The sequence below is a fragment of the Faecalibacterium sp. IP-3-29 genome, assembly GCF_023347335.1.
GTDB lineage: Bacteria > Bacillota > Clostridia > Oscillospirales > Ruminococcaceae > Faecalibacterium > Faecalibacterium duncaniae.
In genome coordinates, this window is record NZ_CP094471.1 from 2,355,652 (window position 1) to 2,466,405 (window position 110,754).

At 57.8% G+C, this 110,754-nt stretch carries 115 protein-coding genes and 1 tRNA gene (2 of these 116 cut by a window edge); 51 read left to right on the top strand and 65 right to left on the bottom strand.

The features are described 5' to 3' along the window. The 10 genes from MTP40_RS11205 to MTP40_RS11250 form a co-directional block, all read left to right on the top strand. Nucleotides 1–184: the end of a tripartite tricarboxylate transporter TctB family protein gene (locus tag MTP40_RS11205; protein WP_097777499.1), read on the top strand. The gene continues 287 nt to the left of window position 1, outside the view; the window shows 184 of its 471 coding nt (coding positions 288–471); the start codon falls outside the window, past its left edge; it ends in the stop codon at nucleotides 182–184. Nucleotides 185–197: 13 nt separating this feature from the next. Next, nucleotides 198–1,733 carry a tripartite tricarboxylate transporter permease gene (locus tag MTP40_RS11210; RefSeq protein WP_097777498.1) on the top strand — a complete coding sequence of 512 codons (1,536 nt, stop codon included), beginning with the start codon at nucleotides 198–200 and terminating at the stop codon, nucleotides 1,731–1,733. After that, nucleotides 1,726–2,832 (top strand): dienelactone hydrolase family protein, encoded by a 1,107-nt coding sequence (locus tag MTP40_RS11215; RefSeq protein WP_249259390.1) that lies wholly within the window; start codon nucleotides 1,726–1,728, stop codon nucleotides 2,830–2,832. Before MTP40_RS11210 ends, MTP40_RS11215 begins: the two co-directional genes overlap by 8 nt. Before the next feature lie 13 nt (nucleotides 2,833–2,845). Further along, the gene (locus MTP40_RS11220; protein ID WP_143405501.1) at nucleotides 2,846–4,885 is read left to right on the top strand and encodes a glycoside hydrolase family 28 protein; all 2,040 of its coding nucleotides are present in this window, start codon (nucleotides 2,846–2,848) and stop codon (nucleotides 4,883–4,885) included. Between the two features lie 15 nt (nucleotides 4,886–4,900). Then, a complete protein-coding gene (locus MTP40_RS11225) occupies nucleotides 4,901–5,995 on the top strand; it encodes a glycoside hydrolase family 88/105 protein (protein WP_097777497.1) in 1,095 nt (364 codons plus the stop codon). 18 nt (nucleotides 5,996–6,013) lie between these two features. Next, nucleotides 6,014–7,534, top strand: a complete 1,521-nt coding sequence (garD, locus tag MTP40_RS11230; protein ID WP_097777496.1) for a galactarate dehydratase — start codon at nucleotides 6,014–6,016, stop codon at nucleotides 7,532–7,534. Between the two features lie 64 nt (nucleotides 7,535–7,598). Further along, nucleotides 7,599–8,483: a 2-hydroxy-3-oxopropionate reductase gene (gene garR, locus MTP40_RS11235; protein ID WP_097777495.1), complete on the top strand. Its 885-nt coding sequence runs from the start codon at nucleotides 7,599–7,601 to the stop codon at nucleotides 8,481–8,483. Nucleotides 8,484–8,499: 16 nt separating this feature from the next. Next, the gene (locus MTP40_RS11240) at nucleotides 8,500–9,402 is read left to right on the top strand and encodes a dihydrodipicolinate synthase family protein (protein ID WP_371292644.1); all 903 of its coding nucleotides are present in this window, start codon (nucleotides 8,500–8,502) and stop codon (nucleotides 9,400–9,402) included. A gap of 24 nt (nucleotides 9,403–9,426) precedes the next feature. Beyond that, nucleotides 9,427–10,659: a glycerate kinase type-2 family protein gene (locus MTP40_RS11245; protein WP_097777493.1), complete on the top strand. Its 1,233-nt coding sequence runs from the start codon at nucleotides 9,427–9,429 to the stop codon at nucleotides 10,657–10,659. 22 nt (nucleotides 10,660–10,681) lie between these two features. Continuing rightward, complete coding sequence (locus tag MTP40_RS11250; protein WP_097777492.1) at nucleotides 10,682–11,530, top strand: sugar phosphate isomerase/epimerase family protein; 849 nt, start codon at nucleotides 10,682–10,684, stop codon at nucleotides 11,528–11,530. 403 nt (nucleotides 11,531–11,933) lie between these two features. Here MTP40_RS11250 and MTP40_RS11255 read toward each other — a convergent pair whose 3' ends face one another. Then, nucleotides 11,934–12,734 carry an SDR family oxidoreductase gene (locus tag MTP40_RS11255; RefSeq protein ID WP_097777491.1) on the bottom strand — a complete coding sequence of 267 codons (801 nt, stop codon included), beginning with the start codon at nucleotides 12,732–12,734 and terminating at the stop codon, nucleotides 11,934–11,936. A gap of 136 nt (nucleotides 12,735–12,870) precedes the next feature. Between MTP40_RS11255 and MTP40_RS14535 the strand changes: the two genes are divergently transcribed. From MTP40_RS14535 to MTP40_RS11270, 3 genes are all read left to right on the top strand, one after another. After that, the gene (locus MTP40_RS14535; protein WP_442900430.1) at nucleotides 12,871–13,320 is read left to right on the top strand and encodes a hypothetical protein; all 450 of its coding nucleotides are present in this window, start codon (nucleotides 12,871–12,873) and stop codon (nucleotides 13,318–13,320) included. Between the two features lie 82 nt (nucleotides 13,321–13,402). Beyond that, nucleotides 13,403–13,735 carry a helix-turn-helix domain-containing protein gene (locus MTP40_RS11265; protein WP_005921759.1) on the top strand — a complete coding sequence of 111 codons (333 nt, stop codon included), beginning with the start codon at nucleotides 13,403–13,405 and terminating at the stop codon, nucleotides 13,733–13,735. A 112-nt stretch (nucleotides 13,736–13,847) separates the two neighbouring features. Continuing rightward, nucleotides 13,848–14,360, top strand: coding sequence for a hypothetical protein (locus MTP40_RS11270; RefSeq protein WP_143405500.1), 513 nt, complete (start codon nucleotides 13,848–13,850; stop codon nucleotides 14,358–14,360). A gap of 246 nt (nucleotides 14,361–14,606) precedes the next feature. Here the strand turns inward: MTP40_RS11270 and MTP40_RS11275 are convergent, their stop codons facing one another. The 29 genes from MTP40_RS11275 to MTP40_RS11415 form a co-directional block, all read right to left on the bottom strand. Further along, nucleotides 14,607–15,212, bottom strand: coding sequence for a DUF3885 domain-containing protein (locus tag MTP40_RS11275; protein WP_015565836.1), 606 nt, complete (start codon nucleotides 15,210–15,212; stop codon nucleotides 14,607–14,609). A gap of 15 nt (nucleotides 15,213–15,227) precedes the next feature. Beyond that, nucleotides 15,228–15,587 carry a hypothetical protein gene (locus MTP40_RS11280; RefSeq protein ID WP_006059613.1) on the bottom strand — a complete coding sequence of 120 codons (360 nt, stop codon included), beginning with the start codon at nucleotides 15,585–15,587 and terminating at the stop codon, nucleotides 15,228–15,230. Nucleotides 15,588–15,598: 11 nt separating this feature from the next. Then, entirely contained in the window at nucleotides 15,599–16,135 is a 537-nt protein-coding gene (locus MTP40_RS11285; RefSeq protein WP_006059612.1) for an SF0329 family protein, read from the bottom strand. Between the two features lie 26 nt (nucleotides 16,136–16,161). Beyond that, on the bottom strand, nucleotides 16,162–16,713 hold the full coding sequence (locus tag MTP40_RS11290; protein ID WP_006059611.1) for a DUF4304 domain-containing protein: 552 nt from the start codon (nucleotides 16,711–16,713) through the stop codon (nucleotides 16,162–16,164). A 9-nt stretch (nucleotides 16,714–16,722) separates the two neighbouring features. Then, a complete protein-coding gene (locus tag MTP40_RS11295; RefSeq protein WP_249259391.1) occupies nucleotides 16,723–17,586 on the bottom strand; it encodes a CbrC family protein in 864 nt (287 codons plus the stop codon). Between the two features lie 15 nt (nucleotides 17,587–17,601). Continuing rightward, nucleotides 17,602–23,817 (bottom strand): immunity protein Imm33 domain-containing protein, encoded by a 6,216-nt coding sequence (locus tag MTP40_RS11300; protein WP_442900451.1) that lies wholly within the window; start codon nucleotides 23,815–23,817, stop codon nucleotides 17,602–17,604. Nucleotides 23,818–24,333: 516 nt separating this feature from the next. Further along, on the bottom strand, nucleotides 24,334–25,311 hold the full coding sequence (locus tag MTP40_RS11305) for a hypothetical protein (protein WP_249259393.1): 978 nt from the start codon (nucleotides 25,309–25,311) through the stop codon (nucleotides 24,334–24,336). An 11-nt stretch (nucleotides 25,312–25,322) separates the two neighbouring features. After that, complete coding sequence (locus MTP40_RS11310) at nucleotides 25,323–25,733, bottom strand: DUF6966 domain-containing protein (RefSeq protein WP_097775145.1); 411 nt, start codon at nucleotides 25,731–25,733, stop codon at nucleotides 25,323–25,325. After that, the gene (locus tag MTP40_RS11315) at nucleotides 25,730–26,680 is read right to left on the bottom strand and encodes a hypothetical protein (RefSeq protein WP_249259394.1); all 951 of its coding nucleotides are present in this window, start codon (nucleotides 26,678–26,680) and stop codon (nucleotides 25,730–25,732) included. Before MTP40_RS11315 ends, MTP40_RS11310 begins: the two co-directional genes overlap by 4 nt. A 15-nt stretch (nucleotides 26,681–26,695) precedes the next feature. Continuing rightward, entirely contained in the window at nucleotides 26,696–26,995 is a 300-nt protein-coding gene (locus MTP40_RS11320; RefSeq protein WP_006773009.1) for a DUF6881 domain-containing protein, read from the bottom strand. A 10-nt stretch (nucleotides 26,996–27,005) separates the two neighbouring features. After that, nucleotides 27,006–27,269 carry a hypothetical protein gene (locus tag MTP40_RS11325; RefSeq protein WP_006773010.1) on the bottom strand — a complete coding sequence of 88 codons (264 nt, stop codon included), beginning with the start codon at nucleotides 27,267–27,269 and terminating at the stop codon, nucleotides 27,006–27,008. Then, nucleotides 27,266–27,706 (bottom strand): Imm51 family immunity protein, encoded by a 441-nt coding sequence (locus tag MTP40_RS11330; RefSeq protein WP_249259395.1) that lies wholly within the window; start codon nucleotides 27,704–27,706, stop codon nucleotides 27,266–27,268. The genes MTP40_RS11325 and MTP40_RS11330 overlap by 4 nt, the downstream gene beginning before the upstream one ends. A gap of 27 nt (nucleotides 27,707–27,733) precedes the next feature. Next, nucleotides 27,734–28,465, bottom strand: coding sequence for a DUF4241 domain-containing protein (locus MTP40_RS11335; RefSeq protein WP_442900431.1), 732 nt, complete (start codon nucleotides 28,463–28,465; stop codon nucleotides 27,734–27,736). 221 nt (nucleotides 28,466–28,686) lie between these two features. Continuing rightward, nucleotides 28,687–29,013, bottom strand: coding sequence for a DUF5713 family protein (locus MTP40_RS11340; RefSeq protein ID WP_008723389.1), 327 nt, complete (start codon nucleotides 29,011–29,013; stop codon nucleotides 28,687–28,689). Between the two features lie 36 nt (nucleotides 29,014–29,049). After that, nucleotides 29,050–29,553 (bottom strand): DUF2004 domain-containing protein, encoded by a 504-nt coding sequence (locus MTP40_RS11345; protein ID WP_117506228.1) that lies wholly within the window; start codon nucleotides 29,551–29,553, stop codon nucleotides 29,050–29,052. A gap of 13 nt (nucleotides 29,554–29,566) precedes the next feature. After that, nucleotides 29,567–30,406 (bottom strand): DUF2262 domain-containing protein, encoded by an 840-nt coding sequence (locus MTP40_RS11350; RefSeq protein ID WP_249259397.1) that lies wholly within the window; start codon nucleotides 30,404–30,406, stop codon nucleotides 29,567–29,569. Nucleotides 30,407–30,418: 12 nt separating this feature from the next. Further along, nucleotides 30,419–31,498, bottom strand: a complete 1,080-nt coding sequence (locus MTP40_RS11355; RefSeq protein ID WP_249259398.1) for an ankyrin repeat domain-containing protein — start codon at nucleotides 31,496–31,498, stop codon at nucleotides 30,419–30,421. Then, on the bottom strand, nucleotides 31,434–31,847 hold the full coding sequence (locus MTP40_RS11360; RefSeq protein ID WP_227622993.1) for a hypothetical protein: 414 nt from the start codon (nucleotides 31,845–31,847) through the stop codon (nucleotides 31,434–31,436). Before MTP40_RS11360 ends, MTP40_RS11355 begins: the two co-directional genes overlap by 65 nt. Before the next feature lie 41 nt (nucleotides 31,848–31,888). Beyond that, nucleotides 31,889–32,431, bottom strand: a complete 543-nt coding sequence (locus tag MTP40_RS11365) for a hypothetical protein (RefSeq protein ID WP_249259399.1) — start codon at nucleotides 32,429–32,431, stop codon at nucleotides 31,889–31,891. A 13-nt stretch (nucleotides 32,432–32,444) separates the two neighbouring features. Further along, complete coding sequence (locus tag MTP40_RS11370; RefSeq protein ID WP_015563522.1) at nucleotides 32,445–32,678, bottom strand: immunity 17 family protein; 234 nt, start codon at nucleotides 32,676–32,678, stop codon at nucleotides 32,445–32,447. Further along, a complete protein-coding gene (locus tag MTP40_RS11375) occupies nucleotides 32,675–33,187 on the bottom strand; it encodes a hypothetical protein (RefSeq protein ID WP_223383279.1) in 513 nt (170 codons plus the stop codon). Before MTP40_RS11375 ends, MTP40_RS11370 begins: the two co-directional genes overlap by 4 nt. Before the next feature lie 18 nt (nucleotides 33,188–33,205). Next, the gene (locus MTP40_RS11380; RefSeq protein ID WP_249259400.1) at nucleotides 33,206–33,370 is read right to left on the bottom strand and encodes a hypothetical protein; all 165 of its coding nucleotides are present in this window, start codon (nucleotides 33,368–33,370) and stop codon (nucleotides 33,206–33,208) included. Nucleotides 33,371–33,545: 175 nt separating this feature from the next. Then, the gene (locus MTP40_RS11385; RefSeq protein WP_249259401.1) at nucleotides 33,546–34,661 is read right to left on the bottom strand and encodes a hypothetical protein; all 1,116 of its coding nucleotides are present in this window, start codon (nucleotides 34,659–34,661) and stop codon (nucleotides 33,546–33,548) included. Between the two features lie 15 nt (nucleotides 34,662–34,676). Beyond that, on the bottom strand, nucleotides 34,677–34,847 hold the full coding sequence (locus MTP40_RS11390) for a hypothetical protein (RefSeq protein WP_008723379.1): 171 nt from the start codon (nucleotides 34,845–34,847) through the stop codon (nucleotides 34,677–34,679). A 107-nt stretch (nucleotides 34,848–34,954) separates the two neighbouring features. Then, on the bottom strand, nucleotides 34,955–35,347 hold the full coding sequence (locus MTP40_RS11395; RefSeq protein WP_431733468.1) for an SLOG family protein: 393 nt from the start codon (nucleotides 35,345–35,347) through the stop codon (nucleotides 34,955–34,957). After that, nucleotides 35,274–36,062 carry a DUF975 family protein gene (locus MTP40_RS11400; protein WP_015565820.1) on the bottom strand — a complete coding sequence of 263 codons (789 nt, stop codon included), beginning with the start codon at nucleotides 36,060–36,062 and terminating at the stop codon, nucleotides 35,274–35,276. Before MTP40_RS11400 ends, MTP40_RS11395 begins: the two co-directional genes overlap by 74 nt. Before the next feature lie 191 nt (nucleotides 36,063–36,253). Further along, the gene (locus MTP40_RS11405; RefSeq protein ID WP_015565819.1) at nucleotides 36,254–36,589 is read right to left on the bottom strand and encodes a hypothetical protein; all 336 of its coding nucleotides are present in this window, start codon (nucleotides 36,587–36,589) and stop codon (nucleotides 36,254–36,256) included. Between the two features lie 275 nt (nucleotides 36,590–36,864). Beyond that, nucleotides 36,865–37,068 (bottom strand): helix-turn-helix domain-containing protein, encoded by a 204-nt coding sequence (locus MTP40_RS11410; protein WP_223383275.1) that lies wholly within the window; start codon nucleotides 37,066–37,068, stop codon nucleotides 36,865–36,867. Nucleotides 37,069–37,087: 19 nt separating this feature from the next. Beyond that, nucleotides 37,088–37,915, bottom strand: a complete 828-nt coding sequence (locus tag MTP40_RS11415; RefSeq protein WP_097776430.1) for an XRE family transcriptional regulator — start codon at nucleotides 37,913–37,915, stop codon at nucleotides 37,088–37,090. 209 nt (nucleotides 37,916–38,124) lie between these two features. Between MTP40_RS11415 and MTP40_RS11420 the strand changes: the two genes are divergently transcribed. From MTP40_RS11420 to MTP40_RS11460, 9 genes are all read left to right on the top strand, one after another. Continuing rightward, nucleotides 38,125–38,322 (top strand): hypothetical protein, encoded by a 198-nt coding sequence (locus MTP40_RS11420; protein WP_097775157.1) that lies wholly within the window; start codon nucleotides 38,125–38,127, stop codon nucleotides 38,320–38,322. 43 nt (nucleotides 38,323–38,365) lie between these two features. Further along, a complete protein-coding gene (locus MTP40_RS11425) occupies nucleotides 38,366–38,647 on the top strand; it encodes a hypothetical protein (protein ID WP_097775158.1) in 282 nt (93 codons plus the stop codon). Continuing rightward, entirely contained in the window at nucleotides 38,647–39,354 is a 708-nt protein-coding gene (locus MTP40_RS11430; protein WP_249259402.1) for an ImmA/IrrE family metallo-endopeptidase, read from the top strand. The genes MTP40_RS11425 and MTP40_RS11430 overlap by 1 nt, the downstream gene beginning before the upstream one ends. 533 nt (nucleotides 39,355–39,887) lie before the next feature. Then, nucleotides 39,888–40,379: a sigma-70 family RNA polymerase sigma factor gene (locus tag MTP40_RS11435; protein ID WP_015565818.1), complete on the top strand. Its 492-nt coding sequence runs from the start codon at nucleotides 39,888–39,890 to the stop codon at nucleotides 40,377–40,379. A gap of 374 nt (nucleotides 40,380–40,753) precedes the next feature. Then, a complete protein-coding gene (locus tag MTP40_RS11440) occupies nucleotides 40,754–40,981 on the top strand; it encodes a hypothetical protein (protein WP_097775161.1) in 228 nt (75 codons plus the stop codon). Between the two features lie 86 nt (nucleotides 40,982–41,067). Continuing rightward, the gene (locus MTP40_RS11445) at nucleotides 41,068–41,742 is read left to right on the top strand and encodes a type II toxin-antitoxin system PemK/MazF family toxin (RefSeq protein ID WP_097771475.1); all 675 of its coding nucleotides are present in this window, start codon (nucleotides 41,068–41,070) and stop codon (nucleotides 41,740–41,742) included. Then, complete coding sequence (locus MTP40_RS11450; protein ID WP_097775162.1) at nucleotides 41,733–42,542, top strand: DUF6551 family protein; 810 nt, start codon at nucleotides 41,733–41,735, stop codon at nucleotides 42,540–42,542. The genes MTP40_RS11445 and MTP40_RS11450 overlap by 10 nt, the downstream gene beginning before the upstream one ends. 113 nt (nucleotides 42,543–42,655) lie before the next feature. Beyond that, nucleotides 42,656–43,021, top strand: a complete 366-nt coding sequence (locus MTP40_RS11455; RefSeq protein WP_249259403.1) for a helix-turn-helix domain-containing protein — start codon at nucleotides 42,656–42,658, stop codon at nucleotides 43,019–43,021. Nucleotides 43,022–43,023: 2 nt separating this feature from the next. After that, nucleotides 43,024–44,520 carry a tyrosine-type recombinase/integrase gene (locus MTP40_RS11460; protein ID WP_249259404.1) on the top strand — a complete coding sequence of 499 codons (1,497 nt, stop codon included), beginning with the start codon at nucleotides 43,024–43,026 and terminating at the stop codon, nucleotides 44,518–44,520. Nucleotides 44,521–44,583: 63 nt separating this feature from the next. Here MTP40_RS11460 and MTP40_RS11465 read toward each other — a convergent pair. Further along, nucleotides 44,584–44,662: transfer RNA gene (locus MTP40_RS11465), tRNA-Leu, on the bottom strand. 327 nt (nucleotides 44,663–44,989) lie between these two features. Here MTP40_RS11465 and MTP40_RS11470 point away from each other — a divergent pair. Continuing rightward, a complete protein-coding gene (locus MTP40_RS11470) occupies nucleotides 44,990–45,469 on the top strand; it encodes a hypothetical protein (protein WP_249259405.1) in 480 nt (159 codons plus the stop codon). 164 nt (nucleotides 45,470–45,633) lie between these two features. Then, on the top strand, nucleotides 45,634–45,987 hold the full coding sequence (locus tag MTP40_RS11475) for a DUF6465 family protein (RefSeq protein WP_005931749.1): 354 nt from the start codon (nucleotides 45,634–45,636) through the stop codon (nucleotides 45,985–45,987). Nucleotides 45,988–46,118: 131 nt separating this feature from the next. Here MTP40_RS11475 and MTP40_RS11480 read toward each other — a convergent pair whose 3' ends face one another. From MTP40_RS11480 to MTP40_RS11490, 3 genes are all read right to left on the bottom strand, one after another. Next, nucleotides 46,119–46,718: an ECF transporter S component gene (locus tag MTP40_RS11480; protein ID WP_097771480.1), complete on the bottom strand. Its 600-nt coding sequence runs from the start codon at nucleotides 46,716–46,718 to the stop codon at nucleotides 46,119–46,121. Between the two features lie 102 nt (nucleotides 46,719–46,820). Beyond that, complete coding sequence (locus MTP40_RS11485; RefSeq protein ID WP_223384192.1) at nucleotides 46,821–47,804, bottom strand: Gfo/Idh/MocA family protein; 984 nt, start codon at nucleotides 47,802–47,804, stop codon at nucleotides 46,821–46,823. Between the two features lie 24 nt (nucleotides 47,805–47,828). After that, entirely contained in the window at nucleotides 47,829–48,716 is an 888-nt protein-coding gene (locus MTP40_RS11490; RefSeq protein WP_098924516.1) for a type III pantothenate kinase, read from the bottom strand. A gap of 251 nt (nucleotides 48,717–48,967) precedes the next feature. Here MTP40_RS11490 and coaBC point away from each other — a divergent pair, with 251 nt between their 5' ends. The 7 genes from coaBC (at nucleotide 48,968) to MTP40_RS11525 (ending at nucleotide 57,424) form a co-directional block, all read left to right on the top strand. Further along, nucleotides 48,968–50,164 carry a bifunctional phosphopantothenoylcysteine decarboxylase/phosphopantothenate--cysteine ligase CoaBC gene (gene coaBC, locus MTP40_RS11495; protein WP_005931764.1) on the top strand — a complete coding sequence of 399 codons (1,197 nt, stop codon included), beginning with the start codon at nucleotides 48,968–48,970 and terminating at the stop codon, nucleotides 50,162–50,164. A gap of 206 nt (nucleotides 50,165–50,370) precedes the next feature. Further along, nucleotides 50,371–51,312, top strand: a complete 942-nt coding sequence (locus MTP40_RS11500; RefSeq protein WP_005931767.1) for an ABC transporter permease — start codon at nucleotides 50,371–50,373, stop codon at nucleotides 51,310–51,312. Further along, nucleotides 51,312–52,343, top strand: coding sequence for an ABC transporter permease (locus MTP40_RS11505; RefSeq protein WP_005931769.1), 1,032 nt, complete (start codon nucleotides 51,312–51,314; stop codon nucleotides 52,341–52,343). Before MTP40_RS11500 ends, MTP40_RS11505 begins: the two co-directional genes overlap by 1 nt. A gap of 13 nt (nucleotides 52,344–52,356) precedes the next feature. Continuing rightward, nucleotides 52,357–53,418: an ABC transporter ATP-binding protein gene (locus MTP40_RS11510; protein ID WP_097771486.1), complete on the top strand. Its 1,062-nt coding sequence runs from the start codon at nucleotides 52,357–52,359 to the stop codon at nucleotides 53,416–53,418. Then, nucleotides 53,411–54,436 (top strand): ATP-binding cassette domain-containing protein, encoded by a 1,026-nt coding sequence (locus MTP40_RS11515; protein WP_249259406.1) that lies wholly within the window; start codon nucleotides 53,411–53,413, stop codon nucleotides 54,434–54,436. Before MTP40_RS11510 ends, MTP40_RS11515 begins: the two co-directional genes overlap by 8 nt. A gap of 183 nt (nucleotides 54,437–54,619) precedes the next feature. Next, nucleotides 54,620–56,353, top strand: a complete 1,734-nt coding sequence (locus MTP40_RS11520; RefSeq protein WP_249259407.1) for a class I adenylate-forming enzyme family protein — start codon at nucleotides 54,620–54,622, stop codon at nucleotides 56,351–56,353. Between the two features lie 39 nt (nucleotides 56,354–56,392). Further along, nucleotides 56,393–57,424 carry an SGNH/GDSL hydrolase family protein gene (locus MTP40_RS11525; RefSeq protein WP_249259408.1) on the top strand — a complete coding sequence of 344 codons (1,032 nt, stop codon included), beginning with the start codon at nucleotides 56,393–56,395 and terminating at the stop codon, nucleotides 57,422–57,424. Nucleotides 57,425–57,483: 59 nt separating this feature from the next. Here MTP40_RS11525 and MTP40_RS11530 read toward each other — a convergent pair whose 3' ends face one another. Further along, a complete protein-coding gene (locus MTP40_RS11530; protein WP_117535829.1) occupies nucleotides 57,484–58,512 on the bottom strand; it encodes an NAD(P)H-dependent glycerol-3-phosphate dehydrogenase in 1,029 nt (342 codons plus the stop codon). 317 nt (nucleotides 58,513–58,829) lie between these two features. On the opposite strand from MTP40_RS11530, the gene MTP40_RS11535 reads away from it, so the two are divergent. From MTP40_RS11535 to MTP40_RS11545, 3 genes are all read left to right on the top strand, one after another. Beyond that, the gene (locus MTP40_RS11535) at nucleotides 58,830–59,513 is read left to right on the top strand and encodes an amino acid ABC transporter permease (RefSeq protein WP_005931789.1); all 684 of its coding nucleotides are present in this window, start codon (nucleotides 58,830–58,832) and stop codon (nucleotides 59,511–59,513) included. 16 nt (nucleotides 59,514–59,529) lie between these two features. Next, nucleotides 59,530–60,345: an amino acid ABC transporter ATP-binding protein gene (locus MTP40_RS11540; RefSeq protein WP_117476736.1), complete on the top strand. Its 816-nt coding sequence runs from the start codon at nucleotides 59,530–59,532 to the stop codon at nucleotides 60,343–60,345. A gap of 158 nt (nucleotides 60,346–60,503) precedes the next feature. After that, nucleotides 60,504–61,352: a transporter substrate-binding domain-containing protein gene (locus MTP40_RS11545; protein WP_249259409.1), complete on the top strand. Its 849-nt coding sequence runs from the start codon at nucleotides 60,504–60,506 to the stop codon at nucleotides 61,350–61,352. A gap of 54 nt (nucleotides 61,353–61,406) precedes the next feature. Here MTP40_RS11545 and uvrC read toward each other — a convergent pair whose 3' ends face one another. From uvrC to MTP40_RS11585, 8 genes are all read right to left on the bottom strand, one after another. Further along, the gene (uvrC, locus tag MTP40_RS11550) at nucleotides 61,407–63,254 is read right to left on the bottom strand and encodes an excinuclease ABC subunit UvrC (RefSeq protein ID WP_249259410.1); all 1,848 of its coding nucleotides are present in this window, start codon (nucleotides 63,252–63,254) and stop codon (nucleotides 61,407–61,409) included. A 67-nt stretch (nucleotides 63,255–63,321) separates the two neighbouring features. Then, the gene (locus MTP40_RS11555) at nucleotides 63,322–63,585 is read right to left on the bottom strand and encodes an HPr family phosphocarrier protein (RefSeq protein ID WP_005920365.1); all 264 of its coding nucleotides are present in this window, start codon (nucleotides 63,583–63,585) and stop codon (nucleotides 63,322–63,324) included. Nucleotides 63,586–63,845: 260 nt separating this feature from the next. Then, entirely contained in the window at nucleotides 63,846–65,078 is a 1,233-nt protein-coding gene (trmD, locus tag MTP40_RS11560) for a tRNA (guanosine(37)-N1)-methyltransferase TrmD (protein ID WP_249259411.1), read from the bottom strand. A gap of 3 nt (nucleotides 65,079–65,081) precedes the next feature. Further along, nucleotides 65,082–65,618: a ribosome maturation factor RimM gene (gene rimM, locus MTP40_RS11565; protein WP_035393747.1), complete on the bottom strand. Its 537-nt coding sequence runs from the start codon at nucleotides 65,616–65,618 to the stop codon at nucleotides 65,082–65,084. Nucleotides 65,619–65,830: 212 nt separating this feature from the next. Then, nucleotides 65,831–66,064: a KH domain-containing protein gene (locus MTP40_RS11570; protein ID WP_005934928.1), complete on the bottom strand. Its 234-nt coding sequence runs from the start codon at nucleotides 66,062–66,064 to the stop codon at nucleotides 65,831–65,833. 16 nt (nucleotides 66,065–66,080) lie between these two features. Next, on the bottom strand, nucleotides 66,081–66,323 hold the full coding sequence (gene rpsP / locus MTP40_RS11575) for a 30S ribosomal protein S16 (protein ID WP_035394752.1): 243 nt from the start codon (nucleotides 66,321–66,323) through the stop codon (nucleotides 66,081–66,083). Between the two features lie 86 nt (nucleotides 66,324–66,409). Next, on the bottom strand, nucleotides 66,410–67,765 hold the full coding sequence (gene ffh / locus MTP40_RS11580; RefSeq protein ID WP_227612756.1) for a signal recognition particle protein: 1,356 nt from the start codon (nucleotides 67,763–67,765) through the stop codon (nucleotides 66,410–66,412). A 31-nt stretch (nucleotides 67,766–67,796) separates the two neighbouring features. After that, nucleotides 67,797–68,180, bottom strand: a complete 384-nt coding sequence (locus tag MTP40_RS11585; RefSeq protein WP_035394754.1) for a sigma factor-like helix-turn-helix DNA-binding protein — start codon at nucleotides 68,178–68,180, stop codon at nucleotides 67,797–67,799. A gap of 296 nt (nucleotides 68,181–68,476) precedes the next feature. Here MTP40_RS11585 and MTP40_RS11590 point away from each other — a divergent pair, with 296 nt between their 5' ends. Both MTP40_RS11590 and MTP40_RS11595 read left to right on the top strand, forming a co-directional pair. Then, the gene (locus MTP40_RS11590; protein ID WP_005934933.1) at nucleotides 68,477–69,388 is read left to right on the top strand and encodes a pyridoxal-phosphate dependent enzyme; all 912 of its coding nucleotides are present in this window, start codon (nucleotides 68,477–68,479) and stop codon (nucleotides 69,386–69,388) included. A gap of 17 nt (nucleotides 69,389–69,405) precedes the next feature. Further along, nucleotides 69,406–70,734 carry an MATE family efflux transporter gene (locus MTP40_RS11595; RefSeq protein ID WP_249259412.1) on the top strand — a complete coding sequence of 443 codons (1,329 nt, stop codon included), beginning with the start codon at nucleotides 69,406–69,408 and terminating at the stop codon, nucleotides 70,732–70,734. Nucleotides 70,735–70,765: 31 nt separating this feature from the next. Here MTP40_RS11595 and MTP40_RS11600 read toward each other — a convergent pair whose 3' ends face one another. Continuing rightward, nucleotides 70,766–71,452 (bottom strand): ClpP family protease, encoded by a 687-nt coding sequence (locus MTP40_RS11600; RefSeq protein ID WP_117505865.1) that lies wholly within the window; start codon nucleotides 71,450–71,452, stop codon nucleotides 70,766–70,768. Between the two features lie 253 nt (nucleotides 71,453–71,705). On the opposite strand from MTP40_RS11600, the gene MTP40_RS11605 reads away from it, so the two are divergent. From MTP40_RS11605 to MTP40_RS11625, 5 genes are all read left to right on the top strand, one after another. After that, a complete protein-coding gene (locus MTP40_RS11605) occupies nucleotides 71,706–72,347 on the top strand; it encodes a redox-sensing transcriptional repressor Rex (RefSeq protein ID WP_005934937.1) in 642 nt (213 codons plus the stop codon). An 87-nt stretch (nucleotides 72,348–72,434) separates the two neighbouring features. Continuing rightward, entirely contained in the window at nucleotides 72,435–73,043 is a 609-nt protein-coding gene (locus MTP40_RS11610; RefSeq protein ID WP_005934938.1) for a thymidine kinase, read from the top strand. Between the two features lie 544 nt (nucleotides 73,044–73,587). Continuing rightward, nucleotides 73,588–74,958, top strand: a complete 1,371-nt coding sequence (locus MTP40_RS11615; protein ID WP_249259413.1) for an ABC transporter substrate-binding protein — start codon at nucleotides 73,588–73,590, stop codon at nucleotides 74,956–74,958. 164 nt (nucleotides 74,959–75,122) lie between these two features. Continuing rightward, complete coding sequence (locus tag MTP40_RS11620; protein ID WP_156060430.1) at nucleotides 75,123–76,049, top strand: carbohydrate ABC transporter permease; 927 nt, start codon at nucleotides 75,123–75,125, stop codon at nucleotides 76,047–76,049. Between the two features lie 11 nt (nucleotides 76,050–76,060). Continuing rightward, nucleotides 76,061–76,918, top strand: a complete 858-nt coding sequence (locus tag MTP40_RS11625) for a carbohydrate ABC transporter permease (RefSeq protein WP_005934944.1) — start codon at nucleotides 76,061–76,063, stop codon at nucleotides 76,916–76,918. Nucleotides 76,919–76,997: 79 nt separating this feature from the next. On the opposite strand, the gene MTP40_RS11630 is transcribed toward MTP40_RS11625, so the two are convergent. Further along, nucleotides 76,998–77,813: an AraC family transcriptional regulator gene (locus MTP40_RS11630; protein WP_005934945.1), complete on the bottom strand. Its 816-nt coding sequence runs from the start codon at nucleotides 77,811–77,813 to the stop codon at nucleotides 76,998–77,000. Nucleotides 77,814–77,912: 99 nt separating this feature from the next. Here MTP40_RS11630 and MTP40_RS11635 point away from each other — a divergent pair, with 99 nt between their 5' ends. Then, the gene (locus tag MTP40_RS11635; protein ID WP_156060428.1) at nucleotides 77,913–79,469 is read left to right on the top strand and encodes a glycoside hydrolase family 28 protein; all 1,557 of its coding nucleotides are present in this window, start codon (nucleotides 77,913–77,915) and stop codon (nucleotides 79,467–79,469) included. Between the two features lie 3 nt (nucleotides 79,470–79,472). Continuing rightward, complete coding sequence (locus tag MTP40_RS11640) at nucleotides 79,473–80,618, top strand: glycoside hydrolase family 88/105 protein (protein WP_249259414.1); 1,146 nt, start codon at nucleotides 79,473–79,475, stop codon at nucleotides 80,616–80,618. Nucleotides 80,619–80,787: 169 nt separating this feature from the next. On the opposite strand, the gene MTP40_RS11645 is transcribed toward MTP40_RS11640, so the two are convergent. Genes MTP40_RS11645 through MTP40_RS11660 form a run of 4 tightly spaced genes read right to left on the bottom strand, consistent with a single transcriptional unit; the run spans nucleotide 80,788 to nucleotide 83,046 of the window. Continuing rightward, nucleotides 80,788–81,282, bottom strand: a complete 495-nt coding sequence (locus MTP40_RS11645; protein ID WP_249259415.1) for a hypothetical protein — start codon at nucleotides 81,280–81,282, stop codon at nucleotides 80,788–80,790. Further along, nucleotides 81,263–81,943, bottom strand: coding sequence for a hypothetical protein (locus tag MTP40_RS11650; RefSeq protein ID WP_249259416.1), 681 nt, complete (start codon nucleotides 81,941–81,943; stop codon nucleotides 81,263–81,265). Before MTP40_RS11650 ends, MTP40_RS11645 begins: the two co-directional genes overlap by 20 nt. A gap of 10 nt (nucleotides 81,944–81,953) precedes the next feature. Beyond that, the gene (locus MTP40_RS11655) at nucleotides 81,954–82,532 is read right to left on the bottom strand and encodes a hypothetical protein (protein ID WP_249259417.1); all 579 of its coding nucleotides are present in this window, start codon (nucleotides 82,530–82,532) and stop codon (nucleotides 81,954–81,956) included. Beyond that, nucleotides 82,516–83,046: an RNA polymerase sigma factor gene (locus MTP40_RS11660; protein ID WP_005934952.1), complete on the bottom strand. Its 531-nt coding sequence runs from the start codon at nucleotides 83,044–83,046 to the stop codon at nucleotides 82,516–82,518. The genes MTP40_RS11655 and MTP40_RS11660 overlap by 17 nt, the downstream gene beginning before the upstream one ends. Before the next feature lie 371 nt (nucleotides 83,047–83,417). On the opposite strand from MTP40_RS11660, the gene MTP40_RS11665 reads away from it, so the two are divergent. After that, nucleotides 83,418–84,380, top strand: a complete 963-nt coding sequence (locus MTP40_RS11665; RefSeq protein ID WP_249259418.1) for a biotin--[acetyl-CoA-carboxylase] ligase — start codon at nucleotides 83,418–83,420, stop codon at nucleotides 84,378–84,380. Between the two features lie 51 nt (nucleotides 84,381–84,431). On the opposite strand, the gene MTP40_RS11670 is transcribed toward MTP40_RS11665, so the two are convergent. The 4 genes from MTP40_RS11670 to MTP40_RS11685 form a co-directional block, all read right to left on the bottom strand. Next, nucleotides 84,432–85,628, bottom strand: a complete 1,197-nt coding sequence (locus MTP40_RS11670) for a hypothetical protein (RefSeq protein ID WP_249259419.1) — start codon at nucleotides 85,626–85,628, stop codon at nucleotides 84,432–84,434. 7 nt (nucleotides 85,629–85,635) lie between these two features. Then, nucleotides 85,636–85,878: an acyl carrier protein gene (locus MTP40_RS11675; protein ID WP_005934955.1), complete on the bottom strand. Its 243-nt coding sequence runs from the start codon at nucleotides 85,876–85,878 to the stop codon at nucleotides 85,636–85,638. Nucleotides 85,879–86,060: 182 nt separating this feature from the next. After that, nucleotides 86,061–87,533 (bottom strand): class I adenylate-forming enzyme family protein, encoded by a 1,473-nt coding sequence (locus tag MTP40_RS11680; protein ID WP_249259420.1) that lies wholly within the window; start codon nucleotides 87,531–87,533, stop codon nucleotides 86,061–86,063. Nucleotides 87,534–87,561: 28 nt separating this feature from the next. Continuing rightward, entirely contained in the window at nucleotides 87,562–89,070 is a 1,509-nt protein-coding gene (locus MTP40_RS11685; protein ID WP_249259421.1) for a class I adenylate-forming enzyme family protein, read from the bottom strand. Between the two features lie 376 nt (nucleotides 89,071–89,446). On the opposite strand from MTP40_RS11685, the gene MTP40_RS11690 reads away from it, so the two are divergent. The 7 genes from MTP40_RS11690 to pflA all read left to right on the top strand — a co-directional run bounded on the left by MTP40_RS11690 (nucleotide 89,447) and on the right by pflA (nucleotide 98,619). Continuing rightward, entirely contained in the window at nucleotides 89,447–90,607 is a 1,161-nt protein-coding gene (locus MTP40_RS11690; RefSeq protein WP_249259422.1) for an acyltransferase family protein, read from the top strand. Nucleotides 90,608–90,667: 60 nt separating this feature from the next. Continuing rightward, nucleotides 90,668–91,495, top strand: a complete 828-nt coding sequence (locus MTP40_RS11695; RefSeq protein WP_249259423.1) for a hypothetical protein — start codon at nucleotides 90,668–90,670, stop codon at nucleotides 91,493–91,495. 22 nt (nucleotides 91,496–91,517) lie between these two features. Beyond that, entirely contained in the window at nucleotides 91,518–93,119 is a 1,602-nt protein-coding gene (locus MTP40_RS11700) for a glycosyltransferase (RefSeq protein ID WP_249259424.1), read from the top strand. Nucleotides 93,120–93,422: 303 nt separating this feature from the next. Continuing rightward, nucleotides 93,423–94,448, top strand: coding sequence for a lysylphosphatidylglycerol synthase transmembrane domain-containing protein (locus tag MTP40_RS11705; protein WP_249259425.1), 1,026 nt, complete (start codon nucleotides 93,423–93,425; stop codon nucleotides 94,446–94,448). A 90-nt stretch (nucleotides 94,449–94,538) separates the two neighbouring features. Further along, nucleotides 94,539–94,991: a hypothetical protein gene (locus tag MTP40_RS11710; RefSeq protein ID WP_249259426.1), complete on the top strand. Its 453-nt coding sequence runs from the start codon at nucleotides 94,539–94,541 to the stop codon at nucleotides 94,989–94,991. A 633-nt stretch (nucleotides 94,992–95,624) separates the two neighbouring features. Next, nucleotides 95,625–97,877 carry a formate C-acetyltransferase gene (gene pflB / locus MTP40_RS11715; protein ID WP_249259427.1) on the top strand — a complete coding sequence of 751 codons (2,253 nt, stop codon included), beginning with the start codon at nucleotides 95,625–95,627 and terminating at the stop codon, nucleotides 97,875–97,877. Then, the gene (gene pflA / locus MTP40_RS11720) at nucleotides 97,864–98,619 is read left to right on the top strand and encodes a pyruvate formate-lyase-activating protein (protein ID WP_154277042.1); all 756 of its coding nucleotides are present in this window, start codon (nucleotides 97,864–97,866) and stop codon (nucleotides 98,617–98,619) included. Before pflB ends, pflA begins: the two co-directional genes overlap by 14 nt. Nucleotides 98,620–98,752: 133 nt before the next feature. Here pflA and MTP40_RS11725 read toward each other — a convergent pair whose 3' ends face one another. The 12 genes from MTP40_RS11725 to MTP40_RS11780 all read right to left on the bottom strand — a co-directional run. Next, a complete protein-coding gene (locus MTP40_RS11725; RefSeq protein ID WP_249259428.1) occupies nucleotides 98,753–100,600 on the bottom strand; it encodes an HD-GYP domain-containing protein in 1,848 nt (615 codons plus the stop codon). Between the two features lie 184 nt (nucleotides 100,601–100,784). Then, nucleotides 100,785–102,155, bottom strand: coding sequence for an MATE family efflux transporter (locus MTP40_RS11730; RefSeq protein WP_249259429.1), 1,371 nt, complete (start codon nucleotides 102,153–102,155; stop codon nucleotides 100,785–100,787). Nucleotides 102,156–102,278: 123 nt separating this feature from the next. Further along, nucleotides 102,279–102,950 (bottom strand): precorrin-8X methylmutase, encoded by a 672-nt coding sequence (locus tag MTP40_RS11735; RefSeq protein ID WP_117534020.1) that lies wholly within the window; start codon nucleotides 102,948–102,950, stop codon nucleotides 102,279–102,281. Then, the gene (locus tag MTP40_RS11740) at nucleotides 102,947–104,449 is read right to left on the bottom strand and encodes a cobyric acid synthase (RefSeq protein ID WP_249259430.1); all 1,503 of its coding nucleotides are present in this window, start codon (nucleotides 104,447–104,449) and stop codon (nucleotides 102,947–102,949) included. The genes MTP40_RS11735 and MTP40_RS11740 overlap by 4 nt, the downstream gene beginning before the upstream one ends. After that, on the bottom strand, nucleotides 104,446–105,495 hold the full coding sequence (locus MTP40_RS11745; protein ID WP_249259431.1) for a pyridoxal phosphate-dependent aminotransferase: 1,050 nt from the start codon (nucleotides 105,493–105,495) through the stop codon (nucleotides 104,446–104,448). Before MTP40_RS11745 ends, MTP40_RS11740 begins: the two co-directional genes overlap by 4 nt. A 93-nt stretch (nucleotides 105,496–105,588) precedes the next feature. Continuing rightward, on the bottom strand, nucleotides 105,589–106,539 hold the full coding sequence (gene cbiB / locus MTP40_RS11750) for an adenosylcobinamide-phosphate synthase CbiB (RefSeq protein WP_249259432.1): 951 nt from the start codon (nucleotides 106,537–106,539) through the stop codon (nucleotides 105,589–105,591). After that, nucleotides 106,536–107,135 (bottom strand): histidine phosphatase family protein, encoded by a 600-nt coding sequence (locus MTP40_RS11755; protein ID WP_156059725.1) that lies wholly within the window; start codon nucleotides 107,133–107,135, stop codon nucleotides 106,536–106,538. The genes cbiB and MTP40_RS11755 overlap by 4 nt, the downstream gene beginning before the upstream one ends. Beyond that, a complete protein-coding gene (locus MTP40_RS11760; protein ID WP_249259433.1) occupies nucleotides 107,129–107,446 on the bottom strand; it encodes a bifunctional adenosylcobinamide kinase/adenosylcobinamide-phosphate guanylyltransferase in 318 nt (105 codons plus the stop codon). The genes MTP40_RS11755 and MTP40_RS11760 overlap by 7 nt, the downstream gene beginning before the upstream one ends. Continuing rightward, entirely contained in the window at nucleotides 107,443–108,195 is a 753-nt protein-coding gene (locus MTP40_RS11765; protein ID WP_249259434.1) for an adenosylcobinamide-GDP ribazoletransferase, read from the bottom strand. Before MTP40_RS11765 ends, MTP40_RS11760 begins: the two co-directional genes overlap by 4 nt. Next, the gene (locus MTP40_RS11770; RefSeq protein ID WP_249259435.1) at nucleotides 108,192–108,713 is read right to left on the bottom strand and encodes a bifunctional adenosylcobinamide kinase/adenosylcobinamide-phosphate guanylyltransferase; all 522 of its coding nucleotides are present in this window, start codon (nucleotides 108,711–108,713) and stop codon (nucleotides 108,192–108,194) included. Before MTP40_RS11770 ends, MTP40_RS11765 begins: the two co-directional genes overlap by 4 nt. Continuing rightward, on the bottom strand, nucleotides 108,707–109,771 hold the full coding sequence (gene cobT, locus MTP40_RS11775; protein ID WP_249259436.1) for a nicotinate-nucleotide--dimethylbenzimidazole phosphoribosyltransferase: 1,065 nt from the start codon (nucleotides 109,769–109,771) through the stop codon (nucleotides 108,707–108,709). Before cobT ends, MTP40_RS11770 begins: the two co-directional genes overlap by 7 nt. After that, on the bottom strand, nucleotides 109,768–110,754 hold the 3' portion of the coding sequence (locus MTP40_RS11780; protein ID WP_249259437.1) for a cobyrinate a,c-diamide synthase. Its footprint extends 399 nt past the window's final position; the window shows 987 of its 1,386 coding nt (coding positions 400–1,386); the start codon falls outside the window, past its right edge; the stop codon is at nucleotides 109,768–109,770. The genes cobT and MTP40_RS11780 overlap by 4 nt, the downstream gene beginning before the upstream one ends.

A 110,754-nucleotide genomic window follows, 5' to 3' on the forward strand; every position in this document is an offset into this window, starting at 1 on the left:
TCTGGGATTTGTGATCACCACCCCGTTTGCAACCGCCGCCTTTATCTATGATTTGAAGGGCAACAGCGAAGTTAAGCCCGTGTCCACCGTCATCATCTCGGTGGTCGTCACGGCTGTGCTCTACGCAATGTTCGTCTTTGCGTTCCAGATCAAACTGCCCGCCGGCGTTCTGTTCGGCGGCTAAGGAGGGAAAATAAATGGCTGCATATCTTTCTGCTTTACTGGTCTGCATGAAGCCGCTGAACCTGCTGCTGATCTTTGCCATGGTCGCGCTGGGCATCGTCTTTGGTGCAATCCCCGGTTTGTCCGCTACTCTGGGCATCGCTCTGCTGCTACCCATCACCTTTGGTCTTTCCACCGAGACTTCCTTTGTCATGCTGCTTGCCATCTGGATCGGCGGCGTGTCCGGTACCTTTATCTCGGCGGTGCTCATCGGCATCCCCGGTTCTTCCTCTGCCATTGCCACCTGCTTTGACGGCTATCCCATGACCCAAAAGGGACAGGCAAGCAAGGCGCTGGGCATCGGCATGACCGCTTCCTTCATCGGCACCGTGTGCTCTGTGGCGATCGCCACCGTGCTGTCCCCGGTGATCGCAGAGGCGGCTCTGCATCTGGGACCCTGGGAATACTTCTCCCTGTGCTTCTGCGCCATTACCCTTATTGCCTCCCTGTCCAAGGGCAACATCTTCAAGGGCATCATGTCCGCCGGCATCGGTCTGCTCATGGGCTGCATCGGCATGGACCCCATCAACGGCGCTACCCGCTTCACCTTTGGCAATGTGTACCTCACCTCCGGCATCAGCACCGTTGCACAGATGCTGGGTATGTTCGCCATGTGCCAGATCATCCGTGACAACGCCAAGGGCGAGGCAAAGATGCCCGATGTGGACGTCAAGAACATGAAGGGGCTTGGCATCGGCTTCAAGGACATCATCGAAAACATCAAGACCATTATCTTTGCATTCGCTTCCGGTCTGTGGATCGGCTTCTTGCCCGGCATGGGCTCCGGCATCTCCAACATGGTCGCCTATGGCTATGCCAAGGGCATCAGCAAGGAGCCTGAGACCTTCGGTAAGGGCAACCCCGCCGGTGTGTGGGCTTCTGAAACCGCAAACAACGCTTCTCTGGGCGGTGCCCTCATCCCCATGATGGCTCTGGGCATCCCCGGTGACGGCATCACCGCAATGCTCATCGCAGGCCTGACCATCCACGGCCTGCAGGCTGGCCCTCTGTTTATGACTGAGCAGCCCGATCTGGCCATGCTCATCTTCGCCTGCGTCATGGTCTCCGCCATCGTCACCTACCTCATCCAGATCATCACCAAGCGCTGGTTTCCGTATATCTTGAAGATCCCCTATCATTATCTGTATACTGTTATTTTGGTCATCAGCTTCATCGGCGGCTACGGCATCTCCAACACCATGTTCAACATCTACGTCATGCTGGCTCTCTGCCTGCTGGCTCTGTTCATGAGTGTGGCCGGTCTGCCTACCAGCCCGCTAGTTCTGGCCTTCATCCTGTCCAGCAAGCTTGAGCGCTACTTCCGTCAGGGCATCAGCTACGCCCACGGCAGCTACGCACCCTTCTTTACCCGCCCGGTCTCCTTCATCCTGCTCATCATCGCCGTGCTGTGCGTGGTGTGGCCCTATGTCTCTGACCACCTGAAGGCAAAGAAGTCTGCAAAGGCTCCTGCTGCTGCCCAGAACATCGGCGAGGACATCAACGATGACTGAGCCGGAGCAGCTGCCTGCCCAGGAGAGGTTCTACGGTTCCCTTGCCTCCATGCTGCGCAAGTACGACCGCTACGCCCGGCAGGACGCTTTCCGGGGCAGAACCCCGGAGGAATTCCGGCAATGGCGGGAAGATACCCGAAGCCTTTTGCATTCCCTGTTGGGAACATGTAAAATGGAACGTGGTATACAAGATGCTCGCCGAATGGAGACCGTCTTCACAGAGGAGGGTATCCGCCGGGAGCACTGGAGGATCCAGGTGGAACCGGAGGTCTGGATGACCCTGTTCCTTCTGGCGCCTGCCGGCGCTGGAAAGGACACCCCGGTGATCCTCTGCCCTCCGGGGCACAACGGTGCCGGAAAGTACTCGGTCGCCGGTGTGCGGGACTACCCGCCCATTACCGAAAAGATCGATCATTACCATTACGATTACGGTCTGCAGCTGGCAAAACAGGGCTGCGTGACGGTATGCCCGGACTGCCGGGGCTTTGGAGAGCGGCGGGAAGACCCGGAGGACGCCCGGCGGCTGCCGGAAGGACTGAAGGGCGACTGCTACCGGCTGGCACACATGGGAGAGCCTCTGGGCATCCCGGTACTGGGGATGCTGACCTGGGACCTGGCAAGACTCATCGACTGGCTGGAAGAGGACCGGCGCTTCAACACAGACCGTCTGGGGGCCGTGGGGTTTTCCGGCGGCGGGATGCAGACGCTGTGGCTGGCGGCGCTGGACGACCGGGTAAAGTTTGCCGCCATCAGCGGCTATATGTACGGCTACCGGGACGCCCTGCTGACCCTGAACAACAACTGTTCCTGCAACTATGTGCCCCACCTGTGGGAGCATCTGGACATGGGCGATATCGCCAGCCTCATTGCACCCCGCCCGTTGTGGGTGCAGTCCTGCCGGGAGGACCGGCTCAACGGTCCCCGGGGCGTGGTAAACGCTCAGGAGCAGGTGGCGATCGCCGCCGAGGCGTACCGGCTGCTGGGTGCACCGGAAAACCTCCGGCACCAGATCTGCCCCGGCACTCACCAGTGGCACGAAGAAGACCTTGCAGAATATCTGACATTTCTTTTGGAGCATTCCATCAATAGCAAAGAGTAAGGGAGTTTTCCCCATGAACAAAAACGAGCTGCGCAATACCATCCTGTCCCAGATCCAGCTGCCCTGCATCGGCAAAAACCGGATGCAGGTGGAGCCGGTGCCGGGACAGATGCAGACCCGACAGCTGCAGCAGGCGATCGACGACCTCAGCCGGCAGGGAGGCGGAACGCTGGTCCTGCAGCCGGGCGTCTACCGCACCGGTGCGCTGCACCTGAAAAACGGCGTGGAGCTGCACCTTGCATCGGAGGATACTCTGGTGCAGTTTGTGCCCGATGACCCGGCAGAAAACTACCCGCTGGTGTTCTCCCACTGGGAGGCAAGTCCCTGCTACAATTTCAGCGCCCTGCTGTATGCCTGTGATGCACAGGACATTGCCGTTACCGGCAAGGGGGTGCTGGACGGCGGCGCCGATGCAGACCACTGGTGGAACTGGCATCATCAGGTGGAGACCTCCTGGTCTGAAAACAAGCCGGACCTGCAGCTTGCCGACCGCAGTGCCCTGCGCAGCATGAATCTGGGCGGGGTGCCGGTGGATCGGCGCATCTTTGGCGAAGGACACTACCTGCGCCCCAACTTCTTCCAGTCCATCCGCTGCCAGCGGGTGCTGCTGCAGGGGGTCACCCTCCGCAACAGCCCCATGTGGCAGCTGAACCCGGTGCTATGCAGCAGCGTGGTGGTGGACGGGGTGACCCTTTCCAGTCACGGTGCCAACAACGACGGCTGCGACCCGGAGAGCTGCAACGGCGTGTGGATCAAAAACTGCCGCTTTGACACCGGCGATGACTGTATCAGCCTGAAGTCCGGGCGGGACCGGGACGGCAGAGAGGCAAATGTGCCCTGCCGGAACATCCTGATCGAAAACAACGACTTTGCAGACGGTCACGGCGGCGTGGCACTGGGCAGCGAGATGAGCGGCGGCATCTACAATGTGCTTGCCAGCGGCAACCGATTCTCCAGCCCCAACCTGACCTATGCACTGCGGCTCAAGACCAACGCCCGGCGGGGCGGCGCTGTGGAGCGGGTCATGCTATGCGACAGTGTGATGGACCACGTCCACGGGGCGGCGGTTCACGGTACCATGCTCTACGAGGATGGGCGCAACGGCGACAGCCTGCCGGTGTTCCGGGACATCACCATGGAGAATATCACCGCCCACGGCGGAGATTACGGCGTCTTTCTGGAAGCATTCCCGGAGGTGCCTATTACCGGGCTGGTGATGCGGAACATCACCATTGACGGGGTGCGCCAGTGCCTGCGCAGCATGAACTGGAAGGATGCGGTGGTGGAAAACGTTACCATCAACGGTAAACGGTTCCCCCGTCCCGGCTATGTCCGGATCCTGGGGGTGCCCTGCATCGGAGGCACGGTCACTGCCAGCGCCGAGAGCTGCGGTGCACAGGAGCCGCTGACCTTCTGCTGGGAGGCGTCTGAGGATAACAAAAACTGGACCCGGTGCGGCGGGGGAGAGACCATCGCAGTGCCTGACGGGGCGGCATACCTCCGGGCCAGCGCCGCAAACCCTGCCGGAGACCGGGAGAGCAGCCGCAGCTACCGGGTGCTGCCGGCACCGGCGCAGGGAGCCGCTCCCCGGCTGTACTGCCGTGGGATGCTGAACGCCCCGGAGCTGGAGCGGGGCAGCGAGCCGGTGACCCGGCTGGAAGCAGCGCAGATGCTGCTGCCCCTCGCCGATGATCAGCTGCCTGCCCCGGAGCTGACGGATACCGCCGAAGAAGCGGCACGCCGGGCAGCGGCAAACCGGTTCTTCCCGCTGGAAAAGGGCTGCTTTGCCCCCCGGCGCACCATCTCCCGACAGGAGATGGCAACGGTGGCAATGCAGGCGTGCGGGGTGAACTACCGCAACGCATCCAGTACCATGCCGGTGTGCACCGACGTGGACCGGGTGGCAAACAACTACGGGACCAATGCGGCGCGGGCGCTGTATTTTGGATTCATGCAGCTGGAGGCGGACGGACGCTTTGACCCGGAGCGTCCGGTGAGCCGGAAAGAGGCTGTGGAGATCCTGGACCGGGTGGCAGATTTTGCCGGACTGTAAAAGGAGACAAAACGCATGTGGCTGGAGTATTTTGAACAGTATCTGGACCGGGTCTTTCCCCGGTTCCTCAGTGAAAAGCCCTGGAATTATAAAGACGACCTTTGCATGGTGGGGGCGGAGGACCTGTACTGCGCTACCGGCAGCGAAAGTTGGCGGGAGCCGGTGCGCCGGAACGCTTCCTTCCTGATGGACGACGCCGGCAGGGTGGCAAACTGGGTGCCCGGAGAACACAACATCGACAAGGTGAGCTTTGGCAAGTCCATGAGGATCCTGCGGGATGTTACCGGGGAGGCACGGTGGGCAGAGGGCGTGGAGCGCGCCTACCGCATTCTGGCGGACTACCCCCGCACCGTCACCGGGAACTTCTGGCACAAGGACATCTATCCGGATCAGGTCTGGCTGGACGGCTTGTACATGGGGATGCCCTTCTACGCCGCCTGCCTGACAGAAAACGGCGAGGACAACTGGGACGACATTCTGGACCAGTTTACCTCTGCCCACAAACTGCTGTGGGATGAGCAGCTGGGTCTGTACCGTCACGCCAACGACTGCTCCCGGAAGATGGAGTGGGCGGACCCGGTCACCGGGCAGAGCCCGGTGGTGTGGCTCCGTGCCGAGGGCTGGTTCCTCATGGCACTGGCGGACACCTACGAGATCGCAAAGGACCGCACCCCCCGTGCCGGGGAGCTGTGCCCTCTGCTGAAAAACGCGCTGGACCGTCTGCTGCCCTATCAGGTGGCAGACACCGGCATGTTCCTGCAGGTGGTGGATCGGGCAGACCTGACCGGCAACTACTCCGAGACCTCCGGCAGCGCTATGGTCGCCTACGCCCTGATGAAGGGTGCACGGCTGGGAATGCTGCCGCCGGAATACGGGGAAAAGGGTAGCCGGGTGCTGGACGGCATCCGGGACACCTACCTGAAAAAGGGCGAGCAGGGCTGGGAGCTTCACGGCATCTGCGCCAGCGCAGGTCTGGGACCGGGACCGGACAACCGCACCGACCGCACCGGCACCCCGGAGTATTATCTGAGTGAAAAGCAGATGGTGGACAACCAGCACGGTGCCGCCGCCTGCATGATGGCGGTCAGCGAGCAGCTGCGCCGTGCATAAGAGTATGAGGTGATTATTATGGCAGAACGTTTGACCATCCAGATCAAAGACAACGACAACGTGGTGGTTGCCGTCCACGACCTGCCCGCAGGCACAAAGACCGAGAGCGGCGTGGTCACCCGGGATCCCATCCCCCAGGCACACAAGATCGCACTGGTGGATATCCCCGCCGGCGGCGAGGTCATCCGCTACGGCGTGGTGCTGGGCTATGCAAAGAACGACATCCCCGCCGGCAGCTGGATCAACGAGCACATGTTGGACCTGCCGGAAAGCCCGGCACTGACCGATATGCCCTGGGGCACCGACATCAAGACCCCGGACCAACTGCCCACCCCGCCCCGGACTACCTGGATGGGCTACCGCAACAAGGTGGGTCCTGCCGGCACCCGCAATCTGCTGGGTATCGTCACCACTGTGCAGTGCGCTGCAGGCGTGGTGAAGGTGGCAGTGGAGCGCATCAAAAAGGAGCTACTGCCCAAGTACCCCAATGTGGACGGCGTGGTTGCCATCACTCATCCCTATGGCTGCGGCGTTGCCATCAACGCTCCGCTGGCATACATCCCCATCCGTGCCATCACCAATGTGATCCGTCATCCTAACTTTGGCGGTGAGGTCATGGTGGTGGGTCTGGGCTGCGAGAAGCTCACCTACGACCGGGTGCTGCCTCCGGAGGACATCAACCCGGAGAACTGCCTGACTCTGCAGGACTGGAAGGGTCACGATGCCATGATGCAGGCGATCCTGGACATGGCGGAGAAGAAGCTCCAGAAGCTGAACCTGCGCCACCGGGAGGAGCTGCCCCTCAGTGAGCTGCTCATCGGTATGCAGTGCGGCGGCAGCGATGCATTTTCCGGCATCACCGCCAACCCCAGCGCAGGCTATGCAGCGGATATGCTGGTAAAGGGCGGTGCCACCGTAATGTTCAGCGAGGTCACCGAAGTCCGGGACGGGGTGCCCATGCTTGCCGCCCGCTGCGTCAGCGCCGAGGTCCGGGACAAGCTTGCCGCCGAGATGAAGTGGTACGATGATTACCTTGCCGAGGGCGGTGTGGACCGGGATGCCAACCCCACTCCGGGCAACAAGAAGGGCGGTCTGGCAAACATCGTGGAAAAGGCAATGGGCTCCATTGCCAAAAGCGGCACCAGCCCCATCGTGGAGGTGCTGAGCCCGGCGGAGAAGCCCTCCAAGCACGGTCTGATCTTTGCCGCCACCCCTGCCTCCGACATCGTGTGCGGACCTTCTCAGGTGGCTTCCGGCATCGGTCTACAGGTGTTCATGACCGGTCGTGGCACCCCCTACGGTCTGGATGTGGCACCGGTCATCAAGGTGTGCAGCCGCAACGAGATGAAGGAGCAGTGGTTCGACCTCATCGACATCTCTGCCGGTCACGTTGCCACCGGCGAAGCGACCATTGCCGATGTGGGTACCGAGATCTTTAACCTGATCCTGGACGTGGCAAGCGGCACCAAGGAGCCTTACAGCGATCAGTACGGCTTCCACAACGATATGTGCATCTTCAACCCTGCCCCCATTACCTGAGGTGCAGCGCAAGATAGAGTACGAATACGGAAATCATTCAAACAACCTTATGGAGGGAACGATTATGAAAATCGGTTTTATTGGTCTGGGCATCATGGGCAAGCCCATGGCAAAGAATCTGCTGAAGGCAGGCTACACCGACCTGCTGGTGAACAACCGCAGTCAGGCTCCGGTGCAGGAGCTGGAGGCCGCCGGTGCAAAGGGCGCCACCCAGCAGGAGATCGGAGAGCAGTGTGATGTGGTCATCACCATGCTGCCTAACTCTCCGCAGGTCAAGGAAGTGATGCTGGGCGCAAACGGCGTGGCTTCCCACATGAAGCCCGGTGCAGTCTTTATCGACTGCTCTTCCATCAACCCGGTTGCTTCCAAAGAAATCTATGCCGAGCTGCAGAAGAAGGGCGTGGAGATGCTGGATGCTCCCGTCTCTGGCGGCGAGCCCAAGGCGATCGACGGAACCCTGAGCTTTATGGTAGGCGGCAAGCAGGAGATCTTTGACACCTACAAGCCGGTGCTGGACGCCATGGGCGCTTCCACCGTCCGCTGCGGCGAGGTAGGCGCAGGCAACACCACCAAGCTGGCAAACCAGATCATCGTGGCATGCAACATTCAGGCTCTTGCCGAGGCTCTGACTCTGGCACAGAAGGCAGGCGTGGATCCCGAGCTGGTGTTCCAGGCAATCAAGGGCGGTCTTGCCGGCTCTACCGTCATGAACGCAAAGGCTCCCATGATGATCGCAGGCAACGACAAGCCCGGCTTCAAGATCGACCTGCACATCAAGGACCTGAACAACGTTCTGGACTGCGCACACGCTGTGGGCGCTCCCGTGCCCATGACTGCCGAGGTGCAGGAGATCATGCAGTGGCTCCACAACCACGAGGGCGGTCAGAAGGACCACAGCGCCATTGCCCAGTACTACGAGTACCTGACCGGCATCCAGATCGGTCGCTGAGGATAAAGGAGCACAGATGATGAACACGGAATTTATGAAGGGCGTTGTGGTGCCCATCCTCACGGTCATTGACGGTGAGGAGAAGATCGACGAAGCGGGAATGCGGGATCAGGTGGAGTACGTCATCCAGGGCGGCGTCTCCGGCATCCTTGCCTTTGGCTCCAACGGCGAATTCTACATGGTGGAAGAGGACGAGATGGAGCGTGGTCTGAAGATCATGGTCGATCAGTCCGCAGGTCGTGTGCCGGTGTACTTTGGCATCGGTGCCATCAGCACCAAAAAGTGCTGCCGTCTGGCACAGATGGCGGTCAAGAACGGCGCAGCTGCCGTCAGCGTGTTGCAGCCCATGTTCCTGAAGCCCACCTACGCCGAGCTGTATAATCACTTTAAGACCATTGCAGAAAGTGTTCCCGAAACGCCGGTTTTGTTGTATAATAATCCCGGGCGGGTGGGCTACACCCTCAGCGCACAGCTGGTGGAAGAGCTGGCACACACCGTGCCCAACATCGTGGGCATGAAGGATACCAGCGGCGACATCACCCAGACTTCCGAGTTCATCCGCCGCACCCGGGACGTGGAGTTCAAGGTCTTTGGCGGCAAGGATACCCTGCTGTACGCCAGCCTGTGCCACGGTGCTGTGGGCGGCGTGTGCACCGCAGCAAACTTTATGCCGGAGCTCATCACCGATGTGTACAATAAGTACGCCGCCGGTGATCTGGCAGGCAGTCTGGAGGCACAGTTCAAGCTGAACCCGGTGCGCCTGTCCATGGACGCTGCCAGCTTCCCCGTTGCCGCCAAGGATATGGCAAATCTCCGGGGACGCAAGGTAGGCGTGCCCTACCTGCCCACCCTGCCCACCCCGGAAGGGGCGGCAAAGCAGGGCTTTGTAAAGACTATGACCGAAGCCGGTCTGCTGTAAACCTGTGTAAAAGGAGGCTGCCCCATGAATCAGGCACTGCGTAAGGACGCCCAACAGATCCTTGCATCCAGCCTGCAGGCGGTGCTGCCGGACGAAGCGGTCCAGCGTGCCCTGCGGGACTTTGAACCCCACGGAGGTCGTGTTCTGCTGGTGGCTGCCGGTAAGGCAGCGTGGCAGATGGCGGCGGCTGCGGTGCGGACGCTGGGCAGGGTGGACGGCGGCGTGGTGGTGACCAAATACCACCACGTGAAGGGGGACATCCCCGGGGTGGTCTGCTGCGAAGGCGGACACCCGGTGCCGGACGAAGGCAGCTTTGCCGCCACCCAGAAAGCACTGGAGCTGGTGCAGGACCTGACCGCTGCAGACGATGTGCTGTTCCTGCTGTCCGGCGGCGGCAGCGCCCTGTTTGAAAAGCCTCTGGTCCCCGGGGCAGAGCTGCAGGACATCACCGGGCAGCTGTTGGGGTGCGGGGCGGACATCGTGGAGATGAACACCATCCGCAAGCGTCTGTCTGCCGTCAAGGGCGGGCGGTTTGCCCGGCTGTGCGCTCCGGCACAGGTCTACAGCATCGTGCTCAGCGATATTCTGGGAGACCCGCTGGATATGATCGCCAGCGGTCCCGCCTGCCCGGACAGCAGCACCTGTGCCGATGCCCTGGCGATCGCAGAAAAATATCAGCTGAAGCTTTCCCCGGAGGCACGGGCACTGCTGGAGCAGGAGACCCCCAAGACGCTGGACAACGTCACCACCCGCATCACCGGCAGCGTCCGGGAGCTGTGCGCTGCCGCTGCAAAGGAGTGCAGCGCTCTGGGCTATGAGCCGGTCATGCTCACGGACCAGCTCTGCTGCGAGGCACGGGAGGCAGGCAGCTTTCTGGCAAGCATCCTGAAAAGCCATGCAGGGCAGGGCAGGAAACTTGCCTTTCTTGCAGGCGGTGAAACGGTGGTCCACCTGACCGGTAAGGGTCTGGGCGGACGGAATCAGGAGCTGGCTCTTGCCGCTGCCCCCGGCATTGCCGGGCTGGATGCAGCGGTGTTCTCCGTAGGCAGCGATGGCACCGATGGTCCCACCGATGCAGCCGGCGGCTATGTGGACGGAGAGTCCGCCGCCGCTCTTGCTGCAAAGGGGCTGGATGTGTTCGAGGTGCTGCAGAGCAACGATGCCTACCATGCACTGAAAGCAGTGGATGGTCTGCTGGTGACCGGACCTACCGGAACCAACGTGAACGATGTGGCAGTGGCACTGCTGCACGGCTGACAGGAAAAAGGAGGAACATCCCATGATCCAATTTGGTCTGCGTCTTCACGATGCGGAGAAGCTGCCCATGGAGCAGCTGCTTCCGCTGGTAAAGGAAAAGGGGTTTACCTGCGCACACCTTGCCCTCAGCAAGGCAATGAAGGAGTATCCCTGCGGTCCCAGCGCCCTGACCCCGGGCTACGCACTGTATCTGCGCCATCTGTTTGAGAAAAACGGCATTGACGTGGCGGTGCTGGGCAACTATCTGAACCTTGCACATCCGAACCCTGATGCGGTAAAGGATATGCAGGAAAAGTACTACGCCCATATCCGGTTTGCTAGCCTGCTGGGTTGCGGTATGGTGGGCACCGAGACCGGTGCGCCTAATCCGGAGTACAAGTTCTGCCCCGAGTGCCGCAGTGACAAGGCTCTGATCACTTTTATCAAAAATCTGAAGCCGGTGGTACGCTGCGCCGAGCAATACGGAGTGACAGTAGCGATCGAGCCGGTGGCACGGCACATCGTTTACGATGCAAAGCGTGCCCGGCTGGTGCTGGATGAGATCGGCAGCCACAACCTGCAGATCCTTCTGGACCCCGTCAACATGCTGAGCATGGACAACGTGGACCGCCGGGAAGAGGTCTTTGCCGAGGCGATTGAGCTGCTGGGCAAGGACGTGGCAATGATCCACTTTAAGGATTTTCTCCGTCATGACGCCGACGGTCAGCTGAAGGCGTGCGGCGCAGGGCAGGGCGAGATGGAGGATTACTCCACCATCCTGCGTTTCGCAAAGCAGGAAAAGCCCTTCGTCTTTGCTACGCTGGAAAATACCACCCCGGAAAATGCCGTGGCGTGCCGTGAGTTCCTGCAGAAACAGTACGACAACTGCTGAAGAAGGATATGACCGGAGGGGGCTGTTGCACAAGCTCCAACAAAAAGACCAGAGTTATTTAGCCGAAAGGCTTTACAACTCTGGTCTTTTGCTTTGGGTAGCTTGAGCGAGCGACAACCACCAGCTCCGCTGGTGGAGCAAAAATGCTTTAGCTACAAGATTCGAGCAAAGCGAGATGACAAGAAAATCATCGTCTTAGAAGATGCACTTTATGACACTGAACGAGATGCAGGAACTGGTTCGGGCACAGAAAAATATAGAACGTTTTTTTGCAGAGGAAAAGGACACCACCGAGAAAAAACAGATCCGTTAAACAAATGACGCCGAGGATTCTTCCCGTTTTGGGAGGCATCCTCGGCGGATTTTTTAGTTTATGTAGCAGTTTTGTGGAGCAATGCGCCTGTTACCCGTATATTTTCCCTACGATCCTTCCTCGTGCTGCAGCAGGCAGGAGCTTACACAAAAGGCTCAGGAATTTATACTGTGCACCAGCAACATAAACGACTGCCGGGTTCTTTTTCTCCACAATACCGGCGATGTACCGCCCAATGCGTGCTGGGTCCATGCCGTTTTGCTCGTCATGCTCCATCTGACTGACACTCCGGGAGATACGCCCGCCGTATTCATCATCGCCGAGAATGCTTTTCTGGCGTGCCTTTGTGAATCCGGTGCAGATATCGCCCAGTTCTACGACGGTAACGTGGATGCCGTAGGGTTTGACTTCATTTGCCAGTGCATAAGAGTAAGAAGAAACGGCGGCTTTGCTTGCAGAGTAGAAGGTCTGAAACGGAATGTGTGCTACGGCAGCAACAGAGCTGATGTTCACAATATGCCCCTTCCCCTGATGGCGCAGGAAGGGGAGAACTGCTTTATTTACAGTGACTGTCCCGAAAAAGTTTACATCAAACTGCGCTTTGGCTTGTTCCATGGACGTAAACTCCACCGCACCGGAAATGCCAAAGCCTGCACAGTTGATCACTGCATCAATTTTGGTCTCTTTTTGGATGACCTGCTGCACAGCGGCGTTGACCGCATCTTCATCGGTCACATCGACAGACAGATGGGTGACACCCTCCATAGGGATATTCCTGCGGCTGAACTCATAGACGATGCAGCCATTCTCTTTCAGAGCGGATGCCGTGCACCGTCCGATGCCGGAGCTTCCTCCGGTAACAATGACGACCTTGTTGTTTTCTCCTGCCATGACTTTCCTCCTGAAAATGTTGAGCTGATTCGAGTATACCGCATCGCAAGACGACTGTCTATATTGATTCTCGCTGGGAAAGTCTTTTGTCGGTATAGACGGAACAGGTCGTTATGGAAGAAGAGAAGGCAGAAAAATGAAAACAGGAACCAGCTGGCGTAGTGTGATCTACGCTGGCTCCTTTGTTGTAGCGAACCACCGAGGAAATCTCTCGTTTGGGAAGGTATCCTCGACGGCTTTTTTAGTTTATGTAGCAGCGATCCTGCTTTACAAGCCAATCTTCACACAACCGCTGGGCTTCTTCCTTTGTGCAGCAGGTGCAGTTGAAAAGTCTGCCACGGAAAGAGCAGTAAGTGTAGTGTACTCTCGAGACTCCATTGACATCTCGAAAATTAACGCAGCGTTCCTCACCGGGCAGCAGATAGATCGTATCCACGTTCAGCAGCTCCTTTTGCCTTCGTTCATGTGCCAAGAGGCACAACGTTTGCTATTGCACCATGTACCGTCCCAAAAGACCATTGCTTTTTTGACCAAAGATACGCACAAAAATTTTTCGTTCCAAAAGTGTCCAACTGGCGTTGAGTAAACACTATTGGATTGTGTATAACAAAAATTGCGACAGGTATGCTATTGGTGTGCAACAAACACAATTAGAATGTGAGGTCGCTATGAATACGCTTTTGGGTCAACGAATACGAGAGCAGCGCAAGGAAAAAGGCTGGACGATTGAACAGTTTGCAGAACGGGTCGATTTGTCAGCAAATTATGTTGGAGATTTAGAGCGCGGAGTAAAAATCCCCAAACTGGAAACCTTTATCCGAATCGTAGAGGTGTTGGACGTATCTGCTGATGTGCTGATCCGGGATTCCGTTCCATCCGCATCCCATGTGGCAGATGACGAACTGAGCAGAAAGCTGAGCCAGCTCACACCGGGGCAGAAGAAAGCTGCCATTGACATTCTGAATGCATACACCGACAACATTCCCTATATTACAAAATAACACCTATGTCAAAGAACGCCAGCAACCGTGCTGACGCTCTTTCTTTTTGCCCTCAAATAGTCTATAATCAACACTATAAGCGTGCACATAACGCTAATAGCGAGTATTTGAGGTGAACGACATGACAATCCTACCCAATATCGAAGAAGCAATGGAAGATACCCGGAATGGAAAGCTGAGTCCGTATTGGCAGAACAATCTCAAACGTGAATGCCTGCATAGGAAGTTATCGGCTGAAGAACAGCAGGCGCTTTCGGAACTGAATCGCATTTTGTCCGAGACTCCGCAATGGAGCGGCGAAGAAGAACTGTGTATCGAAATGGAGAACATCGGTGGCCGGGTTTGCTTCTGTCACTTTTGGGATGAGCACTACTCCATGGTGCAGTTGACGGAAGACCGCAACGGAAAATACTCCACAGCCTACGTTCTGGATGCAGAAACCACCCCGGATGTGCGTAAGGTGGCGGCATTACAGGCACAGAAAGAACTTGCGGACTGTATGCAGGTGTGGGGCGTTTCGCTTCTGAATGCGCCTGTTCCTGAACAGATGAAGTACGATTCTCTTGCAGAAGCCGCTTCTTACCTCATGCAAGTTTTGAACGACCCAGAGCACATCACCGGGTAAAAAGCGTCCCGAAGGGATGCGCAGCCTGCATTGGGAAATGCAGATCAAAAGGGCTTGGGGCATTCCCCAACAAGCGTTTTGCAACGCAAAATAAGCAGATGTATATACGTCTGCACTGCTTGCCACAACAATGCGTCCTTTTTGTCCGCAATTTGTAATTTTCAGATTGGAGAAAAACGCCATGGCAAAGACGAAGGCTGAAGAAAAAGCTCTCAACCTTGATTAGATTTTGTTTAACTGCCGGGATTATCTGCGCGCTGCGCGCAACTCCGGCTCGTTCTTTGAAAAGCGTGATAGCAGCTTCTGTGAGCCGCCCAGCACATCCAGCCCACGGTCATCGTACAAATGGTAGAGGAACGGCCCCGGCCCAGCCAGATAGACGCTGGACACAAAGCCGTTCCAGCCGCCGATGTCCCCCAGAATGATTTCCCGAAGAAGCAGCTCTGGTTGAAAGCTGATCTTGCTGAGATCCCAGTAAAACTGCACTTGTGCATGGGTATCCCCATCTTCATCCTGCTCTGTGGCCGAAAGTTGTTCATCGGGAACTGGGAGGCCCACTCGCTGCCGGATAACGGTCAGCAGGGACTCGGCGGGTTCTTCATCGGGATACCCGTCGATCCGCAGAAGGTCCGGCACCGCCGGAAGTGCCCGATAGATCGCGGCGGCTCGGTCCAGCGCCCCCTGAACATAAGCGGGGTTGGTTTTCAGCTTCGCCGCACGCCTATCCAGATAGATTGGTTCCTCCCCGCCGATCTTAAAACGAATGCCCACCGGTGCATGGTAGAACAGAGGGTGTTCCAGCCCAGCCATGCCCAGATCATGTAAAATGTGTTCAAACCGCTTTGCCAGCATGGTATCCCTCCGTTCTCATGTCATTTCATACAGCAGAGCAGCATCGCCCTGCACCAGTTCCAGATGGGAGCGCAGCGTATTAAGCCCGCTTTGCACCGCCTCGGTGGGCAGATCCCAGTCCGGGGCAATTTCAGCGGCCAGCTCCGGGAGATCCTGCTCCCGCAGAGCTGCCAGCAGTTGAGACGCCAGCTCTCCCTCCAGCAGAGCGCAGTCCAGGGTGTCTTCCGTCTGGGGAGCAGGAAAACGGACATCCAGATCCAGTTCGCTCTCACACCAGTCCCAGATGGCCATATAGACCGCGCCGGAGCAGTCACCGTCGGACAACTCCTGCCGCTGGTTATTTTTTATCAGATAAAAGGACGCGATCTGTGACATGGTGGTTCCTCCTAAATGTTATTCGCTTCCATCAGCCCTTCGGCCTGCAACCGGATCACATAGAAAGCCCGCACCCAGTCCAGTTCCTGCTCCATGGAGTCCTCCAAAGCCAGCAGGCGGCGCTTGCCAAGCCTGCGATCCAGAAGGGCAAAGATACGGACAAGGGGATTCTCGCTGACAAGGCTTTTCTCGATGCTCTGGTTGTCAAAGATCCCAAACGCCTCATAGAACACCTTTTGGTCAAAGGTGCCCTGCTCCAGCGCATAGGCATGAGCCTGATTGATGGCCTCTTTTGCGGAGTCGTGATCTTTCAGCGTGGTGGAGCGCAAGTGATGAAATTTCGTCCACACATTTTCAAAATAGGTGTAGTAGTTGCTCCGCAGCACTTCCACGCCGTCCACACGAATGGCGGCCCGGCCCTCATGGTCGGCGCTTTTGCTGTAACTGGTGGCAAAATACTGGATGTGGCCCCGGAGTGCCGGGCACAGGTAGTCATTCTCCAATTTGTTCCGGATTCCACTCCAAGTGGATACTCTACTGTTTGACATAGGTGTTGTTTCCTTTCTGCTGATTCCTACTGCTTTTGGAGATACTCCCGGAAGCATTCGATGAACTCCCGATTCCGCTTAGGGACATCGAACCCCTTCCGATGGGGGAAGAACCCCTCCTGTTCCACATCGTCCAGCAGCTTGGGCAGATTGGAAAACCGGGCAAAGAATGGTAGTGCATAGTCCTGGATCTGCCCGGAAATTTCCTGGATAGAGCGTTCCCGCTCCAGCAGAGTAGATACCTCATAGCGGGGGAAGTCATCATACCGGTGGGTCAGCCGGGCGATGGAGGTACCCACGATACCATCATAGGTTTCCTCCGTCCCTTCCTGCTCACTGCGCCACTGGGCAATCACCGGGGAACTCACATCGAAGAAGGCAGTAAAAGTGGTGGAGCCAAAGCGGATGGAGGGGGAAAAGTAAAAGGAGAACACAAAGATGCCGTCTTTTTTGTAGATGTCATTTTTGCTCTTGCGGTATTTGTAGCCCAGCGGGTTCAAAGGCTCCGCGATCCGCTCACAGGTATAGACGAAGATCTCACGGGGCTTGGTTCCCTTGGGAAAATCCTTCTTCTCCATGTTGCCACCTCAATCAAAATCCATCCAGACCAGGTGTTTTCCGCAGTGGAGGCACTGGAACAGATAGCATTGCAGATGCCCGCCATTGACGGATTCCCGGATCATTCCCTTCTGCTCCTCGTCCCACATGGGGTCGTCCAGCACCTCCTCCAGCACACCCAGTGCCCGCAGTTCTCTGGCGCCCACATAGCCCCAAAAGGCGCAGTAATCGCCACAGTGGGCCCGCCAGTATTCCTGCTGCCAGCCGGAGTAGCCGGGAGTACGGTGGATCAGCTCGTCCAGCTTCTCCGGATCGTCTACGCCATCGTCCACAGAGAAATCATCTTGAAAGCTGCCGTCATATTTCCGGGCCGCCTCGCCGCTGGCGATACACGCCGGGCACAGATATGCAATATCCTCCACGGAAAAGAACGGATTGGTATAGAAAATATGGGTCGTCTTGCCACAGCAGTCGCAGACAACGCCGTCTGCGGATTCCTCAAAAGCCCCAGTTTCCAGAGGATTGGGGTGATACCGGAAGGCGGGCAGGCCCAGCTGGGCCTGCCGCTCCTTCTCTTTCTGCTTCTCCTCCGGCGTTTTGGGCCTGGGGAGGGCATAATGATTGCCCCAGTTTTCCGCATAGTCCTTCAAGATGCCCAGCCGCTTGAGGGTCTTCTTGTCGGAACGATTTCCGATTTGGCAGAGCAGTTCGTAGGCATCCTTCTTGAAGTCCAGCAGATCATACACATCCACCAGCACTTCCTTGGCCTGCTTGTCTTCCGACAGCTCCAGTTTCTCCTTGAAGGTATAGAGAGCACGGACACTGTCCGGATCTCCTTCTGTCTCCCGAAACTGCTTTTGGAGTTCAATATATTGCTTCAGGTATTCGTTCATGGTCACAATCTCCCATCAATCCCACCAGAAATACCAGACGGTGGACTGCCACAGGACATCTGCCAAGGAGCCAATGCTTCCATCCTCATTCTGATCCAGATCTGGGCAGAAACCATATTGCTCCACAGCCACCTCCATAGCTCTTTCCTTGGAGATCGGAGTTGGAAGTTCAAACTCCAATTCATCGTGGCTCATGGCGGCAGGGATGGCACCATGTTGCTCGAACCAGTATTTCGCCACTGCCATCAGGTCCGGTGTGTCGGGACACTCATTCCAATTTCCAAAGGGCAGGTAGGCGAAGATCTCCCAGGGGTTCTTTACCGGAATTTTAGCCAGAATGAGCGGATATGTCATTCCGGTATCATCGTTCCAATAGTTTGCGAAGCGGTCGTTGGGTTCTCCGCCCTCCATCTCGCCCAGGACTTCCTCCTCCCAGTCCAGATCATCGTCCTCGGCTTCTTCCTTGCGCTGGCCGGTCAATTCCTCCAAAATCGCCTTTCCGTCCTTAACAGGAGCGGAGAGCATCTTCTTCCGGTACTCCTCTACCGTTTTGAGGTCAAATTTATAGCAGTCCGCATCATGCTCCGGGTCGGCGTTCATTACCAGACATTCCAACAGCGTTTCATCATCCGCCTGGATAAGTACGGGAACAAAGCCCTCCCGTACCCCCAGCCGCTGGGCGTAGCTGTATGCCGACATGATGGGGTCATCATCTGCCATGGATGGGAAATAGGTACACTCGCAGTCCAGATACTCCATGATGGCATGAGCCACTTCGGAAGGCTCCAGCGTGTCCTCGTCGAAGTCCTGTCCCTGCCAGTTTTCAAAGCGTTCCTCAATCACTTGAGCCATGGTCTGATAGTATTTCTCATCAAATGGGATGAATAAGTATGCCTCCTGTTGAAATTCATTGGAGTGGTATCGGGACGGACCAAAATATTTCAGGGCATAGTCATCAATGTCGGCAGGATAGTAGGGGCTGTCGCCCTCTCCGTAGTAATAGCCTGCAAAGGCACGGCCTTGCTGATTGAACAGCACAGAGAACAGACAGCCGTCCAGCTCATCCCGGATAAACTCCCTCAGATCCACATTGGCAGGATCAGCTTTGACCTGTTTGGTCACTTCGCTGTATTCTTTCAAGAAGTCCTCGCCCATCAGGTCGTGCTCCATACACCAGCGCAGGTAGATGGCCATGTGGTTATAAGCATTGATGGGGTCAATAGGCAGTTCCTTCTCCTCAATGCTCTCAAGGTGATAGGAAGCGTCGTCCATCTCACCGTCAAAATTATCATTGGAAAGGGTGCCACGGGTGATCGCATTCTGGCGAGTGGGGTTTACAACAAAACTGATCCCCCTCATCTTGTTCAGCAGAGCGTCTACATCATGTTCCAGTTTATAGTCCAACTCGTCCTCATAAAGCGGAATGACCTGATAGAAGTTGACCTCCTCGCCGCCCGGCAGGGTGCAGACCTCGCCGCCCTCCTCTGTACTTTGGGGGCCGGTGAGAATGGCGGCACACAGCTTCGTATTTTCCGCAAAGTTCTCCTTGTTATCCATGGTATGTCCAAAGCCCAGCCATGTATCGCTGGCAATGGGAAGGCGGGCCAAGGATTTCAGCAGGCGGATGGGCCAGTACCACTTTTCGTCTTTCATGGACTCCTGATCCAGCTTCCAGTCCGCAGGCAGGGCAATGGCCAGCTCCGCCCGCTCCAGCTTATATTCCGCCAGTTCCTCCGGCACATTCATCCGGTGAGCGCCCATGCCCATGGTGACCAGGGTGCAGTAGTCCCGCTCCTCAGAGGGCGGCACCACGCAGATGTCCACATGGATGTCGGGAGAAACCAGCTCATGGAACACATTCTCGAACTTGCCGAAATACTGCTCAATGTGCCCCTCGACGGCTTCCATCTCCTCCTCGGTGTAGACTTCGGGATTACTGAATTCTTCCTCATCCTGCGTGTCATCATTGTCTGAGTGGTCGCAGCTGTCATCCTCCGGATCTCCCTTTATAGGCTCGTAACCGATCTTCAGGGTCATCTGTTCCTCCGGCAGGGAGACGCCGGGGCTGCGGGTGATGGTGTGCTTATCGTCCGCAGAAAAACCGATGGTCTCGCCGTCTTGCAGCGTCACATCACACGCCAGCACATAGGAGGCAAGGCTTGCCAAAAAGTCCCGTAGTTCCTCCGGCTCAGCGTCGGTGTTCAACACCTCCATTTCCTCCTTGCCAAACACATCCATGCCGTAGGTGTAGCCGTTTAGGCCCCCCTCGCTCCGGTACAGGCCGAACCAAACCCAGTTGAAGATGGGCAGTTCGTCCTTTTTGAGCATATCGGTAAGGCCCTCATAGAAACGAGGCTCAAATACCACGCCGCTGGTGTAGACACCGGTGGCGTATTTCTGCTTGCAGCACACTGCCATCGCCTTGGTGAACAGCTTACCTCGTTCCAGCAGTTTTTCCTCCTCGCCCAACACAGCCACCATGATATGGGCCTTGTGCGCTTTGGCCACCTCTACGGCCTCTGGCCACATATAGTTGTTTTCGGCGTTGATCTCCGCTTCATTGTCCGGGATGTGACCGTGGAAGAGTGTCACGATCAGCATCATGCCGCCGACCCGCATTACCACAGCGTCATCGCTGTTCTCATCATCTTCGTCGCCCTCATCCGGCTCCTCATCTACGATGCCCCATTCTTCCCGTAGATTCCGGATCAACTGCTCCTTGTCCCATTCCGCTTTGGAGAGGAGCACAGACCCGGCAAAGGAGCCCTTACGGTCAGTTTTCTCCTCGTCGGCGTCATCCTCAAGATCCTCTACATCTTCATCCGGATCATAGAGGGATTCATGCTCCAGTCCGCGGACAAATTCCTCAAAGCTGTCTGCCAGATGGGTAATCTTGTAGTCGTTTTCCTGATCCACATGGACTACCGCAGGCTCTCCCTGGGGACCGCAAGCACGGTAGTCCAGGAAGATCATATCGTGTCCGGCGCTGGGACAGTCGCAGATGGCCACTCCGATGGCAGGATACTCCCACTCATCGATCATAAACTGGCTGCCCAGCTCTCCACAGAGGGAGCAGCTCTTTTCTCGTCCGATGCCGAAAATGCCGGTGATGGCCACATGATCATCTGACCAACAGGTAGGCTCATCGCAGGGATAGCAGGTGTTCACCGGAATGCCGCCGTTGTGCTGCTTCATCAGCCAGATGTAGGCAGCGGGCAGCTTATAGCCCAGTTCCTCCTCCACGCTGGCGATCAGCTCATCGGAAGGCGGATCGCTGACATACTCTTTCAGCGCATACATACTGTCGTCCCAGAAGTTGGTGAGGTCGAAGCCCTCGAAGGGGGTATCACCGGGCACGAATTTGGCCTTCTTCCGGCTGCGCTGGCGTTTCCGGATCTCCGCCTTACACTCCTGAATCACCGCCGAGGCATTTTCGTCCTCTGGGTCCAGTTCTGCCCACCGCTGGGCGTAGGGAATGGCCTTTTCCTCCTGACCATAGAGATACTGATAGCCGTAGGCCATCCGCATATTCCACTCCGCCTTGTCCTGGCCTTCCTCCCGGACGGACTCCAGCACCTCAATGGCCCTCAGAAGGGCTTTGTCTCCCTTGGATTTCAAAGTACCTTCGTCATGGTCCCCGATGATGGCGTAGTTCTCCAGTGCACGGGCCAGGGCGTAGGCGGTGCGGTAGTTCCTCCAGTTCTCCGGGATGGCATTCAGTGCCTGGATACAGCGGGTGTACTCATCCTCGTCGTTCCACTGCTCCAGCTGCTGGAAGAAGGATTCGGCGTTCTGTTGGGTGTAAGGAATATAGTCCATGCCCGTCAGCGTTTCGTCCAACTCGTCATCCTGATTCTCAGTTTCTGTCCCATCATCTTGTTGCTTTAGGGGTACAGAACCGGCTTCACGGCGGAAGGTGTGGAAGATGGCCCATGGGATATCCGTGCCTTCAAAGAACTCTTTCGCCATGTTCAGCGCCTCTCGGATGTCCCAGGCGATGAAGTCCACATAGCCACAGTAGAGGCCGGTGGCCCCGCCGATGAGGGCGAGCATCTCCGATCCGTCCACGGTGGTGAACAATTCCTCCAGCTTGTCCCGGAAGTCGAAAATCTTTTCCGATCCTTCCTCCTCCCGCAAGGTATCCAGGGGATAGCAGAAAAAGCCCGCTACCGCTCCGTCGGCATGGAGATCGTCCATAAAGTCGTTGTCGGCATTCAGATAGCCGTTGATGAGCGGCACACAGCAGGTGGAACCGGCCATTACATCCAGCCGCCAATCGGCGTCGGGATCTTCATTGGGTTCCATTTTGTAGCCAAGATAGCTCTCCAGATAGGCATTTGGATCAGTGGAGAGTTCCAGGCCCTGCTCCCGCAGTTTGTCGGGCAGCTGGGACAGGAGGAAGGACGGCTCTGCCTTGGGTTCCTCCAGCACATCAAAGCTGTCTATGTATCTCATGTGGGGGATCTCGCCCAGCACTTGGTCGGTAAGGGTAGTGAGCATCCACCAGGCCCGGCCTTCCTCCTCACGGAGCATAGGCAGCAGCTTTTCGCAGTAGGCGGAGATGGCGAAGCTGTTTTCACCCTGCTCCTCCAGCCAGATCTGCACATCCTCCCCAGAGATGTCCCAGCCATCGTCGGTGCGCAGTCCGATGTTTTGGAGGGGCTGACGGCCCACAAGGATGTTCCACTGCTCCAGCACCTCCTTGGGGGCGTGCTTCTGGAAGTAGACCAGCTCAAACAGCTTGACCTTGTCGCCCTCCGGGGTGAGGATCAGCTCGTACTTCTCGCCGTTGAAACCCATCTCGAAGGAGATTTCATCAAAAACCAGATTCAGGGTTTCCTGCATTTGGGACACGAGTTCTGCGCCGCGGGTGTGATCTTTGTCCTCATCCATCATCTGGCGCAATTCTGATTCCATCTCGGCAAAGGTTTCCCACCAGTCCTCTGTCCTTTCCCGGAAGCACTCCGAGAACTGCGGCAGAGAAATGCCTTTCTTGCACCAGTCGATCAAATCCTCAATGTCTTGTTGGGTGTTGAGTTTTGGATCATCACCGGGATGCAGTTCCAGGGCTTTTTCAAAATATCGCAGGGCGCGGCCCTCCTGATCCAGATAATAATAGGCATACCCCATGCGGAAATTCCAGGAATAAGTATCTCCCAGTTCCTCCTCGTGGGACTGCATCAGTTCCAGCGCCCGGTGAAGCAGCTTCTTTCCCTCCGGCTCGCTGGGGTCCGCCAGATTGTTGTAGGCTCGCGCCAGCTCCATATCCATTTCCGGGGTACGCTCCTCGGCAGAGATTGCCTCCAGTGCGTCAACGATTTTCTGGTGTTTGTCCTCCTCATGCCACTTCTGGCACTGCTTCAAAATATCCATATCCGGGTCCTCCTCGTCCTCATCTGGTTTCCAGTCTTTGATCTGCTGGAACACGCCATTTTCATCCCGCTCAAAGGCGCAGGGAGCGGGGGTGTTCAGCAAAGGGATGATGTCGGGATCGTCATTGCAGATCGTGTTCAGCTTGTAGATCCCGGCGTTGTTAGGGTCGTCCATGTACTCGTCGCTCTCATCACCGGCGGTAAAGCGCCAGCCGCTGTCCCAGCCGCCGTCCGGCTCCTCCCTGTAGCAGTAGCCCACCTTGCGGCCCTCTACTGTGATGCGGTTGGTGGCGATGCAGCCATCGGCACCCTTCCAGTCAGGGAGCAGAGATTTCACATCCTCCGCTTTCACATGGTAGTCCCGGTTGCGGCCAGCGGCCTCGTACAGTTCCTTCCGCAGCGCCTCCACATCCCGAGCCATCTCCTGGATCTCCTCGTTGTCCATCATCTCACTGAGGTCATATTCCAGCGGATTCTGGGCAAAATCCGCCAGGGACTTGTTCATGGCGTCGTGTTCCTCTGGCGTGGCGGTGATGCGAATGCGGCGGGCAGGGGTGTTGTACTCGTCCAGATCCTGAAGGTTTACACTGCCGCTGACGCTGCACTCCAGCAGGATGGCGGCCAGATCAGTGACCACATCAATGGCGAAGTGGAAGTCCATCTCCACGCCATCGGAGTGTGTAAACTCCAGATACTCCACGGTCTGGCGGAAGTCCCAGTTTTGTTTGTCCAGCCCAATCTTGGCAAATATCTCGCTGAGGGGGATCTCCTCTTTCTTCTGGTCTTCCAAAAATGCCACAAGGTTCAGACTGTCATCGGAACCGCCAATAAAGTTGCCCCAGTATTTTTTGATATACATTTGTCGTGCCTCCTGTTCTGAATCCAGTCGATCAATGAGCTGATTCAAGTGTTCCAACCACGCAGGAGCGATCTCACCGCTGTCCTCGTTCTTCCAAAGATCCACAATCTCACGGATGCCGTCCTCGTCCGGCACCTCGTTTTTGATGTCGGTGAGCTGCCGCAGCAGGAAAGCAAGGGCTTCTTTGGATGCTGTGAAACCGGTGACTTTATCCCATATAGCTTCTTCATGATCGTAGTCCAGTTTGCTGTTATCCTTCCATTGGAAATACAGCTCCGCCAGAGCCATCGCAGTATTGTCAAAGAGGAAGTCGATTTGTGAGAAGTCAGATCCCAGCATGACTTCCTCTTTCATCAGTTCGATCATCTCGCCCAGATCCATTACCGGATGCTCCGGTACATATTCATTTTTGAGGATGTCCAGTACATCCAGCCCTTCGTCACGCTCTAATGCTTTTATGCCCCATGCTCCCATGTCGGCACCTCTCTTTCTTTATTTCGTATCAAGCTTCTATTGTCAATCATGGTTCTCCACCCGGATAATGGGCCGGTAGAAGTCATAATCTCCGTTTAGTTCCTTGTCCTCCTGCACTTCCGGCTTACAGTGGGGCGAACAGGGTAGGAAACCGAGAAATGGGCCCAGCCCGCCGCAGATATTGCACCCGCCGTCACCGCCGCAGGTGGTAAGTCTATCAGCCTGCACCACTTCCCGCATATAGGGATCGTAGGCGATGGACAGGCCGAAGAAGTTGGGTTCCTCCATATCATAGGGTCGGTTCTCATCCTCATCCATGTCCTCAAACCAGCGCAGACGCATGGAGTAGTCTAACCCATCTCCCCATGGGAACAGGGTCCGACATCCGCCGCCGCACAGGTAGGCCCACTCGTCCGCTGTGGGCAGCGAAAGTCCCTGCTTTTCCAGCCCGGCAAGAAGCGCATCGTAGTCTGTGCAGTGATAAATCCAGGTCTGAAATCCATCTTCTGTCCGTTCTATGCGGGCCGACTGATGCAAGGTAAGACTGCTGCTGTCACTCCAAGCAAAATCACGGAATTCCTTCAGCCAGTCAGGGTGGGCAGTCAGCCTGGGATCGTCCATCTTGACCGGCTCCCAGCACAGTTCCTCCAGCTCCCGGCCCACCAGCATGGGGCCAATGACCGCCTGCCGAACGGGAGCCATGCTTTCCCGGATCATCTCCTCCGGGTTCTGCGGTTCCATTTCCCATTCCCGGAACAGATACTCCAATTCCTCCCGGCTCTCCTGATTCAATCCCACGGCAAACTGCTCCCAGCCCAGGGTGACGGTATCGCCGGGGACAAAGACGAACTCCCGACCATCTTTCTTGAAGATGCCGGTGGTGCAGCTCTGGCCCCAGCGGTCAAAAGTATGTAGATCAAGAAAGGTCATATTATAACGAGCAGCCAGGCTTTCCATCAGTGTCTGCTTCTCGGTGGTGTCCATTTGATTGAATTGGGGACGGGACAGTTTTTCGTTCATAGTAAGTTCTCCTACAGCCTATCCAGGTTTTCCTGTAAATCGCCCTGCATCAAGTGCTGGGCAATGGCTTGGTTCAGTGGCTTATGGGGGTGATAGGCTGCCTGCTCTACATCGTGCAGGCACTCCTCCATCAATGCCTCCGGAGAAATGCCTTCCCGTTTGCCATAAAGATGGCCGAAGGCATAGCACACGGACTTGAGAAAGTCGAAAATATAGTCGTGATTTCCACGCATACTGGGCAGGTCGTTGAACGAGCCCATACCTCCGTATGCCCGAAGATGGTGGGCAACCTCCCGCCGCTGGTTCCAGTCCTGAATGTCCCGCTCCAACCAGTCGATCCAGTTTTGGAACTCTGGATGGTCTGCCAGAAGGATGGAGCGCAGACAGGTCAGAGCCTCGGTATAAATATCAGACTGTTTCATTGGCCATCGCTCCCCCAAATACCTCCATAGAGCACACCATCTTTTCCAAGGAACAACATCCGGCTGCGAAGCAGGCTGCACTGCTCCACAGCGACCTTGTTTCCGTCACAGGTGGGAATAGCCTCCTGTTTTTTCCCAAGGTGATCACCATGAGCGGTAAGGAAGTAGAATTTATCCCGTTGCTGGTATCCGCCTTGAAACAGGAAGGTATTGCCGGACGGGGCAACAGAAAAAACTCCGCTTCCTTCGATTGGCAGTTCAAATACAAAGTCCTCTTTGAAGTTCGTCCGCACCAGCCGGAATTCATCGTAATAATAAAACCACAGGTTTTCTTCTTCGTCCAGGCTGATGGCGTAGCAGTCATAGATGGAATAGTTCTCATTCTTCCAGAGAGGAGTTCCCTCCGATGTCCATGCAATCAGGCCGCAAGCACCCAGAGGTTCATCCCAACCGTAATTACCAAATACACCTTCGTCAAAGTAGCTGGTAATGATGGTGCCATCTTTTTTTACCACACAGTCTTGAATGCCATCCCCCAGGCAGAAACGGGACAGCACAGCTCCGTCCCGGCTGACGATCCAGGCGTTCTGGTCGGGGCCGTTTTCCCGATAGGCGCATCTTGCCCCCAGCAGGAGGAAGTGATCACCTGCGGGCCGCAAATAATGAAACTGGAACTTCAAGAGGCCAAGAGGAAACAGCGTCGTTTCCAGCACCCGCTGTTCCGCCCAATCCAGCTGGATTTCCACTGCGGTATAGGTGGAAGGAGTGCTGAGCCAGTCCTTACCCTGTGTTTCGGACGGCTGTTCCATGAGAAGATAGACTTTTCCATCCCTTGCCGTGAAAAAGTCTGTCACTTCTGTGCCCTCCAGATGTTTTTCCCGGCGCAGCTGGTCCAGGTCAATGATGGAGAACAACGGCAGATTTTTGGCTTTTATAGGTTTGTTCATAGTGTCTCCTCCTGGCTACTTTAACGCTCCATCATAGGTGTGGCTTTCCCAGGCGGCCTCAAATTCCGCCTGCTCTATGACGCAGGCGTGGAACTCCTCACCCCAGACATGGGCGTTCAATTCCTCCACGGTGGGGATCGGCGTGATCTCGATGGCGCCGTCGTAAAGGTCAGGGATATTGCGGGTGCGGCCATCTGCAAAGATGTCAATGGAGTGGAGGGCCAGCCGCTCATTTTCTGTATCCACTTCATAGAGGATCACCGACGGTTCTCCCTCCGGTGCGTCCTCCCAAAAAAGCTTGATGTACTCCATCATTCCATTTCCCTCATTTGAACCAATGCCACCCTGTCATGGTGCCGGTTACCTCATCTATCTGTATTGCAATATCATAATTGCCGCGACAGCCCAGCAAGGCCGCGAGATGATCGTTTTCCATAATCAAATCATAAAACTCAACCGCTATGTCTTGGAATTCCTTCGGAATTTCCAGTGCAGAGAAGAAATCCACTGATTGAGCATTTTGGAAAAATTCAATGGCCGTTTTACTGCATTTTACTATAATCCCTGTTTGAGTGGTCAAATCTTTCATGCTTTCGCAACCTCGCTCATGTTCAGATACATCCCCATCGTTTTTTCATTGTCACAGGCCGCCCGGATCATTTTGGACAGCAGCATCAAATCGTCGATGTATTGGGAGTACACGCAGAACACATCCTCGTCAGAGTCGAAGTGAAACAGATCCACGCCGCTGTTATTTTCCTCGAACTCCTGGATCACGCCCCGGACCAGCCGCTCCCAGTCTCCGCTGCTTCCAGTCAGTCCCAGCCGGTAGAATTCTTCTGCCCGGAACCCATCGCTGATTTTCAGCAGAAGGGAGATGGCATAGGGGTGGTGGGGAATGAGAAAGAATGGCGCGATCTGCTCCGGCTTCACCCAGATTTTGAAAGGCGGACGCGGATCAGGTATCCAGGGCAAGATTTCCCATTCGTCCTCCGGCCGGTTTCCGTATTGGCAAAGGTCTTTCATAGTGTTCTCCTTTGTTCTGTCACATTTTTAATCCTGCTTTCGATAACTGGCTTCAATGTCGATGAAGCGCACATACACGGCGCAGACTTTGCCCTTTGCGTCATAGCCGAAGTAGACGGGATAGTAACCGTCACCCCAGCCAGAGGAGAAGATGGGCAGGTTGCAGTCCGTGTCCGGCACGGTCCAGTTGAGCCAGTCGCCGCAGTCCCCCTGATATTTGGGGTGGGCTTGGGCGTTTTCCTCCAGTAAGTCGCAGAACAGGTCGTTGTAGGGGTCGATGTCCGGGTCCTCCTCCAGCCGCTTGGCCCAGTATGTTTTGAAAGCCGCCTGGGTCTGGATGTCTGCAATACACCCCATTCCGGCATCTACGCCGAAACCGAAGTAGTCATCATCTCCCAGTGCCGCGTCCAGATTCTCGTTGCCCACCATGCCCAGCTCATGGCGGACAGGCTTTTCCCGGCTGACCTCCACCTTGACGCAGGCGTAGCGGTCGCCGTATTGTTCGCTGGGTACCACGCAGATTTTCACGGGATAAGTTCCGGCGGGGATCGTTTGAAGGAACGGCAGAGTGTCCTCCAGCTCCACCAGCGGATCACAGGCGAAGATCTGCCCGGTGGGGAAATGGACGACACCGATGTCCAGTACATCCACCGCCATGTTCCCAATCACTTTCTCTGTGAAATGGGCCTCCAAGTCATCTTTACAGGTCAATTTATCCTTGATTGCTTCGTATTTGTTCAACCATTCAGTTGTAGGCATATCAGTTTCCTCCTGTTGGTTCTGTTTTTTGATATACGCGCTCTTAGAGCCGTCCCAGTAGCAGTTCACACATCGGCCATTCTGGAAATGATGGTCACAATTCGGGTAGCCATAGAGAACATGGGCACATTCCGGGCACAGCCCCATCATCTGTGAGGAGCCTTTGAAAAACAGGCTTCCGCACTCATCACAAAGGGCCAGTTCTTTTTCTGCCATAGGGTTCACCAGTCCCGTTCCCGGATGGCCTCCTCGGTGTCAATAGGAATGCCAAACCACTCCAGAATGTAGGCCACGGTTGCCGCGATACATTCCCGTGCCACCGTTTCGATCTCGCTGTCGTGCTCGTCAAACTCCTCCTGGAGATCATTGATGCCGCAGACCGCCTCGTCCAGCGTTTCCTGCACCACTTCGGTGTCGGTTTCGCCACTCTCCAGCAGGGCGATGACCTTCTGAAGCTCGTCTTTTACCTTGTCCACCAGAAAAGTGGGATAGTAATTGTCCTGATACATCTCGTCCAGCAGCTTGTAATTGGGGTCAAATGCTTTCATAGGGATTGCTCCTTTCCTCGTGTATGTCAGTCACGCTCAGCTCTCATGTGTGATACAGAAAATCTCCTTGTTCAAATCAAAGTAGATTACCATCAGTTCGTCGGTAATCTCCGGGTTAAAGGACAGATCCAGAATGAAAACTTGCTGGTTCATCTCGCTATCCACCAGACTGCCGAACCGCTTGAGCTTCAAAAAGTCAACCATCTCAGCAAAGGACAGTTTGGCCGGGTCGGTTCCCGGAAAGAGTTCCGCCGCAATATCCGGGCCTACCTCGTCTCGGTGGAACTCCATGAAAAAGGTCACAACGCTATGGTAGCGGCTGTCCTCGTCCGCCAGCGCCGCTTTGATGGCGGCTTTGGCCTTTTCTGCCAGTTTTTCCGCCTCATCCAGCATTTCTCCCACCGCATCCATGGCAGCAGGATCGCCGGTCAGTTCTTCCTCTACATCGAAGAGAAAGGGTAGTCCCGATTCCTCGGGAAAGTTGAAGATTTCCTCGCCGGGTATATATGTAAAATCAATGCGTTTACAGTTCAGTTTCATAATGTTATCCTCCTTACCCCTCAATGTTGGCAGCTTTGAGACCCTTTTTCAAGGAGCCGTAGACCGTCACCGCATGGTCGGTGAACATCTCGTCGCAGTCAAACCAGGCGGTGAAGCTGCCGCCGGAGGTGACGGATAGGCTCGTCATGCCGATCCGCCGGGCAAGTTCTTCCTCAGTGATGGGATCTGTTTTCGGATCGCGGGGGTTTTCCTCATCTTGGGAGAGCCAGTTGTTGGACAGCCCGGTCAGGTTCTTGGCTACAAGCTCCCGCATGGCCTTGTCCCAGGTTTCACAGTCGGCCAGCAGCTTCTTGGCGGCACTGCGGGCACAGGTCCAGGAGGGCTTGCTCTCGGCATTGACCTCCAGAGAAAGGCTCACATCCGTTCCGCACCACTGGATCTCGCCCTCAAAGGTAGCATAGTCCTTGTCCAGTGTCAGTTCTCCCAGCACCTGGTCCTGGATCACCACCGGCTTGTGGTACTCGTCCAGAACGGCCTGAAGTTCCGGGCAGTCCTCATGGGTCTTGACCACCTCGGAGATACACCAGGGCCACGCCACCAGATCCTTTGCCCATTCTTCTTTCATCCGGCGGATCTTCAGGCGGCAGATCTGCTCGTTTTGAAAGCGTCCCCAGCCCTTTTCACTGTTGCGCTCCTCGTCGGTGACTGGCCACTCCAGCCGCTCCTCTTTGGTGGTGACCTTGCCGGTGTCACAGAACACCATGCCCAGCGTCACAACAGTCATTTGCCAAAAGTTGCCCCTGTTGTTATATCCGCCCCCGATGCAGCGATTGATCAGAGCGACCACTTCCTGCTCCTCGGTCTCATACATCTCATAGAATTCTTCGAACATAGATCATTCTCCTCATTTCTCAAACTCGCCCTCGATCATCCCGTTCAGATACCGGCCGGGATCTGCGATGAAGTCATCCCATTTGGCCAGAGGGTGGAATTCCTCATGCTCGATGTCCAGATACCACAGTTTTTTGTCCCTGGGGCTCCACAGCAGCAGATAGTCGCTGTAGTTGTCCATCTGCACCATCAGGGAGAGCAGCTTCTTCCGTTTCCAGGTCATCTCCTGCACATCCATGAAGGAGTATAGCTCCGCCCACTTCACCCATTCCTGATCCGGGAACTCCAGCCGCAGGGGGCCGGTCTTCAAGTATTCCACCAGCTTGGCAGGCAGCTTGTAGGGCATAAGCTGCCGGATCTTTTCCTGCTTGTTGTGCCATTCCTCCGGCTCCAGGGCTTTCAGGTAGTCGGCCATCTCCTGATTCTTGTTCTGCACCGCCACGGTGTAAGGCCGGTCGCCGTATTTGTCAGCAATGGTGATGTCGGCTCCTTGCTCAATGAGCCAGCGCACCATGGGGAGATTCTTATGCCGAGCCGCTTCGGTGACAGCGGTGGGGGCGTTCGGAAACACCATGTCCGGCTTGTGGTAATTGATGTCTGCCCCTTTTTCCAGAAGCAGCCGGGCAAGTTTGGTGTTGCCCTCGGACACAGCGGCCCGGAATGCCTCGCCGCCAAACTTGTCCACTGTGATCCCAGCTTGCTCCAGCACCTGGATATTCTCCGCTCGCTGTCCCCAGCGTACTTCCTGGAAGGCCCGCTCTTTCTGCTTCGAGCTGAGTTTTGCGGCCTGTCCAGCAAAGAGCGCCACCACCTCCGGCCCACAACAGCGGGCGGCGGTGAGCAGCAGGGGCTGTTCCTCTGCCAGACCGGGATCAGCTCCATGCTCCAGCAGGAAGTGGATCATGGGCACATCATTCCGAAAAACCGCGATCTCCAATGGCATCAGCTTGATGTATTCGCTGAGCTGGATGGGAACATCTAAATCCAGACCGCCTTGTAGCAACGCCTCCAACTTGGGAGTGTCATGGTCACAGATGGCAGCAGCCGTTTCCGGAAGGGTCTCCCAGCGGCCAATATATGCAATTTGGTACATAAGGCACCTGCTTTCGTTGTTGTTTCACTTTATAGGGAACGGTTCGGCCCAGCACCCGGCCCTTGCCAACGGCATTGGCTCCCTCATAGATCAAAAATTCCGCATTGTTTTCCAGCGGGGCATAGTCAATGGTATCTGGATATAGGGGTTGGGCATTTCCCAAAGCTGGTGTATCAAATGTACACTCGGTTCCGTCCAGAAAGCATACACCCAAATATTCTGTAGTTCCTGTGACCACAAAATGGGGACAATACTTTCCGCTGACCAGGCTGGGTGGTATTTTTCGTTTGCCGCTCCAGAAGATGACCTCCACATGGAGCACCGCCCGGTTTTCATCTGTCCCGATCACGCTGTCGCCCTCCTTTATCCCGTCATCTGGCTGCGGTATACTCAGGCCAGCTCTGCGTCCAGGATCTGGACTGGTTTTCCTTTCTCGTTCACATAGTAAAGGGCGATATAGTCGATGCCGTCCCGCTTGGCCTGCTCCCACGGCATCCGTTCACCGTTGATCAGTTCCACGGTATCCGCCTCATCCGGTTCAAAGTTCTCTTTTTCGTCCTCATAGTCAATGCTGTACCCCAGCTCCAGCACCAACTTGGAGGCGGGGATCTCATACCGCTTGAGGGGGCGGTGCTCCAGCTCGGATGGATCATGTTCATCGCAGAACATATTGTCGTAGCCATGCCGTCCACCGTCAAAGATGACGAACTCCTCGCCGCTCTCCGGGTCACGGGCTGTCACCAGTCCGGGGGCCTCGTCGCTATCTATGATATAGGATTGGGGTTCTCCTTTCACCGTGAGCAGATCTCCGTAATACCAAACCTCCAGCAGTTCATTGCCGGTGGTGGAACAAAGTATCACGCTGGGCAAACGCTTCTCCGCCCATTCTTTCACATGGCCGATGAGCCAGGTGGGATATTTCTCAGTCATCATAGTCTTTCTCCTCCTATTTCAATTTCAGCACAAATCCCCAGATACTCACCACAATCAGGAGAACACCCAACAGAAAGAACACCACCCGCCGGTATCCTCTGCTGTGGCGGTGGGCATCCCGCGTACCAGTGGGGTCGCAGAGCCAGTTCCAGTTGCGGGTCGCTCCAATTAAAATCACGGCCCCGATGAGCACCGAGGCAATATACCAATGCTCTTGCAAAAATACTGTGATCTGTTCGCTGTTCATTTACATATAACCCCCTTTTCATCATCGGGAGTTTCCCGCCGAATAAATTCCTCCCGTTCTTTCAAATCTATTTCCAAGGCTTTTTCCTCCTCAAGATATTCCTCGCAGTCCCGAACCAGCTTTTGGGCGGCTGGGTCATCCGGGGCCAGGGCCAGCCAGCGTTTTGCGTATTCATAGGCGATGGCTGCGGAGCTGTATGCCATCAGGCAGGAATAGCCCATCCGGGAGTTCCAGTAAGGGTCGTTTTCTCCCTGGGTGCGAACGGACTCCAGCAGTCGGATGGCGTGCTGGATGAGATTTCCGTCCACTTCACTGTCGGTTCCGTGCTCTCCATGATCTCCCAGGACCGCCAGATTGCTGTAAGCCCGACTCAACTTGACGGTTAGCAAATAATCTCGCTCCTGCTCCGGGATAGCCTCGATGGCCTCAATACATCGTGAGAACTCGTCCGCATCATTCCACTCCTCAGTCTGCTCCAGCAGTTTTGTTTCTTCTGTCTGATTCATCATTTCACCGCCTTTTCTGTGTTATCCCTTGCCTTTTCTGAAGTGTTCGCTGCCTCGCCAGGTGTTGACCACACAGGTGAAGATCTGGCCGCAGTGCTTGCACCGGATCATGTGGGCCATGATTTCATCCGCCCAGCCATCCTCTGTCTTTACCTTCTCCAGTGGGCAGGTGGATTCCTCTTGCATCAGTTCAAATTCCCCCTCCGACACCAACTGCTGAATGTAAGCAATACAGGCCAGATAGTCCTTTGGGGCGTCAAATTTTCTCCATGTTTGAATGTTTCGGCAGTGCTCGCACATAGTGGACGCCTCCTTACGCAAATACCTGCTGGTATTTCTCTTTTCATACTGTGCGACTTTTTCAGGTCTGCTGGTGCTGCATGGACACGATATGGCAGTCCGGGCAGAATTCCACATAGAGCGTGCCCTCCGCACAGTCAAACACCGTATCCCACTGAATCTGGGCCAGATATTTCATAGGTTTCCCGCAGTGGGGGCAGGTCGTATATTCCGCGTCCTGTACCCAGTTGGCAAAGCCACCCACCGTGTTCACATCCTGGCAGGCCGCACCGTAAAACAGGGGCACGGGCGCTTCGCCCAGCACAAAGGGATTTTCCGTGAGGGCCTTGTAGTCCTCGGGACTGACATAGCAATCCGTTTTCTCCGCCCCTTCAAAGAACTCGGAGGGAAAGACTTCCACGCCGCCATCCAGGGTAAAACTGTTAAAGGCTGGACCTTTCAAGAATCCCACACAGTTGGGGCAGCAGGTGGCAGTCAGAATACCATCCAACCCCAGAAATTTCAGCCGCTCATCCCGGCCATCCAGCACCAGCATGTCCACCATGCGTCCGCCACAGTGGGGGCATGTGTCCTCCCGTGCCCGGCCAATGCGGACGGGAGATTTCTCGCTGGTGGTTCCTTTGACCATAGGATAGCAGGTATCGAAGTTGAGCTGGATTTTCTGGCCCTCCTTGTCGAAGGTCCAGCCTCCGATCTGCGCATAGCTGGATGGGTCTACATAGAGGCCCTTGCGCCAGGGCCGGGGATTTCGCTCCAGCTCCAGCAGAGTCTCCATTGCCTTGTCATCTCCTTGCATAGCAAGGCAACTCATCAGGTTGGAGGCCGCGCTGGAATATTCTGCGGACAACAGCGCATGGATCAGACCATCCCGCACATCGGCGGGAGCATGATAATAGATCTCACAGGGCCAGAACACCTCTGCGGCCAGTGCCACTCGCTGAATCTCCGGGGTGATGGCATCATGGTAGCCAAGCAGCTGCCAAAAGTCGGAGAACTCTGGGTCCTCCATATCAGCCAGCCTCTGGATGTTCTGTATCAAGTTTCTTTGTTTTTCGACAATTTGTTCCGGCATCCAGGCCAGAGCAGCTTGCCGTTCTTGCTCGCACTTACATTTCCAACACAATCCCTCATAACCCAATGGGGTTCCACAGCTGGGGCAGGTATATTTCAGACTCATGTTCTCATACTCCTTTCAGGCAATAAAAAAGCCCCACGCCGCACTGTCATAAAGACAGGCTGACGCAGGACATGAAGAAGCCGCGTTGAAGGAGCCGCATCCACCAGCAGATGTAGTTTCTTCAACAACCAAAATATTTTTTTCGTATCTTAAAGCAGCAAATTGCTGTCCAATATATTTGTTCATAGCGGCACCATTTGTTCTGAGCGTAGTTTTATATCTTATTATATCACAGCACCCCTTCAATGAAAATATTTTGTTGGAAATGCTAATGAAAAATTTTTGTGAATTTGTTAAGGCGCAGGGGCTGTTATCTCCATAGTGTCTGGATGGATCAGAGTGATTACTTTTCCCTGATGCAAGGCATAGTTGACTGTCTGTGCTGTACCTGAGCGCAGCTTTTTCTGATTATCAAACACACCGATAAGGTACTCTGCATGATCGACCATATAATAATTTCTTTTTTTATAACTGGAAACATCCGCAGAGTGTGAAATAACAATAGAATCGTTTGCGTTTTGGATCAGCTTTTTCAATCTATGTTTACTCTGATCCGGCCATTTAGAGTCATAGCCGATGAAGGGAACTACAACGATAATTTTAATATAAAAGTCAATATGCTTCATCCGGTTCGGTAGGTGCTGCGGTAATATCGCGGTAGAAAGTAGCCCATGCAGCTTCCTCATAGGGGTGTACAAAAAAGAAGCCAATGCTCAATGGAATTGTCAGCAGAAGAACAAGAGAAATCGCCAGAGCCTCTGAACCGGTGAAATATTTGAGAACCAGAAAACCCTCGGCATACAGTGGCACCGAACAGAGCAGCTCCCAGCCAATGAAGCTGAAATCCAGACAGAACAGCCGCCATTTGTTGCCATTCATGATCCGCCGGGATTCTGTGATCGCTTCATTTGCGGTCAGCGAAGGATGCTCGGACATGATGTAAGGTGTCATCGCATAGCTGTATGTTTTCACGATTCCCGGAATCACCAACAGCAGCGACCAGAGGGCGATGTACAGACCCTGCAGGAATTTCATGCAGAAGCCATCCCACAGACGGTCTTTCTGAGAGAACAAGTCCGAGATGGCAGCATCATTTCCATCTACAAGGTTCAGATTAAAATGAGCATATCCCAGTTGAACTGCACCGCCCACGATCAGTTGGAGGACTGCCCACAGAACAATGCCGGCAAGCAGAACAGCAAGCAGCCGACCGCCGTTGGGCTGGGAGAACAGTTCAAAATGGATGTCCTTTGCCTGATTGGAATTGGATACGGCACTGTTGGAACTGCTCACAATGGTAGCACCGAGCGCACTGGCGGCAATACCTGTCAAAACAGCAGTTTTCCATTTTCCGCGCAGGGCATCGAGAGCGAGCATACGATAGTCGGCAGATACTTTCATAAAAGCAACCTCCTGTCTGAAAACGGCAAGGATTTGTGAAATAGGAAGATGATATGCCACTTTAATTTAGATACGTTTGAAAAGCTGAAAAAATTGCAGCATGAATGAAAAAGAGGCTGTTACACCGGTTTTATCCTTGTGCAACAGCCCCTTCCTTTACTTCAGCAGCTTGTCCAGTTCATCATATTGCATTACTGGAGCTTTGCAAGGATTTCTTCAGCCGTCATACCGCTGGCAAGCAGCTTCTTCAGCACATCTTCTGCTTCGCCCTTCTTTGCTTCTTCTGCTGCTTTTGCTTCGGCGGCAGCTTTTTTGTTTTCGGCTTTGGCAAGTTCCTTGGTGGCGGCTTTCAATTCTGCTTTCTTGGCTTTCAGCTGCGTCTTCAGATCATCGAGATTTGCAGTCAACGTAGCAACCTCAGATTCGATTTTCTCTTTTTTTGCGGCCTTTTCTGCAATGACTGCTACATAATCAACGCTGGCCTTTACAGTACGAGCCTTATTCTTGCTTCCCTTGGGTCTTGCCATAATAATTTCCTCCCATAAAGTGAAATAATTTGATACTTACAAGTATATTTCCAAATAGTCAGAATTGCAATAGGTAACATGAGCCGTCTTCAACTGCCAATGCAAATCTTATTCGGTATGCCCGAAGATCGTCGCAAATGTATTCCTTCAATGGTAACAATCATGGAGATTAGTGTTTATCTGGAGATTACCAAAGGATAAATAGAAGCAGTATTAAAGCCGTTCACCACGCAGATTTTCCAGCGTGGCGAACGGCTTTTTTGCTGCCCCTATATTTACAGGTAGGAGGAATCGAAGAAGTCTTTTAATGTAATTCCTAAACCCTGACAAATTCTTTCAATCGTCTCTACGCTTAACTGCCCTCCCCGACGGGCGGTGGTTTGAATCGTGGAGTACGATATTCCGCATTTCTTTGCCAATACACATAGATTCATATCACGCACTTGCATCAAATCCTGAACACGCTTGATCGTATCCACAAAAACTCCTCCCATCTTTTTAGTTCAAAACTTTTCCAACAACCTCGAATCTTTGCTCTGGAGATATAAGGATCGGCGAATATTTGGTGTTAAGAGAAACCAAAACCGGTTGGTTATGCACCACGCCATAGCTGTCGGTAAGGAACTCTGCTTGGGATTTGTCTGGGGTATGTTCATCGTATTTTTTCAGATATCCACAGTCATCATATACGAATATCCCGATATCCCCGCACTCAAGTTCTTCGCAGCGCTTCACCCATACAATCTGTCCGTTATGATAGCGTGGCTCCATACTATCACCGCTAACATATATCCCGAACTCGGCACCAGCCGGAACGCTACTGGCAGGCACTTGTATCTGCTGGAACATTTCACCCTCAAGAAAAGCTCCTAGACCTGCCGATACTGGCAACTCTGATACAGGCATCATTATGTAGTCGATTTCCGCGGGCTCTTCTGCGTCTGGCTGGTAGCGCCGGGATGCAATCAAGTCCATTTCGTACTCAGCGACTTTTTTTTGCCCGATGTCATTTAGAAGGGCGGGTTTCTGGAAGTTCTTTGTAAAGTAGGAAGGACCCTCCTTGATGTTCAATGCGTAGCAGATTGCAACTAGTTGGTAGATGCTAGGAGTGGTATAGCCTTTTTCCCATTTGCTGATTCCTTTATCACTGACATCGACGCCATAGTGACGGAGAAGTTCAGAGAAAGTTACAAGTGAATAGCCATTCCTTTTTCGTGTGCCTGCGAGAATCTGACCAACCTCATTGCTATCCCTCGCAGCGACTGCATCATAGCGCACTGTGGATGGGGCTATGTGCATTTTGGTGAGCGTGGTTTTCTTTTTCATAACAAGAACACTCCTTTGTGATCCGGTAGCTCTATTATAGTATAGAAAATATAAGAAATCAACAGGAAATCTCTAAAATGGAGACAAATGCGTAATTGACATCTCCATAAAGTGGGTGTATAATCAAACCAAATCCACAAATAACAGCCTTTTGGTGTTATTTTCGTATGGGATTATGTTTGTTTGGCGTTTTTTTGCGAGGTGATACTATGAGAAAAGAAAATGTAAGATGTCCAATGTGCGGAACCATGAATTATGATGTGGATCTTGATGAAACCGGTGGCTGGACAAAATGCCGTCTGTGCAAAGCAGTGACCTGCTCTATGGATGAGTGGAAAAAACATACAGTGTCCGTTCCGCTGTTGAACGAAAAACAGCTCGTGGCACGCAGTATGATTCGCAAGTAATGCACGCCGTGTTTTGATAAATCCGCAAAAAGGAGGAATTCTGATGTGTGGTGATTACAACCTTCGCCGTGAGAAAAGATACGTCGAAGTGGACGTTCGTTTTACTCCTGACGGTAAGATCCGCCCTCTTGCCATAAACTATGACAAGGCTCACACTTATGGAATTGATCGTGTCTTGGCAGTCAAACATGGGACATCACGCCTAGGCGGAAAAGGTCACTGCTTCACCTGCCTGATCTGCGGTCAGAAGCGGAATCTTTGGCTTGAACGGGGCAAGTGGTTCGTGGAAGCCTACTGCTCCGTGCCGGAAAGCTGTGCTTCGTAATGGCAAGATACTTATCCCGCGCAGATCTTTCGCACATAGCGGGTAAGTATATCGACCAGTACTATACCCGTTTCGGGATCAGTAAAGATGACCCAGAACCCATTGACCCTGAACGGCTCGCAAGTTCTGTTCTTGGGCTGAATGTGAAAATGCTGCCGCTATGCAGCGATGGAAGTATTCTAGGACTGACTGTTTTCCAGAAATGCGGTTTTACCGTAACCTTGGGGGACGGGACAAAGCTTGTGGAGGTGTTCATGCCGAAGGACGTTGTAATCGATTCCGCCCTTGCGTCAGACAGCTGCACCGGATGCCGGAATTTCACGATAGCGCATGAAGCGGCACACCATATTCTGGCTGACCAGTTTCCGAACGACTACGGAAAAGCAGTCAAGTGCCGTGGGCACATTGCCTATCGGGAACGAAACGGACAGCCCTCATGGGAAGAATGGCAGGCGAACACCCTTGCAGCGGAGCTGCTGATGCCAACATTTCTGGTCAACGCCGAAATAGAACGTGCAGCGCTGTGCCTGCCAAATGGAATCCTGTACAAATCCGCATCGGACCCGAACTATGAAAGAATTCTGGAGATGGCTGCACGGATCGGGGTATCGTGGTCTGCGATCAGGATCAGATTACAGCAGATGCAGGTCATCAACGGAAAACCCATCCACTGCCATCCATTGGACGTCATTCGATTTGGAGAATAATATGACTTGGTCAAATAATCGCTCTTTTAAGAGTAAACCGCTGAACAATATACAGCAGGCACAATTCAGCATTGGCTGGAGGTTTTGTCCGGTTTGCGGACACAAGCTCTACCAAAAAAACGAGAGCTGTTCAGGCTCTATCAGCATAAAGTGCCTCAAGTGCGGTAACATAGCAACAGTTGACTTAGCCTACCGCAGACGCTGACTTTTTTAGACAAACCACAATTTCAAAAATCGGGTGCATTGCACCCTGAATATGGACTGTTCGTCACCGAGCAACGGGCCATTGCCGCAAGGCAATGTATGAAACGCGCACCAAATAGCCGGGCAACAGCTGATAGAGTGATTCTGCTTTAGAACCGCTCTGTTAGTTGGTTGTCCGGCTATTTTTTTAGCCTTCAGGTAGCCTGCTCCCGTAAAAAGGAGCAGGCTTTATGTTTGTCCGTTTTTCATGGATGCCCCAAGCGGCAAAATATCCGTAGCCTTCCAAATTTTCGACTTTTTACGACTTATCGAAAATTTGGAGGTTTACGATGTCTTTTAATAAAGGCTATGAGTTGAAGAAGTTTGAAGCACACTGGGAAAAGTTGCGCATCGAGTACGCAGCTGCGGGAATGACGAAAGAGGCCATCCAGAAGATGTACGATTATGACCGTCAGCAATTCAATTCGGAGCGTACCTTTATCGAGCGGACGCAGGAATTCACCGCTCCTGCGTATGAAAGCTCTGAGGAAGAAGCGTCGCCCTTGATGCTACGCTATCAGGATGCGATTACCGTGACAGATACTTACCACGAAACTAAAAGCCGTTTTGCATGGATTGGTGAGATTGAGAATGAGCAGTTGCTTACTGCACTCGAAACTTTGAAAACCGAAGATTTGGAAATCATCACCATGTACGCTTACGAGGGATACGACATCACTGAAATTTCTAAAGTCTACGGCGTATCTCGGCCCACTATTAGTATCAAAATCAAGAGAATTACTAAATTTTTGAAAAACTTCAATTTCAATGCTACGAATTGACCTTTCTCGTCGGCTACCAAGTGAGAGGACAATTTCCCAAGCGGCACCTGCCGCAGGGCGAAACGTCCGACCTCAGGGACCTTGAAAACTGAATAGTTCCGTCATCTGGTACTCCGATAATGATACTTCCGTAATTCGCGGCCCGGTCACAAAGCAGACGGGGTGGCTGAAATGCCAATGAAGCGGTACAAGTCCGCTGCCAGATGTTCATGCCCCACTCGCAGGGAGCCGAGGGCGAATATGCGAGACCTTTAATCATATTGATCCGGGAACTGTCGGGTACGTTCCACGCATCCGGCAGTTCCCGTTTTTTTACGTACTCTTATTTATTCTTTATCCGAATATTCACTTTTGATACATAGGAGGACACTTTTATGGACGAGTTGAACCCCACGGTGCGCGAGCAGGAGATCTACGAGGAGATGGAGCTGACCCCTGAGATGGTCAAGTCCATCCGAACTCTCTGCGGTACCTGTCTGCGGCACTTTGTGGATGCAAAGGCTTTCAAAATCGCGCTTGTACCCAGCCCAGACCGGAGCATGGACACATGCACCGTCTGCCAGATGCGGCGCGGCTATGATTATGTGGTCATGCACCGCTGACCCAACCATACCACCATACCTTGAACGAAGCTCGTTGCGGAACATCCGGCAGCGGGCTTTGCACATAACAACATGGAGGTACAATTTTGCAGCAAAACTGGAAATTCCAACGCGGAGACATCTTCTTCACCCATTTCGGGGCGAGCACCGGCTCGGAACAGCACGGTGACCGCCCGGCGGTCATTCTTCAGAATGACGTGGGCAATTATCACTCTCCGACCCTGATCGTTGCGACCATGACAAGCAAGGCGGAAAAGAAAGTAAACCAGCCGACCCACTGCCTGTTGGAAAACGCAGGGTTGAATATGCCGTCCGTTGTGCAGGCAGAGCAGATCTTCACCATCGACAAAAGCCGGGCACTGAAGTATCTGGGGCATCTGACCCCAGAGGAGATGCGCCGGGTGGATGATGCGGTTCGCATCAGCCTTGCGCTGAACCCTATGGGCAGCATCCAGCAGATAGAGCCTATCCGGCGCTCTACGGCGGTTTATGCGCCGCCTGAGGTGGTGGATGGCAAACCGCCTGTCTACCCCTATACGCCCATCCGGTCGTCCTTTGAGAACGCCGGAAGCATCGAGGAAATGATGCTGTACACCGAACTGCAATCCGCGGTTCATGCCATGATCCAGCGGCTCGAATATAGCTTCACCTTCAATCCCAGCCTGCTCACCAGCCCGAAGCGGAAGCAGCAGGTGACTGAGATCTTAGAGGAAGCCGAGAAGTACATTTGGAGAATCAAGGAGGAAATGCGATGCGCCTGAACGACAACAATACTTTCATTGGTATCAACCCGCCGTACCAGCTTTCGGTCATCCACAGCAGCAAGCTGATCTATCCCCGCGAGATCTACCAGCGGGGCGTAGAGCGCAAGAGGGTGGAGCTGATTGCAAGGGACTTCAACGAGTACATCGTTAACGAGCCGAAGGTCAGCTTCCGCAACGGCAGGTACTATGTAATGGATGGGCAGCACACCATCGAGGGCTGCATCCTCCTCAACGGCGGCGAGGACCGCCCGATCCTCTGCAAGGTCTACACCGGTCTGACGATGGAGCAGGAAGCCCTGCTCTTTGCCGAGCAGAACGGTCACGCCGCACCCCTGTCGGCGGGCATCAAGCTGCGCGCCAAGGTGGTGGGCGGCGATGCGCCTTCCAAGGCGTTTGTCGCAGCCACTAACCGGGCGGGGCTTTCCCTCAACTACGACAGTATGCAGCTGAGCGACTACCGCATCGGCTGCGTGGGCACGGCGCTGAAGCTGTACGACCAGCTGGGCGAAGAGATCTACTGCGAAGCTCTGCGGCACATCGTGGAAGCGTGGGAGGGCAAACCGGATTCCTTCCGGGCGGCTGTCCTGCGGGGCGTGATGTACTTTGTGCAGCTGTATCATGGGCAGTACAGCGAGGAGCGGCTTGTCCGTGCGCTGAGCGGCGTCCATCCCATGGAGCTCTACCGTGTCAGCCGGGATAACCCCGCCAAGCTTCCGGGCTGGCGGCGGTACGTTTACCCCATCTACACCACTTACAACGGCAAGTGCAGGAAAGACGCACTGCCGATGAAGTTCTAAGCTCAAATATCTCCTTTGGCAAGTGAGATGGTCCCCGAAAAAGACCATCACACTTTACATATAGTATTTTCTGCTGAATAATCGACATATTGAACTAGAAAGAGAGGACAGGAATGAGCGAGATCGCAGCCTGCACTTTGATTCAGGAAGAGCCTGACCGAAAGACGGAGAGGTATCTGACGATGTTCAAGGACTACCCGGATGTGGTGACGGTGGAGCATCTTCAGGAAATGCTTGGCATCTGCCGGAAGAATGCGTATCTGTTGGTCAAGCAGAATAAGATCCACTCGGCGCGTGTAGGACGCAGCTATAAGATACAAAAACTCTGCGTGGTAGAGTACCTGCTCGATCAGGATCGGCAACTTGGAGGGATGCACCTTTCAAACTCCCTTGTGCCATCCTTGCAAAACACTCCAGAATCTTCTAAACTTATGATGCCTAAGCAAAGGACGTTTGGCTGCGAACAGAAAGGAGCATAACTATGACAAATGTGGCCGGACATTTAAGAGAACAAAACGGTATGTATCAGATGATTCTGAGCTGGAAAGACACAGATGGAAAGCGCAGAACCAAATCCATCAGCACAGGACTTCCTGTTAAAGGAAACAAAAAAAGAGCTGAATCTCTGTTGCGTAAAACACAAAAAGAGTTTAACCCTGAAACGATGCAGCAGGTTTCCGACCTGCCGGTATCGGAATATCTGAACCGCTGGCTTCGGGAAAGCGTGATGAACCTTCCGCCCGAAACCTATGGCAGATATGCTTATGATCTGGGAAGAGTAGTTGTCCCATACTTTGAAAAGAAGCGGCTGTCTTTGAAAGCACTCTCTCCGCGCGATTTGGAAACGTTCTTCCGCTATGAGCGTCAGCAGGAGGAGGCCAGTGTACAGCAGCTTCTGGATTGGCACAAGGAGTTGACCGATGCCCTACAATATGCCGTTGACAATAATTGGCTGAAGGTCAGCCCCATCAAAGAAGTTGACCCCTGCCTTGATAACTCCCCGGTACTTTTCACCGACTTCATCACGGACTGGTTGAAAATGATGAAGTCACGAGTGGAAATCACAACCTATACCAGCTATGAAAGAGCAATCGTTCACAAGATCGTCCCATATTTTGAACCGCTCCACTATACATTGCAGGATATGGAACAGCATCCCAAATACATCCAAGACTTCTACCAGCATGAGTTGGATCGTGGCCTTACGGCAAACACCGTCATTCACTATCACGCCAACATCCGCAAATGCTTGCAGTACGCTTTTCAAATCGGCATGATCCGTTCCAACCCGGCAGATCGCGTTGAACGTCCTCGTAAGGAAAAGTTCAAGTCGGAGATTTACAGCGGTGAAGAACTGGAGCAGCTATTCAAAGTGATTCAAGGTGATCCTTCGGAGTTTGGCGTTATCATGGCTGCATTCTACGGCCTGCGGCGCAGTGAAATCGTTGGTTTGAAATGGGATGCCGTTGACTTTGAAAACAAGAAAATCAGCATTCAGCATACGGTTGTGACCGCAAAGGTCAACGGAACGCTAACAGAAATCGCACGAGATAAGACAAAAACAAAGTCGAGCTGCCGGACACTTCCCCTAATCCCTGCCTGTGAGCAGATGCTCAATAAAATGAAAAAGGAGCAGGAGCAGAATCGGAAGGTCTGCGGCAAAAGCTATTGCACCGATTATCTTGACTATATCTATGTAGACCCGATGGGAAAACGGATTCGGCCCGATTTCCTGAGCCAACATTTCCCGGATTTTCTGGTCGCACACCAGATGAAGCGTATCCGCTTTCACGATCTGCGCCATAGCTGCGCCAGTCTGCTCTATGCCAATGGCGTGAGCCTGAAGGAGATTCAGGAGTGGCTGGGGCACAGCGACATCAGCACGACAAGCAACATTTATACACATCTGGATTTCTCCAGTAAGGTATCTTCGGCGAATGCAATCGTCAATATCTTCCCAGAAAACGCCAAAGTATAAAAAATGGGCAAAAAAGAAAAAACAGCCTAAAATCTTTCGATCCTAAGCTGTTTTATGATGAAGTGCCGATGGTGGGACTCGAACCCACATGGTTTCCCGAACGATTTTGAGTCGTTTGCGTCTGCCATTCCGCCACATCGGCTGATATTCAATTTTGAGACATTCGTACCGGTTTCTGAAGATTGGAGGGATGTTCAGGAGGGATGTAAGAAATCCTGCTTCGACAAACCTTCAAAATTCAACGCACAATCGTGAATTTCTCGTACAGACAAGAAAAATCACGAAGCGGATTTTGAGTCCCCCTCGTCTGCCATTCCGACACACCGGCGTATGTAGAACAGTACTATTATAGCGGATTTTCCGTCCAAAATCAAGACGCTATTCCCTTTTGCAGAAAAAAGAATTTTTCGCCTTCCCTTTCCGGAGATTCCGTGGTATCCTTACAGCAAAAAAGAGCCTGGAGGTTCCTATGAATCACACGTTTTCTGCTCCCGTTACCGCTGCACAGCGTCAGCGGGACACTCTGCTGGGCGCGCTGGTGGGGCTGGCGCGCTCCACAGTCAATGAACCCAAAACGGAGGATACTGACCGCATACTGGCTGCCGGTCTGCGGCTGGCGGCTGACCCCGAGGCCGCCGAGAGCGCGCTGCTCCGGATGACTGACATCGTTGAAGCCGAGAAGCACCGGGTGGCTCCCAACTGCGCTGCCTGTGCCATGCCCTGCGGAAACACCAGCAATTATGACCTTGCCCGTTTGTGGGGCGCACCCGCAGAAATTTGTGCCCTGAAAGTTCGACTGCTTTCTGCGGTCTGCGTCCTTGCCGGACAAAAAACGACGGCACAAATCCAGAAGGAGATCTGCGATGATCTATTTGTGCTGGCAGAGGACTGGGACACCGAACTGCTGCTGTCCATCGTCACACGGGCCGAGGGACTGTGCGTCCAGTAACTTTTCCAGAAACAAAAAAGTATTTCCTGCCTGAAAACGAACCTTTTTTCACAAAACCTCTTTACAAATGCGCCGCAAAAAACTATTATATAGTTATATGCTGCTGTTTGATGCAAGGTTTTTCTACCGGTGCATTCCGGTATTATTCCCACACGCAAAACGATATGAGAAAGAAGGTAGAATCCATGTCAGTGAAAAAGCCTGTCGTTCCTGCCGCTGCAGAAGCTCCCGCAGCCGAGGCAAAGCCCGCACGCAAGACCGCAAAGTCCGCTGTCAAAACGGAGAAAGCCCCCAAAACGGAAAAGACCGCCCACAAGGGCCGTCCCCCGCTTTCCCCTGAGATCTACGTTGAATTTGCCGGCAAGCAGTATAACATCACCGATCTTGTGGACCGCGCCAAGGCCGATTACCGCCTGACCCACAAAGTGGGCGTGCAGTCCTGCAAGATCTACGTCAAGCCTGAGGAAGAGGCCGCCTACTATGTCGTCAACAAGGTCGGCGGCAAGCTGCCTCTGTAAAGGCTGCGTTTCTGTTTTTCACCGCACAGAAAAAGACCAGAGCTGTTCTGCCAAGTGGCAGTTCAGTTCTGGTCTTTTGTTTTACAATGTTACAAACCCATACGCTCTTCCCTGACGCGGAACGCGGGGTCTTACTTCAGGAACTTGTGCACGGCGCGGGCCACGATGCCGCCCAGGATGCCGGAGACGAGGAACTCAGCCACGCCCTGGACACCAACCAGCAGCACAACGAACATCAGGGGGTTGGCAGCGCCTTTAACGGACACCAGGTTCTGGACATAGTCGCAGTTATAGAACGCCAGTACGATATACCCCATGAAGAACAGGGTGTTCAGGGCCGGAGCGCACATGGCGCTGACGATATAGCTCCAGGTGCGGCTCTTGTCCAGCTTGCTCAGGCCGTTGAAGATCAGGCCCACACACACGCCCATCAGCACACGCATTCCCACGCAGAGGATAAAGGTGTTGACAGGGCTGACCTGGAACAGAGCGCCGGTCATGGCGGAAGCGCCGGTAACGGCATCATAGAAGCTCACCGCGCCGAACACGCCGCCCAGCACAGCACCGGCCACAGGACCCATGGTGATGGCACCCACCGCAATGGGCAGGGTCAGGAAGCTCATGTAAAGCGGGCCCATGGGCACACTGCCCAGGCCGATGGCCTTCATTACAAGCTCGATGGCGACCAGCAGTGCCAGTCGGGTGAGAGTGCGAAGATCGTTGTTTTTCATAATTCAGTTTTCCTCCTGCTGCCGTTCCGCCCTATACGTCGGATACGGCGCAAATCTGGTTTTTTCTGTCAGGGAATCTATAAATAAGCGGGCAAGCCCACCTTATTTATCACAGGGAAATTTGATGCCGGCGCTCCGCCGGGCCACGGTCAGTACACGGCTGACGGCCACGGAGGTATCCAGCATCCGGCTGCACAGCTCCTGGTCACCTCCCTCGATGGCCCTGGCAAAGGCGTGGAACTCCGCCGCCTGCCGGGGTCTGCCGCCGTTCAGGTTGAAGTGCTCTTCCTTGCCCTGATTGGGGTGGAAGGTCACACCGCCGCACCAGTTGGCCGTGGATTTCTGCAGGATATAGCCCTTTGTGCCCTGGATGACATACCGGGCAGGCGCACCGCAGTCCTTGGCGGCCATGCTGACTGCCTTGAAGCTGTTGTACTCCATGGTCAGGATACCGCTGGTGTCGATGCCGCGCTCCATGTTGGGCAGGTAGTGCACCTGATTCGGCTCACCGAACAGGCCCACGATATAGCTGATGTTGTAGACATTCAGATCCATCAGGGCACCGCCCGCACACTCCGGGTCAAAGGAGACCGGCGTTTCCCCGGCACAGAAGGCATCGTAGCGGCTGGAATACTGGCTGAAATTGCACTGCACCAGCTTCACCCTGCCGATGCGGGGCAGCAGCTCCCGGATCTTGTTGTAGTTTTCGAGGTACTGGGTGGTCATGGCCTCAAACAGGAACACCTTTTTGCGGCGGGCCAGCGCCGCCAGCTCCTCAGTCTGGGCAGCGGTGCAGGCCATGGGCTTTTCCACTATGACATGCTTGCCCGCTTCCAGCGCCACCTTGGCATAGCGGTAATGCTGCAGGTTGGGCACGGCCAGATAGATCACATCCACCCACTGCAATAATTCAAAATAGTTCGTGGTGCGCTGGGGAATGCCGTACTGTTCGCACATCTCGTCGGCCACCGGCGCACTGCGCTGGGTGCTGCAGAGTGCCTGCACCGTAAAGGGGCAGTCCGGCCCTGCCAGCCAGGGCAGAAACTCCCGCACGATCATCCCCGTGCCCAGGATCCCTAGTTTCATTGTTCTCTCCATCCTGTTTCGTCGTCAGCCGTTTTTGTTCTTCTCCTCGCGGCGTTCCCGGCGCTGGGAGCGGGGACGGCGGCCCCGGCGGAAATTGTTGTTCTGGTTCCGCCGCCTGCCCCCGGCGGCATAGTGCGGCTGAGGGGCGTTCATCTGGTACAGCAGTGCCAGCCCCTTCAGCAGCAGCTCCGGGTCGTAGGTCAGCGGATGGCGGCAGAGCGGCGTGACATACTTTGCCAGCCCGCCCGTGACCACCAGGGTGGCCGGGCGGCCCAGCTCTTCCTCAATGCGCTGGGTGATGCCGTCCAGCAAGACTGCCGTGCCCAGCACAGAGCCCGAAAGCATACAGCTCTCAGTGTTCACACCAATGGCTGCTTTGGGGGAGCTCAGCCGCACCTGCGGCAGCTGGGCACAGCGCTCCCCCAGAGCCCGCAGGCCGGTGGAAAGCCCCGGGCAGATCACACCACCCCGGAATACCCGGTTCTCATCCACAACATTAAATGTAGTGGCAGTGCCCAGATCCACAGTGATGACCGGCAGCGGGAAGTTCGCCGCGGCGTAAGCGGCATCCACCAGCCGGTCCTTGCCCACGGCATGGGGGTCAGGCACCCCCATGGTCAGGCCTGTGCGGATCTCCGGCGAAACGATGACCGGCTTTTTGCCGGTGTAATAGCGGGCGCACTCAGCCAGTGCCCCGGTGATCTGGGGCACTACGCTGGTCAGCACCGCGCCCTCGAACCGGATGGGCTTTTCCGGGTGGCGGCGGTGAGCAAACACCTTTTCCATTTCAATGCGGTATTCCGCGGCGGTACGGGTGCGCACCGTATCCATGTGGGCCACAAAGCATACACGTCCGTCCTTGATGCCGCCCAGGGCGACGGTGGTGTTGCCTATATCAATGGCTAAGATCATATTTTACCTTTCCTGCAAAACCTCTCAGGCGCTTTGCTCCGGCTCCCCTGCCAGAGGAGCCGGTTGGCCTGCCTCTCCCGGCAGGAGAGGCGGCAAAGACGCAGACCTTGACGGAGAGGTTTTATTCTAAGTCAAGCTATTTTACCGCATTTTTGCGCTGGATACAAGACCCAACCGAAAGATTTTGTTGTGCTGGCGGTGATTTTGGATTATACTAAAGAGGCAAACCCGCAAAACAGGAGGTTTTTTGGATGGATCTGCAGGGCAAATGCGTCCTTTTGGGCGTTACCGGCGGTATTGCCGCCTATAAAATGGCAAATGTGGCCAGCGCACTCAAAAAGCTGGGGGCGGACGTGGAGGTCATTATGACTGAGAACGCCACCCATTTCATCACCCCTCTCGTCTTTGAAACGCTGACCGGCCACAAGTGCATGGTGGACACCTTCGACCGCGATTTCAAGTTCGAGGTCACCCACATCTCGCTGGCCAAAAAGGCAGATGTCGTTCTGGTGGCACCGGCCACGGCCAACGTCATTGCCAAAATGGCCCACGGCATTGCCGATGATATGCTCACCACCGTGGTGCTTGCGGCCAAGTGCCCCAAGTTGGTCAGCCCAGCCATGAACACCGGGATGCTGGAAAACCCCATCACGCAGGACAACCTCAGAACGCTGGAGCACTACGGCTTCACGGTCATCCCCTCTGAGAGCGGGGTGCTGGCCTGCAAGGATGTGGGCAGCGGCCGCCTGCCCAAGGAGGATGTGCTCATCGAGTACATCCTGCACACCATCGCCCGGCCCAAGGATCTGGCCGGTGTCCGCATCGCTGTGACCGCCGGGCCCACGCAGGAGCCGCTGGACCCCGTGCGCTACCTGACCAACCACTCCACCGGCAAGATGGGCTATGCCATCGCCCGGGCCGCCGCCATGCGGGGAGCAGAGGTCACCCTCATCCACGGCCACACCGACCTGCCGCCGGTCCGCTTCACCACCGATGTTCCCATTACCACGGCGCAGGATATGTACGATGCCGTGACCAGCCGCTTTGAGGAGATGGACGTGCTGGTGATGGCTGCCGCCGTGGCAGACTACCGCCCCGTGACGGTGGCAAGTGACAAGATCAAGAAAAAGGACGGCGACCTCTCCATCCCTGTGGAGCGCACCGCCGACATTCTGGGTACCATCGGCCCGAAAAAGACCCACCAGTTCCTCTGCGGTTTTTCCATGGAGACCCGGGATATGGTGGAAAACTCCACGGCCAAGCTGACCCGGAAGAATCTGGACATGGTGGTGGCCAACAACCTGAAGGTCGCCGGGGCCGGTTTTGGGGTGGACACCAACGTGGTCACCTTCATCACCCCCGACGGCACCCGGGAGCTGCCCCTGATGAGCAAGGCCGATGTGGCCGATGCCATTCTGGATGAGATTTTGAAGCGCAGAGGTTTATAAAAACTTTTATCCCTCTCCGTCAACCCGGCGGAGAGGGTTGTTTTTGTAAGAAAAACGTTCACTTTACCCTGCTTTTACAAAAACATTTTTCAAAATCCGGGCAAATCACTTTCCAAAAGTGCAATTTTGATGTATTCTATTCCTATCCGCTGTTCAGGACCACTGTCCGCGGAGGAACCACAAACGAAAGAGGGGTGCGCACAGATATGCTGAAATATCTGGCAAAACGCATCGGGCGTTCCATCCTGACGCTGTTCGTCATTGTAACGCTCGTGTTCTGCCTGCTGCGGCTGATGCCGGTGGAAGGCTACTTTGCAAACTACGAAAAAATGACCGAGGCCCAGATCCAGGCGGGCCTGCAGTCCATGGGCCTGCTGGATCCGCTGCCGGTGCAGATTGGCCGCTTCTGGTGGAATGCCCTCCACGGCGACCTGGGCGTGAGCCATATTTATAAGGTAAATGCCTCGGTCACCGGCATCCTGGCCAAAAAGCTGCCCATCTCCATCCAGATGGGCGTGTTTGCCATGCTGCTGAGCCTGGTCATTGGCATTCCCATGGGCCTGCTGATGGGCCGGTTCAAGAACCGCTGGCCGGATAAGATCGGCACCGCCATCATCGTGCTCATTCAGGCTGTGCCTGCCGCCGTGTATTACCTTTATATTCAGATGTACGGCACCACCGCCCTGGGCGTGGGCCTGCTGTTTGATGCCTCCGACTGGCGGTACTGGGTGCTGCCGGTCTGCTCCATGAGCCTGGGCAACGTGGCATTCTATGCCATGTGGCTGCGCCGCTACATGGTGGACGAGAGCAACAAGGATTACGTCCGGCTGGCGCTGGCCAAGGGCGTGAGCGAGAGCAACATCGCCCTGCGCCACATCTTCCGCAACGCCATGGTGCCGCTGGTGCAGTATATTCCCTCTGCCTTCCTGAACACTGTGGTCGGCTCCATCTACATCGAGAGCCTGTATTCCATCCCCGGCATGGGCGGCCTGCTGGTCACCTGCGTCCAGCGCCACGACAACACCATGGTGCAGGGCATCGTGCTGCTGTACGCCTGCGTGGGCATCATCGGCCTGATCCTGGGCGATCTGCTCATGGTGCTCATCGATCCCCGCATCAGCTTTGGCAAGAAAGAAGGTGGCCGATAATGCTGTTCCACATGAAAGATCACAAGGCAGCTGTTCTGGAAAACGACCTGAACAAGCTGCAGAAGGACGGCCCCGCCGCTTGGGCCGACCTGCCCGAGGACGAGCTGTTCACCCCCGCCGGGTTCAGCGAGGAGCGTGCCGAGGCCACCTCCTACTCCAATTACAGCTATTGGGGCAGCACCTTCCGTGCTTTCTTCAAGAATAAGATCGCCGTGGCCCTGCTCATTGCACTGGTGTTCGTGGTGGGCTTTGCCTTTTTGCAGCCTTATCTGCCCGGTCAGGCAGATCCCAATCTCTGCCAGGTAGACTCTACCACCGGTATCCAGTTCCGCAATATCGCCCCCGGGGAAGAGGGCTTTATCTGGGGTTCCAACGCCATCGGCCAGGACCTGTGGGCCCGCATCTGGGCCGGTGCACGCACCAGTCTGACCATCGCCTTCTTTGTGGCCCTCATCGAGGCCGTGGTGGGCATCACGGTGGGCGTGCTCTGGGGCTATGTCCGCCAGCTCGATTTCTTCTTCACCGAGCTGTACAACATCTGTGATAACATCCCCTCCACCATCATCCTGATCCTGATCTCCTATGTTGCGTCCCCCAGCATCCAGACCCTGATCCTGGGCATGTCCATCACGGGCTGGATCGCCATGGCGCGCTTTATCCGCAACCAGATCCTGATCATCCGCGACCGTGATTACAACGTGGCTTCCCGCTGCATCGGCACCCCCATCCGCCGCATCGTGCTGCGCAACCTGCTGCCCTATCTGGTATCGGTCATCATGCTGCGCATGGCCCTGACCATCCCCGCCGCCATCGGCAGCGAGGTGTTCATCACCTATATCGGCCTGGGCCTTTCTGTGGAAACGCCCTCTCTGGGCAACCTGATCAACGACGGCCGCAAGGTGATGATGCAGGCGGGCCTGCGGTACCAGCTGCTCTACCCCACCATCATCCTGAGCTTTGTCACCATTGCGTTCTACCTCATCGGCAACGCCTTCTCGGACGCTGCTGACCCGAAGAACCACCTGCAGTAAGGAGGGACAGAAGATGGAAAAAAATCAGCTCATCCTTTCTGTAAAGGACCTCAACATCAAATTCAACCTGCGCGGCAAGGTGCTGCATGCCATCCGCGGCATCGACCTGGATATCTACCACGGCGAAGTCCTTGCCATCGTGGGCGAATCCGGCTCCGGCAAGAGCGTGTTCACCAAGAGCTTCATGGGCCTGCTGGATGCCAACGGCTCCATCACCTCGGGCACCATTGATTATTACGGTGCCGATGACGGCAAGCCCATCCGCCTTTCCGACCTGAAAAAGGAGAAGGACTGGCTGAAGGTCCGGGGCCATGAGATCGCCATGATCATGCAGGACCCCATGACCAGCCTGAACCCCCTGAAGACCATCGGCGACCAGATCATGGAAGCCGTGGAGCTGCACCAGCATCTCAAGGGCAAGGCCGCCCGGGAAAAGACCCTGGAGTACCTGCGGGACGTGGGCATTGCTGACCCCGAGGTGCGCTTTGCGCAGTATCCCCACGAGTTTTCGGGCGGTATGCGCCAGCGCGTCGTCATTGCCATTGCGGTGGCCTGCAACCCGCAGATCCTGATCTGCGACGAGCCCACCACCGCACTGGATGTGACCATTCAGGCCCAGATCCTGCAGCTGCTCAAGGAGATGCAGGTCAAGTACAACCTGACCATCGTCCTCATCACCCACGATCTGGGCGTGGTGGCCAACATCGCCGACCGGGTGGCCGTCATGTACGCAGGTGACATCGTGGAGATCGGCACCTCCGATGAGATCTACTACGACCCCCGCCACCCCTACACCTGGGCGCTGCTGTCCAGTATGCCCCAGATGGGCATCAAAGGCGAGGATCTGTTCAACATTCAGGGTACACCCCCGAATCTGTTCACCGAGATCCACGGCGATGCCTTTGCCCCCCGCAACCCCCAGGCGCTGAAGATCGACTTTGTCAAGCGCCCGCCCTACTTTACGGTCAGCCCCACCCACAAGGCCAAGACCTGGCTGCTGGACCCCCGGGCCCCCAAGGTGGAACCGCCTGCCGCCGTCAAACTGTTGAAAGAGGAGGGGATGCAGGATGCCTGAAAATCGTGACATTCGCGTTTGCGAGGCAGCGAATACCCCAGTGGAGCGTTCGAGCGAAAAAACGGTCTTGCGCCAGCAAGATGGAGAGGCTTCGCCCCGGCAGGTCCTGCTTGAGGTCAAGGATCTGGAGGTGACCTACGGCTCCGGCCGCAAGGCCTTCAAGGCCGTGAACCGTGCCAACTTTGAAATTTACAAGGGTGAGACCTTTGGTCTAGTGGGCGAATCCGGCTCCGGCAAGACCACCATCGGCCGCGCCATCATGCGCATCCTGCCCACCTCGGGCGGCGAGATCCTGTACAAGGGTCAGAAGATCAACGGCAAGATCTCCCGCCAGCTGGACCAGCAGGTCATCAAGGAGATCCAGATGATCTTCCAGGACCCGCAGTCCTCCTTGAACGAGCGTGCCAAGGTCAGCTACATCGTGGGCGAGGGCCTGCAGAATGTCCGGCCCGACCTGACCGCCGCCCAGCGGGAGGAGAAGGTCCGGCAGGCACTGCTGGATGTGGGCCTGCTGCCTGAATTCGCCTCCCGTTTCCCGCATGAGTTCTCCGGCGGCCAGCGCCAGCGCATCGGCATTGCCCGCGCCCTGATCGTGGAGCCTGAGTTCATCATTGCCGACGAGCCCATCTCCGCTCTGGATATGTCCATCCGCGCCCAGGTGCTCAACCTGCTGCGCCATCTGCAGAAGGAGCGCGGCATCACCTACCTGTTCATCGCCCACGACCTCTCGGTCATGCGGTACATTTCGGACCGCATCGCCGTCATCCACAAGGGCGATATCGTGGAGCTGGCCGATGCGGAGGAGCTGGTGACCCATGCCATCCACCCCTACACCCGCAGCCTGCTCTCCGCCATCCCCATGCCCAACCCCAGGCTGGAGCGGAAGAAAAAGCTGCTGGTCTACGACCCTGCCATGCACGATTACACGCAGGAGGCTCCCCAGTGGCGGGAGCTGCGCCCCAGCCACTGGGTGCTCTGCAGCGAGCAGGAGGCCAAAGACTGGCTGGCTGAAATGTAAACTTTCTCTTGCGTTTTTTGGCAAAGTTCGCCCTTTGTTTCTTGACATTTCCACCCTGCTCTACTACAATAGCTCTTGTACGTATTGTGTTGTTTTTAACAAACGGACGAAATTTAAGACCCCATTGAATCTGGCTGCCCCGGCTGCGGGTGCAGTGACTGCTCAAAGGACAAAGGACAATTTATGACAACATCCAACACCCCGATTTACGCTTCCCAGGCACGTCCCTGGCTGAAATTCTACGATCAGAAGTACATTGACCAGACCATGCCCGCCTGCACGGCGTTTGAGCTCGTCTGCCGGCAGAACAAGAACCGGCTGGGCGAGACCGCACTGGAATACTATGGCCGCAAGTTCACCTACGCTGATTTTATCGTCAACGTCAAAAAGACAGCTGCCGCCCTGCGGGCCGCGGGCCTGAAAAAGGGCGATATCGCCACGGTGGTCAGCGTGATGACCCCGGAGATCATCTTTGCGTTCTATGCCGCCGACATGATCGGCGCGACTCTGAACCTGGTGGATCCCCGTTACAGTGTGGAGGGCATCCGTGAGTACATTGAAGAGGTGGATTCCCACCTGCTGATCTGCCTGAATGTGGTGTATGAGCGCTGCCATCAGGCTGCCAAGCGCACCCATGTGGAACATGTGGTGGTGCTCTCCCCGGCCGATTCCCTGCCGCTGCCTCTGGCGCTGGGTTACAAGATCCAGAATCTCGACAAGAACAAGTATCACTCCAATGTCATCCACTGGAAGCAGTTCCTTGCTGCCGGGAAGGACGAGAGCATTGCCGCGGAGCCCTATGACCCGGAGCACGCCTGCGTGGTGGTGCACACCGGCGGCACCACCGGTTCCCCCAAGGGCGTGATGCTGACCGATAATAACTTCAACGGCATCGCCATGCAGTTCTCTGCCTGCGACACGCTGTTCTCCAAGGGCCAGTCCCTGCTGAACATCATGCCCCCCTTCATTGCCTACGGCTTTGCCTGCGGCGTACATCTGCCGCTGACGCTGGGCATCAAGGTGGTCATCGTCCCCAACCTCGACCCCAATAAGCTGGGCAGCCTGATCTGGAAGTACAAGCCCGAACACATGTTCGGCGTGCCCTCCCACTACCAGCAGCTGGCTGTTGACCCCAAGCTGCAGAACAAGGATCTCTCCTTCATCCGCAACTATGCCGCGGGCGGCGATGCCATCGCCCGGGGTGCCGAACAGACGGTCAACGACTTTCTGGCCGCTCACAACGTGGAATTCCCCATTGCCAAGGGCTACGGCATGACCGAGGCATCCTCTGCTGCCACCGCTGCTGCCGGACAGAACAACAAACCCGGCAGCGTGGGCCTGCCGCTGGTCAACACGCTGGTGTCCGCCTTTGAGCCGGGCACCGACACGGAGCTGCCCATCGGCCAGCGGGGCGAGCTGTGCATCTCCGGCCCCGGCGTTATGAAGGGCTACTACAACAAGCCTGCCGAGACCGCCGCCATCCTGCGCACCCATGCAGATGGCCGGGTCTGGGTGCATACCGGTGACATCGGCTATCTGGACGAGGACGGCTTTGTCTATCTGGACAGCCGGATCAAGCGGCTCATCATCCGTCACGATGGCTTCAAGGTGTTCCCCTCCATGATCGAAAATGTGGTCAGCCAGCATCCCGCCGTGCATCAGTGCTCTGTGGTGGGCTGCGTTGACAAGGATCATGTGCAGGGCCGCCTGCCTTTTGTCTATCTGGTGCTTGACCCTGCGGTTCCCGCCGCCAAGCGCAAGCAGATCATCAAGGAGCTGCGCCAGCTCTGCATTGAGGAGCTGCCCGAATATGTCCAGCCCGTGGGGTACAAGATCATCCCCGAAATGCCCCTGACACTGGCCGCTAAATTTGATTATCGCAAACTGGAAGAAGAGATCACTCCCCGCGATTATTAAGCAGAATAATACACATTGGAAAGGATTCGTGACGACACCATGAAAAAGAAACTGATTGGCCTGGCCCTCTCGGCCGCCATGCTGTTCTCTGTCCTGAGCGTTCCGGCCTTTGCAGCCGTCCCGGAAGAGAGCGCTGACCCCGCTCTGACCACTGAACAGACCGCCGCAGAGGATGAGAACTGTTTCTTCACCTCCAGCAGCACCGAAGAAGAGAAGGAGCCCAACTCCATCACCTATGTTGCCCTGGGCGACAGCATCTGTGCCGGCATCGGCCTGACGAAGGTGCAGTATTCCACCAACCTCACCGGTGTGGATGTTTCCTTCAACTTCAAGGGCTACCCCGAGACCTGCTATGTGGGTCAGGTGGGCAAAAGCCTGAACCTCGACCGGGATCATGCCATCAATCTGGGCCTGCCCGGCGTGATGAGCAAGGATATGCTGGAGCTGGTCAAGACCGGCACCATGGCCGAGATGAACACCCTCTCCGGCTGCCAGTACAATTACCCTGAGTTTGTAGATTACATCAAAAGTGCCGATGTTATCTCCATCCAGCTGGGCTCCAATGATGCTTTTGTGCCCACCGTGGTCTCCTTTGGCGAGGCCACTAACTGGAAAAGTGAGGACCTGGCTTCCATCGTGCTCAGCGGCAACCTGCGCAGCAGCAGCAAGGAAACCGAGGACGCACTGAACGAGAGCCTGAAAAAGCTCAGCCTGACCCGCAGCGAGAAAGATGCCGTCTGGAACCTGTTCTTCTCCGGCATGAACAAGATCTGCGAGAACGCTTATCCCGAGAGCAGCAGCAACCTGCGCCAGATCGTGGCGACCGTCAAGGAACTGAACCCTGATGCCCAGATCCTGATCATCGGTGCCACCAACCCCGTGCCCCTGCTGCCCAGCTGGAGCAACTACTTCAGCAAGCTGAACAACTACGAAAAGCAGCTGGCCGATGTTTACGGTGCCACCTACGTTTCCATCCCCTTTGCTCAGACTGAGCTGGATGGCCACCCCACCGTCTCCGGCCACAAGTACATCGCCGACAAGATCGTCAAGGCCATTGAGGCCCAGCAGTAACCCCCGGATAAGAAAAATCCCCGCCGTCGCAAGACAGCGGGGATTTTTCTTATCCCATATTACTTTTCGTAGTCCTGGGGCAGTTCGTTCTTGGGGTCACGGTCCATCAGGGAGCGTACCGCCTCGGCTGCGCTCATGCCCTTGTTCACAACAGCGTTCACGGTCTGAACGATAGGCATTTCCACCTGATACTTGGCGGCAAGTTCCAGCGCGGCAGGCAGGGCGTTCATGCCCTCAACCACCATGCCCACCTCCTTCACGGCCTGCTCCGGGGTCTCACCCTTGCCGATGAGGATGCCGGCCCGGTTGTTGCGGCTGTGCATACTGGTGGCGGTCACGATCAGGTCACCGATGCCGGCCAGACCGGCAAAGGTGTGGACATTGCAGCCCATGGCCACACCCAGCCGGGCAAGCTCGGCAATGCCGCGGGTGATGAGGGCGGCGCGGGCGTTGTCGCCATAGCCCAGGCCGGTGGAGATGCCCACGCCCAACGCAATGACATTCTTCATGGCACCGCTGAGCTCCACACCCTTGATGTCCTCATTGGTGTACACACGCATGACGTTGTTGGTGAACACCGTCTGCACGAATCTGGCCGCTTCCATATCCTTGCTGGCCGAAACGATAGTGGTGGGCAGGTCGATCGCCACCTCCTCGGCGTGGGTGGGGCCGCTCAGGGCCACCAGACGCACCCCCTTGGGGCCGCCCTCTTTGCCCAGCTCATCGGCCAGGATCTCCGTCATGGTGAACAGGGTATCCTTTTCAATGCCCTTGGCAACGTCCACAATGATCTGACCGTCCGGCACAAAGGGCCGGGCCTTGGCTGCGGTGGAGCGCACGAACACCGACGGCACCGCGAACAGCAGGATCTCCTTGTCCGTGCACACCTCTTCCACGCTCTTGGTGAACTTCATCTCTGCCGGAATGGTCATGCCGGGCAGATTGGGGTGGACCCGGGTGGTGGAAAGGTTGTCGATCTCCTGTTCCAGCGCCGACCACACGGTCACATCATTGCCGCTCACCGTCAGCATCCGTGCCAGAGCCATGCCCCAGGTGCCTGCACCCAGAATACCAATTTTATGCTTCATTGTGTTTTGTCCTCCGTATGCGCCGGGCTGCTTGTGTGCCCGGCCTGTTCCCCGCGCTTCCTGCACGGGGCCTGTCTGATTCCATTTTACACGAAACATCGTACCGCGTCAACTCCTTGCCAGTCTGCACAAAGTTAATCCGTGTTTTCTTTTGTTTTTGGCCAGAGTGAAGGATTTTCGCCAATGGATTGCACTTGTCTCCATTTCATGCTATAGTATTTTGGTAGGAATTGTAGGATATGCTCTTGACCTGAGCCATAGTTTAAGGTGTATCCCAAAGATATTCCACCGTTTTTTTGTCAATAAGGAAGAAAAACATGTTTGAAGCACTTCTTACCAACCGCACGGTCAGCGTGCTGTGGGAGGCCCTGCCCCGCATCCTGACGGCAGGCCTGACCATGACCATTCCCCTGACCCTGATCTCCTTCAGCCTTGCCATGGTCATTGCAGTGGCTGTTGCGCTGGTGCAGTACGCCAATGTTCCGGTGCTGCGCCAGATTGCCCGGTTCTACATCTGGGTCATCCGGGGCACACCGCTGCTGGTGCAGCTGTTCATCATCTTCTACGGCCTGCCCAGCCTGGGCATCATGCTGGATGCTTTTCCGGCAGCCGTCATCGCCTTTGCTTTCAACGAGGGTGCCTACTGCGCCGAGACCATGCGCGGCGCGCTGGAAAGCGTGCCCCAGGGCCAGCTGGAGGCCGGTTCCTGCGTGGGCATGACCTGGTGGCAGATCATGCGCCGCATCGTTCTGCCGCAGGCCCTGCGCACCGCTGTGCCCTCCCTGTCCAACTCCCTCATCAGCATGATCAAGGACACCTCTCTGGCCTCCAACATCACGGTGGCAGAGTTGTTCATGGCAGGCCAGCGTGTGGCAGCCCGCACCTACATTTTCCTGCCCATCTACTGCGAGGTGGCTGTGGTCTACCTGCTGTTCTGCACCATCATCACCAAGCTGCAGGCGCTGGTGGAGCGGCAGCTGAACGCGCACGGTTTCCAGTGAGAAAGGGGTGGACGGTATGGCCATGTTAGAGATCAAAGACATCCACAAAACATTTTACACCTACGATGACAAGCCCCGTTTCCACATCGGGCCTTTCCCGCGCGGCAATGCCCGCCGGGTGCGCAGCGCGCTGCACGTCCTGAACGGCGTGGACCTGAGTGTGGAAAAAGGAGATGTTGTTGCCATTCTGGGCCCTTCCGGCTCCGGCAAGACCACCCTGCTGCGCTGCCTGAACTTTCTGGAGACCGCTGACAGCGGCACTCTGGTGTTCGACGGCGAATCCTTCGATCTTGGCAGGATCTCCCGGGCCGACATTGCCCGCCTGCGCAAAAAAACGGCCTTTGTGTTCCAGAACTACAACCTGTTCCGGAACAAGACCGCCCTGCAGAATGTGACCGAGGGCCTGATCGTTGCCCGCAGGATGCCCAAAGAGCAGGCGGATGAGATCGGCAGACGGATGCTGGAAAAGGTCGGTCTGGCCGACCGGGCTGACTACTATCCCCGCCAGCTCTCCGGCGGACAGCAGCAGCGCGTTGCCATTGCCCGCGCCCTCGCCACCGACCCGGAGATCATTTACTTTGACGAACCCACCAGTGCCCTTGACCCGGAGCTGACCGGCGAGGTGCTCTCGGTCATGCGGAAGCTGGCCGAGGAGGGCATGACCATGCTGGTGGTCACCCACGAGATGGGCTTTGCCCGCAACGTCTCCTCCAAGACGGTATTCATGGAGAACGGCGTGGTGGTGGAGCAGGCCCCTTCCCACGAATTCTTTGCCCACCCCCGCGAGGAGCGGACCCGGGAGTTCCTGCGGAAGATCGAGCACACAGCATAAGGAACGGACGACGGGGAGCTTTCCACGCAAATGCTTCGGGCCATTCCATCGCCCGCCCTATTGCCTTCGGCAACAGGGTCCCACCCCAGCGGAACATTTGCTTAGGAAACTCCCCGCCGTCCTCCTGATACAGCTTTTTCTATGAAAGGATCTTAACTATGAAGCGCAGAACTTTTATTTCGATGATGAGTGTCATGGCCGCCGCCGGCGTTCTGACCCTGTCCGGCTGCTCCAACAGCAGCACCTCCACCGCCGCAAGCTCCGGTGCATCCTCTGCTGCCGGTTCCGCTGCTGACCAGCTGGCTGCCATTCAGGCCAGTGGCAAGCTGATCGTGGCACTGGAGGGCGCATGGCAGCCCTGGAGCTACCATGACGAGAGCGACACTCTGGTGGGCTATGATGTGGAGGTTTCCCGCGCCATCGCCGAAAAGCTGGGCGTGGAGCCGGAGTATGTGGAGAGCGATTGGGACAGCCTGTTCGCCGGTCTGGACGCTGGACGCTTTGACATGGTCTGCAACGGCGTGGAGGTCACCGACGAGCGCGCCCTGACTTATGATTTCACCACTCCCTACGGTTACATCCACACCGCTCTGGCCGTCCGCAAGGACAACGACGAGATCAAGACCTTTGAGGACCTGAAGGGCAAGACCACTGCCAACAGCCTGGCTTCCACCTACATGGAGCTGGCTGAGAGCTACGGTGCCACCGTGCAGGGCATCGACACCCTGGAGGAAACCATCCAGCTGCTGGCTGCCGGACGCATTGATGCCACCCTGAATGCGGATGTCTCCTTCTACGATTACCTGAACGTCCATCCGGATGCCGACTTCAAGATCGTGGCCCAGACTGAGGATGCCTCCCACGTTGCCATCCCCCTGCGCAAGGGCGACAACAGCGCCACCCTGCTGGAAGCCGTCAACAACGCCATCGATGAGCTGCGCGCCGACGGCACCCTGAAGGAGCTAGGCGAGAAGTACTTCGGTCAGGATATCTCCTCTGAGAACTGAGCTTTCCCTGAATACGCCAGGAGGGCGGCTGCCGATGCAGCCGCCCTCCTTTTGTTATGCGTGAAAATAATCATAGATGGTCTGTGCCAGCTGGGGGCCAACGCCGGGGGTATTTTCCAGCTGGTCGGGGGTGGCCTCCCGCACAGCACCCACGCTCTTGAACTGTGTCATCAGGGCCTTGGCCGTTTTGGGGCCCACGCCGGGCACCTCGGTCAGGGTGGAGGAATAGCTCTTCTTCCGCATCTGCTGCTTGCGGTAGGCATTGGCAAAGCGGTGGGTCTCGTCCTGGATGGCCGTGATAAAGGTGAATGTCCCCCGGTTCATATTGATGGCGATTTCCCGGCCCTCACTGTCCACGATGGCGCGGGTGCGGTGATGGTCATCCTTGACCATGCCGTAAAGAGGCACATCGGCCAGCGAAGTGCCTGCCAGTGCCGCCTTGGCCGCGCTGACCTGCCCCCGGCCGCCATCCATCAGCAGCAGGTCCGGCTTCTGCCCGAAATAATTATCGCTGCCCTGACCCTGTGCGGCCAGCGCGGCGTATTTCTCATACTCTGCCGCCCGCCGGGACACCGTCTCGGCCAGCGAAGCGTAGTCGTCCGTCCCCAGCACGGTCTTCATCCGGAACTTCCGATACCCGGCTTTGTAGGGCTTGCCATCCCGGAAGGTAACCATGCCGCATACGCTGGTGCCATCACCCCAGTTGGAGATATCGTAGCTCTCAATGGTGCGCGGCGGCTTGGAAAGCCCCAGCACCTGCGCCATCTCATCCAGCAGCTTTTCCTCACGGGCGTAGCGGCCGCTCTCCCGGGCCAGCCGTTCCACCGCGTTGGTGTGGGCCATCTCCACCAGATGGGCCTTATCGCCCCGCTGGGGCACATAGAGCTGTACCTCACTGCCCCGCTTTTCGTTCAGGGCCTGCTGCAGCGCTTCGCTGTCCGGCGGCAGCTCGTCCACGGCAATGATCTTTGGGATCTGCTCATCGTCCAAATAATACCGGGGCAGAAACTCCTCCCGCACGGCGGCAATATCCGCCGTATCGTGGAAAAGGAACTCCCGCTTATCGGTCAGCCGCCCCTCCCGGAAGCGCAGGACCGCCGCGCAGACACTGCTGGGGGTACCGGCCAACGCCACCACATCCATCTCCACCTCCGGGTCCACCACGACCTTCTGGCCCGCTGTCACCTTGGTGATGGCGTTGATCTGGTCGCGGAGGAGGGCCGCTGTCTCAAATTCCAGCCGGTCAGAGGCTTCCAGCATCCGCTCGTTCAGGGTCTTGAGAATTTCCTTTTTGCCGTACCGGATCAGATGCACCGCGTTTTTCACGGCCTGATTGTAGTTCTCGCAGCTGATCTTGCCGCTGCATACGGCCATGCACTTGCCGATATGGGCATTCAGGCAGGGCCGTCCCTTGCCGATATCCTGGGGGAACCGCTTGCTGCACCGGGGCAGCAAAAAGGCATCCAGCGCGGTCTCGGCCATCTGCCGGGCCGCAAAGGACGAGGTATAGGGGCCGATGTATTCCGCATCATCATCCTCCTTTTGCAGCACGAAGGAAAGGCGGGGCCAGGCTTCCCGGGTCACCTTGATATAGCTGTAGCCTTTGTCATCCTTCAGCAGGATATTGTATTTGGGGGTGTGCGCCTTGATCTGGCTGGCTTCCAGCACCAGCGCCTCGAACTCGCTCTGGCAGACGATGACATCAAACGCATAGGCGTGGGCGATCATCTGGCTGACCTTGTTGTCGTGGGGCACCCCCTCGCGGAAATACTGGCTCACCCGGATGCGCAAACGCTTGGCTTTTCCGATATAGATGATGGTATCGCTTTTGTCACGGATGATATACACACCGGGCAAAAGCGGCAGCATACAGGCTTTCTGATACAGTTCTGCTTTGGTCATGGCAGCTCCTTGGTAAAACAAAAAGCGGCAGGAAACATCCCGCCGCCTCAAAAATCAAAGGCTCGAATTACTCTGCAAAGCCAGACTCGACCAGCTTGATCAGGCCATCAACAGCAGCCTGCTCGTCTGCGCCGTCAGCGATGATGCGGATGGTGGTGCCGCCCACGATGCCCAGAGACAGAACGCCCAGCAGGCTCTTAGCGTTCACGCGGCGCTCTTCCTTCTCGACCCAGATGGAAGACTTGAACTCGTTAGCCTTCTGGATAAAGAAGGTAGCCGGACGAGCGTGCAGACCAACCTGATTTTCAACGGTAACTTCTTTGACGTACATAGTAAAACGCTCCTATCTATTATCGTTCTCGGGAATTCGATTTGTTTCTTGCCTGTTGCGTTGTACCTATTTTAGCGCAAGCCGAAACCAATGTACAGCCCCAGAACGCATTTTTGGCGGTTTTCCCAATGATGAGGGGGGTCTTTTTCACCTTTTATACAAAGATAACAAAATTATTCCCCCAGTGTTGGCCGGGTAATACAAAAGTTTTCAACTTTTTTTCGACCTTCGACAGTTTCCCGGCCCGTTCGACCCTGTTTTCAGCCCTGATAGCGCATTTCCAGCACCTGACTGGGGCGCACCACCAGCGGGTCTTTGGCCGGGTCGAATTTCTCCTTTGCGCCCACTACCTGCCAGCCCATGCGGCGGTAAAGAGCCAGTGCCCGGGTGTTGGTGTTCAGCACCGTAAGCACCGGGTGCTCATGCTCCGGCAGCTTCTTCCGGGCGAAATCCAACATCTTCTGGCCGATGCCCCTGCCCCGGGCGCTCTCCGTCACAAAAAGGTGCTCCACCTGCCCGGTCTTATGGTGTACGCTGACCGTGGCATCCGGCACATCCTTGGTATAGTGGAGGTAGCAGACCCAGCCTTCCTGCTTTTCCTGCTGCAGCTGCGGCAGGAACATCTCCGGGGTCAGGGCATCCAGCGCTTCCTGCACCCAGCCCCCGGCACAAATGCTCCGGCGGCCCTCCGCAAACAGCTTTGCGGCAGCCTCCATCTGCTCGGCGGTCTTGACCAGCCGGGCATTCTCGCCCCGCTTCCACTTGGGGATCTCGGTCAGAGGATGGGTCTCACACCACTGCTCGTAGAGCTCCGGGCGGCGCAGACGGGTGCGCTCCCGGCTCTGCTGCCCCCGCCAGGCATCGATCTTCTGGTGGTTGCCCTCCAGCAGAACGGGCGGCACAGCACGGCCCTCCCAGACCTCGGGCCGGGTGTACTGGGGGTACTCCAGCAGGCCGTCCCAGTAGCTCTCCTCCTCGTAGCCCTTCTGCTCGGCCAGAACGCTGGGCTTCAGGCGGAGGACGCTGTCTGCCACCACCAGGCTGGCCAGCTCGCCGCCGGTGAGGATATAATCGCCGATGGAGATCTCCTCGTCCGCAAAGGCATCGATCACGCGCTCATCAATGCCCTCATAGTGGCCGCAGACCAGGGTCAGGTTGTCGTACTGGGCCAGCCGCCGGGCGTGCTCCTCGGTATAGCGCTGCCCACCTGCCGTCAGGAATACTATATGCGGCGCAGGCCGTCCCTGTTCCTGCACTTCCTTCTGGACTGCCCGCAGGCAGTCGGCAATGGGCTGGGCATAGAGCACCATGCCGCAGCCGCCGCCATAGGGATAGTCGTCGGTCTGCTTCTGTTTATTCAGGGTGTAGTCCCGGATCTGGTGGCAGTGGGTCTCAATATATCCCTTTTTGGCAGCGCGGCCGATGATGCTGGAATCCAGCACCTGCTGGCACATCTCCGGGAAAAGGGTCACGATGTCCACACGCATCCCCATGGCTCACTCCTCCTCCCGCTCACTGTCAAAATCGTCATCCAGCAGGCCCGGGATGGGGGTGACAAGGAGATAGCCCTCCGGCGGGTTGCGCTCTTTCAAAAAGGCATCCACCCCGGGGAACATATATTCCTTGCCGCTGGGGGCCTTGACGGTGTAGATATCCTGTGCGCCGGGGTGATCCACGCTGGTCACCACGCCGTACACCTTGCCGGTATCGGCATCCCGCACTTCGCACCCGATGAGGTCGGCCACATACCACTTGCCCGCAGGCAGGGTGGCATCATCACGGTCAAAGTAGAACACCTGCCCCCGCAGGGCACGGGCGGCATCCATATCGCTGACCCCTTCCAGCTGGAGCAGGGCCATCTGCCCCTGGGGGCGGATGGAGGTGATCTTGTAGCACCTGCCGCCCTGGGGGGTGGTGTACAGGCGGCCCACCTTTTTCAGAAAGGCCACGCCGTCACACCACAGCTCCAGCTTCATCTCGCCGCGCACACCGTGGGTGGTCACCACCTTGCCGGCTTCCAAGTATTTCTGCATTGCTTTTACTCCTTTAGCATCCTCACCCTCTCCGTCATTGCTACGCAATGCCACCTCTCCCGAGGGGAGAGGCCTTGGCAGTCACCACAAAGTTTCTGGTTTTGCCAAGGGCTCCCCCTTTGGGGGAGCTGGACGCGAAGCGGCCTGAGAGGGTGAGCTGCCTAATAATACAAAAAGGCCCCTTGCCTTGCGGCAAAGGGCCCGTAGGGTGCTCAGTCGATCTCAACAAGGACCTTTTCATCGACCCGCACAGCAGCCGCGCGCATCACCACACGAATGGCTTTTGCGATCCGGCCCTGCTTGCCGATGACACGGCCCATATCTCCCTCTGCCACGCTCAGGTGGTAGACGATGGTGCCGTCCTCGCGGGGCTCGTCCACCGTGACCTTGACGGCTTCCTTGTCCTCCACGAGACCGCGGGCAACTGCCAGCAACAGCTCCTGCATGAGTCAGCCCTCCTACTTACAGAATGTTGGACTTCTTCAGCAGAACGCGGACGGTATCGGTGGGCTGTGCGCCGTTGGCGATCCAAGCCTTGGCCTTCTCAGCGTCGATCTTCACCTCAGAGGGCTCCTGGTTGGGATCGTAGGTGCCGATCTCCTCGATGAAACGGCCGTCGCGGGGGAAGCGGCTGTCAGCAACAACAACACGATAGAAGGGAGCCTTCTTAGCGCCAACGCGGCGCAGACGAATCTTAACTGCCATGGTAAATATCCTCCAAAAATGTTTGTGCCCCGTTTCGGGGTTTGATTAAATCTATCTGTACAACCCCTGCGGGGTGTATACCATTGTTATTTGAAGCCGCGGAAGGCATTGGGGTTGCCCATCATGCCGCCCAGGCGGCGGGCAAAGCCCTTGGGGCTCTTCTTGAACTGCTTCATCATCTTCTGCATCATCTCAAACTGCTTGAGCAGCTTGTTGACATCCTCCACCCGGGTGCCGCTGCCCGCTGCAATGCGGCGCTTGCGCTTGGGGTTGATGATGGAGGGCTTTTCACGCTCTTCCTTGGTCATGGAATAGATCATGGCCTCGATGCGGTCAAAGGCTTTCTCGTCGATCTGGCTGGCATCAATGCCGGACATGCCGGGCATCATGCTCAGCATGGCACCTGCACCGCCCATCTTGCGGATCTGCGCAAACTGGGCCAGCATGTCGTTCATATCGAACTTGTTTTCCATCATCCGCCGGGCGGTCTCTTCTGCGGCCTTTTCATCGGCGGCATCCTGCGCCTTCTCAATGAGGCTCAGCACATCGCCCATGCCCAGGATGCGGCTGGCCATGCGGGAGGGATGGAACACTTCCAGATCGTCCAGCTTTTCGCCAGTGCCCTGGAACTTGATGGGCTTGCCGGTAACGCTCAGCACCGAAAGTGCCGCGCCGCCGCGGGTATCGCCATCGGTCTTGGTCAGGATGATGCCGTCGATGCCCACCGTCTCGTTGAAGGTCTTGGCAACATTCACAGCGTCCTGGCCTGCCATGGCATCCACCACCAGCAGCGTCTCGTCCACGGGGACAGCTTCCTTGATCTGCACGAGCTCCTGCATCAGGACCTCGTCGATCTGCAGACGGCCGGCGGTATCCAGGATCACGATGTCGTTGCCGTAATCCCTGGCGTGGGCCAATGCCTTGCGGGCGATCTCCGGGGGCTTGGCACCCGGCAACGTGAACACCGGCGCACCTGCCTGCTTGCCCACCACCTGCAGCTGGTCAATGGCGGCGGGGCGGTAGATATCGCAGGCCACCAGCATGGGGCGGCGGCCCTGCTTGATGAAGTATTTGGCAAGCTTGGCTGCGTGGGTCGTTTTACCGTTGCCCTGCAGGCCGCAGAGCATGATGATGGTCTGACCCTTGTTCTTGACGATCAGGCGGGGGGCTTCCTCGCCGCCCATCAGGGCAACGAGCTCCTCGTTGACGATCTTGACCACCTGCTGGGCGGGGGTCAGGCTCTCCATGACCTCCTGACCCATGGCACGCTCGGAGACCTTGGCACAGAAATCCTTGGCAACCTTGTAGTTGACATCGGCTTCCAGCAGGGCCATCCGCACCTCGCGCATGGCGGCTTTGATGTCGGCCTCGGTCAGCTTGCCGTGGCCGCGCAGCTTTTTGAACACACCGGCAAGGCGGTCGGTCAAAGATTCAAATGCCATGTTCGGTGCTCCTCTCAAAATAGTAATGGTGTCAGCTCTCGTTGACTTCGTCGATGGAGCGGATCAGCCCCAGCATCTTGTTCAGCGTTGCTGCATACTCAGTGGTGGTGAGCCTGGCATAGGGGCCGGTGCACTCGAACCGCGCGTCAATGACCAGCTGTTCCAGCTCCTCCAGCTTTTCCTGCACCCGGCGGTAGCGGCCTGCAAAGCCAACCTTGGCTTCCAGCTCTTTCAGGGTGGTCTCGCCATGCTTGATGGCATCCCGTGCGCCCTGACGGGTGATCCCGAAGTTTTCCCCGATCTCACTGAGGGAGAGGTCGTCGTTGTAATACTGGTTCAGCATCTCGCGCTGCTTGGGCGTGAGCACCTCGCCATAAAAATCGAGCAGATAGCCCATTTCAAAGTCTTTTGCCATGATGCGTTCTGCCCTGACCTCCATTTGTTGTAAAGTTTATTTGCTTTACATACGGAGTATAGCAGACATTCTTTTCCTTGTCAAGGCTTTTTTCCATCACTCTGCTGATTTTTCGGCAGATTTTTCTCCATTTTGTCCAATTGCGGCTTGACGCTGGGCACAGGATGCGCTACCTTATAGGTATGAAACCTCTCAGTCTAGGCCTGATGGCTTTGCCAGCTCCCCTAACAGGGGAGCCCTTGGCATGGCAGACAGTTCTGTGCTGACTGCTCAGGTTTGCGTAAGGGAGGAATTTCGTGGCAATCTATCCAAACATCTACCAGACCCTGGTCCCCTGTCCGATCGTGGAGCTGCGGGGCTATCTTGCCGCCTGCGGGCTCAAAGGGCGGCTGTATGCTTACCTTGATTATAATGGGCCCACCGGCACGTCCCGCGATTCGGTGGCCGAGGGGATGCTGGCCCTTGCGGCGGAAAAGCACAAGCTGCTCCCTGGCCAGCCCATCATTGAAGCGGCCTCCGGCTCCTTTGCCATGGCGCTGGCCCTTGCCGGGCGGACGGCGGGCCACCCCGTGGTGCTGACCATGCCGGAGGATGCCCCGGCCCTGCGGCAGGAATACCTGCTCCGGCTGGGGGCACAGATCCTGCATTCCCCCGCCCAGCGGGGCCTTGCGGGGGCCCGGGCGCTGGCAGAGACCACCGCCGCCGAAAAGGGCTGGTACTATATGAACTGGCTTGCCAACGACGATAACCCCGAATACCATCGCCGGGTGACCGGCCCCGCCATCGTGCAGGCCATCTCCCGGGAGGGCCGCAGTCTCGTGGACACCATCACCGTCGGCGTGGGCAGTGCGGGCACCATCACCGGCGTAGGCGAGACCATCAAGGCCTGGACCAACGATGTCCGCATCGTAGCCGTGGAACCCTTTGAGAATCAGGCTCTGGGCGGCGGCTTCACCGGCGGGCACGGCATCCCGGATATCGGCTACGGCATCGTGCCGGGCAATTACAACGCCTATGTTGTGGATAATGTAGCCGCCGTTACCAGCACCGATGCCAACCGCGCTGCACAGCGGGTCCTTGCCACCGATGCCATTCCCGCCTCCCCTGCCGCCGGTGCAGCCCTCCACGCCGCTGCACAGCTGATTGCCACCGGCACCAGCCGCTCGGCGCTGGCCATCTTCAGCGGACGGCAGGCATTTAATCTATAAAGAAAAGAGAGTTCCAAATGACCAAGGATATGACGACCGGCCCGATCACACCGCTGCTGGTCAATTTCACCATTCCCCTTGTGCTGGGCAACCTGTTCCAGCTGACCTATAACGCCGTGGACAGCATCATTGTCGGCAAATTCGTGGGCGAGGATGCCCTTGCCGCCGTGGGCACCTCCAACCCGCTGATGACGCTGGCGATCCTGTTCATCAACGGTGTCTGCCTGGGTGCAGGCATCCTTGTCAGCCTGGCGTTCGGCGCAGGCGACACCGAGCTGGTGGAGCGTCAGGTCTCCACCACCGCCATTGCAGGCTCCGTCTTTTCCCTGGTGTTCTCGCTGACCTGTGTGATTTTGGCAAATCCGCTGCTCCGTCTGCTGCAGGTGCCGGAAGAGATCCTTCCCATCGCTGTGAACTACCTGCGCATCGTGTTCGGCGGGCTGCTGTTCACCTTCTTCTATAATTTCCTCGCCGCCACCATGCGCGCGCTGGGCGACAGCAAAAGCGCGCTGTACTTTCTGATGATCAGTTCGGTGCTGAACATCGGCGGTGACCTGTTCTTTGTTGAGGTGCTGGACTGGGGCTCCGAGGGCTGTGCCCTTTCCACCGTGCTGAGCGAAGCGCTCTGCTGCGTGTTCTGCCTGATCTATATCCGCTGGAAGGTCCCTGTGTTGCAGCTGGGCAGGCGCTGGTTCATTTTTGACTCCTCGCTGCTGAAAAAGACCATCAGCTACGGCTGGACCAGCGCCATGCAGCAGGCCACCGTTCAGCTGGGCAAGATCGCCATTCAGGCCATCGTGAACACCATGGGTGTCAGCGCCATGGCAGCCTTTGCCGCCGCAGGCCGCATCGATGACTTTGCCTATGTGCCCCAGCAGAACATCGGCCATGCCACCACCACCCTGATGGCCCAGAACCGCGGTGCAAGTAAAAAAGAGCGTGTCCGCGCCAGCTTCTTCTGCGGCCTGAAGTTGGAGTTCCTCTACGCCATTTTTATCACCGCTGTCTGCTTCTTCTTTGCCGAGCCCATCATCCGGCTCTTCGTCACCGATGCCGCCGTGGTGCATCTGGGAGTGCGCTTTTTGAAGCTGGTCTCCCTGTTCTATCTGATGCCCTCGCTGACCAACGGCATCCAGGGCGGCTTCCGCGGCCTGGGCGACCTTAAGATCACCCTGAACAGCAGCACGCTCAACATGGCAGGCCGTGTGGCGGCCGCTGCCGTCTTTGTGCTGCTGATGAAAATGGATATCGAGGCCCTGCCGTACAGCTATGTTGTGGGCTGGATCCTCATGCTGGTCTATGAAGTCCCCATGATGGTGAAGTATCTGCGGAAGGGCGAACTGTAAGCCCGACACCGCCCCGGGCAGGTCTTTTCTCTCACTCAGTCCGCTCGATCTCCCGGTACAGCCATTCCAGTGCATCAGAGATTCCGCCCAGCTGGTCGATGAGCTTCTCCTTCACGGCCTTTTTGCCGTCCAGCATGGTGCCCACGTCCATTACCAGCTCACCGGTGCGGAGCATCAGCTCCGAGTAGCGCGCTGCCGTAATGCCGCTGTGGCCTGCCACAAAGCCGGTGATGCGCTCCTGCATCTGCTCGAACCACCGCATGGTCTGGGGCACGCCCAAAATCATGCCGGAGTGGCGGACCGGGTGCACCGTCATGGTCGCCGTGGGCACGATAAAGCTGCGCCGGGCGCTGACTGCCAGCGGGATGCCGATGGAGTGGCCCCCGCCCAGCACGACCGTGGCACTGGGCTTTGAGATGCTGGCAATGAGTTCTGCCAGCGCCAGCCCGGCCTCCACGTCCCCGCCCACGGTATTGATGAGCACCAGCAGGCCCTCCACAGCAGGGTCCTCCTGCACTGCCACCAGCTGCGGGATCACATGCTCATACTTGGTGGTCTTCTGACCCTGCGGGGCCTCCACATGGCCCTCGATCTGGCCGATCACGGTCAGGCAGTGGATGGCATGGGGGCCGCGGGTGCGCCACACCGTGCCCAGATCCTCCAGCTGTTCCTTTTCCAGCCGCTGCTGTTCGGTGGTTTCCTTTTCATCTTCCGGCATGTTGGCTCCTCCTCAGGGTGTTTTTTTCAGTGTTCCCGGGGATCGAAGCAATATGCGGCGGTTAAGATTTCTTTACTTTGAAAAAAATTGGCCCAGAGGATTTGACATTCTGTCTCATTGCAGTATACTTTATACTAAGAATAAGATTGACAAGTATATATCATTATTGTTCAGAAACTGTCTTAATCGCCGGTGCACCTTGCAAGGCGCAAAGAGACCGGCATTCCCTTTGGATGAAAGGAGAACCATTTCCATGAACAATCCCGGCAAAGCTTCCCTTCCGGTGATCAAGCGCCTGCCCAAGTACTACCGCTACCTGCGGACGCTGAAGAACGACGGCATCACCAGCATCTCCTCCCGCGAGCTGGCCGCCCAGATGGGCACCACAGCCTCTCAGGTGCGGCAGGATTTCAACTGCATCGGCGACGTGAACGGCCGCCAGGGCATCGGCTACTCGGTGGAGAACCTGCTTTCCATCCTGGAGCATCTGCTGTTCGGCAACGGTGACCTGCTGCCCACCATCCTCATCGGCTGCGGCCGGTTGGGCAAGGCAGTCAGCCGCTTCATCACCACCGACACCAACGGCTACAAGCTGATCGCAGCCTTTGACAATTCCCCCAGCGAGGTGGGCAAAGAGATCAACGGCATCCAGATCTTACACGTTGACGAGCTGGAGGCCTTCTGCGCAGAGCATAAGCCTGAGGTGGCTGTGTTCTGTGTGCCCCGCAGCGGTGCGGAGGAGCTCAGCGGCCGGCTGGTCGAACTGGGCATCAAAGGCTTCTGGAACTTCTCCCACTACGACCTGTCGGTGCCCTACCCCGAAGTGGTGGTGGAGAACGTCCACCTGGGCGACAGCCTGATGAGCTTGGGTTACCGCCTGCGCAATCAGGACTGATCTATTCTTATAGCATATCACAGAAAACAGGCAGCCCTCTCCCCCCGAACGAGCAGAGAGGGTTGCCTTTTTATGAGGAGAGCAACTATGGCGAAGCTATACTTCCGATACGGTGCCATGAACAGCGGCAAAAGCACCGCGCTGATGCAGGTGGCCCACAACTACGAAGAGCAGGGAATGCGGGTGCTGATCCTGAAGCCCCAGGTGGACACCAAGGGCGGCGGCGAGCTGGTCAGCCGCCTGGGCGTGCGCCGCAGGGCTGACCTGCTCATCCCGCCCGAGGTGGATGTGTTCGAAGCCGTACGCGCCGCCTCAGCCGGGGAGCAGCCGCTGGCCTGCGTCCTCTGCGACGAGAGCCAGTTCTTTACCCCGGCACAGGCCGAGCAGCTGTTCATGGTCACGGTAGACCTGAACATCCCGGTCATCTGCTACGGTCTGCGGTCAGACTTCTCCCTCAAGGGCTTCCCAGGCTCCACCCGTCTGCTGGAGCTGGCCCACACCATTGAGGAGATGAAGACCATCTGTACCTGCGGGCGCAAGGCCACCTGCAACTGCCGCAGGGTCAATGGGGAGTTCGTCTTTGAGGGCGAGCAGGTCGCCATCGATCTGGAAAACGATGTGCAGTACGTCAGCATGTGCCCCCAGTGCTATTTCAAGGCACGGCGGGCGTTTTACGCCAAACGGAACGCACAGTAAGTGTCGATCTCCGGCAGTCACAGGAGCCACCCTTCCTGCATGAGAGCCCGGAGCTCCCAGGAGTTTTTTACAATTTTCAGAGCGCTGCCCAGCCGGGCGGCGCTCTTTTTTGCCTGCCGCCTTCCAAAGTGATATATCAGTTGTATCCAACGGCGAACGTTTTTTGCGCAATTGATATATCAGTTCACAAAACAGCGATATCGTCACTTTTTTCACATGTTGTATACAACAATATACCGTCAATTTCGCAATAAGTTACAAAAACATTGCAATTTTAGAGGTTCCGCCACACTTTCTCGGCCCGTTTCTATGCAATCTATCCAACTATGCAGATTGCATAGTTTTTCGCCCCAAGTTTATTCATTTCGGCAATGCCGTCAAATCGTCGCAAATCACAAGAGCAATATTTGTTCGTTTTTTGTCCGTATCACTTCAATTTACATCTTTCTTTTTCCCATTCCTTTTGTTATCATATTTGTATACAACGAGCCTTGTGCAGTAAGGCCCGCTCGATGTTTTTTGATTTATTAGGAGGAGAACAACAATGAGCAAGGCAATTTCCCGTCGTGATTTCCTGAAGGTCACCGGTGCTGTCGGTGCAGCTGGTCTGCTGGCTGCCTGCGGCGGCAATGGCGGCGCTGCTTCCAGCACCGCTTCTTCTGCAGCCGAGGCTGCTTCCGTGGCTGGCCTGAGCAGCGATCCCGTTACCCTGACCATGAGCTGGTGGGGCGGCGAGTCCCGCCACAACGCTTACCAGGAGGCCCTGAAGGCTTTCTCTGCTGAGCACACCACCATCACCGTCAACCCCACCTTCGCTGCATGGTCCGGCTGGGAGGACACCATGTCCACCAAGTTTGCAGGCGGCGTGGCTGAGGATGTCTGCCAGATCAACTGGAACTGGCTGTACAACTACTCCGGCAACGGCCAGACCTTCCTGGATCTGAACAGCGTCACCGATTACCTGGATATGTCCCAGTGGGACGACGCAAAGCTGGGTGCCTGCAACGTTGCAAATGCACAGCAGTGCGTGCCCATCTCCATGACCGGCCGTATCTTCTACTGGAACATGACCACCTTTAACAAGGCCGGCATCACCGAAGTTCCCTCCACCGAGGACGATCTGTTTGCAGCCGGCAAGGCTTTCCAGGAGAAGCTGGGCGATGATTACTATCCCCTGCACCTGGGCGCATACGACCGTATGATCCTGATGGTGTTCTACCTCGAGTCCAAGTACGGCAAGGACTGGGCAGATCCCACCACCTCTACCCTGAACTACACCGCTGATGAGATCGCCGAGGGCATCGACTTCATCAAGAGCCTGGTCGACGGCCACGTCATCATGCCGCTGCCCACCTACTACGGTGCAAACGGCGACGGTGCTACCCACCAGTCCAACGAGTGGATCACCGGCAAGATCGCCGGCATCTTCGAGTGGGATTCCGCTGCTTCCAAGTACCAGGACGCTCTGGACGAGGAGAACAAGCCCGGCTTCACCGTTGGTGAGGAGATCAAGTTCGGCGATTACAACGGCGGCTTCTCCAAGGTCTCCATGGGCATGGCCATCACCAAGACCTGCAAGAACCCCGCTGAGGCTGCTACCCTGATCGAGTACCTGTGGAACGGCGACGGCGCTGCCATCATGGGCTCCGAGTGCGGCATCCCCGCTTCCAAGGCTGGTCTGGCTACCGCTCAGGCTGCCGGTAAGATCAACGAACTGGTCGCTGAGGCAAACAGCAAGGTCATGAGCTTCGTTTCCTGCCAGCTGGATCCCCTGTTCGAGTCTTCCGATCTGAAGGCTACCGGCACCGGCACCTATCAGGAAGTGTTCGATACCGTCGACTACGACAATAAGAGCGGCGCAGATGTCGTTGACGTTCTGCTGGACGGCATGTCTGCTGTTGGCTACACTGTCTGATCTTCTTTGCTGACCTGAGTCAAATTACATATCAGGGGCATCGTCCACCCGTAGGCCCGATGCCCCTTTTTTCTCAGGCACAGGTTACAATTTTCTGACAAATCTGTTGCCAAAGTGTGACATAAGGTTTGTTGCACTGATTTTCACCAAAGGAGGATCCCCGGATGAAAGAAAGCAAAGCGCCCTCTCTCGGGCGTACCCCCGCACAGAAGTTCCTGGATAAGTGGCAGGGTCTGATCTACCTGATCCCCTGGATCATCGGCTTTGTCGTGTTCAAGGCCATCCCCTTCGGTCAGTCGCTGTATTACAGCTTCACCGACATGAACTTCTTCAACGGCATCCACCAGTACGGCGTGATGAACTACGTCACCGCCTTCTCTGATGCCAAGGTCACCAAGGCTCTGGTCACCACCTTCAAATACGCCTTCATCACCGTGCCCCTGAAGCTGATCTTTGCTCTGTTCATCGCATACATCCTGAACTTCAAGATTGCCTGCGTGAACCTGTTCCGTACCGTTTACTACATCCCGTCCATTCTGGGCGGCTCCGTTGCCATCGCCGTGCTGTGGAAGGCCGTTTTCCGTGATGATGGTCTGGTCAACACCATCATCCGCGCCATCACCTTCGGCCACGCACAGGGCCCCTCCTGGCTGAGCGACCCCAACTATGCGCTGTGGATCATCTGCTTCCTGCGCATCTGGCAGTTCGGCTCCGCCATGGTGCTGTTCCTGGCCGCCCTGAAGGGCGTGCCTGCAGACCTGTACGAGGCTGCCACCATCGATGGTGCCGGTAAGTGGAAGCAGTTCTTCTCCATCACTGTTCCCATGATCACCCCCATCATCTTCTACAACCTGGTCACTCAGATCTGCCAGGCTTTCCAGGAGTTCAACGGCCCCTTCATCATCACCAACGGCGGCCCGCGCAACTCCACCACCCTGATCTCCATTCTGGTTTACAACTACGCCTTCAAGTCCAACCAGATGGGCATGGCTTCCGCTCTGGCCTGGATCATGTTCGTGATCGTCTGCATCCTCACGATCATCGCCTTCACCAGCCAGAAGAAGTGGGTCTACTACTCGGATGAAAGGTAAGGTGTGACAGTATGGGAATGAAAGCATCCAACGCCATTGCGACGTTTTTTAAGTATCTTGTCCTGATCCTGGTGGGCCTGATCATGATCTATCCCCTGCTGTGGATGGTCAGCGCTACCTTTAAGGACAACAGCGAGATCTTTGCAGGCATCGGCCTGTGGATCAAGAACCCCACCCTGGAGGGCTACAAGAACGCGCTGAACAACTTCGGCGGTTCCATCAACATCCTGCAGGCCATGCTGAACACTTATTCTTATGTTCTGCCCAAGGTCATCTGCACGGTGGTCTCCTCCTGCATTGCAGCTTACGGCTTTGGCCGTTTCGACTTCCCGGGCCGGAAGATCCTGTTCAGCATCATGCTGGCCACCCTGTTCCTGCCTCAGGTCGTTCTGAACGTTCCTCAGTTCCTGCTGTACACCAAGTTCGGCTGGGTCAACAGCCCGTTCTATCTGGCCATCTGGGTCCACACTGCATTTGCAACTGAGACCTACTTTGTTTACCAGCTGGTGCAGTTCATGCGCAATGTCCCGCGCGATCTGGACGAGGCTGCCGCCATTGATGGCTGCAACTCCTTCCAGACCCTGTACAAGGTCATTGTCCCCATGCTGATGCCTGCTCTGGTGTCCTGCGCACTGTTCCAGTTCATGTGGAGCTGCAACGACTTCATGGGCCCCCTGCTTTACGTGCAGACCCCTGCAAAGTACCCCATGTCCCTGTTCGTCAAGCTGTCCATGGACGGTGATACCGGCTTTGCCTGGAACCGTATCCTGGCCCTGTCCCTGATCTCCATCCTGCCGCAGCTGATCGTTTTCTTCTGTGCACAGGATCAGTTCGTCGAAGGTATCTCCGCCGGTGCTGTCAAGGGCTAAGCACCCCCTCTGCGGACAGAACCATTGACTTTCGATGAATAAGCAACGCCCCCTGTGCGCAGCACAGGGGGCGTTGTTCTTATCCGCGGTGGCTCTTGCGGTATTGCAGCGGCCCCGTTCCCATCGTCTCGCGGAACACGCGGCGGAAATGGGCGGCGGAGGCAAAGCCGGTCTGCTCGGCCACCGCGCTGATGTTCAGGTCGGTGCTCTCCAGCAGACGCTGGGCAGCCTCGATGCGGCGGCCATTGATGTAATCCACAATGGACTGGCCCGTAACCCGCCGGAACAGCCGGCTCAGATAATAGGGCGACAGGTAGAACCGCGCAGCCACATCTGTCAGGGAAAATTTCTGCTGGTAGTTGGCTGCAAGGTAAGCGCAGATCTGTTCCACCGTCTCGTTGCGGGGGCGGATGTCCTGCTTTTCACTGCGGCACTCCTGCTCCACATAGTGCAGGATGAGGGTAAGATAGATCATGCCGGGGCTTTCCGGCTCGCTCTCGGCGCTCTGCATCATGCCCAACAGGGTGCGCAGGCGGCCTGACCACTGCACCGGACCGTACAGGGCCGTTTGTGCTCCCGGCTCGAACAGCGGCATGAAATCCCGCTGCATCAGGTTCTTGAGCACCGGGAGAACGCCCGCCGGAAACCGGCAGCCGAGGAGCTCAGGGGCAATGTGGCCCGCCTGCTGCAGCAGGCCCCCGCCGGGGCCCAGCAGCAGCACACAGCCCGGGTTTACCAGCAGGCTCTCGCCGCCCCGCACCAGCGTAAAGCTGCCGCCGGACACCAGAATGATCCGGCAGATCTCCTCCTCCTCAGCCAACTCATACTGGCCGGTCTGGAACCGCAGCGCCTTTGCCGTTACCCGGCCGCTCCATTTTTCCCGTTCCGCTTTCATCCGCACACCCCATTCAACAGTTTCTTTTTCTCAGTGTACCATGCCCGCCACCTGTGGGCAACCCATAAATCTTTCAACATCCAAGGAGGCATCCTGTTTATGAAGCTTTCCCTGATCCGTTCCATGACCCGCAGCGCCGTGTTCGAGCTGGAAAACGGCCTGTGCTATCGTCCGGCGCATCCCTTCACCGTTCAGCTGAACGGCGAGACCGTTTACACTGCCTGCGAGACCAATGTGTTCTCCCTGTTCAGCCTGCTGCCCGGCACCCCCTACACGGTTGCCGTGCAGGCTGAGGGCGAGACCCTGACCCTCGATTTCACCACTGAGGCTGAGACCTTCTTTGTGGACGCATCCCGCTACGGCCTGGTGGCCGATGGCACCACCGACAACACCGGCAAGCTGCAGGCTGCCCTTTCCACCTGCCCCAAAGGCGGCACGGTGTATGTGCCCGCCGGGCGCTACCGCACCTCCAGCCTGTTTATGAAGAGCTGCACCACCCTCTACCTGGAAAAGGGCGCTGTGCTGCTGGGCGACAACGACCGCACCCACTACCCCATCCTGCCCGGTGTCATCCCCAGTGAGAACGAGGTGGATGAATACTACCTGACCGGCTGGGAGGGCAACCCGCTGGACAGCTTTGCAGGTCTTTTGAACATCACGCAGGTGCACGACGTGGTGGTGACCGGCGAGGGCACACTGGACTGCGATGCCCAGAACGGCGACTGGTGGATCAACCAGAAGGTCAAGCGGATCGCATGGCGGCCCCGCGCGGTGGCCGCGGTGGACAGTGAGAACATCTGCCTGCACGGCATCACGGTGCAGAACAGCTACTCCTGGACCATCCACCCCATCTTCGTCAAGCATCTGGATCTACTGAACTTCAACATCAACAACCCCTACAACGCTCCCAACACCGACGGCATTGACCCCGAGAGCTGCGAGTACATCCGCATCATCGGTGCGAACATCCACGTGGGTGACGACTGCATTGCCATGAAAGCCAGCAAGGTGTTCCTGGGCATGAAGCTGAAAAAGAGCTGTGCGCACACTGTGATCCGGAACTGCCTGCTGGACAAAGGCCATGGCGGCATCGTCATCGGCAGCGAGATGAGCGGCGGCGTGAAGGATATGGTGGTGACCCAGTGCCTGATGGATCACACCGACCGCGGCCTGCGGGTCAAGACCCGGCGCGGCCGCGGCAACACCGCCGTCATCGACGGGCTGGTGTTCCGCAATGTGGAAATGCGCGGTGTCAAGGCTCCCTTTGTCATCAACATGTTCTATTTCTGTGACCCGGACGGCCACAGCCCCTATGTCCAGTGCCGCGATGCTATGCCGGTGGATGAGTACACCCCCAAGCTGGGCAGCCTGACCATGGAGGATATCGTGGCCACCGACGCACAGTTCGCGGGCTGCTACTTCGACGGCCTGCCTGAGCAGCCCATCGAGCGCATCTCCATGAAGAATGTCACCATCACCTTTGACCCCAACGCCGAAGCCGGTCAGGCCGCCATGGCGGACAACCGCCCCAACGTGAAAAAGCTGGCCATCTACGCGGAGAACGTCAAGGAGATCGACCTGCACAACGTCAAGATCACCGGCTACGAGGGCGAGCGCCTGCGCTTTGCCAATGTCGGCCATTTCGAGGAGGACTGACCCATGACCCATGAAGAAATTCTCACCCTGCTGGGCGACTATGTGGACTACCTGATCGCCAATTCCAGCGCCGAGGCCCCCATGTGGAACATTGAAAAGGTGCGCAGCGGCAAGCCCAACAAGTGGAACTACATCGACGGCTGCATGATCACGGCCTGCCTGAGCCTGTACAAGACCACCGGCGACGAGAAGTACCTGAGCTTCTCCAAGGACTTCATCGACTTCTTTGTGCAGGAGGATGGCTCCATCAAGACCTATGACCCTAAGGAGTACAATCTGGACAATGTGAATCAGGGCAAGAACCTGTTCACCCTGTACGACATCCTCGGGGATGAGAAGTACCGCCGGGCCATCGACACCATCCGCAGCCAGCTGCTCACCCAGCCCCGCACCAAGGAGGGCAACTTCTGGCACAAGGATATCTACCCCTGGCAGGTCTGGCTGGACGGCACCTACATGGCCCAGCCCTTCTACATGGAGTACGAGACCCGCTACAACAAGATGCAGGGCTGCATTGACAGCTACAAGCAGTTTATGAACATCAAAAAGCACATGCGGGACGAAAAGACCGGCCTGTACTACCACGGCTACGACGAGAGCCGCCAGATGTACTGGGCTGACCCCGTGACCGGCTGCAGCCCCAACTTCTGGCTGCGGGCCATGGGCTGGTTCATGGTGGCCATGGTGGATGTGCTGGAGCGGATGGACGAGCAGCTGTACAACGAGTACCGCGGCATCATGGCCATGCTCCGCCAGACCATTGAGGATGTGCACAAGTTCCAGGACGAGGAGACCGGCATGTTCTGGCAGGTGATGGATCACCCCGGCGTGGAGGGCAACTACCTTGAGACCAGCGGCACCGCCCTGTTCGCCTATGCGGTGCTCAAGGGCGTGCGCCTGGGCTACCTGCCCAAGCGGATGGCTGCCTGGGCTGAGAAAGCCTTCTACGGCACCTGTGACAGGTACCTCTCCAAGAACCCGGACGGCAGCCTGCAGCTGGATGGCATCTGCCTGGTGGCAGGTCTGGGCGGCAAGGACCACCGCGACGGCTCCCTGGCCTACTACTTCAGTGAGCCTGTGGTCTGCAACGATGCCAAGGGCGTAGGCCCCCTGGTGCTGGCCTACACCGAGATGATCGCCCGCAAGTAATACACGACACAGCAAAAAGCGAACCGCCATGGTGACAGATGCCATGGCGGTTCGCTTTTACACTTTTTTCTTCGAGCACCCATCGTCCGGGTACACATTCAGTATACCCGGACAGGTGCCCCCTGTAAAAGGTATCTTTTATATTGCTGTGATATGTTTTTTGTATGGCTCACACTTCCGTGTGGGAGGCCGCACTGCTGTCCTCATTTTCCTCATCGAGGTCCGGGCCGGTGCCCTCGTCCAGATCAAGACGCAGGCGGTCGCTTTCCGCATCATCCAAGTCCTGTTCCTGCCGGGCATCGTATTCGATCCAGAACTCCTCCCGGTGCAGGGCAAAATCAAAGGCTGCCATCAGGCAGGCCCCGCCAAAGGCGCTGACCATCAGCACGATGCAGAGGAGCACCGAGAGAAAATCGTACTTCCAGCGCTGGGGCCTTGCGGCAAAATACAGCACCTCGCACCCCAGCAGGATCAGCCCTGCCGCCGGAGCGATCTTCAGCGCAAGGTCCCAGTTGAAATGCGGCACAAAGAAATAGCAGAGGAACAGCACGCCGCAGGCGATCAGGCAGACTCCCAGCGTCAGGGTGCCCACCCGGCGCACCGGGGCGTTTTCCGGGGCCTTGAAGGCCGGGGTCTCTGCTGTGTTATTCTTCTTCTCGTCCATCGTCTTCATCCTCCGGGTCAAGGGTCACCTCACCGGTCGTATCCGGCTCTGCCTTGCGGGCAAAGCGATCCAGCAGGCTGGGCATCTTCTTTTCGGGCTGATACTCCTGAAAATCGGTTTCCTCCGGGGCGGCGGCTTCCGGGGCAGCTTTCTTTGCCCTGGGCCCACGCACCAGCCAGATGCCGCACAGGATCAGTGCCACGCAGAGCACCACCTCGGGCAATTGATCCATCACCAGATAGATGGCCCGCCACACCGGAGCCTTCTGGCCCCAGCGCCACAGGATATCGCCCAGCGTGTTCATAATGATCTGCTCGTAGGCGATCAGCGCACCGGTGGCGATCAGGCACCAGCCCACCAGCTTGTGGCTGTCCATCATCATCCGTGCAAGGCGCTTGTCCTGCGGATCGAAGTGGACCAGATAATCGTCCTCCGGGGCGGTGCCCATGCTGATCTGGGCACGCAGGTTGAAGGTGTCGAAAAAGCTGTACATGAACACCACCAGCAGCGCAAACGCGATGGGCGGGATCAGCATGGCTGCCATGCTGATGGCAGCCGCCATCAGCACCAGCGAAAGGCCGCGCTTCATATATCCCTGATACATCTGGCCCGCGCCCGGGATAAAGGCGAACAGCAGGGTCAGGATGCCATTTTTCTTCATAATCGTTCCCTCATTTCTCTGTATTCGGGGTGTTGCCCGCGATCTTATCGGTCACATCCGTGAGCAGCTTGTGGAGCAAAGAGGAGCTTTCGCCGGCATAGCGGCGGTCCTGTTTTGTCTCCATGGGTCTCCCCAGCTGTTCCGGCGCGGCCTGCGGTCGGTCGTCCTCAATGGGGCGGTATTGCGGGGTGTTCTCCGGGGCCGGGTCATTCTGGCCGGGTTCCCAGAGCTGGCTCTGGTCGGTCTCCAGCACGGTCTCCCGCCCGGCACCATACTGGATGATCTGCTGCAGCGCCCCGCTCCGCCACAGGGTCAGGGCCAGCACAGCGGCCACACCGGCCACGGCAGCCCTGCCATAGGTATTCTGCATCAGGCGGGCCCAGATCGTGCCCATCACCGCGCCCTGCACACTCCTTGGCGGTGTTTCCAGTGCGTCGGCGGTCAAAAGGGCCGTGTAGCGGTCCATGCACTGGTCACAATAAGAGAGGTGTTCGGCGGCTTCCAGCCTGCCCAGCTCATCCAGCTGGCCGTCCATCATGGCCCGGAAGCCCGCGTCGGTCATGCAGCCATCTTCACGAAACAATTCCATCTTCGCTCCTCCTTTCCTGACGGATCTGCTCCGCCAGCATTTTCTTTGCCCGGTAGATCTGCGCCTCCACCGTCTTTTGGGGCCTGCCGCAGAGGGCTGCCGCCTCGGCGGCGGTGCGGCCCTCCAGCAGCATCAGGCGGCAGGGGGTGCGGTACGGCTCCCGCATCCCCAGGATCTTCCCGGTCAGGGTCTCCTCGCTCATGGCATCCAGCACCTGCTGCTCCGGGTCGGAGCCGGGCGGCGCGCCTTCCAGTGCAAGGATATCATCTCCCGGGGTGTTCACCCGGCGCACCCACGCACTGCGCAGGTAGTCCTTGGCTTTGTTGGAAGCGATACGCGCCAGCCACTGCTTTTCGTACCCGGGCGGGCAGCGGTCAATGGCCCGCCATGCGGCCAGAAAGGTCTCCTGTGCCAGATCCTGGGCATCGCCCTCGTCCGGCACCAGCTGGTGGCAGACCGTGTAGACCAGCCCCTGATACTGCCGCACCAGCGCATTGAATTCCAGTGTTGTCAACGGTCCGCATCCCTCCTTTCCTGCCGCTCTGTAATTGAATACGAAGCAGAGCGCGGTTTTCCTGCAAAAAATTTTGAAAAAAACAGATAAATCTCTCCGTCATTGCTGCGCAATGCCACCTCTCCTGGTAGAAGAGGCAGGAAGCGCTGCTTGGCTCCCCTATCAGGGGCAACAACAACGACCGCCGCCAGTGGCGGAAACAGGGAGGAGTTGTTGGGGCCGCGGCCAGCAATCCACAAGTGCATTGCACGAAGTGGATGCTGGGAGCCGCAACCCGTCATTGGCGCAAAGCGCCTGAGAGGTTCTTCTTTTGCAATGCCTCAAGTTATGCTATACTATTACTACTATAGCACAAGAAGGAGGCGTTTTCCATGGGGGGAAGCACCAAACAGGCCCTGTTGCAGGCGCTTTCAGCGGCAAAGGGAGCCTATATCTCAGGCCAGCAGCTGGCCGAAGCGCTGGGCGTGAGCCGCGCGGCTGTCCACAAGGCGGCACAGGCGCTTTCGGCCCAGGGATACGCGCTGGATTCCGCCCCGCGCCGGGGCTACCGGCTGGCAGGCGGTGACCCCTTCTGCGCCGAGGCAGTGGGCCCCTATCCCGCCCCCATCCACATCTACGACACGCTGCAAAGCTCCAACCTGACGGCCAAGCAGCTGGCACTGGGCGGCGCGCCCCACGGCACGCTGGTGCTCACGGCCCATCAGCAGGCGGGGCGCGGGCGGCTGGGGCGGCGGTTCGAAAGCCCTGCCGGGAAGGGGGTCTACCTCTCCCTCATCCTGCGGCCCGCCCTCTCTGCTGCCGATGCCCAGAGCGCGACCATCAGTGCGGCGGTGGCCGTGGCCCGGGCTGTCAAGGCCCTGTGCGGACTGGAACTGGGCATCAAATGGGTGAACGACCTTTACTATCAGGGCCGCAAGGTCTGCGGCATCCTGACCGAAGCCGGGACCGACATGGAGAGCGGCCAGCTGGAATGGCTGGTGGTGGGCATCGGCCTCAACCTGACCACCTCCCCTGCCGACTGGCCCGAGGAGCTGGCCCGCACGGCGGGCAGCCTTTACCCCGGCGGCCCCGCACCCGTGAGCCGGGCAGTGCTGGCCGGGGCCATTGCCCGGGAGCTGCTCTCCCTCTGCCCGGCCTTCGACTGTCTGGACGAGTACCGGGCCCGCTGTTTTGTGCCGGGCCACTGGGTCACCGTCTGCACCGGGGCCGAGACCTATGCCGCAAAGGCCCTTTCCATCGACGATGCGGGCCGTCTGGTGGTGGAGCGCGAGGGCGGCAGGCAGGTTTCCCTGCAGCACGGCGAGGTCAGCATCCGGCCCACCTCCACAACATGAAAAATGACCCTTTCCGCCACGCCGACGCATGACGGAAAGGGTCATTTTCTTTTAAGAGATATGTACCGCTTCCAGCACCCTGATGCCCTCCTGCTCCATCACGTCGCGCAGGGCCTCGAGGTAGCCGGGCTTGTCCACCTTGTTCTCAATGCAGCAGGTCAGCACGCCGTGCAGGCTGGTGACCTCCATTGCAAGGGACGCACCGTCCGGCAGCACCCAGGTCTGGAAATCGGTCAGGTACGCTTCCAGCTCCGGGCTGTGCGGCAGCAGCGGGCTGCCGATGTAGCTGACCCAGAAATCTGCCGGGAAGCCGCTGATGTACTCGCCCATCTGGAACACACGCTTCTTGATCTTGAGCGCGGCCTTCTGCCGGAACACCTGATACACCCAGCCCATCTGTTCGGCCATGCGGAACAGGCGGCGCTCCGGGGTCAGGCTTTCCCGGATCTCATGGTCGAGCCGCTTTGCAAAGCTGTGGAGCCTGGCCTGCGGTTCCAGCCGCAGGGGCAGCTGAAAGGACGCAATGCAGTTGTACAGGGCATGCGGCACCCCCAGCGCCGCGCGGGTGTCGGCGGCATAGCTGTACACAAGGTCATTCTTTTCCAGATACCGCTGCGCTGCCTGGCAGGTCAGCCCCATGAGGGCGCTGAAGGGCTTCATGCCCTCCTTCTGCGCCAGATCCACAAGGCTCTGTCTGTCCAGCCGCAGCCGCTGAAAATGGGGCGTGCCTTCGTGGATCTGCAGCACGTCCTTCTGCATGTTGTTGGTCACCTGGCTCTCCGGGTAGCGGGCCAGCAGCTGTTCCACATCGTAGGGCGGGTCAGAGGCAAGGGCCTCGCACACAAAACCAGCGTTGGAGCGCAGGTTGCAGTAGAGCTTGAGCAGCAGGGTGAAAAAGGGCGCGCTGCCCCGGCCATCGGCCAGGAAGTGGAACCAGTCCAGATAGACCGTGTTCCCCTCATAGCCCAGCGAGAAGAGATACTCGTTCGTCTCCTCGGGGATCTTTGGCTGGGCGCTGCCCTGCCGCACACGGCAGGGGGCAGTGTTGGGCTCCAGACGGGCCTCCTGCTTTTCCCACACCACATGGCAGAAATAATATTCTGCCAGCGGGCGGGCCGCATCCAGTGCCTGCTGCAGAAGGGCCGGGGCAACGGCCTCCTTCAGCGTGGCCTGATAGCGGCAGAGGACCTGATTTTCGCGGTAGTAGTAGACGATGCCCTGAAACACCGCACGCTGCTCTGCATTCATCCGGAATTTACCCCGCGTTCTCGGCCAGATAATCGGCCAGATCGCCGATGGTCACAAAGTTGCGCAGCTCCTTTTCGGGGATGCGCAGACCAAAGGTCTCTTCCAGATCGGCCACGACGGTCAGGATCTCCATAGAGGACAGATCCAGATCATCCATCATCACGCTGTTTTCGTTGACATCCTCGGGCGAGATCTCTGCCACATCCTCCAGAATTGCCAGGATCTGAGACATGATTTCTGCTCTTTCCATCAAAAAATCTTCCTTTCCGTGAGGGATTTTTTATCGCCTGCAAGGGCGCAGTTTCAGTATGCCACGCGCCGGGCCCGTTTAGCCAGCCGGCGGGGCATTCCTGTGTTTTATAATACCTGTTTTATGGAGGAAATGCAACACACCGACCGCCCGGTTTTGCGCTTTTTTTACAATTTCCGCGCTTACCTGCGCAGCAGCTTGCCCATGGCGTTGCGGGGCAGGGGCTCGGTGCTGAACTCCACCGCCGTGATCCGCTGGTACAGCGGCAGGATACGGTTCAACCCGGTGATAAAGGCCCGGACCTCCGCCTGCTTTTCCTCGGCACAGCAGATCAGCACGCCGATCTTTTTGCCCATCTCCTTGACCACGCACTCCTGCACCTCAGGGCAGGCGTTGAGCCTTCTTTCCAGCTCCTCGGGACTGACATTCTCGCCGGTGCCCAGAATGATCAGGTTCTTCTTCCGGCCCACCATGTAGTAATAGCCGTCCTCGTCCTCACGGGCCAGGTCTCCGGTGTGGAGCCAGCCGTCTTTGTCGATGATCTCGGCGGTGGCTTCGGGGTCTTTATAGTAGCCCAGCATCACACAGCCGCCCCGGATGCAGATCTCGCCGGTCTCATCCAGCTTGTACTCGCAGTGGCCGTCCGGCTTGCCCAGCGCCCGGATATGGGGCTCTGCCTGGGCGTAGTTCACCAGACCATCGCCGCAGGTCTCGGTCATGCCGTAGCACTGGGTGATGTACATGCCGTTTTCCACCAGACCCAGCAGCAGCTCGCTGTCGAACATGGCAGAGCTGCCGCAGGGGTTCCACAGGCCGTTCAGCTTATCGGCGCGGCCGCGCTTGACATCCTTGTAGATGCTCTCCATCAGCACCGGGGCCACAGCAATGGAATCGCTGTGCATCAGGCCAAGATCCCGGTAGAAATTCCGCAGGTCACTGCAAAGGTTCAGAGCCCAGCCCTTGAAGGGCCAGGAGAACAGGCAGATAAAGGTGCCCAGATGGAACAGGGGCAGGATGGCAAAGTTGCTCAGGACATCGTTTTTGTCCTCGGGCAGCTGCCGGTGCTTGAAGTCCAGCATGTGGTCGCCCATGGCAACGTGCATCTGCATCACGGTAAAGAAGTTCCGCTCTGCCAGCATCACGGCCTTGCTGCGGCCGGTGGTGCCGGAGGTGAACAGCATGACCATCAGGGCATTGGGGTCGATCTTCTTTTCCAGCCCGCCGGGCGCGGTGTCCTTCCAGACATCCATCGGCCGCAGGCGCTCCCCATACGCAGCCTCCAGCTGGTCACGGCAGCCGTAGTCCACCCCATCGTTCAGGATGAGGGCAGGTTCTGCCAGCTCCAGCTCCCAGCTCAGCTCATCCCAGGTCTTTTTCTGGTTCACCGTTACCAGAACAGCCCCGGCCAGCACAGCGCCAAAGGTATTCACGCCGTACTCATAGCAGTTCCGGCTCAGCAGGACCACCCGCTTACCCTCCACCTCCGGGATGTTCTGGGCAAACCAGGCAGCAGCGCGGCGGATATCCTGTGCATACTCGGCATAGGTCTTTTCCTTCACGGTGCCGGTGGCATCCTCTACCCAGCGGAATGCCACCCGCCCGGGGAATTCCTGCTCCATTGTCCAGGTGACAAGATCATAGACATTGTTTACCATGGTCTGCTCCTTTTTCTCCCGTTTGATTTTACTTGCGCAGCAGCTTGCCCAGCGCGTTGCGGGGCAGGGGCTCGGCGCTGCACTCCACCACGGAGATGCGCTTGTACATGGGCAGGGTGCGGTTCAGCTCGGTGACAAAAGCCTTCACCTGCTGCTGCTTGTCATCCTCACAGCAGACCACGGTGCCGATCTTCTTGCCCATCTCCTTGACGATGCACTCCTTGATGGCATCGCACTTACCCAGCAGCTTTTCCAGCTCCTCGGGGCTGACGTTCTCGCCGCTGTCCAGAATAATGAGGTTCTTCTTGCGGCCGGTCATATAGTAGTAGCCTTCCTCGTCCACGCGGGCCAGGTCGCCGGTGTGGAGCCAGCCGTCCTTGTCGATGGTCTCGGCAGTGGCCTCGGGGTCCTCATAGTAGCCCAGCATCACGCAGCCGCCGCGGACGCAGATCTCGCCGGTCTCGTCCACCTTGACCTCACAGAAGCCGTCCGGCTTGCCCAGGGCACGCAGGTGGTCGCCCTCCTGGGTCACGTTCAGCAGGCCATAGCCGGCCAGCTCGGTCATGGAGTAGCACTGATTGATGTAGAAGCCATTCTTCACCAGATCGCTCAGAATGGCGGGGTCAAGGATGGCAGAGCTGCAGCTCAGGTTCCACAGCCCGTTCAGGCGGTCGGCATGGCCGCGCTTGACCTCGTTGCAGATCATCTCCACCAGCACCGGAGGGGTAGACATGGCATCGCTGTGCATCAGGCTCATATCCCGACGCAGGTCGCGGGCATCACAGCAGAGATTCAGGGTCCAGCCCTGTATGCCATAGACAAAGTAGCAGATGAAACCGGCCAGATGGAACATGGGCACCAGCGTAAAGTGGCTGAAGGTCTGGTCGAGGTACTGGGGTACCAGCCGCTCCTCATAGTCAAGGACGGACTTCAGGCCATCGATGTACATCTGGCAGGCGGTGAAGTAGTTCTTCTCGCTCAGCATCACACCCTTGCTGCGGCCGGTGGTGCCGGAAGTGAACATCAGCATCAGCAGACCCTCGTGGTCGATGCGATTGACCATCTCAGCCTCAGGGGCAGTGGTCCAGGCATCCATGGGGCGGAGCCGAGCGCCGTAAAGTGCTTCCAGCTGGGCGCGGTAGCCGTAATCGATGCCGTCATTAAAGATGAGGTCCGGCTCCACCATGCCCAGCTCATACTCCAGCTCGGCCCAGGTCTTGCCCTGGTTCAGGGTCACGATGACAGCGCCTGCCATCATGGTGCCGAAAACGACCGCGCCGTACTCATAATTGGTGCGGCTCAGGATGACGATCTTCTTACCCTTGGGCTCGCCCAGCTCCTGCTGCAGGTAGCCGGTCGCTTTGCGGATATCCTGCACATACTGAGCGTAGGTCTTTTCCACCACTGTGTCCTTGCCTTCCACATAGCGGAACGCCACACGGTCAGCATACTTATTCTGCATCGCAGAGATCATATCAAAAACGGTCATCGGCATATTTGCCACGGTCACAACTTCGTTACAAGCCTTGTTTGCCATTATTTTACACTCCCTGTTTATTTTTGTTAAATTATTTCCTCTTGTTTCCGCCAAATGGAATCTTCTGGGCACTCTAGCCTAGAGTATACCGCATAGAGGGCTCAAATGCAAGATTTAATTGCACAAATATGCAATTTAAACTTGCAGTCAATCTGTGCACCCGGATGTAAATCCTGCCTTTTGTTGCGGGCAGGCCGTGAGTGTGGTACACTTTTCCCGGTATCCGCCCATCATGCTTTCTCCCTGCGTTTGATTGACAGCAAGGGCAAAAAGCATTATACTTATTATAAATATCTCTAATTTTTAACATGATGCGCCAAAAATCCGGCAATTCTGCCATCCCGGGGCGGGGTGCGGCGCAGAGGAGGACCTTTTTATGGAGGGAACCAAACGCCGTGCCGCAAATTCGCTGGGCATGTTCGATCTGCTCAAGGGTGTCGGCATGCTGACCATCGTCTTTGCCCACACCGGTGAGCTTTACCCCATGGGCGATGCCAGCCACATCAACCCGCTGACCTTTTGCATGTTCGCCTACCGCGAATCCCTGATGGCGGCCTTTTACATTGCCAGCGGCTACGGCTTCCGCAAGCGCTCCATCGGCAAGTGCATCGACCAGCAGTTCAAAACGCTGCTCAAGCCTTACATCTATACAGGCATTGCCACCACCGTGTTCCATTTTATCATCCATTACAGCCTGTTCGGCAGCCTGCACAACGCCACCTACGAGACCTACAAGGTGCTGGGCGGCTTTGCACTGGGCCTGCCCCACACGGCCACCTATTTCGGCCAGCTGTTCTTCTCCTGCGGCCCCATGTGGTATCTGCTCTCGCTGATGATCGCATGGATCCTGCTGGATCTCATCCTGAATATCTTCCCGGAGCAGTACATAAACTGGGCGGTGCTGGGTACCATGCTGTTAGGCTGGGGCATCTGCATCACCTGGGAGGCCCCTTTTTGCATCGGCCAGGGCATGGTCACCGTTCCGGCTCTGTATGTGGGTTACCTTGCCAAGAAGCATAAGATCTTTGAACAGCCTCTCCCGCCCCGTCTGCGCGGCGGGATGATCGCGGCGGCGCTGGCTGTGGCCGCACTGGTGCTTCTTACCAAGAGCACCGACTGCGTCTCGATGGCCGAGTGGACCCTCGGCCCCGTGAGCATCCTGCTGGATGCCGTGACGGGCCTGGGCATCCTTTCCATCGTCATCTGGTTCCAGCGCAGGGTGGAGAACGTTGTCACCCACGCCATTCAGGCCATTGGCCGTCGTTCGCTGTTCATCTTCTGCGTCCACACCGTGGAGCTCACGGCCATTCCCTGGTATCTGATGCCCCAGAAGTTTGCGGCTCACCCGGTGCTGGGCATGGTGCTGCAGTTCACCCTTTCGCTGGGCTCCACCCTGCTCATCTGCGAGCTGCTGGTGCGCCGCCGGGACCTGAAGTTCTGGCTCACCTCCCGCCGGGAGCAAAAGGCGGCGGAAGCGCCCCGCCGGCGCAGCGCCCGCACCGAGGTGCCTGAGCGTCATTTTGCGGCAAAACACTGATTTTTTGCAGAGGGTGCACCCTCTGCTGAAGTGAAATAATATTATGAGGAGAATCCGGTTATGAACAACGCAGCTCCTGAGAACACTGCGGCTCTGCAGGAAAAGATCGCCGAGCTGGAACAGCAGCTCAAGCTTTCGGACGAAGGTGCTTCCCATCTGGCAGAACGCTGCCTTGCCCTGGAACAGAAGGTGCAGTCCTACCTTGCGGCACACCCCCAGCGCGAGATGCATACTGACTCGCCCACTCTGCTGCAGCCGCTGCTCTATTATGATGCAGGCTTCGGCTTTTCGGAAAAGGACACCCTGACCGCGCCCGACTGCACCACCGATGAGCTGACCGGTGCCGTGACCGCGACCTTTGAGCTGCCGGTGGCCGTGCAGGCCCTGCGGTTCGACCCGGGTGAGCTGCCCTGCTGCATCACCAACCTGATCTTTTCAGACGACCGCATCATCTGCGTGCCCACCAACGGCCTGAACCTTTCCGGTGGAAGCACCCTGTTCCTGGGCGATGACCCCAATTACCGGCTGGAGGGCACCACCCACTACCCCGCCGGGATGAAGCTGGTGGTGAGCTATGGCTACTTCCCGCTGGAGACCCTGACGGACGAGCCTTTGTTCTGCGCCGTGCTGCAGGGCGTGCAGCAGCTCCAGCTGCGCAAGGACAGCGAAAAGCAGCATATCCAGCAGCTGGAGCAGAATGCCGCGGCCCAACAGCAGATGGTGGCCGCCCTGCAGCAGGAGATCGCACAGCTGCACCAGAAAAACGCCGATTTGCAGGCCCGGAGCACTGCCTACGAGACCTCGCTGGAAAGCGTGTTTTCCAGTAAAAGCTGGAAGCTCACTGCTCCCATCCGCAGCCTGATGCGCCTGTTCCACCGTGGAAACTGAGAAGCGGAACGGAGGAACAGCCATGTATAACAATTACACCCCCCTGCAGCAGCGTCAGCTGGCCCTGCAGGAGTACAGCAACACCCAGAGCACCTATCTGCTGGTCCGCGCATCGGCCCGCAGCACGGCCCTGAAAGCCACCCTGACCGACCAGCTCCATCGCAAGTTCCGGCTGGTGGACCGGCTGGGCGGGGAGCTGACCGCAAGCGTGGACGGCGTGCTTCTGGCCGCCGAGGACGTGGAGCTGATGTCCACCGCCCTGATGTACTTTGCCAAAGCCCTGCAGGATGGTGCGGATTACGCCGTCTGCAACGCTGTGTTCGGCTTTGGCGGGGCGACTGCCCTCTATCAGAGCCAGCCGCTGCAGGCGCAGAACCGCTGCGCCGTGGTCAGCCGCACCCTGCTGGAGCGCTGCCGCGCCGCCGCCCATGACCCTGAAAATGTGCCCGAGCTGCTGGCGCTGGCCGCGCAGCTCTGCACTAAGCCCGCTCTCATCCCGCAGGCCCTGCTCCACTACGAGCGCGGCATCTGCGCCGAGGATGCGTTTTCGGCCCACGGCAAACGTGCCTTTATTATGAGCCATGTGCTGGATATGACCGGCGCACCCATCGTGCTGGTGAGCGCCGTGCCGGTGCTGCGCAGCATGGGGTATGAGGTACTTGTGCTGGGCCCCAGTGACGGCGGCTCCCTGCATCTCTTCCTGGATGCCGGGGCCTCGGTCATCACCCGGTCGTCCTGCCGCAATGTCTCCGATGCCTGGGGCATGGCCCTCTGTGCCGACTTCGTCATCGCCAACACGGTGGTCATGGCCCGGGCTGTCCGTGCCCTGAGCGGCACCGCCGTGCCGGTGCTGTGGTGGCTCCACGATGCCTTTGCAGGCTATCCCCACATTGCCCACCAGATCCCCACCCAGCTGGGAGAGAATGTCCGGGTCTACTCGGTGGGCAGCCACGCCGCCAACGCCATGCGCGCCGTGCGGCCCGAGTTCGAGATCCGGCCGCTCATCTACGGCCTACCTGATTACGCGGCAGAGAACTTTGTCCGCACCGATCTGGGCTACAACCACGGCCGCCCGCTGTTTGCCACGGTGGGCTCCTTTGAGCGCCGCAAGGGCCACGATATCTTCTGCAAGGCCATCCGCCTGCTGCCGCCCGAGGTACGGGAGAAGGCCTCCTTCCTCTTTGTGGGCCAGGCCGCTGACAAGGAGATGATGGACTCCGTCCGCGCCCTGACCGCAGACTACCCGGAAAACGTGTACTACTGCAAGCGGCTCACCCGTGACGAGATCAAGAGCCTGATGGAGCAGTGCACCGGTTTGGTCTGTGCTTCCCGCGATGATCCCATGCCCACCTTTGTCACCGAGGGTCTGATCTTCGGCAAGCCGTCCATCGTATCGGAGCACACCGGCACCGCCGGGCTCATCTCCGAGGGGCGGAACGGCTTCGTTTACCACAACGACGACCCGCAACAGCTGGCTGTCCTGCTGGAGCACGCCATTGAACACCCGGAAGAGCTGGCCTCCATGCGGACAGAATGCCGTAAAATGTACGAGCAGTATTATTCCAAGGAGGCTTTTGAGCAGACGCTCCGGGCTGCTGTGGAAGATCTGACAGCGAAAAAGTAACACAAAACCTCTCCGTCATTGCTTCGCAATGCCACCTCTCCTCATAGGGGCAACAGCAACAACCGCCGCCAGTGGCGGATAAAGGGCGTTGCTGTTGGGGCCGCGGCCAGCAAGACACAAGTGTTGTTTCCAACACGAAGTGGATGCTGGGTGCCGCAACCCGGGCTTGGCGAACGAAGTAAGCCGGAGAGGTTCTTTTTTATCATATCACACAAAGTGACGAGAAAAATTTTGTTTCAGTTCACAAAAACAAGGTTCCGCTGTGTTATACTGCAAGCAGTATCGTGAAAGGAGCCTTGTCCCATGGAACAGACCAACACCCCCCAGCAGCCCTCCCGCAAAAAGGCGATCCTTTCTCTGCTGGTGCTGCTGGCGCTGACCTGTGTAGTGGTTTTCATCTTCAGCAGCCACTGGGCCGAGATCTCGACCGCGCTGGCCCAGCTCTCCTTCCGGCAGGTGCTGCTGGTGCTGGCCATCGGCCTGACATACCCCCTGCTTGAGGGAATCGTCTGCTGGCTCATCATCCGCTGCCGCCTGCCGGGCTTTACCCTGCGGCGCGGCTTGGATGCCGCCTTTGTGGGCATCTTTGGCAACGTGGTCGGCCTGGGTGCCGGGGCTGTGCCCATGGAGTCCTACTATCTCTACCACTGCGGCCTGCCGCTGGGCCCCGGTGTGGGCCTGATGACCCTGCAATATGTATTCCACAAGACCACCGTTCTGCTCTATGCCACTGTGATGCTCCTGCTGCAGCACCGTTGGCTCGCCGCCAACACCTCCGGCGTGATGCACTATCTGCCCGCCGCCTACTGCGTGGTGGCGCTGGTCATCGTGACGCTGGTGCTGCTCTGTGTCTCGCCGCTGGTGCAGCGGCTGGCCCGCTGGGCCATGGGCTTTCTGCCCAAAACGGAACCATGGCAGACCCGCCGGGAAAAGTGGCTGGAGCAGCTGGACACCCTGGCCACCGAGAGCCGCCTCCTGCTGGCCGACAAGGGCCGCTGTGCCCGCATCCTTGCCGTGCAGACCCTCAAGCTGTTTCTGATGTTCACCTTGCCGTGGTTCTGCATCCGGTTCATGGGGCTTTCCTGCGGGCTGAGCTTCTGGCAGGTACAACTGCTCACCAGCCTGATGCTCTTCCTTTCCAACGCACTGCCCAATGTAGCAGGCATGGGCTCCATTGAAACAGCCTTTCTGCTGGTGTTCAGCAGCTTTATGACCAGCGGCGAAGCCATGAGCACCCTGATGCTCTTCCGCATCGCAAGCTACTATTTTGTGTTTGCCGCCAGCGCCGCAGGTACCTTTGCGGCGCAGAAGCATCTGGAGAACAGTTGACATCCTGCGCATTCCGGCACTATAATGAGAGCGTATTCTTTGAAGATCTCTGGCCGCCCTGCTGTGCGGCCCGCCAAAGGAGAACGCCTTATGGAAAACAAAAGTCTCCGTTTTTATGCCATCATGGCCCTCTGGGTCCTGTTGTTCGTACTGTTGTTTGTTTCCAACCGCCGCGTTGACCTGAAAACCGATATCAATAAAAGCACTTCCGTCTCTGTCAATGTGGAGGATACCGTCAGCCTGAGCCCATCGGTGGTTACCACCCACGCCTATTCTGCGGGCGATGACACCTATCAGGCATTTTTCAAGATCCTGCAAAACGCGAGCTGCTACCAGAAGTTCAACCAGAACGCTCGCTCCTACTCCCACGACTACGAAGCGCATTCCATCACCCTGCGCTTTGCAGACGGTTCCAGCCAGAACCTGCTTTTCACCGTCTATTCAGACGGGGTCTGCCAGGTAAATGGAAAATTCGTCTCCCTCCGCTCCCCCGATGGAAACGCGGAGGCCATCTACCAGCTGCTGCGGGATGCGGTGGTGTAAAGATGTTGTCCGCTCCCCGGGATGCGGCTGATCAACGACCGGGACAAAACAAAAATCGGGGCACTCAGGTGGTCAAGCTGAGTGTCCCGTTTTTGTTTTCATCTGCGCACAGTGCCGTACCAGAGCCCTGTGTGCCGCGCAGCGGATGCAGAGCAAACCAGAATGCTGCATCCTGCCAAGAAAAAGAGAGTATGGAATGGAGGAATGGAACGGAGCGCTTGCAGACGTTCCGTTTTTTGGTGCAGCGTGGTTAGAAGTAGCTAACCAGCGCCGTGAGAACAGGATACCATAAGTGGTTAGTCTTGTCAACCCTCAATTTGCAATTTTCCCCGAAAAAAGTGTGCACCGCCAGGGGTTCAGCGTTTTTTCTACATTCTGCCCAAAGAATCCCCCTTGCTTTGGAAGAAAACCCACTTGTTTTCTATTGCTTTTTAAAGTGGTTCTTGTTATTATAGTAACGCAAGATTTTGTGGGCAGGTTTTCATTTTTGTCTACACCTTGTAGTTAGAGCTGCCGCAGACGGCAGTTTAAGACTGTTTCGCCCCCAGAAAGCCGCCTATGCAGTGCGGTTTTTCAAAGGCTCAGTAGTTAGAATGCGCTAACTTGCGCATGAAATGGAGCAAGGAGGTTCCAATGATCAATTTTGAACAGTGGGAAGGCTTTGAGGGCCGCATCTGGAAAGAGGAAGTCAATGTCCGCGACTTCATCCAGAAGAACTACACCCCGTACGACGGCGACGAAAGCTTTCTGGCTGGTCCCACCGAGGCGACCGATAAGCTGTGGGGTGCCCTGCAGAAGCTGCAGAAGGAAGAGCGCGCCAAGGGCGGCGTGCTGGACATGGAGACCGAGGTCGTCAGCAGCCTGACCGCTTACGGCCCCGGCTATATCGACGAGACCCTGAAGGATCTGGAGCAGATCGTCGGCCTGCAGACCGACAAGCCCCTGAAGCGTGCATTCATGCCCTACGGTGGCATCAAGATGGCAGAGCAGGCCTGCACCACCTACGGCTATCAGCCCAGCGAGGAGCTGCACAAGATCTTTACCGACTATACCCGCACCCACAACCAGGCTGTGTTCGATGCCTACACCCCTGAGATGAAGGCTGCCCGCCACACCCACATCATCACCGGCCTGCCCGACACCTACGGCCGCGGCCGCATCGTGGGCGACTACCGCCGCGTGGCCCTGTACGGCATCGATGCCCTGATCAAGTTCAAGCAGGAGGATTTTGCCAACTGCGGCGACGGCACCATGACCGATGACGTGATCCGCCTGCGCGAGGAGATCGCACGCCAGATCAACGCCCTGAAGGGCATGAAGAAGATGGCCGAGGCCTACGGCTGCGACATTTCCCAGCCCGCCAAGAACGCCAAGGAAGCCTGCCAGTGGCTGTACTTCGGCTACCTGGCCGCCATCAAGACCCAGAACGGCGCTGCCATGAGCGTGGGCCGCATCTCCACCTTCCTGGATATCTACATCCAGCGCGATCTGGAGAACGGCACCCTGACCGAGAGCCAGGCTCAGGAGCTGATCGACCACATGGTGATGAAGTTCCGCATGGTCAAGTTTGCCCGCATCCCCAGCTACAACCAGCTGTTCTCCGGCGACCCCGTGTGGGCCACCCTGGAAGTGGGCGGCATCGGCATGGACGGCCGCAGCATGGTCACCAAGAACTGCTACCGCTTCCTGCACACTCTGGAGAACATGGGCCCCGCACCGGAGCCGAACCTGACCGTTCTGTACTCCTCCGCCCTGCCCGAGAGCTTCAAGAAGTACGCCGCCAAGGTATCCATCAACACCAGCTCTGTTCAGTACGAGAACGATGATGTGATGAAGCCCGTTTGGGGCGACGATTACTCCATCTGCTGCTGCGTGTCTGCCACCCAGACCGGCAAGGAGATGCAGTTCTTTGGTGCCCGCGCCAACCTGGCAAAGTGCCTGCTGTACGCCATCAACGGCGGCGTGGACGAGAAGAGCCACGAACAGTGCGGCCCCAACTATGCCCCCATCACCAGCGAGTACCTGAACTATGACGAGGTCCTGCCCAAGTATGTGCAGATGCTGGACTGGCTGGCCGGCCTGTACGTCAACGTGCTGAACCTCATCCAGTATATGCACGACAAGTACTACTACGAGGAAGCCGAGATGGCCCTGATCGACACCGATGTGCGCCGCACCTTTGCCACCGGCATTGCAGGCTTCTCCCACGTCATCGACTCCCTGAGCGCCATCAAGTACGCCAAGGTCAAGGTCGTGCGCGATGAGACCGGCCTGGCCACCGGCTATGAGGTGGAGGGCGACTTCCCCAAGTACGGCAACGATGACGACCGTGCCGATGAGATCGGCGTTTGGCTGCTGCGCACCTTCCTGGAGATGATCAAGAAGCGCCACACCTACCGCAACTCCGAGGCTACCACCTCCATCCTGACCATCACCTCCAACGTGGTGTACGGCAAGTACACCGGTGCTCTGCCCGATGGTCGTGCCGCCTTTACCCCCTTTGCACCCGGTGCAAACCCCAGCTACGGTGCGGAGCAGAACGGCCTGCTGGCTTCCCTGAACTCTGTTGCCAAGCTGCCCTACCACTGGGCTCTGGACGGCATCTCCAACACCCAGACCATCAACCCCGAGGCTCTGGGCCACAGCGAGGAGGAGCGCAAGGAGAACCTGGTGCAGGTGATGGACGGCTACTTCGATCAGGGTGCACACCACCTGAACGTGAACGTGTTCGGCAAGGAGAAGCTGCTGGATGCCATGGAGCACCCCGAAAAGGAAGAATACGCCAACTTCACCATCCGCGTCTCCGGCTATGCGGTCAAGTTCATCGACCTGACCCGCGAGCAGCAGATGGACGTGATCTCCCGTACCTGCCATGCCGCACTGTGACCCTGTCGGTCTCGTCCACTCGCTGGAAAGCTTCGGCTCGGTGGACGGGCCGGGTGTCCGGTTCGTTGTCTTTCTGCAGGGCTGTGCCCTGCGCTGCAAATACTGCCACAACCCCGAAACGTGGAGCGCTGAGGGCGGCACGGAATGGTCTCCGGAGAAGCTGTTCCAGCACGTCTGGCGCTACCGCAATTACTGGGGCAAGAAGGGCGGCATCACCGTCAGCGGCGGCGAGCCGCTGCGGCAGATGGACTTCTTGATAAAATTCTTCCAGCTGGCGCGCGCCAAGGGGGTACACACCGCGCTGGACACGGCCGGTCAGCCGTTCCAGCCCGATGACCCCGCCTACCTGGCCGCCTTCGATACCCTGATGGCTTCCACCAGCCTGGTCATCCTGGATCTCAAGGAGATCGACCCGGAGAAGCACCGTCAGCTTACCGGCAGGGACAATGCCAACATCTTAGCCATGGCACGGCACATCTCTGATCTGGGCGTTCCGCTCTGGATCCGGCATGTGCTGGTGCCCGGCCTCACCGATGACGAGGAGGGCCTGCGCAGGACCGCAGACTTCATCCGCAGCCTGAAAACGGTGCAGCGGGTGGAGGTGCTCCCCTACCACACGCTGGGGCTGTTCAAGTGGCAGAAGCTGGGCATCTCCTATCCCCTGCCCGATGCCGTTCCCCCCACGGCGGAACAGGTCCGCCGGGCGGAGGAACTGTTGGAAGTGGCTAAGTACCCCGGCTGAACTGCACCGGCAGGGTGGACTGGGAAAGCTTCATCCTGACTTAAACAAAAAAACGGCCCTCTCTATCACGCTGACGTATGCCCGCTCCCTTTTTGGGGAGGTGGCACTGCGAAGCAATGATAGAGAGGGTCGTTTATTTTTCTTCACTTCCGGCGTGATACACCTGCAGATACACCCTTTTGCGCTCGGCATCCGTGTTCTCTGCCAGCTGCTGGCAGAAACGCTCATCCTCGAACAGGGCGACCACATTGGGCGCATAGCGGGTGCCGCTCTGGGCCCGCAGCTCTTCCAGCAGCGTGCGGAAGGGCTTGGCAAGGTTGTAGCACCGACCGATATTATCGGTGGCGGCATCCAGCGAGTCTGCCACGCTCAGCGCATCCACGATCCCCTTGATCTCCTCCGGGCAGGAGGGTACATCATTGGGATATCCGCCCTTGCCGTTGTAATAGCAGTGGTGATAGAGTGCCGCCGGGGCCAGCGTTCTTCCGCAGCCCATTCTATTCAGAATGGCAGCGCCGGTCCTTGGGTGGCTCTGGATGCAGAAAAACTCCTCATCCAGCAGGCGGCGGGCGTTGTTGTCGATGTACATCAGAACGGCGCACTTGCCAAGGTCGTGGTACAGGCCGCACTCATAGGCTGTCTGGCAGAGCTCTTCCCGCCGGGTCTGCACCTCGGCCGCGCTCCTGCAGCCCAGCAGGCCCACCAGTGTTTCGGGCCTTGTCTCGATCTGCCGATGCAGCAGGGCACGGGTCAGCTCTGCCACCATCAGCGAGTGGACATAGGTCGGCTTGTGCCCGGCCAGGATACTGCCCAGCATCCGGCGGTTCGCCGTTTCATCTGAGCTGGTGTTGATCTTGCTCAACTCCCAGGCGGCAGAGTTTACCACACGGGGATACTGGCTGGCCGGCATCTGTTCCAGATACTGATACGCAGAACGGCGTACCTGCTCCACGGTTGCACGATACCTCTGTGCTCCCGCCTCGTCCAGACGTTCTGCATAGACCGAGAGATAGGCCGCCAGAACCAGCTTCCGGCTGATGGCCTCGGCAGAATAATCATCCTGCGCCACGCTTCCCGCCGATTCCAGAAGGATCTTGACCACATCTTCCAGGCTGCCCACCCCGGCATGGTAGCGGGCAGCGGCGTAAAAATAGGGCACCCGCCAGTTCTGCAGGCGCGCATCCTGACCCTTGTACTTCTTCTTGTGCCCCCAGATGTATTCCGCCGATTCCAGCACTTGCCGCGCCACCTCGGGATCCTCCTCCTGCCGCAGATGGGTCAGCAGGGTCATGCGGTCCATGTGCATGGAATAGATGTAGCTTTCCCAGGGGAACTCCGGGTCCAGCGCATGGTAATGCGCAGACTGGATGATGTCCATTGCGCGGCGGAACCGCTCCAGATACCGGCAGCTTTCCGCATGGGTGCCGCGGGACATCCCCAGCCGGGTGTTGCCCACACAGCGGATGAGATACTGCCGGGTATTCCTGTCCAGCTGTTCATACCGTGACATGGATTCAGCAGCTTCCGTAAAATAGACCTGGATCGCATCTCCCAACAGGTTGATGCCAGTTCCCTCATCCCGGACGTTCATATAATGCAGGGTGATGCCTGTGTAGTACAGCTCCCTGACGATCATGGGCACGTCTTCCCGGCTGCGGGCCGCTGCCAGCAGCAGCTGATGCACCTTGAACGCCACGCCCATATCCTCGCTGTTCGCGTAGTTGAACAGCCTGCCTGCAAAGGCACTCAGTCCCTGGATATCCTCTTCGGTCAGGGAGGCAGGGTCGCGGTCGTAGACAAACTGCGCCAGCAGTGCCTCATTCTGCCGCATCAGGGTGTTGCATCTCAGCGCGTTGCTCTGGATCTCTTCCAGCACAGCAGCGGGAGCTTTGCCCTCCGGAAAGCTGGGCCGGGAGATCGAGCGCACAACGCGCAGATCCCGAATATACTGTTCAAAGGCCTCTGCCTGTGTGCGCTCCATCTTATCAGCCCCTTTTGTCGAAGTCCGTCGTTCGATTTGAAACTATAATTCAGTATACGGTATTTTTCGGCAGAAATCAACTGATTTTCGCAGATTTTTTACCCCCCCCCCCGGATATTTTTACGCATTCATGCGTTATTTTTTGTATAAAATACACTTTTACCGGGGGAAAGGAGTGCCCGATTTACGAAATTGCTTCCGGCAGCTGCATCCATTTGCCCTTCCAGGCGTAGAGCACCATCAACACTGCACCCACAGCCCAGGACACCGGGTAGACCAGCAGCACGCCCTCAATGCCTGCAAACAGGGGCAGGGCAAACTGGATCCAGACGATGCGGAACAGGCACAGGGAGATCAGCAGCACCACCATGGGCGGCACGCTCTTCCCGGTGCCGCGCACCGTACCGGCAAGGCCCTGCAGGATGCCCAGCATCCAGTAGAAGGGGCAGAAATAGAGCATACAGATCTTGCCGTAGGCAATGACTGTTTCATCGCCGGTGAACAGGTGCATGATGGAATCCTGGAAGACGAGCAGCAGGATGCCGGTCAGGATGGTGTAAACGATGCACATGCCCAGGGTGACAAAGGTGCCCTTTTTGACACGGTCGATCTTGCCCGCACCAAAGTTCTGGCCCACAAAGGTGGTGGCCGCCATGCTGAAGCTCAGCACAGGCAGAATGTTGAAGCCATCCACCTTCATATAGGCGGCAAAGCCTGCCATGGCAGCGGCACCATAGCCGTTGACGCTGACCTGCACCAGCACATTGGAAAGGGAGATGACCATGTTCTGGATACCGGTGGGCAGGCCCACCTTGATGATGCGGACCGCCATCTTTTTGTGCACGCGCACTTCCTTTGCCGTCACGCGGTAATCGTCCTCCACCCGCATCAGAAAGCGCAGGGAGAGTACACAGGACACCAGCTGGCTGATATCGGTGGCAATGGCCGCACCGGCCACGCCCATCTTGCATCCGGCGATCAGGACAAGGTCGAGGACGATGTTGGTGATGGAGGCAACGCCCAGGTAAAGCAGGCTCCGCTTGGAGTTGCCGGCGGCGTTCAGGATACCGGCCGCCATGTTATACACCACGCTGAACAGCACACCGCCAAAATAGAGCCGCATATAGAGCACCGCATCCTCCAGCACCTCTGCGGGGGTGTTCATGGCGGTGAGCAGGGCACGGCTGACGGCAATGCCGCACACGGTCAGGATCGCACCCAGAATGGCCGAAAGGGCCAGCGAGGTGTGAACCGCAGTGTGCGCACCCTCCCTGTCCTTGGCTCCCAGAAACTGGGACACCACGACACCGGCACCCACGGCAATGCCCTGGCTGAACCCGATGAGCAGGAAGATGGGCGAGCCGCTGGAGCCGACGGCTGCCAGCGCGTTGCTGCCCACAAAGTTGCCCACGATGATGGAATCGGCGGTGTTGTACAGCTGCTGCAGCATGTTGCCCAGGATCAGCGGCACCGAGAAGAGCAGGATGCTCTTCCAGATGCTGCCCTCTGTCATCAGCCGTGATTTTTTCTTTTCTTCTAAAATCGTCTGTGCCATAATGTTTCCTTTTTCACGCAAAGCTTCAACTCATAGATCAATCGTCATACAGATAAACGATACCTTGTTTCTGCCAAAAAGTCAAGCAAAAGCGTAAAAAGGGGCGTTTTTACCGGTTCCACCCTATTTCCACCCTCTCGCCGCTGGGTCCAGCATCTCGGCAGCGGAGTAGACCAGGGCGTTGCAGACTGCGGCGGCCACAGTGCTGCCGCCCTTGCGGCCCATGGCCGCGATGGCAGGCACGCCGTGGGCTGCACAGGCGGCAAACAGCGCTTCCTTGCTTTCCACCACATTCACAAAGCCCACCGGCACGGCGATGACCAGGGCAGGCCGCAGCCCGGCCTCGATCTCCTCCACAATGGCCAGCAGAGCGGTGGGGGCATTGCCCACCGCAAGGATGGCCCCGGGGTGCTCCTGCGCCGCGCGGTGCATGGAGGCCACTGCCCGGGTGGTGCCGGTCTCAGCTGCGATCCGCGCCACCTCGGGGTCCGCCATGTAGCAGAGGGCACTGCCGCCCAGCCGGGCAAGGGCAGGCTTGGAAATGCCCGAAAGCGCCATGTTGGTGTCGGTGATGATAGGGGTCCCGGCCCGCAGAGCGGCCACACCTGCCGCCACAGCCCCCGGCGTGAAGCGCAGATTTTTCGCATAGTCAAAGTCGGCGGTGGTGTGGATGACCCGCTTGACCACAGCGGCAGTCTCGGGCGGCGGGGTCAGGCCCAACGCTTCCAGCTCTGCCGTAATGATGGAAAGGCTTGTCCGCTCAATGTCGGCGGGCAGATGATGTTGTGGGATCATTGTGCATTCCTCCGCGGGTTCTCCAACCCCATGGCCGCGTAAACGGCATCCAGATCCAGCGCGCCGCGCACGCCATCGGCCAGCAGGTCAAACTGCTGCTGGCGGTACTGCTCCATCGGGATGAGGGCGGCACTGTCCGGCGCAATGCCCTTGCGCCGGCAGAGCAGGGCCACCAGCTTCTCGGTGAGCTCCCCGGTATCAAACAGGCCGTGCAGGTAGGTGCCAAACACATTGTCCTGCACGCAGCCCTCGGGTGTGCCGTCTGCCAGTGTGCAGAAGGGCATACCCTGCACCTCGGTGCGGCCGGTGTGGATCTGATATCCGGTCAGGGCCGCACCCGCAAAGGGGGCGGCGGTCACGGCGGCAGTGTCCTGGGTGCGGTGCTTCTGGCCGGTAAAGACCGTGTGGGTGGGCAGCAGCCCCAGCCCCCGCACAGTCTGCACCGTACCGCTCTCCGTGCCTTCGGGGTCGGCCAGCGTCTCACCCAGCATCTGATACCCGCCGCAGACCCCCAGCACCGGCGTGCCGTTGGCCGCCAGCTTCAACAGGGCTGCTTCCAGCCCGGACTGCCGCAGCCAGAGCAGGTCATCCACCGTGTTCTTGGTGCCGGGCAGGATGATGAGATCCGGTGTGCCCAGCTGGCGGGTATTCTGCACATACCGCACGCCCAGCAGCGGGTGCTGCTCCAGCGGCATGAAATCGGTAAAGTTGGAGATGTGCGGCAGGCGGAGGATGGCTGCATCCAGCGGGTGGACCGTTCTGCCCGCATCCAGCCGGGTGGAAAGAGAATCCTCGTCCTCAATGTCCACCTTCAGGTAGGGCACGACCCCCAACACCGGCAGTTGCGTTTTTTCTTCCAGCATAGCAAGGCCGGGGCGCAGGATCTCCACATCGCCGCGGAATTTATTGATGAGCAGCCCCTTGATGCGGGCCCGCTCCTCTGGCTCCAGCAGCGCCACCGTGCCGTACAGCTGGGCGAACACACCGCCCCGGTCGATATCGCCCGCCAGCAGAACGGGGGCATCCACCAGCCGGGCAAGGCCCATGTTGACGATATCGTCTGCCTTCAGGTTGATCTCTGCCGGGCTTCCGGCCCCCTCGATGACGATGATGTCCACGGTTTCGGCCAGACTGTTATAGGCCGAGAGGATCTCCGGGATGAGCGCTTTTTTCATCTTGAAATAGGCGGCGGCGGACATCTGGCCCCGCACCTCGCCGTTCACGATGACCTGACTGCCCACGTCACTGCTGGGCTTGAGCAGGATGGGGTTCATCCGCACATCCGGCTCGATGCCTGCGGCCTGCGCCTGCACCACCTGTGCCCGGCCCATTTCCAGCCCATCCCGGGTGACAAAGCTGTTCAGCGCCATGTTCTGGCTCTTGAAGGGAGCCACGCGGTAACCGTCCTGCGCAAAAATGCGGCAGAGGGCGGCGCACAGCAGGCTTTTGCCTGCACCGCTCATGGTTCCCTGCACCATGATGCACTTTGCCTTGCTCATTCCAGCACCTCCGCAAGAAGCTTCAAAAGCTGTTCGTTTTCAGGTCCGGTGCGCACGGCGGTGCGGTACCAGCCGGGGCCCAGTCCGGGGTAGTTCGCACAGCTGCGCAGCACAGCGCCCCTTTGCCGCAGGGCTTCTCCCAGTGTCTCCGGGGCCTGAAACAGCAGGTAATTTGCCCTGCCGTCCAGCACCCGCAGGCCCAGCGCCCGCAGCCCGGCCGTCAGGCGGGGCCGCTGTTCGGCAATGAGGGCCCGGACCTTTTCCACATACGCTGTCTCCTCCAACGCGGCAAGCCCCGCCGCCTGCGCCAGACTGGACACGCCCCAGGGCTGGCCGCAGGCCTGCATCTGTTCCAGCAGTGCTGTGTCGGCACTCAGGGCATAGCCCAGCCGCACGCCCGCCATGCCGTAGAGCTTAGTGAAGGCTTTCAGGATGACCAGATCTCCCTCCCCCAGCAGGCCTTTTGCCGTGTGCAGGGCATGGTCGGGCAGGAAATCAAGGAAGCATTCGTCCACCACCAGCAGGGTGCCGCACGCCGCGCAGCGGCGGAGGACCTGCTCCACCAGCGGCAGGGCCGTCAGCTGGCCGGTGGGGTTGTTGGGCTGGCAGAGGAATACCATGTCCACCCCCGGGCGGATGGCCGCACAGAACGCATCCGTGACCGCAAAGTCTTCCTGCTCCCGCAAAAAGAAGCGTTCCACCGTGCAGCGGATGCTTTCCAAAGCAGTGGCATACTCCGCAAAGGTGGGGGCGGTGACCAGCGCCCGGCGGGGCTTTTTGGCCCAGACCAGCCGGAAGATAAGGTCTGCCGCCCCATTGCCGCAGAGGATCTGCTCCGCCGGCACACCCTCATGGAGCGCCAGCTTTGCCCGCAGTTCCCGGCACAGGGGGTCGGGGTAGCGGTCGGCCGTGGGCAATGCCGCCGTGATGGCCCGGGCCACCCCTTCCGGCAGGCCCAGCGGGCTGACGTTGGCCGAAAAATCCAGCGCATCCCGCCCGAACTCGGCCCGGTAACCGGCCCAATCGCCGCCATGTACTAGTTGCATCTTCGTTCTCCTTTTCCTGGATGGTTCATCCCAGCTCTTGGCTCCCCCTTTGGGGGAGCTGTCATGCAAGGCATGACTGAGAGGGCGAGGTCGTTACAAAATAGCCCGTATTGCCACGCCCCACGCCAGTGCAAAGGCGCTTGCCACGTACATCATCCGGTTGGCACGCAGGATATCCTCCGGTTCAATGGGGCGCAGCGGATCGCCGATGGTGGGCTTGGCGTAGTATTCGCCAAAGTAATAGGCGGGCCCGGCCAGCTGCACCCCCAGCGCACCGGCGCAGGCGCTCTCGGTCTGGGCGCTGTTGGGGCTGGCGTGGTTGCGGCGGTCCCGCCGCCAGATCTTCCACGCCCCTTTTGCGTCATTGTGGGTAAAGGCCGCGGCAGCCACCCACAGCAGGGCGGCAAGGCGGCTGGGAAGGTAATTTGCCGCATCGTCCAGCTTGGCCGGGATGCGGCCAAAGTAGAGGTATTTTTCGTTTTTGTAGCCCAGCATACTGTCCATCGTGTTGACGGCCTTGTAGGTCAGGGCCAGCGGTGCCCCGCCGATGAGCATATAGAGCAGGGGCGCAATCACGCCGTCGCTGGCGTTTTCGGCCACCGTCTCCACAGCGGCCCTGGTCACACCCTCCAGCGTCAGGTCCTGGGTGTCCCGCCCCACGATGCGGCTGACCGCCCTGCGGGCGGCAGGCAGGTCGGGCTTGACCAGCTCCCGGTAAACATTGGTACTCTCCTGCGCCAGCCCCTTTGCGGCCAGTGCCTGCCCGCACCAGAACATCTGGACGGCCAGCCCCAGCCACGGGCTGATGCGGGCAGCCCCCAGGCAGACAAGGCTCGTCAGCAGAAAGGTACCCACCGGCAGGCAGAAGGCCACAATGGCCCCGCCCAGCAGTTCCCCCTGAGGCGTTTTGGGCAGGCGGGCCCGCAGGCGCTTTTCCAGCGCCGAGATGGCCTTGCCCATGTACACCACCGGGTGGGGCAGCCAGGCCGGGTCGCCAAAGAGGCAGTCCAGCACAAAACCGCCGAGTACTGCGTATTCGATCATCGGGCATCCTCCTTAGTGTACTGCACAGTTTTCAGCAGGTGCAGCACCCGCTGCTCCGCCCAATCTCCTGCATCCAGAACGTAGCCGCCCGCGTTTGGGGCGCACCAGTGGTAATAATCCGCATGGGGCAGGGCGTAGCGCTCCATGGCAGCCATCTGGGTGCCTCCGTGGGCCAGAATGACCAGTGTCTCTTCCCCATCGGCAAGGGCCCTGTCCACCAGTGCGGCAAAGGCCCTGCACACCCGCTCCGAAAAGACAGCCTTGGTCTCGCCGTCCGGGCAGGGGCTTTCGCAGTTGGCGTTCACCCAGGCCAGATAATCCGGGTCGTGCTCCATCTCAATGAAATTGCGGCCCTCAAAGCTGCCGAAGCACATCTCCTGCAGGTCTTTCACCTCCACGAGCCTTGCACCCGGGAAGAGCACCTCCGCGGTCTGCCGGGTGCGGCAGAGCGGGGTGATATAGACCGTTTCCGGCCGGAGGTCAGCCTGCCGCAGCTGGGCGCGGCCCGCGGGGCTCAGGGGGATATCCCGCTGGCCCTGATAGCGCTTTTCGGCGTTGTAGGCCGTCAGGCCATGGCGCAGAAGATAGATCAGCATGGGGGCAGTTCTCCTTTCAATACTGTGGGGATGCCGCAGAACATCTGCACCACGCACCCGGCCCGGGCCGCCAGCAGGCAGGCCAGCCGTCCGGCGGCTTCCCGTGCGACCCGCTCCCCTGCGTCCATGGGCACCACGCCGCCGCCCACCTCGGTGGCCATCACGATATCATAAGCGGAGAGCTCCTCCGCAAGCTTTTCCAGATCCTCGGCCTCTGCGGCCAGGGCCTGCACCTCCGCAATGCGGATGCCGGGCAGGCGCTGCGCAAAAGTGCGCTTGCCGCTGTACAGCGGCCCGGTGATAAAGATCATAACAGTCCTCCCCACTGGCAGGCACACAGCGCCGCCAGCATCCACAGCTCGGCTTTCTGCAAAAACCACCCGGCCAGATCGCCGGTGATGCCGCCAAACTGCTTGTTTGAAACAACATGATAGCGTGCAAACACCAGCAACGCCGCCAGCACCAGCGCCCAGCCGCCCAGTGCCAGCAGGGCGGCGCTGAGCAGAGCGGCCAGCACCATCAGCACCCGGCGGACGGTGGTCTGATCCGCCGCCGTGGCAAAGGTGTGGGCAAGGCCGGTGTTCTTTGCCATCGGGAACGATGCCACGGCCAGGCCCGAGAGGGCCCGTTCCAGCACAAGGGCCAGTGTCCAGCACAGGCCCACCCGGGGCGTGAAGTCCACGCAGGCGCAAAGGGCAAGGTAGGCCGCAAAATAACTGCACAGCCGGATCACCGCAAAGGCACCGCAGTGGGGGTCTTTGAGGATCTCCAGCTTCTTTTCCCGGTCGCCATAGCTGGAAAGGGCATCGCAGGTGTCGGCATAGCCATCCAGGTGGATGCCGCCCGTGACCCAGACCGGGATCAGGCAGAACCCCGCCGCTTTTGCGGGTATCGGCAGGGGCAGAGCGCCGCACAGGCACCACAGCCCGCCAATGACCACCCCGATGAGCGGGAAGGCGCACATGGCATACCGCATATTTTTCTGGTTCCACGCGAACTGCGGCACCGGCAGGGCCGAAAACATGGCAAAGGCCACTGCAATGGTCTGCAATCCAATCATTTTTCCACTCCTTTATAATAGACCGGGATGCCGCACACCACCCGCACCACATGGTCAGCCCGGGCGGCAAGGGCATTGTTCACCTGCGCCAGCGCTTTCAGGTAGCGCCCGGTGTCGCCTGCGTAGTCGGCACCGCCGCTGAACACCTCGTTGGAGACCACGATAAGGTGCGCGCATTGTCCGGCCAATTGGTCCAATCCTTCCAAAATGGCCGAAGCCGCATTTTCTCCCGCCCCGGCGGGGTCGTAGAGCTCGTTGGCGGTCAGGTTGCCCAGATCCTCCAACAGCGCAGTTCCCCGGGCAGGCAGACGGATGTTCTCCAGATGCAGGGGACACTCCATGGTCTCAAACTGCTTTGCCGCCCGCATCTTCCGGTGCTTTTCCACCCGGGCGGCACACTCGGCATCCCACACCTGCATGGTGGCGATGTAATAGCGTGGGAGCGCGGTTTTCATCACCAGGCTCTCGGCATACCCGCTCTTGCCGCTGGCGGCACCGCCCAATACCAGCGTCAGCATTGGGGGGTGTACGGCGTGATGCCGCCCTCCGTGAAGGAATAGCAATCGCGGTAAACGGCCAGTGCCATATCCCACAGCGGGATGCTTGCCACCGCTCCGGTGCCCTCGCCAAGATGGAGCCCGGCGGTGAGCAGGGGCGCTTTGCCCAGCGCTTCCAGCACCAGCCTTGCTGCCGGTTCGGTGGAGCAGTGGCTGGCAAACACGGCCTTTTCCGCGGCGGGGCAGAGCCGCACCGCGCACAGAGCCGCCACCCCGCTGATGAAGCCATCCATCAGCACGGGCAGTCCTTCCAGCGCACCGCCCAGAAAAACACCGCACAGCCCGGCGATATCGAACCCGCCCAGCTTGGAAAGCACGTCCAGAGGGTCAGCGGCATCGGGCCGATTCCGCGCAATGCCCCGCCGGATGGCATCCAGCTTGCGGGCAAGCCCTGCATCCGAAAGGCCCGCGCCCCGGCCTGTCATCCGCTCCACGGACTGACCCAGCAGAACCGCGGCCACGGCGCTGGAGGTGGTGGTGTTGCCAATGCCCATCTCCCCCGTGGCCAGCAGCTGCACCCCTGCCGCCTTCTGCGCCCGGACAAGCCCCATGCCCGCCGCAATGGCATCCACCGCCTGCTGGCGGGTCATGGCAGGGCCGGTGGTGAAATCCGCCGTCCCGGCGGCAATGCGGCAGTTCTGCACCCCGGGCACCGGCTCCCCGGCTATGCCAAGGTCCACAGGCACCACTTCACAGCGGGCCGTTTTTGCCATCTGGCAGACACTGGTGCGCCGGGCGGCAAGGTTCTCGGCCACGGCCCGGGTCACGCTCTGGTCCGTCTGGCTCACGCCCTGCGCCACCACGCCGTTGTCGGCGCAGAGCACCAGCACGGCCCGGCGGGAAAACGCCAGCTCTGCCGTACCGGTCAGAGCGGCGGCATCCTCCAGCATAGTCTCCAGCCTGCCCAGCCCGCCCAGCGGCTTGGCCAGGCTGGCCCAGTGAGCATGGGCGGCGGTGCGTGCGGTCTCGTCCGCCCGGGTGATCTTGGAAAGAAGCTGTTTCAGTTCAAGCTCTGTCATTGGTCCTGTTCCTCTTGATGATAGTGTGCGGCGGCATCCACGAACCGCCGGGGCAGGGCCGTGCCCGCCCAATACAAATGCGGGAAGCCCGCATAGAAATGCTCATTTGCAAAGCCGCAGTCCCATTGCTTCCCGTTGGGCTTTGCGGCGGTAAAGCCGGTGCCGTTGTCTGTGGAATCCCAGTGGTGGAACTCGTGCACGGGCAGACGCTCCCCAGCGCGGAACAGCATACTGTCGGCGTGGGCAGTCAATGCCGCGTATCCAAACCGCACCAACCTCCCCACTCGGAAGCCCAGCCCCGGCAGAACGCCTGCCATGGGCCAGCGTTCCCCGTTGGCATCCTCCAGGCTCTGGCCCAGATAGAGAAAGCCCCCGCACTCGGCCACCGTGGGCAGACCGCGCTCCACAGCCCGGCGCACAGAGGCCAGCATGGAGCGGTTCGCGCTCAACTGCCCGGCATACAGCTCCGGGTAGCCGCCGGGCAGGTAGAGCCCGCCGATCCGCTCCGGCAGGACGGAGTCCTGCAGGGGGCTGAACCAGCAGAGCTCCGCCCCCGCCCGCTCCAGTGCTTCCAGCGTTTCGGCGTAGGTAAAGCAAAACGCCGCATCCCTTGCAACGGCAATGGGAACACGGGGGCGCTGTTCCTCTGCTCCCTGGGGCGGCAGCTCTCCCGCAGGGGGGAGCCGATCTGTGTGCACCAAAGGCGCTGCGCCTTCGGTCAGGGCAAAAAGCTTTTCCCAATCCACCACCAGCGCATCGGCCATCCGGCTGATCTTCTGCTGCAGGTCCGCGATCTCCCCGGCAGTTTTCAGGCCTAAGTGGCGGCTCTCAAGGGCGGCATCCGGCAGGTGGGGCAGATAGCCCAGCACCGGCAGGCCGGTCTCCCGTTCCAGCATGGGAGCCAGCAGAGCATACAAATGGGGGGCGCAGTCATTGAGCAGGATGCCCGCCAGATGGCTGGGGGTGCGGAACTGTTTCAGCCC

Excerpts from the sequence above, each read along its gene's own strand:
- MTP40_RS11210 (WP_097777498.1), top strand. The coding sequence starts at position 198 with ATGGCTGCATATCTTTCTGCTTTACTGGTCTGCATGAAGCCGCTGAAC.
- MTP40_RS11215 (WP_249259390.1), top strand. The coding sequence starts at position 1,726 with ATGACTGAGCCGGAGCAGCTGCCTGCCCAGGAGAGGTTCTACGGTTCC.
- MTP40_RS11220 (WP_143405501.1), top strand. The coding sequence starts at position 2,846 with ATGAACAAAAACGAGCTGCGCAATACCATCCTGTCCCAGATCCAGCTG.
- MTP40_RS11225 (WP_097777497.1), top strand. The coding sequence starts at position 4,901 with ATGTGGCTGGAGTATTTTGAACAGTATCTGGACCGGGTCTTTCCCCGG.
- garD (WP_097777496.1), top strand. The coding sequence starts at position 6,014 with ATGGCAGAACGTTTGACCATCCAGATCAAAGACAACGACAACGTGGTG.
- garR (WP_097777495.1), top strand. The coding sequence starts at position 7,599 with ATGAAAATCGGTTTTATTGGTCTGGGCATCATGGGCAAGCCCATGGCA.
- MTP40_RS11240 (WP_371292644.1), top strand. The coding sequence starts at position 8,500 with ATGATGAACACGGAATTTATGAAGGGCGTTGTGGTGCCCATCCTCACG.
- MTP40_RS11245 (WP_097777493.1), top strand. The coding sequence starts at position 9,427 with ATGAATCAGGCACTGCGTAAGGACGCCCAACAGATCCTTGCATCCAGC.
- MTP40_RS11250 (WP_097777492.1), top strand. The coding sequence starts at position 10,682 with ATGATCCAATTTGGTCTGCGTCTTCACGATGCGGAGAAGCTGCCCATG.
- MTP40_RS11255 (WP_097777491.1), bottom strand. The coding sequence starts at position 12,734 with ATGGCAGGAGAAAACAACAAGGTCGTCATTGTTACCGGAGGAAGCTCC.
- MTP40_RS14535 (WP_442900430.1), top strand. The coding sequence starts at position 12,871 with ATGAAAACAGGAACCAGCTGGCGTAGTGTGATCTACGCTGGCTCCTTT.
- MTP40_RS11265 (WP_005921759.1), top strand. The coding sequence starts at position 13,403 with ATGAATACGCTTTTGGGTCAACGAATACGAGAGCAGCGCAAGGAAAAA.
- MTP40_RS11275 (WP_015565836.1), bottom strand. The coding sequence starts at position 15,212 with ATGCTGGCAAAGCGGTTTGAACACATTTTACATGATCTGGGCATGGCT.
- MTP40_RS11280 (WP_006059613.1), bottom strand. The coding sequence starts at position 15,587 with ATGTCACAGATCGCGTCCTTTTATCTGATAAAAAATAACCAGCGGCAG.
- MTP40_RS11285 (WP_006059612.1), bottom strand. The coding sequence starts at position 16,135 with ATGTCAAACAGTAGAGTATCCACTTGGAGTGGAATCCGGAACAAATTG.
- MTP40_RS11290 (WP_006059611.1), bottom strand. The coding sequence starts at position 16,713 with ATGGAGAAGAAGGATTTTCCCAAGGGAACCAAGCCCCGTGAGATCTTC.
- MTP40_RS11295 (WP_249259391.1), bottom strand. The coding sequence starts at position 17,586 with ATGAACGAATACCTGAAGCAATATATTGAACTCCAAAAGCAGTTTCGG.
- MTP40_RS11300 (WP_442900451.1), bottom strand. The coding sequence starts at position 23,817 with ATGTATATCAAAAAATACTGGGGCAACTTTATTGGCGGTTCCGATGAC.
- MTP40_RS11305 (WP_249259393.1), bottom strand. The coding sequence starts at position 25,311 with ATGAACGAAAAACTGTCCCGTCCCCAATTCAATCAAATGGACACCACC.
- MTP40_RS11310 (WP_097775145.1), bottom strand. The coding sequence starts at position 25,733 with ATGAAACAGTCTGATATTTATACCGAGGCTCTGACCTGTCTGCGCTCC.
- MTP40_RS11315 (WP_249259394.1), bottom strand. The coding sequence starts at position 26,680 with ATGAACAAACCTATAAAAGCCAAAAATCTGCCGTTGTTCTCCATCATT.
- MTP40_RS11320 (WP_006773009.1), bottom strand. The coding sequence starts at position 26,995 with ATGATGGAGTACATCAAGCTTTTTTGGGAGGACGCACCGGAGGGAGAA.
- MTP40_RS11325 (WP_006773010.1), bottom strand. The coding sequence starts at position 27,269 with ATGAAAGATTTGACCACTCAAACAGGGATTATAGTAAAATGCAGTAAA.
- MTP40_RS11330 (WP_249259395.1), bottom strand. The coding sequence starts at position 27,706 with ATGAAAGACCTTTGCCAATACGGAAACCGGCCGGAGGACGAATGGGAA.
- MTP40_RS11335 (WP_442900431.1), bottom strand. The coding sequence starts at position 28,465 with ATGCCTACAACTGAATGGTTGAACAAATACGAAGCAATCAAGGATAAA.
- MTP40_RS11340 (WP_008723389.1), bottom strand. The coding sequence starts at position 29,013 with ATGAAAGCATTTGACCCCAATTACAAGCTGCTGGACGAGATGTATCAG.
- MTP40_RS11345 (WP_117506228.1), bottom strand. The coding sequence starts at position 29,553 with ATGAAACTGAACTGTAAACGCATTGATTTTACATATATACCCGGCGAG.
- MTP40_RS11350 (WP_249259397.1), bottom strand. The coding sequence starts at position 30,406 with ATGTTCGAAGAATTCTATGAGATGTATGAGACCGAGGAGCAGGAAGTG.
- MTP40_RS11355 (WP_249259398.1), bottom strand. The coding sequence starts at position 31,498 with ATGTACCAAATTGCATATATTGGCCGCTGGGAGACCCTTCCGGAAACG.
- MTP40_RS11365 (WP_249259399.1), bottom strand. The coding sequence starts at position 32,431 with ATGATGACTGAGAAATATCCCACCTGGCTCATCGGCCATGTGAAAGAA.
- MTP40_RS11370 (WP_015563522.1), bottom strand. The coding sequence starts at position 32,678 with ATGAACAGCGAACAGATCACAGTATTTTTGCAAGAGCATTGGTATATT.
- MTP40_RS11375 (WP_223383279.1), bottom strand. The coding sequence starts at position 33,187 with ATGATGAATCAGACAGAAGAAACAAAACTGCTGGAGCAGACTGAGGAG.
- MTP40_RS11380 (WP_249259400.1), bottom strand. The coding sequence starts at position 33,370 with ATGCAAGAGGAATCCACCTGCCCACTGGAGAAGGTAAAGACAGAGGAT.
- MTP40_RS11385 (WP_249259401.1), bottom strand. The coding sequence starts at position 34,661 with ATGAGTCTGAAATATACCTGCCCCAGCTGTGGAACCCCATTGGGTTAT.
- MTP40_RS11390 (WP_008723379.1), bottom strand. The coding sequence starts at position 34,847 with ATGAACAAATATATTGGACAGCAATTTGCTGCTTTAAGATACGAAAAA.
- MTP40_RS11395 (WP_431733468.1), bottom strand. The coding sequence starts at position 35,347 with ATGAGGAAGCTGCATGGGCTACTTTCTACCGCGATATTACCGCAGCAC.
- MTP40_RS11400 (WP_015565820.1), bottom strand. The coding sequence starts at position 36,062 with ATGAAAGTATCTGCCGACTATCGTATGCTCGCTCTCGATGCCCTGCGC.
- MTP40_RS11405 (WP_015565819.1), bottom strand. The coding sequence starts at position 36,589 with ATGGCAAGACCCAAGGGAAGCAAGAATAAGGCTCGTACTGTAAAGGCC.
- MTP40_RS11415 (WP_097776430.1), bottom strand. The coding sequence starts at position 37,915 with ATGAAAAAGAAAACCACGCTCACCAAAATGCACATAGCCCCATCCACA.
- MTP40_RS11420 (WP_097775157.1), top strand. The coding sequence starts at position 38,125 with ATGAGAAAAGAAAATGTAAGATGTCCAATGTGCGGAACCATGAATTAT.
- MTP40_RS11425 (WP_097775158.1), top strand. The coding sequence starts at position 38,366 with ATGTGTGGTGATTACAACCTTCGCCGTGAGAAAAGATACGTCGAAGTG.
- MTP40_RS11430 (WP_249259402.1), top strand. The coding sequence starts at position 38,647 with ATGGCAAGATACTTATCCCGCGCAGATCTTTCGCACATAGCGGGTAAG.
- MTP40_RS11435 (WP_015565818.1), top strand. The coding sequence starts at position 39,888 with ATGTCTTTTAATAAAGGCTATGAGTTGAAGAAGTTTGAAGCACACTGG.
- MTP40_RS11440 (WP_097775161.1), top strand. The coding sequence starts at position 40,754 with ATGGACGAGTTGAACCCCACGGTGCGCGAGCAGGAGATCTACGAGGAG.
- MTP40_RS11450 (WP_097775162.1), top strand. The coding sequence starts at position 41,733 with ATGCGCCTGAACGACAACAATACTTTCATTGGTATCAACCCGCCGTAC.
- MTP40_RS11455 (WP_249259403.1), top strand. The coding sequence starts at position 42,656 with ATGAGCGAGATCGCAGCCTGCACTTTGATTCAGGAAGAGCCTGACCGA.
- MTP40_RS11460 (WP_249259404.1), top strand. The coding sequence starts at position 43,024 with ATGACAAATGTGGCCGGACATTTAAGAGAACAAAACGGTATGTATCAG.
- MTP40_RS11470 (WP_249259405.1), top strand. The coding sequence starts at position 44,990 with ATGAATCACACGTTTTCTGCTCCCGTTACCGCTGCACAGCGTCAGCGG.
- MTP40_RS11475 (WP_005931749.1), top strand. The coding sequence starts at position 45,634 with ATGAGAAAGAAGGTAGAATCCATGTCAGTGAAAAAGCCTGTCGTTCCT.
- MTP40_RS11480 (WP_097771480.1), bottom strand. The coding sequence starts at position 46,718 with ATGAAAAACAACGATCTTCGCACTCTCACCCGACTGGCACTGCTGGTC.
- MTP40_RS11485 (WP_223384192.1), bottom strand. The coding sequence starts at position 47,804 with ATGAAACTAGGGATCCTGGGCACGGGGATGATCGTGCGGGAGTTTCTG.
- MTP40_RS11490 (WP_098924516.1), bottom strand. The coding sequence starts at position 48,716 with ATGATCTTAGCCATTGATATAGGCAACACCACCGTCGCCCTGGGCGGC.
- coaBC (WP_005931764.1), top strand. The coding sequence starts at position 48,968 with ATGGATCTGCAGGGCAAATGCGTCCTTTTGGGCGTTACCGGCGGTATT.
- MTP40_RS11500 (WP_005931767.1), top strand. The coding sequence starts at position 50,371 with ATGCTGAAATATCTGGCAAAACGCATCGGGCGTTCCATCCTGACGCTG.
- MTP40_RS11505 (WP_005931769.1), top strand. The coding sequence starts at position 51,312 with ATGCTGTTCCACATGAAAGATCACAAGGCAGCTGTTCTGGAAAACGAC.
- MTP40_RS11510 (WP_097771486.1), top strand. The coding sequence starts at position 52,357 with ATGGAAAAAAATCAGCTCATCCTTTCTGTAAAGGACCTCAACATCAAA.
- MTP40_RS11515 (WP_249259406.1), top strand. The coding sequence starts at position 53,411 with ATGCCTGAAAATCGTGACATTCGCGTTTGCGAGGCAGCGAATACCCCA.
- MTP40_RS11520 (WP_249259407.1), top strand. The coding sequence starts at position 54,620 with ATGACAACATCCAACACCCCGATTTACGCTTCCCAGGCACGTCCCTGG.
- MTP40_RS11525 (WP_249259408.1), top strand. The coding sequence starts at position 56,393 with ATGAAAAAGAAACTGATTGGCCTGGCCCTCTCGGCCGCCATGCTGTTC.
- MTP40_RS11530 (WP_117535829.1), bottom strand. The coding sequence starts at position 58,512 with ATGAAGCATAAAATTGGTATTCTGGGTGCAGGCACCTGGGGCATGGCT.
- MTP40_RS11535 (WP_005931789.1), top strand. The coding sequence starts at position 58,830 with ATGTTTGAAGCACTTCTTACCAACCGCACGGTCAGCGTGCTGTGGGAG.
- MTP40_RS11540 (WP_117476736.1), top strand. The coding sequence starts at position 59,530 with ATGGCCATGTTAGAGATCAAAGACATCCACAAAACATTTTACACCTAC.
- MTP40_RS11545 (WP_249259409.1), top strand. The coding sequence starts at position 60,504 with ATGAAGCGCAGAACTTTTATTTCGATGATGAGTGTCATGGCCGCCGCC.
- uvrC (WP_249259410.1), bottom strand. The coding sequence starts at position 63,254 with ATGACCAAAGCAGAACTGTATCAGAAAGCCTGTATGCTGCCGCTTTTG.
- MTP40_RS11555 (WP_005920365.1), bottom strand. The coding sequence starts at position 63,585 with ATGTACGTCAAAGAAGTTACCGTTGAAAATCAGGTTGGTCTGCACGCT.
- trmD (WP_249259411.1), bottom strand. The coding sequence starts at position 65,078 with ATGGGGATGCGTGTGGACATCGTGACCCTTTTCCCGGAGATGTGCCAG.
- rimM (WP_035393747.1), bottom strand. The coding sequence starts at position 65,618 with ATGCAGAAATACTTGGAAGCCGGCAAGGTGGTGACCACCCACGGTGTG.
- MTP40_RS11570 (WP_005934928.1), bottom strand. The coding sequence starts at position 66,064 with ATGCAGGAGCTGTTGCTGGCAGTTGCCCGCGGTCTCGTGGAGGACAAG.
- rpsP (WP_035394752.1), bottom strand. The coding sequence starts at position 66,323 with ATGGCAGTTAAGATTCGTCTGCGCCGCGTTGGCGCTAAGAAGGCTCCC.
- ffh (WP_227612756.1), bottom strand. The coding sequence starts at position 67,765 with ATGGCATTTGAATCTTTGACCGACCGCCTTGCCGGTGTGTTCAAAAAG.
- MTP40_RS11585 (WP_035394754.1), bottom strand. The coding sequence starts at position 68,180 with ATGGCAAAAGACTTTGAAATGGGCTATCTGCTCGATTTTTATGGCGAG.
- MTP40_RS11595 (WP_249259412.1), top strand. The coding sequence starts at position 69,406 with ATGACCAAGGATATGACGACCGGCCCGATCACACCGCTGCTGGTCAAT.
- MTP40_RS11600 (WP_117505865.1), bottom strand. The coding sequence starts at position 71,452 with ATGCCGGAAGATGAAAAGGAAACCACCGAACAGCAGCGGCTGGAAAAG.
- MTP40_RS11605 (WP_005934937.1), top strand. The coding sequence starts at position 71,706 with ATGAACAATCCCGGCAAAGCTTCCCTTCCGGTGATCAAGCGCCTGCCC.
- MTP40_RS11610 (WP_005934938.1), top strand. The coding sequence starts at position 72,435 with ATGGCGAAGCTATACTTCCGATACGGTGCCATGAACAGCGGCAAAAGC.
- MTP40_RS11615 (WP_249259413.1), top strand. The coding sequence starts at position 73,588 with ATGAGCAAGGCAATTTCCCGTCGTGATTTCCTGAAGGTCACCGGTGCT.
- MTP40_RS11620 (WP_156060430.1), top strand. The coding sequence starts at position 75,123 with ATGAAAGAAAGCAAAGCGCCCTCTCTCGGGCGTACCCCCGCACAGAAG.
- MTP40_RS11625 (WP_005934944.1), top strand. The coding sequence starts at position 76,061 with ATGGGAATGAAAGCATCCAACGCCATTGCGACGTTTTTTAAGTATCTT.
- MTP40_RS11630 (WP_005934945.1), bottom strand. The coding sequence starts at position 77,813 with ATGAAAGCGGAACGGGAAAAATGGAGCGGCCGGGTAACGGCAAAGGCG.
- MTP40_RS11635 (WP_156060428.1), top strand. The coding sequence starts at position 77,913 with ATGAAGCTTTCCCTGATCCGTTCCATGACCCGCAGCGCCGTGTTCGAG.
- MTP40_RS11640 (WP_249259414.1), top strand. The coding sequence starts at position 79,473 with ATGACCCATGAAGAAATTCTCACCCTGCTGGGCGACTATGTGGACTAC.
- MTP40_RS11645 (WP_249259415.1), bottom strand. The coding sequence starts at position 81,282 with ATGGACGAGAAGAAGAATAACACAGCAGAGACCCCGGCCTTCAAGGCC.
- MTP40_RS11650 (WP_249259416.1), bottom strand. The coding sequence starts at position 81,943 with ATGAAGAAAAATGGCATCCTGACCCTGCTGTTCGCCTTTATCCCGGGC.
- MTP40_RS11655 (WP_249259417.1), bottom strand. The coding sequence starts at position 82,532 with ATGGAATTGTTTCGTGAAGATGGCTGCATGACCGACGCGGGCTTCCGG.
- MTP40_RS11665 (WP_249259418.1), top strand. The coding sequence starts at position 83,418 with ATGGGGGGAAGCACCAAACAGGCCCTGTTGCAGGCGCTTTCAGCGGCA.
- MTP40_RS11670 (WP_249259419.1), bottom strand. The coding sequence starts at position 85,628 with ATGAATGCAGAGCAGCGTGCGGTGTTTCAGGGCATCGTCTACTACTAC.
- MTP40_RS11675 (WP_005934955.1), bottom strand. The coding sequence starts at position 85,878 with ATGGAAAGAGCAGAAATCATGTCTCAGATCCTGGCAATTCTGGAGGAT.
- MTP40_RS11680 (WP_249259420.1), bottom strand. The coding sequence starts at position 87,533 with ATGGTAAACAATGTCTATGATCTTGTCACCTGGACAATGGAGCAGGAA.
- MTP40_RS11685 (WP_249259421.1), bottom strand. The coding sequence starts at position 89,070 with ATGGCAAACAAGGCTTGTAACGAAGTTGTGACCGTGGCAAATATGCCG.
- MTP40_RS11690 (WP_249259422.1), top strand. The coding sequence starts at position 89,447 with ATGGAGGGAACCAAACGCCGTGCCGCAAATTCGCTGGGCATGTTCGAT.
- MTP40_RS11695 (WP_249259423.1), top strand. The coding sequence starts at position 90,668 with ATGAACAACGCAGCTCCTGAGAACACTGCGGCTCTGCAGGAAAAGATC.
- MTP40_RS11700 (WP_249259424.1), top strand. The coding sequence starts at position 91,518 with ATGTATAACAATTACACCCCCCTGCAGCAGCGTCAGCTGGCCCTGCAG.
- MTP40_RS11705 (WP_249259425.1), top strand. The coding sequence starts at position 93,423 with ATGGAACAGACCAACACCCCCCAGCAGCCCTCCCGCAAAAAGGCGATC.
- MTP40_RS11710 (WP_249259426.1), top strand. The coding sequence starts at position 94,539 with ATGGAAAACAAAAGTCTCCGTTTTTATGCCATCATGGCCCTCTGGGTC.
- pflB (WP_249259427.1), top strand. The coding sequence starts at position 95,625 with ATGATCAATTTTGAACAGTGGGAAGGCTTTGAGGGCCGCATCTGGAAA.
- pflA (WP_154277042.1), top strand. The coding sequence starts at position 97,864 with ATGCCGCACTGTGACCCTGTCGGTCTCGTCCACTCGCTGGAAAGCTTC.
- MTP40_RS11725 (WP_249259428.1), bottom strand. The coding sequence starts at position 100,600 with ATGGAGCGCACACAGGCAGAGGCCTTTGAACAGTATATTCGGGATCTG.
- MTP40_RS11730 (WP_249259429.1), bottom strand. The coding sequence starts at position 102,155 with ATGGCACAGACGATTTTAGAAGAAAAGAAAAAATCACGGCTGATGACA.
- MTP40_RS11735 (WP_117534020.1), bottom strand. The coding sequence starts at position 102,950 with ATGATCCCACAACATCATCTGCCCGCCGACATTGAGCGGACAAGCCTT.
- MTP40_RS11740 (WP_249259430.1), bottom strand. The coding sequence starts at position 104,449 with ATGAGCAAGGCAAAGTGCATCATGGTGCAGGGAACCATGAGCGGTGCA.
- MTP40_RS11745 (WP_249259431.1), bottom strand. The coding sequence starts at position 105,495 with ATGCAACTAGTACATGGCGGCGATTGGGCCGGTTACCGGGCCGAGTTC.
- cbiB (WP_249259432.1), bottom strand. The coding sequence starts at position 106,539 with ATGATCGAATACGCAGTACTCGGCGGTTTTGTGCTGGACTGCCTCTTT.
- MTP40_RS11755 (WP_156059725.1), bottom strand. The coding sequence starts at position 107,135 with ATGCTGATCTATCTTCTGCGCCATGGCCTGACGGCCTACAACGCCGAA.
- MTP40_RS11760 (WP_249259433.1), bottom strand. The coding sequence starts at position 107,446 with ATGATCTTTATCACCGGGCCGCTGTACAGCGGCAAGCGCACTTTTGCG.
- MTP40_RS11765 (WP_249259434.1), bottom strand. The coding sequence starts at position 108,195 with ATGATTGGATTGCAGACCATTGCAGTGGCCTTTGCCATGTTTTCGGCC.
- MTP40_RS11770 (WP_249259435.1), bottom strand. The coding sequence starts at position 108,713 with ATGCTGACGCTGGTATTGGGCGGTGCCGCCAGCGGCAAGAGCGGGTAT.
- cobT (WP_249259436.1), bottom strand. The coding sequence starts at position 109,771 with ATGACAGAGCTTGAACTGAAACAGCTTCTTTCCAAGATCACCCGGGCG.